This window comes from Streptomyces sp. NPDC015661 (assembly GCF_043077765.1).
Lineage (GTDB): Bacteria > Actinomycetota > Actinomycetes > Streptomycetales > Streptomycetaceae > Streptomyces.
This window is the reverse complement of the sequence record NZ_JBIBST010000003.1, coordinates 1-115,343: the sequence shown is the minus strand read 5'-3', so window position 1 is coordinate 115,343 and position 115,343 is coordinate 1. Positions and strand designations below refer to the sequence as shown.

At 71.5% G+C, this 115,343-nt stretch carries 95 protein-coding genes, 1 tRNA gene and 2 pseudogenes; 41 read left to right on the top strand and 57 right to left on the bottom strand.

From position 1 onward, the window contains the following. Positions 1-56: 56 nt before the first annotated feature. Both ACF07V_RS08940 and ACF07V_RS08935 read right to left on the bottom strand, forming a co-directional pair. Positions 57-563, bottom strand: coding sequence for a DUF6650 family protein (locus tag ACF07V_RS08940; RefSeq protein WP_392152551.1), 507 nt, complete (start codon positions 561-563; stop codon positions 57-59). A gap of 630 nt (positions 564-1,193) precedes the next feature. Then, complete coding sequence (locus ACF07V_RS08935; protein ID WP_392152549.1) at positions 1,194-1,556, bottom strand: DUF6009 family protein; 363 nt, start codon at positions 1,554-1,556, stop codon at positions 1,194-1,196. 579 nt (positions 1,557-2,135) lie between these two features. Between ACF07V_RS08935 and ACF07V_RS08930 the strand changes: the two genes are divergently transcribed. Further along, on the top strand, positions 2,136-5,057 hold the full coding sequence (locus ACF07V_RS08930) for an NACHT domain-containing protein (RefSeq protein WP_392152547.1): 2,922 nt from the start codon (positions 2,136-2,138) through the stop codon (positions 5,055-5,057). A 360-nt stretch (positions 5,058-5,417) separates the two neighbouring features. Here ACF07V_RS08930 and ACF07V_RS08925 read toward each other — a convergent pair whose 3' ends face one another. Then, the gene (locus ACF07V_RS08925) at positions 5,418-6,062 is read right to left on the bottom strand and encodes a YdcF family protein (protein ID WP_392152545.1); all 645 of its coding nucleotides are present in this window, start codon (positions 6,060-6,062) and stop codon (positions 5,418-5,420) included. Next, a pseudogene (locus ACF07V_RS08920) lies at positions 6,059-6,145 on the bottom strand (GntR family transcriptional regulator); the annotation flags it as partial. The pseudogene ACF07V_RS08920 and the gene ACF07V_RS08925, both read right to left, overlap by 4 nt. Between ACF07V_RS08920 and ACF07V_RS08915 the strand changes: the two are divergent. The 4 genes from ACF07V_RS08915 (at position 6,128) to ACF07V_RS08900 (ending at position 9,484) form a co-directional block, all read left to right on the top strand. Then, the gene (locus ACF07V_RS08915; RefSeq protein ID WP_392153447.1) at positions 6,128-6,316 is read left to right on the top strand and encodes a hypothetical protein; all 189 of its coding nucleotides are present in this window, start codon (positions 6,128-6,130) and stop codon (positions 6,314-6,316) included. The pseudogene ACF07V_RS08920 and the gene ACF07V_RS08915 overlap by 18 nt on opposite strands. 181 nt (positions 6,317-6,497) lie before the next feature. Further along, complete coding sequence (locus ACF07V_RS08910) at positions 6,498-6,809, top strand: tyrosine-type recombinase/integrase (protein ID WP_392153414.1); 312 nt, start codon at positions 6,498-6,500, stop codon at positions 6,807-6,809. 1,016 nt (positions 6,810-7,825) lie between these two features. Beyond that, positions 7,826-8,974: a hypothetical protein gene (locus tag ACF07V_RS08905; RefSeq protein ID WP_392152543.1), complete on the top strand. Its 1,149-nt coding sequence runs from the start codon at positions 7,826-7,828 to the stop codon at positions 8,972-8,974. 192 nt (positions 8,975-9,166) lie between these two features. Further along, positions 9,167-9,484, top strand: coding sequence for a tyrosine-type recombinase/integrase (locus tag ACF07V_RS08900; RefSeq protein WP_392152541.1), 318 nt, complete (start codon positions 9,167-9,169; stop codon positions 9,482-9,484). On the opposite strand, the gene ACF07V_RS08895 is transcribed toward ACF07V_RS08900, so the two are convergent. Both ACF07V_RS08895 and ACF07V_RS08890 read right to left on the bottom strand, forming a co-directional pair. After that, on the bottom strand, positions 9,485-10,546 hold the full coding sequence (locus ACF07V_RS08895; protein ID WP_392152539.1) for an IS630 family transposase: 1,062 nt from the start codon (positions 10,544-10,546) through the stop codon (positions 9,485-9,487). 245 nt (positions 10,547-10,791) lie between these two features. Then, a tRNA-Val gene (locus ACF07V_RS08890) sits at positions 10,792-10,866 on the bottom strand. 160 nt (positions 10,867-11,026) lie between these two features. Here ACF07V_RS08890 and ACF07V_RS08885 point away from each other — a divergent pair. From ACF07V_RS08885 to ACF07V_RS08875, 3 genes are all read left to right on the top strand, one after another. Then, complete coding sequence (locus ACF07V_RS08885) at positions 11,027-11,788, top strand: DUF4097 family beta strand repeat-containing protein (RefSeq protein ID WP_392152537.1); 762 nt, start codon at positions 11,027-11,029, stop codon at positions 11,786-11,788. Between the two features lie 135 nt (positions 11,789-11,923). After that, positions 11,924-13,222 carry a hypothetical protein gene (locus tag ACF07V_RS08880; RefSeq protein WP_392152535.1) on the top strand — a complete coding sequence of 433 codons (1,299 nt, stop codon included), beginning with the start codon at positions 11,924-11,926 and terminating at the stop codon, positions 13,220-13,222. A gap of 32 nt (positions 13,223-13,254) precedes the next feature. Beyond that, positions 13,255-13,467 carry a zinc ribbon domain-containing protein gene (locus ACF07V_RS08875; protein WP_392152533.1) on the top strand — a complete coding sequence of 71 codons (213 nt, stop codon included), beginning with the start codon at positions 13,255-13,257 and terminating at the stop codon, positions 13,465-13,467. On the opposite strand, the gene ACF07V_RS08870 is transcribed toward ACF07V_RS08875, so the two are convergent. From ACF07V_RS08870 to ACF07V_RS08860, 3 genes are read right to left on the bottom strand one after another with little or no spacing between them, the layout of a single operon-like run. After that, the gene (locus ACF07V_RS08870; protein ID WP_392152531.1) at positions 13,464-14,312 is read right to left on the bottom strand and encodes an HAD family hydrolase; all 849 of its coding nucleotides are present in this window, start codon (positions 14,310-14,312) and stop codon (positions 13,464-13,466) included. The genes ACF07V_RS08875 and ACF07V_RS08870 overlap by 4 nt on opposite strands. Continuing rightward, positions 14,309-17,212, bottom strand: a complete 2,904-nt coding sequence (locus ACF07V_RS08865; protein ID WP_392152530.1) for a phosphoribosyltransferase domain-containing protein — start codon at positions 17,210-17,212, stop codon at positions 14,309-14,311. The genes ACF07V_RS08870 and ACF07V_RS08865 overlap by 4 nt, the downstream gene beginning before the upstream one ends. A gap of 18 nt (positions 17,213-17,230) precedes the next feature. Further along, a complete protein-coding gene (locus tag ACF07V_RS08860; RefSeq protein ID WP_392152528.1) occupies positions 17,231-18,559 on the bottom strand; it encodes an HpcH/HpaI aldolase/citrate lyase family protein in 1,329 nt (442 codons plus the stop codon). 177 nt (positions 18,560-18,736) lie between these two features. Between ACF07V_RS08860 and ACF07V_RS08855 the strand changes: the two genes are divergently transcribed. Continuing rightward, complete coding sequence (locus tag ACF07V_RS08855) at positions 18,737-19,606, top strand: TerD family protein (protein ID WP_392153412.1); 870 nt, start codon at positions 18,737-18,739, stop codon at positions 19,604-19,606. Positions 19,607-19,733: 127 nt separating this feature from the next. Here ACF07V_RS08855 and ACF07V_RS08850 read toward each other — a convergent pair whose 3' ends face one another. From ACF07V_RS08850 to ACF07V_RS08820, 7 genes are all read right to left on the bottom strand, one after another. Next, positions 19,734-20,717 (bottom strand): IS481 family transposase, encoded by a 984-nt coding sequence (locus ACF07V_RS08850; protein ID WP_392152526.1) that lies wholly within the window; start codon positions 20,715-20,717, stop codon positions 19,734-19,736. Between the two features lie 102 nt (positions 20,718-20,819). Continuing rightward, positions 20,820-21,557: a Tellurium resistance gene (locus ACF07V_RS08845; RefSeq protein WP_392152525.1), complete on the bottom strand. Its 738-nt coding sequence runs from the start codon at positions 21,555-21,557 to the stop codon at positions 20,820-20,822. Positions 21,558-21,659: 102 nt separating this feature from the next. Beyond that, on the bottom strand, positions 21,660-22,808 hold the full coding sequence (locus tag ACF07V_RS08840) for a DUF475 domain-containing protein (protein ID WP_392152524.1): 1,149 nt from the start codon (positions 22,806-22,808) through the stop codon (positions 21,660-21,662). 29 nt (positions 22,809-22,837) lie between these two features. Next, positions 22,838-23,413 carry a TerD family protein gene (locus ACF07V_RS08835; protein WP_041129058.1) on the bottom strand — a complete coding sequence of 192 codons (576 nt, stop codon included), beginning with the start codon at positions 23,411-23,413 and terminating at the stop codon, positions 22,838-22,840. An 84-nt stretch (positions 23,414-23,497) separates the two neighbouring features. After that, positions 23,498-24,073, bottom strand: a complete 576-nt coding sequence (locus ACF07V_RS08830; protein ID WP_030495317.1) for a TerD family protein — start codon at positions 24,071-24,073, stop codon at positions 23,498-23,500. A 149-nt stretch (positions 24,074-24,222) separates the two neighbouring features. Continuing rightward, positions 24,223-24,681 carry a peroxiredoxin gene (locus ACF07V_RS08825; RefSeq protein WP_392152522.1) on the bottom strand — a complete coding sequence of 153 codons (459 nt, stop codon included), beginning with the start codon at positions 24,679-24,681 and terminating at the stop codon, positions 24,223-24,225. A gap of 130 nt (positions 24,682-24,811) precedes the next feature. Continuing rightward, positions 24,812-25,234, bottom strand: coding sequence for a DUF3052 domain-containing protein (locus ACF07V_RS08820; protein WP_392152520.1), 423 nt, complete (start codon positions 25,232-25,234; stop codon positions 24,812-24,814). Positions 25,235-25,684: 450 nt separating this feature from the next. Between ACF07V_RS08820 and aceE the strand changes: the two genes are divergently transcribed. Both aceE and ACF07V_RS08810 read left to right on the top strand, forming a co-directional pair. Continuing rightward, positions 25,685-28,417: a pyruvate dehydrogenase (acetyl-transferring), homodimeric type gene (aceE, locus tag ACF07V_RS08815; RefSeq protein WP_392152518.1), complete on the top strand. Its 2,733-nt coding sequence runs from the start codon at positions 25,685-25,687 to the stop codon at positions 28,415-28,417. Between the two features lie 167 nt (positions 28,418-28,584). Next, positions 28,585-29,397: a potassium channel family protein gene (locus ACF07V_RS08810; RefSeq protein WP_392153411.1), complete on the top strand. Its 813-nt coding sequence runs from the start codon at positions 28,585-28,587 to the stop codon at positions 29,395-29,397. On the opposite strand, the gene ACF07V_RS08805 is transcribed toward ACF07V_RS08810, so the two are convergent. Beyond that, positions 29,378-29,821 (bottom strand): peptidase inhibitor family I36 protein, encoded by a 444-nt coding sequence (locus ACF07V_RS08805; RefSeq protein WP_392152516.1) that lies wholly within the window; start codon positions 29,819-29,821, stop codon positions 29,378-29,380. The genes ACF07V_RS08810 and ACF07V_RS08805 overlap by 20 nt on opposite strands. Before the next feature lie 132 nt (positions 29,822-29,953). Further along, the gene (locus ACF07V_RS08800; RefSeq protein ID WP_392152514.1) at positions 29,954-31,576 is read right to left on the bottom strand and encodes an MFS transporter; all 1,623 of its coding nucleotides are present in this window, start codon (positions 31,574-31,576) and stop codon (positions 29,954-29,956) included. 116 nt (positions 31,577-31,692) lie between these two features. On the opposite strand from ACF07V_RS08800, the gene ACF07V_RS08795 reads away from it, so the two are divergent. The 7 genes from ACF07V_RS08795 to ACF07V_RS08765 all read left to right on the top strand — a co-directional run bounded on the left by ACF07V_RS08795 (position 31,693) and on the right by ACF07V_RS08765 (position 39,326). Beyond that, positions 31,693-32,343: a TetR family transcriptional regulator gene (locus ACF07V_RS08795; RefSeq protein ID WP_392152513.1), complete on the top strand. Its 651-nt coding sequence runs from the start codon at positions 31,693-31,695 to the stop codon at positions 32,341-32,343. 51 nt (positions 32,344-32,394) lie between these two features. Further along, positions 32,395-33,606 carry an alpha/beta hydrolase gene (locus ACF07V_RS08790; RefSeq protein ID WP_392152511.1) on the top strand — a complete coding sequence of 404 codons (1,212 nt, stop codon included), beginning with the start codon at positions 32,395-32,397 and terminating at the stop codon, positions 33,604-33,606. A gap of 74 nt (positions 33,607-33,680) precedes the next feature. After that, positions 33,681-34,613 (top strand): DUF4429 domain-containing protein, encoded by a 933-nt coding sequence (locus ACF07V_RS08785; RefSeq protein ID WP_392152509.1) that lies wholly within the window; start codon positions 33,681-33,683, stop codon positions 34,611-34,613. Between the two features lie 378 nt (positions 34,614-34,991). Further along, positions 34,992-36,311: a sensor histidine kinase gene (locus ACF07V_RS08780; RefSeq protein WP_392152507.1), complete on the top strand. Its 1,320-nt coding sequence runs from the start codon at positions 34,992-34,994 to the stop codon at positions 36,309-36,311. Then, positions 36,308-36,988, top strand: a complete 681-nt coding sequence (locus tag ACF07V_RS08775; RefSeq protein ID WP_392152505.1) for a response regulator — start codon at positions 36,308-36,310, stop codon at positions 36,986-36,988. The genes ACF07V_RS08780 and ACF07V_RS08775 overlap by 4 nt, the downstream gene beginning before the upstream one ends. A gap of 164 nt (positions 36,989-37,152) precedes the next feature. Beyond that, positions 37,153-38,133: an alpha/beta hydrolase gene (locus ACF07V_RS08770; protein ID WP_392152504.1), complete on the top strand. Its 981-nt coding sequence runs from the start codon at positions 37,153-37,155 to the stop codon at positions 38,131-38,133. After that, complete coding sequence (locus ACF07V_RS08765) at positions 38,130-39,326, top strand: acyltransferase (RefSeq protein ID WP_392152502.1); 1,197 nt, start codon at positions 38,130-38,132, stop codon at positions 39,324-39,326. Before ACF07V_RS08770 ends, ACF07V_RS08765 begins: the two co-directional genes overlap by 4 nt. Before the next feature lie 38 nt (positions 39,327-39,364). On the opposite strand, the gene ACF07V_RS08760 is transcribed toward ACF07V_RS08765, so the two are convergent. Together ACF07V_RS08760 and ACF07V_RS08755 are read right to left on the bottom strand one after the other, a co-directional pair. Beyond that, on the bottom strand, positions 39,365-40,390 hold the full coding sequence (locus tag ACF07V_RS08760) for an aldo/keto reductase (protein ID WP_392152500.1): 1,026 nt from the start codon (positions 40,388-40,390) through the stop codon (positions 39,365-39,367). Continuing rightward, positions 40,387-40,800, bottom strand: coding sequence for a MerR family transcriptional regulator (locus ACF07V_RS08755; protein ID WP_392152498.1), 414 nt, complete (start codon positions 40,798-40,800; stop codon positions 40,387-40,389). The genes ACF07V_RS08760 and ACF07V_RS08755 overlap by 4 nt, the downstream gene beginning before the upstream one ends. A 52-nt stretch (positions 40,801-40,852) precedes the next feature. Here ACF07V_RS08755 and ACF07V_RS08750 point away from each other — a divergent pair, with 52 nt between their 5' ends. Continuing rightward, positions 40,853-41,707, top strand: a complete 855-nt coding sequence (locus tag ACF07V_RS08750; protein WP_392152496.1) for a serine hydrolase domain-containing protein — start codon at positions 40,853-40,855, stop codon at positions 41,705-41,707. A gap of 9 nt (positions 41,708-41,716) precedes the next feature. On the opposite strand, the gene ACF07V_RS08745 is transcribed toward ACF07V_RS08750, so the two are convergent. The 5 genes from ACF07V_RS08745 to ACF07V_RS08725 all read right to left on the bottom strand — a co-directional run bounded on the left by ACF07V_RS08745 (position 41,717) and on the right by ACF07V_RS08725 (position 47,506). After that, positions 41,717-42,385: a hypothetical protein gene (locus tag ACF07V_RS08745; protein ID WP_392152494.1), complete on the bottom strand. Its 669-nt coding sequence runs from the start codon at positions 42,383-42,385 to the stop codon at positions 41,717-41,719. After that, positions 42,382-43,881: an ATP-binding protein gene (locus ACF07V_RS08740; RefSeq protein ID WP_392152493.1), complete on the bottom strand. Its 1,500-nt coding sequence runs from the start codon at positions 43,879-43,881 to the stop codon at positions 42,382-42,384. Before ACF07V_RS08740 ends, ACF07V_RS08745 begins: the two co-directional genes overlap by 4 nt. 8 nt (positions 43,882-43,889) lie before the next feature. Next, the gene (locus tag ACF07V_RS08735) at positions 43,890-44,573 is read right to left on the bottom strand and encodes a response regulator transcription factor (protein WP_359516881.1); all 684 of its coding nucleotides are present in this window, start codon (positions 44,571-44,573) and stop codon (positions 43,890-43,892) included. Between the two features lie 138 nt (positions 44,574-44,711). Further along, entirely contained in the window at positions 44,712-46,322 is a 1,611-nt protein-coding gene (murJ, locus tag ACF07V_RS08730) for a murein biosynthesis integral membrane protein MurJ (protein WP_392152490.1), read from the bottom strand. Beyond that, positions 46,319-47,506, bottom strand: a complete 1,188-nt coding sequence (locus ACF07V_RS08725; protein ID WP_392152488.1) for a lipid II:glycine glycyltransferase FemX — start codon at positions 47,504-47,506, stop codon at positions 46,319-46,321. Before ACF07V_RS08725 ends, murJ begins: the two co-directional genes overlap by 4 nt. Positions 47,507-47,715: 209 nt before the next feature. Between ACF07V_RS08725 and ACF07V_RS08720 the strand changes: the two genes are divergently transcribed. Continuing rightward, positions 47,716-48,888, top strand: coding sequence for an Ig-like domain-containing protein (locus tag ACF07V_RS08720; protein WP_392152486.1), 1,173 nt, complete (start codon positions 47,716-47,718; stop codon positions 48,886-48,888). Between the two features lie 603 nt (positions 48,889-49,491). Here the strand turns inward: ACF07V_RS08720 and ACF07V_RS08715 are convergent. Continuing rightward, complete coding sequence (locus tag ACF07V_RS08715; protein WP_392152484.1) at positions 49,492-50,145, bottom strand: pirin family protein; 654 nt, start codon at positions 50,143-50,145, stop codon at positions 49,492-49,494. Positions 50,146-50,203: 58 nt separating this feature from the next. Between ACF07V_RS08715 and fasR the strand changes: the two genes are divergently transcribed. From fasR to fabF, 5 genes are all read left to right on the top strand, one after another. After that, the gene (fasR, locus tag ACF07V_RS08710) at positions 50,204-51,385 is read left to right on the top strand and encodes a fatty acid biosynthesis transcriptional regulator FasR (RefSeq protein WP_391462867.1); all 1,182 of its coding nucleotides are present in this window, start codon (positions 50,204-50,206) and stop codon (positions 51,383-51,385) included. Positions 51,386-51,474: 89 nt separating this feature from the next. Further along, a complete protein-coding gene (locus ACF07V_RS08705; protein WP_392152482.1) occupies positions 51,475-52,392 on the top strand; it encodes an ACP S-malonyltransferase in 918 nt (305 codons plus the stop codon). An 18-nt stretch (positions 52,393-52,410) separates the two neighbouring features. Next, on the top strand, positions 52,411-53,442 hold the full coding sequence (locus ACF07V_RS08700) for a ketoacyl-ACP synthase III (RefSeq protein WP_392152480.1): 1,032 nt from the start codon (positions 52,411-52,413) through the stop codon (positions 53,440-53,442). A gap of 58 nt (positions 53,443-53,500) precedes the next feature. After that, positions 53,501-53,749: an acyl carrier protein gene (locus tag ACF07V_RS08695; RefSeq protein WP_392152478.1), complete on the top strand. Its 249-nt coding sequence runs from the start codon at positions 53,501-53,503 to the stop codon at positions 53,747-53,749. Between the two features lie 79 nt (positions 53,750-53,828). Further along, entirely contained in the window at positions 53,829-55,091 is a 1,263-nt protein-coding gene (fabF, locus tag ACF07V_RS08690) for a beta-ketoacyl-ACP synthase II (RefSeq protein ID WP_392152476.1), read from the top strand. Between the two features lie 218 nt (positions 55,092-55,309). Here the strand turns inward: fabF and ACF07V_RS08685 are convergent, their stop codons facing one another. Beyond that, on the bottom strand, positions 55,310-56,812 hold the full coding sequence (locus ACF07V_RS08685; protein WP_392152474.1) for a PQQ-binding-like beta-propeller repeat protein: 1,503 nt from the start codon (positions 56,810-56,812) through the stop codon (positions 55,310-55,312). A 53-nt stretch (positions 56,813-56,865) separates the two neighbouring features. Further along, positions 56,866-57,360 (bottom strand): DUF3145 domain-containing protein, encoded by a 495-nt coding sequence (locus ACF07V_RS08680; RefSeq protein WP_266891520.1) that lies wholly within the window; start codon positions 57,358-57,360, stop codon positions 56,866-56,868. A 260-nt stretch (positions 57,361-57,620) separates the two neighbouring features. Here ACF07V_RS08680 and ACF07V_RS08675 point away from each other — a divergent pair, with 260 nt between their 5' ends. Next, a complete protein-coding gene (locus tag ACF07V_RS08675) occupies positions 57,621-58,502 on the top strand; it encodes an SGNH/GDSL hydrolase family protein (protein ID WP_392152472.1) in 882 nt (293 codons plus the stop codon). Between the two features lie 51 nt (positions 58,503-58,553). Here ACF07V_RS08675 and ACF07V_RS08670 read toward each other — a convergent pair whose 3' ends face one another. Beyond that, a complete protein-coding gene (locus tag ACF07V_RS08670) occupies positions 58,554-60,992 on the bottom strand; it encodes a glycoside hydrolase family 3 protein (RefSeq protein ID WP_392152470.1) in 2,439 nt (812 codons plus the stop codon). Between the two features lie 162 nt (positions 60,993-61,154). Between ACF07V_RS08670 and ACF07V_RS08665 the strand changes: the two genes are divergently transcribed. Next, entirely contained in the window at positions 61,155-61,742 is a 588-nt protein-coding gene (locus ACF07V_RS08665; protein ID WP_392152469.1) for a TetR/AcrR family transcriptional regulator, read from the top strand. Here ACF07V_RS08665 and ACF07V_RS08660 read toward each other — a convergent pair. Then, entirely contained in the window at positions 61,739-62,536 is a 798-nt protein-coding gene (locus tag ACF07V_RS08660) for an NAD(P)-dependent oxidoreductase (protein ID WP_392152467.1), read from the bottom strand. The genes ACF07V_RS08665 and ACF07V_RS08660 overlap by 4 nt on opposite strands. A 58-nt stretch (positions 62,537-62,594) precedes the next feature. On the opposite strand from ACF07V_RS08660, the gene ACF07V_RS08655 reads away from it, so the two are divergent. Then, positions 62,595-63,503, top strand: coding sequence for a LysR family transcriptional regulator (locus ACF07V_RS08655; RefSeq protein WP_392152466.1), 909 nt, complete (start codon positions 62,595-62,597; stop codon positions 63,501-63,503). A gap of 32 nt (positions 63,504-63,535) precedes the next feature. Beyond that, complete coding sequence (locus ACF07V_RS08650; RefSeq protein WP_392152465.1) at positions 63,536-64,267, top strand: carbon-nitrogen hydrolase family protein; 732 nt, start codon at positions 63,536-63,538, stop codon at positions 64,265-64,267. A gap of 223 nt (positions 64,268-64,490) precedes the next feature. Here ACF07V_RS08650 and ACF07V_RS08645 read toward each other — a convergent pair whose 3' ends face one another. Continuing rightward, positions 64,491-66,680 (bottom strand): M4 family metallopeptidase, encoded by a 2,190-nt coding sequence (locus ACF07V_RS08645; protein ID WP_392152463.1) that lies wholly within the window; start codon positions 66,678-66,680, stop codon positions 64,491-64,493. Between the two features lie 137 nt (positions 66,681-66,817). Between ACF07V_RS08645 and ACF07V_RS08640 the strand changes: the two genes are divergently transcribed. Further along, positions 66,818-67,780, top strand: a complete 963-nt coding sequence (locus tag ACF07V_RS08640; protein ID WP_392152462.1) for a LysR family transcriptional regulator — start codon at positions 66,818-66,820, stop codon at positions 67,778-67,780. A 31-nt stretch (positions 67,781-67,811) separates the two neighbouring features. Here ACF07V_RS08640 and ACF07V_RS08635 read toward each other — a convergent pair whose 3' ends face one another. From ACF07V_RS08635 to ACF07V_RS08615, 5 genes are all read right to left on the bottom strand, one after another. Then, positions 67,812-68,630, bottom strand: a complete 819-nt coding sequence (locus tag ACF07V_RS08635) for a pectate lyase (protein ID WP_392152460.1) — start codon at positions 68,628-68,630, stop codon at positions 67,812-67,814. A gap of 11 nt (positions 68,631-68,641) precedes the next feature. Further along, entirely contained in the window at positions 68,642-69,472 is an 831-nt protein-coding gene (locus ACF07V_RS08630; RefSeq protein WP_392152458.1) for an EI24 domain-containing protein, read from the bottom strand. Between the two features lie 42 nt (positions 69,473-69,514). Then, entirely contained in the window at positions 69,515-71,269 is a 1,755-nt protein-coding gene (locus ACF07V_RS08625; protein ID WP_392152456.1) for a serine/threonine-protein kinase, read from the bottom strand. 115 nt (positions 71,270-71,384) lie between these two features. Then, the gene (locus tag ACF07V_RS08620) at positions 71,385-71,807 is read right to left on the bottom strand and encodes an organic hydroperoxide resistance protein (RefSeq protein WP_392152454.1); all 423 of its coding nucleotides are present in this window, start codon (positions 71,805-71,807) and stop codon (positions 71,385-71,387) included. 65 nt (positions 71,808-71,872) lie between these two features. Next, positions 71,873-72,892 (bottom strand): NADP-dependent oxidoreductase, encoded by a 1,020-nt coding sequence (locus tag ACF07V_RS08615; RefSeq protein WP_392152452.1) that lies wholly within the window; start codon positions 72,890-72,892, stop codon positions 71,873-71,875. A gap of 105 nt (positions 72,893-72,997) precedes the next feature. Here ACF07V_RS08615 and ACF07V_RS08610 point away from each other — a divergent pair, with 105 nt between their 5' ends. After that, on the top strand, positions 72,998-73,432 hold the full coding sequence (locus tag ACF07V_RS08610) for a MarR family winged helix-turn-helix transcriptional regulator (RefSeq protein ID WP_392152450.1): 435 nt from the start codon (positions 72,998-73,000) through the stop codon (positions 73,430-73,432). A 13-nt stretch (positions 73,433-73,445) separates the two neighbouring features. On the opposite strand, the gene ACF07V_RS08605 is transcribed toward ACF07V_RS08610, so the two are convergent. After that, positions 73,446-74,591 carry a hypothetical protein gene (locus ACF07V_RS08605; protein ID WP_392152448.1) on the bottom strand — a complete coding sequence of 382 codons (1,146 nt, stop codon included), beginning with the start codon at positions 74,589-74,591 and terminating at the stop codon, positions 73,446-73,448. A gap of 298 nt (positions 74,592-74,889) precedes the next feature. Here ACF07V_RS08605 and ACF07V_RS08600 point away from each other — a divergent pair, with 298 nt between their 5' ends. From ACF07V_RS08600 to ACF07V_RS08590, 3 genes are all read left to right on the top strand, one after another. Beyond that, a complete protein-coding gene (locus ACF07V_RS08600; protein WP_392152447.1) occupies positions 74,890-75,954 on the top strand; it encodes a rod shape-determining protein in 1,065 nt (354 codons plus the stop codon). A 37-nt stretch (positions 75,955-75,991) separates the two neighbouring features. Then, positions 75,992-77,542, top strand: a complete 1,551-nt coding sequence (locus ACF07V_RS08595) for a GAF domain-containing protein (RefSeq protein WP_392152445.1) — start codon at positions 75,992-75,994, stop codon at positions 77,540-77,542. A gap of 124 nt (positions 77,543-77,666) precedes the next feature. Beyond that, entirely contained in the window at positions 77,667-78,851 is a 1,185-nt protein-coding gene (locus ACF07V_RS08590) for an MFS transporter (protein ID WP_392153409.1), read from the top strand. Positions 78,852-78,875: 24 nt separating this feature from the next. Here ACF07V_RS08590 and ACF07V_RS08585 read toward each other — a convergent pair whose 3' ends face one another. Next, complete coding sequence (locus ACF07V_RS08585) at positions 78,876-79,514, bottom strand: response regulator (RefSeq protein ID WP_392153408.1); 639 nt, start codon at positions 79,512-79,514, stop codon at positions 78,876-78,878. Between the two features lie 38 nt (positions 79,515-79,552). Then, positions 79,553-80,767 carry a sensor histidine kinase gene (locus ACF07V_RS08580; RefSeq protein ID WP_392152443.1) on the bottom strand — a complete coding sequence of 405 codons (1,215 nt, stop codon included), beginning with the start codon at positions 80,765-80,767 and terminating at the stop codon, positions 79,553-79,555. A gap of 152 nt (positions 80,768-80,919) precedes the next feature. Here ACF07V_RS08580 and ACF07V_RS08575 point away from each other — a divergent pair, with 152 nt between their 5' ends. Further along, positions 80,920-81,432 (top strand): hypothetical protein, encoded by a 513-nt coding sequence (locus tag ACF07V_RS08575; protein WP_392152442.1) that lies wholly within the window; start codon positions 80,920-80,922, stop codon positions 81,430-81,432. 33 nt (positions 81,433-81,465) lie between these two features. Continuing rightward, on the top strand, positions 81,466-82,911 hold the full coding sequence (locus ACF07V_RS08570) for an acyl-CoA synthetase (protein ID WP_392152440.1): 1,446 nt from the start codon (positions 81,466-81,468) through the stop codon (positions 82,909-82,911). Positions 82,912-82,957: 46 nt separating this feature from the next. Here ACF07V_RS08570 and ACF07V_RS08565 read toward each other — a convergent pair whose 3' ends face one another. The 4 genes and pseudogenes from ACF07V_RS08565 to ACF07V_RS08550 form a co-directional block, all read right to left on the bottom strand. After that, complete coding sequence (locus ACF07V_RS08565; protein WP_392152436.1) at positions 82,958-86,635, bottom strand: S8 family serine peptidase; 3,678 nt, start codon at positions 86,633-86,635, stop codon at positions 82,958-82,960. 152 nt (positions 86,636-86,787) lie between these two features. After that, a pseudogene (locus ACF07V_RS08560) lies at positions 86,788-88,049 on the bottom strand (MFS transporter). Then, positions 88,046-88,498 carry a GNAT family N-acetyltransferase gene (locus tag ACF07V_RS08555; protein ID WP_392152434.1) on the bottom strand — a complete coding sequence of 151 codons (453 nt, stop codon included), beginning with the start codon at positions 88,496-88,498 and terminating at the stop codon, positions 88,046-88,048. Before ACF07V_RS08555 ends, ACF07V_RS08560 begins: the two are co-directional and overlap by 4 nt. 73 nt (positions 88,499-88,571) lie before the next feature. After that, positions 88,572-89,525 (bottom strand): cytochrome P450, encoded by a 954-nt coding sequence (locus tag ACF07V_RS08550; RefSeq protein ID WP_392152432.1) that lies wholly within the window; start codon positions 89,523-89,525, stop codon positions 88,572-88,574. On the opposite strand from ACF07V_RS08550, the gene ACF07V_RS08545 reads away from it, so the two are divergent. From ACF07V_RS08545 to ACF07V_RS08535, 3 genes are read left to right on the top strand one after another with little or no spacing between them, the layout of a single operon-like run. Further along, positions 89,515-90,249, top strand: a complete 735-nt coding sequence (locus tag ACF07V_RS08545) for a prenyltransferase/squalene oxidase repeat-containing protein (RefSeq protein WP_392152430.1) — start codon at positions 89,515-89,517, stop codon at positions 90,247-90,249. The two genes, ACF07V_RS08550 and ACF07V_RS08545, sit on opposite strands and share 11 nt — an antisense overlap. Before the next feature lie 49 nt (positions 90,250-90,298). After that, positions 90,299-90,715: a polyketide cyclase gene (locus ACF07V_RS08540; RefSeq protein ID WP_392152428.1), complete on the top strand. Its 417-nt coding sequence runs from the start codon at positions 90,299-90,301 to the stop codon at positions 90,713-90,715. Then, a complete protein-coding gene (locus ACF07V_RS08535) occupies positions 90,715-91,143 on the top strand; it encodes a MarR family winged helix-turn-helix transcriptional regulator (RefSeq protein WP_392152426.1) in 429 nt (142 codons plus the stop codon). Before ACF07V_RS08540 ends, ACF07V_RS08535 begins: the two co-directional genes overlap by 1 nt. Positions 91,144-91,198: 55 nt before the next feature. Here ACF07V_RS08535 and ACF07V_RS08530 read toward each other — a convergent pair whose 3' ends face one another. Next, positions 91,199-91,690 carry a MarR family winged helix-turn-helix transcriptional regulator gene (locus tag ACF07V_RS08530; RefSeq protein WP_392152424.1) on the bottom strand — a complete coding sequence of 164 codons (492 nt, stop codon included), beginning with the start codon at positions 91,688-91,690 and terminating at the stop codon, positions 91,199-91,201. A gap of 114 nt (positions 91,691-91,804) precedes the next feature. Here ACF07V_RS08530 and ACF07V_RS08525 point away from each other — a divergent pair, with 114 nt between their 5' ends. Next, on the top strand, positions 91,805-92,221 hold the full coding sequence (locus ACF07V_RS08525; RefSeq protein ID WP_392152422.1) for an organic hydroperoxide resistance protein: 417 nt from the start codon (positions 91,805-91,807) through the stop codon (positions 92,219-92,221). Positions 92,222-92,492: 271 nt separating this feature from the next. After that, on the top strand, positions 92,493-94,547 hold the full coding sequence (locus ACF07V_RS08520) for a phosphocholine-specific phospholipase C (protein ID WP_392152420.1): 2,055 nt from the start codon (positions 92,493-92,495) through the stop codon (positions 94,545-94,547). Between the two features lie 66 nt (positions 94,548-94,613). Here the strand turns inward: ACF07V_RS08520 and ACF07V_RS08515 are convergent, their stop codons facing one another. The 13 genes from ACF07V_RS08515 to ACF07V_RS08455 all read right to left on the bottom strand — a co-directional run. Further along, positions 94,614-95,390, bottom strand: a complete 777-nt coding sequence (locus tag ACF07V_RS08515; protein WP_392152418.1) for a phosphate ABC transporter ATP-binding protein — start codon at positions 95,388-95,390, stop codon at positions 94,614-94,616. A gap of 8 nt (positions 95,391-95,398) precedes the next feature. Continuing rightward, a complete protein-coding gene (locus tag ACF07V_RS08510) occupies positions 95,399-96,286 on the bottom strand; it encodes a sortase domain-bontaining protein (RefSeq protein WP_392152416.1) in 888 nt (295 codons plus the stop codon). 25 nt (positions 96,287-96,311) lie between these two features. Further along, entirely contained in the window at positions 96,312-98,378 is a 2,067-nt protein-coding gene (locus ACF07V_RS08505; protein WP_392152414.1) for a WxL protein peptidoglycan domain-containing protein, read from the bottom strand. Between the two features lie 71 nt (positions 98,379-98,449). Further along, on the bottom strand, positions 98,450-100,024 hold the full coding sequence (locus tag ACF07V_RS08500) for an Ig-like domain repeat protein (RefSeq protein ID WP_392152413.1): 1,575 nt from the start codon (positions 100,022-100,024) through the stop codon (positions 98,450-98,452). A 14-nt stretch (positions 100,025-100,038) separates the two neighbouring features. Continuing rightward, positions 100,039-101,034: a hypothetical protein gene (locus ACF07V_RS08495; protein WP_392152411.1), complete on the bottom strand. Its 996-nt coding sequence runs from the start codon at positions 101,032-101,034 to the stop codon at positions 100,039-100,041. 92 nt (positions 101,035-101,126) lie between these two features. Beyond that, positions 101,127-103,814, bottom strand: a complete 2,688-nt coding sequence (locus tag ACF07V_RS08490) for a hypothetical protein (RefSeq protein ID WP_392152409.1) — start codon at positions 103,812-103,814, stop codon at positions 101,127-101,129. After that, positions 103,811-105,619, bottom strand: a complete 1,809-nt coding sequence (locus tag ACF07V_RS08485; protein WP_392152407.1) for a phosphate ABC transporter substrate-binding protein PstS — start codon at positions 105,617-105,619, stop codon at positions 103,811-103,813. Before ACF07V_RS08485 ends, ACF07V_RS08490 begins: the two co-directional genes overlap by 4 nt. 57 nt (positions 105,620-105,676) lie before the next feature. Next, on the bottom strand, positions 105,677-106,930 hold the full coding sequence (pstA, locus tag ACF07V_RS08480; RefSeq protein ID WP_392152406.1) for a phosphate ABC transporter permease PstA: 1,254 nt from the start codon (positions 106,928-106,930) through the stop codon (positions 105,677-105,679). Next, complete coding sequence (gene pstC / locus ACF07V_RS08475; protein WP_392152405.1) at positions 106,927-107,931, bottom strand: phosphate ABC transporter permease subunit PstC; 1,005 nt, start codon at positions 107,929-107,931, stop codon at positions 106,927-106,929. The genes pstA and pstC overlap by 4 nt, the downstream gene beginning before the upstream one ends. Next, positions 107,928-108,344, bottom strand: a complete 417-nt coding sequence (locus ACF07V_RS08470; RefSeq protein WP_392152403.1) for a hypothetical protein — start codon at positions 108,342-108,344, stop codon at positions 107,928-107,930. The genes pstC and ACF07V_RS08470 overlap by 4 nt, the downstream gene beginning before the upstream one ends. A gap of 508 nt (positions 108,345-108,852) precedes the next feature. Beyond that, the gene (locus tag ACF07V_RS08465) at positions 108,853-109,044 is read right to left on the bottom strand and encodes a hypothetical protein (protein WP_392152401.1); all 192 of its coding nucleotides are present in this window, start codon (positions 109,042-109,044) and stop codon (positions 108,853-108,855) included. Between the two features lie 131 nt (positions 109,045-109,175). Then, positions 109,176-109,667 carry a hypothetical protein gene (locus ACF07V_RS08460; protein WP_392152399.1) on the bottom strand — a complete coding sequence of 164 codons (492 nt, stop codon included), beginning with the start codon at positions 109,665-109,667 and terminating at the stop codon, positions 109,176-109,178. A 123-nt stretch (positions 109,668-109,790) separates the two neighbouring features. Then, positions 109,791-115,343, bottom strand: a 5,553-nt coding sequence (locus tag ACF07V_RS08455) for an RHS repeat-associated core domain-containing protein (protein WP_392152397.1), incomplete at its 5' end; no start/stop codon positions are given.

Here is a 115,343-nt window from a genome sequence, read left to right as displayed (position 1 = left end):
CGGCCATGGGGCATCCACGAAGCGCCATGGCCAACACTGGTCGCCCTTCGGGCGCCTCAGCCCTCGTCCAGCCCGTCATCCTCCATGTCTTCGGCTGGAACGATGTACCGCAACTCATCAGGGAGATCCAGTTTGTACTGGGCTGCGATCAGGGCCAACTGGATCCCAAAGAGAGCACGGAACTCGCCTAGAGCGTTCCCAAACGTCGCAGCCGACCAGGCATTCACAGTAGGGGACGGAGAATGATCAGACCCCACGTCGTTGAGGAACCTACGGCAAGCAGCACGCAATGTCTTCAGCTGCTGAGCCAGCTCGTCCCCCGTATCGGGGTCCATCAGGAACTGAGTCAGCGTTTCTCGGATTTGGAACACCGACGCAACACAGTGCTGAGGCACCTCCACGGCCTCGATCACTGGCCGGGGCGCCGTCAGGACCCTTCGGTCCTCCAGGTACACCAGGAGCTTCTGGGCGACCTCTCGTTGCGGGACTGACGCTTCCCAGTCCAAGCCACCGAAAGGCGTACTGAATCCCGTGATACGCCGCATGATTCCTGAGATCTTCACGCTCGGCATCCTAGGTGTTACTGGACGCTCCTGGCCTGCCGATCGTGGAGAGGCTCCTCGCGACCCAGCTTGAGTGAGGTTGCGAGGCGACCGCACTCACGAGTAGGGGGCGGCCTGAACGACACCAACGCAACGGCGCTCTCTCAAGTGTTCCAACCCTGCGGGGCACCCGGCGGGTCCGAAGGCCGGCAACCCCGGGCTAGCAACGCTCACGACACGTGTCGTACTGGCCCCTGCTGATCCCGCAGACGAACCCAGCTGTGCAGCGGACGGGTGCTTAGAAGGGACTTGGCCGCAGCAGCGCGCCCAGGCCGCTGACCAGGGACTTCGATACGCTCCCGAGCGCTGCCTCGGAGTCTTCCCCGCGTATTCACCGGAGGGCTTGGCTCCGGCTGCTGATGGAGCATATTCCCTCTAGTTTCTGATTTACCGTGACTCATCGCGACTCATCGCGCCTCAGTGCAGGTCAGAGAGGGAGACCCGAGGACAGGCATCGCGACTCATCGCGTCTCAGATCGCGACTCAGCCAGCAAACGCAGAAGAGACCACCGGGCCGGGGCGGTGGTCTCTTCTCAACTGCGTCGGCAGCCGTCATCTTCGTGGAGCCCTCGACTCCCACCCGAGCGCCGCTCAGTCGGGCAGCGGACCGCCCCAGGCGCGTTCGGTCAGCTCACCCCAGACCCCCGGTGCGACCGTCCGCGGATCGACGGCCTCGCTGGGCGCGGACGTTTTGTACGTACCGTCGGGCTGCTCGGAACGGTCGTAGTCCTTCACCCAGAACACCCGGCGGACGAACCTCCCCGTATCACCGCTCGGGGCATCCGACTTGAGGACGGAGTATCCGACTCGCCGGCCTGCTCCGTTCCACCCCACCGGCTTCCGCCGGGTCGTGGACAAGCGGGCTACCGTCTGGCGCACGTAGTCGAAGCCGCCCACGTCTTCGGTCCAGACGATCTGTTCCTCGTGCTCCAACTCCGCACGATCCTTCGACAAAGCCCCTCCTGAGCTAGACACGGTTGCCCCGCCGGCACTCTCCCCATGCCCCGCGCTTCGCATGCCTGCTCCATCGGCATGACGCCGCCAAGAGGCGAGCCTGCTCGCTGGCCCGCGACAGTTGAACCAGGTCATAACGCCGCAGGATTGGAGGCTGACAGCGTGTTCGATGCCCATGAGTTGCCCTCGGACGGTTCAGAGGCGCCCTGACTGCCACCGTCAGCACAGCGAAGCCCCAGAATCAGTCTGGGGCTTCGCTGTGCTGGCGGTGGCAGCTATGAGCTACGGGAGGCTTACCGCCTTGCTCAGCGGAGGATGCTGACGCCGAGGGCAGTCAGGGCTGTCAGGAGAGTCAGCGTCGCAGTGAACGCTGTACCAGCACGCAGCGCAGCCGCCGAGACGGACGCCCCATCCAGGCGTGCCAGAAGGCCAGTCAAGGCAGCAGTCAGAGCTGCTACCACTCCCGCAACGAGAGCGACCAACACAAGCAGGCTCAGTGCTTCAGCAGACGAGTTCATGTGCTTCCTTCCGATGTAGCGGACCGTTGCACCCAGACGTTGAGCCAAAACCTGTGCAGTGATGTTCAGGCTGAACGATGATGAACAGATCGGTACGCGAGGCGGGGGCAAGGTGGGCACAGCAAACCCTCAGGACACACAGTCGGATCCTGGCGCGGCACTTGACCAGCTAGCAGCTTGGCTCAAGCGTCTCCGGGCTGAACGACGCATCAGTGTCTCTGCTTTGGCCAGCAGGGCAGGGCTAAGCCGGACAACCGTGAGCAAGGCGTTGAACGGGGCGGCGGTTCCTACCGAGGAGACCGTGATCGCCTTGGCACGAGCGCTGAGTGCCGCCCCGGGGCCACTGCTGGCCCTTCGATCTGAGGTCCTTCCAGTTGAGTCAAGGGCTAAGAGGTCAAGGCAACATGAAGCGCCTATCGCTCTTCATGGCGCAACCAAAGATGAAGAAGAATTCGAAACTAGATATCTCAAGTATATTGAAAACCGATGGAAAAAACTCTCCATCATTGGCCTAGATGTCAGGCATCCAGAAGACACCTCTTGGCCTCTCGATGTGGCCTACTTGAGCCTCACCTTGGGAAATTCCAACGCCTCCCTAGGCATGGAAGGCCGAGGCGCCGCCATGAGGCGGACACCCAACAGGATTCGAATCGAACAAGCTCTCGCTGAACGGCGTCGCATTCTGGTCCGCGGACTTGCCGGATGTGGAAAGACAACACTGCTGCAGTGGCTCGCCGTAAGTGCTGCACGCCGGAGCCTTCCTCCAGAGGTACGACACCTGAATGAGTGTGTCCCGTTCCTCCTTCGCCTAAGGACATTGACGAGGATTGGCCGCCTTCCTCAACCTGCCGGCTTTCTAGATGCTGTGGGTTGCCAGTTCGCCGAAGATCAACCGGCCGGTTGGGTTGACAATATTTTGGCTAGCGGCCGAGGGCTCGTCCTAATCGACGGCGTCGACGAAGTCGCGCTCGAATATCGCAACGCGACCAGGGAATGGCTAGAGGAGCTTTTTGCCTCATACCCTGAAAATCACTACATAGTTACAACCAGGCCTTCCGCAGTCCGCGAGGGATGGCTATCCCACTCTAGCGTTGGTGAATTATCAATTCACCCAATGAGTCCTCAAGATGTTTCAACCTTTATTGATCGATGGCACAATGCGGCGGCAGTCAATGAGGCCGAAGCTGACCGTAGCCATCTCTTTGAACTAAGAGAAAGCCTTAAGGACGCCGTCCGTTCGCAGCGCGGCCTCACACAGTTGGCCACCTCCCCTTTGCTTTCAGCCCTGGTTTGTGCGCTCCATAAGGACAGGCGCGGACATCTCCCTCATGGCCGCATGGAACTGTACGAGGCGGCGCTCTCGATGCTGCTGCACCGCCGCGACCGAGAGCGAGGCATTGATTCGGATTCCATCAGATTGAGTGAGCGACAATCAATTCGACTGCTGCAGCGGCTCGCCTATTGGATGGTTGATAACGGACAGGCTGAAATCAGCCGTGATGATGCAACGCATCACATAGCTGACGCTCTGCCGAGCCTTCCTGAAGTCGCTGTACAGGGATCCGCTGAGAGGATTTTGAATCATCTTGTAGATCGCAGTGGACTCCTCCGCACTCCGGATGCGGATAGCATCGATTTCGTGCATCGCACATTCCAGGACTATCTGGCTGCGCGCTTTGCTATCGAGCGCAGAAACTTCGGTTCTCTTGTCAGCCATGCAGACGATGACCGTTGGGAGGATGTCATTCGCATGGCCGTAGCACATGCGAGCCCGATAGATGCCCAACGGCTGCTTCGGCGACTGATTTCACGTGGCGATCGCCATACGGCCAATATCGAAGGGCGGCATAGGCTTCACTTGCTTGCAGCGGCCTGCCTTGACTATGCAGCAGAACTGGACCCGGACACGCGACAAGAAGTCCGCTCTCGCGCTGAGGCCTTGATTCCGCCGAAGAACCGAGCGGAGGCAGATAGCCTTGCCAAGGTAGGCCCTATGATCCTCGATCTGCTCCCCGGGCCCGAAGGTCTCAAGACCTCCGAGGCGGAGGCCGTTGTTCAGACGGCCGGCATCTTGGGCGGGGATTCGTCTTTGACGCTCCTGAAGCAGTATCGCCGGTGCACGAAAGGGCAGGTTCCATTCTATCTGCAGTCCTATTGGGGTCGTTATGATACTGCAGATTATGCGCGCGAAATTCTCCGTCACATCCAAAATCTCAACTACTTGTCGGTCAGTAAGTCTGAGCAGATCGAAGAAATTCGGCAACTTAAGCCGCTTAAGGCGATCGACGTTCAGGGTGACTTCACGGAGGGGCAGATTGCCGCCCTGCCGAACCTTGAAGGAATTGAGTGGCTGACCCTTAGTTACAATTCAACACTGAAGGACTTGAGGGTCTTGGGTGGACTGTCGAAGCTGCGTGACCTTACCTTGGATATTTGCCGCGGGCTTACGGATGTGTCTGCGCTCAATAATTCGAGCGCTACCGAGCTGTCTATCTGGAAACCAGATTACAATCTCCTCGAGACCCTTCCGGGGCTTGCCAACCTTCGGCGATTTTGGATCAATGCAGCCAGTCGATCGCTGAGGCTGGATGACTTCCTTCCTTCTTCAGAGATGGTCGATGTCTACCTCGGTCCGATGAGCTGCAAGTCCCTCAAAGGTCTCAGTCGCTGGGTAACAATTACCGATTTCTCTATTGCTGCGCATGATTTAGTCGAGGATGTTGAGGAGCTAGCAGGGCTTCCCTTTCTTAATGAGCTGGATGTTCAGGGATCTGCGGCGGCGACTCTCCTGAGGGGTATTCCTGTTCTTGAGAATCTGAAATCGTTGAAAATTACAATCCAGGAGCCGATTGATTTGAGTAGCCTGATTGGGAAATTTCCGAGCCTGCGCGAGGTTGATGTTACCTGCACGGAAGGGATTGTTGACGTGTCTGCCTTGAGGGGTGTCGAGGGTCTATCGGTCCGCGTACGTGAGAAGCGCTAGGTGGCCATCCCTGCACGAACGACTTGGACGTCAGGCGTCATGTCTCGGGAGATAGTCGACGGGAATGGAGCCCACGCTGCTGCAAGTCATAGGTCGGCACCTGTGTAAGAGGTGTTTCCGTCCCGGAGTAGGAGCCTTTCTGTCGGGAAATTGTCTGGACTCCCACTCGCGTACTGCCTACTCGTATGTGGGTTCATGACCCATCAGCCCGAGCTGTCATTTGGTGAGGCCGGTGGACAGGCGACAAGGAGGATGAGATGGGTGCGCCGTGTGCGTTGATGAGGCGGGGAGACCCTAATTGCACGGCGCCTCAGGGCGGGTGGCCGGTCCACCTGGGTACATGCTCGGCGGCGAAGGACGTTAGATGAGACGACTTGTGAAGCCCTGGGCGCACAGACGTTGATAGGAGGTTGCTACAAGGGTTGGGATCTCCTGTTGGCACATGAAGCCGTGTTCGGGAAAGATCAGCAGGCGTTGCTGGGCCCCCACCAGCATGTCTAGGACGAGCCTGGGATCCCCAATCTGTTCGATGTACTCCGCGAAGGGCATCGGAGCGGACGCGCTCACAATGTCGATCCCCTGCCAAAGTTTGCGGGCTGTCGCGTAGGCCCGCCGCTCCTCGTACGGCTTGCTGACCAGGAGCACGGAGGCGACTTCGATGCCGCGATCCGTGAGCAAGTCGCGCGAGAAGCGGATGTTCTCTCCGGTGTTCCGCGCGTTCGGTTCGACGAGGATCGCGGAGACCGGCACCCCCAGCTCCAGCGCCCGATCCCTGTAGTGCTCTGCCTCCCCACGGGGCATCCGGTCGGCGGTCGTGCGGCTCGTGGCGCCAGTGAAGACGATGAGGGGGAACATGCCGCGGTGGTAGAGGTCGGCAGTTACGTCAGCCACGCCCAGGTCGTGACTGCCCAGGCCGATCCCGACCGAGCAGGGCTTCGGCTCGTGGTTCATCTTCTGGAAGTCCCAGAGGACTTGGGCGTCGGCCCATGCCTGCTCGGAAATCACTGCGCCGCCTCCTGTGCTGAGTCCGGGACCTTGAAGTCGTACGACCAGGCGAATCGCGTCGCCGCGTGGACCCCGACCGCGAACCGCGCAAGTACCGGATCGGCACCTGGGCCGTCGCCGCCGTGGCGGCCGCGGTGAACTTCTGGTATGGCCTGGAGGCCTACGCCGCCCACCCGTGGGTCGCCTTCGTCCTCGGCTCGAGCTCGCTGTTCGCGATCTACATCCGGGGAGCTCGCCGCGCTTCAGCGCCATGACGTCGACCTCGACCGGCGAACCGTCTCCGTACGGCGTTCCCTGGCCGAGACCCATACCGACGGCATTCTGATCAAGACGCCCAAGAGCGTGGCCGGTGTGCGTACCGTCGCCTTCCCGGCCTCGCTGGCGGAGAGCCTGGCCACTCATCTCGCCGTCTAGGCCGAGCCGGGTCGGACCGGGCTGGTCTTCACCGGAGCCCGCGGTGGGCAGCTGCGTCGGAACAACTTCCGCCGGCTGTGGCTGCGGGCCCTGAAGAACACCGGCCTCCGCGACGTCCACTTTCACGATCTGCGCCACACCGGGAACACCCTCGCCGCGACCGGCGGCGCCACCACGCGTGAGCTGATGCAGCGGATGGGGCACTCGTCGGTACGGGCCGCCCTGATCTATCAGCACCTGGTGAACGGGCGTGACCACGCCATCACCGCCCACGTCGACGAGCAGATCAAGAAGGTCCGGCCGGACGGGCCCGGCGACGCATCTGGCACGTAACTGGCAAGACCCTCCTCCCCGACTTCACGGCCAGGGAACGGACAAGGCCCAGGTTCCCGGTTCAGTACCGGTGACCTGGGCCTTCGTCGTGCTACCTACTGGTGGGCACCGACAGTTTCAAACCGCCGACATCTGCCTTGTGAGTTCGCCCAATCCTGTACTCAGCTTCGCCATCCCGCTCAGCTCCCGGAACAGCTTCAGCCTGAGAGCGGCACCGGTGACGTCAACGTAGTCCGACGTTGCTGTCCGAGTCTGCTGGCGGGGCGTGATCGGCCAACAGACCTAGTCTGCCACCTAGCACCTCGTCTGGTAGTCGAGCTCGAGGCCGGGTGGCCTCACATTACAGGTCCTACCGGCGACCGAAGAACGAGGACACTCTCGCCCTGGCGAGTTCGGTGCGTCCGACTCACCCTGTACGGCAACGTGTGCCGATGTTGCCATACAGGGATCACCATGCCCCTGAACCGTTGGTCCAGACCTGAGCCGTCTCAGACGCTACGCACGGACAGCGGTCACCAAGGCAGCAACCGCCCCGATCAGCGTCGCAACAGGCGTGAGCACGATCAGAAGACGGCTCACCCATCGAGGGCTGTCCGCGTTAGGCTCATGCCCTGGAGGGGGTTGGCGTTCCATTTGCTTCTTTCTCCAATCTGAACGAGCCAGCAAGGTCCACTGCCAGCAGTCTCGTTTCGGCTAGGCCCTGCTCCCACCGTCCCGTGAGTGAGCGGGGCTTCTCTTTGCGCTCAATGCAACCTGTCCGCAGCGCCAGTCACGAACACGGCGGCCGAATCCGGTAACTTCCGGACAGCATCAGCCCAGTTGACTTACGCTCAGCCAGCAGTGTCCGGACGACTCCGGACACTGCCGGACGGGTACGGACGAGCTCGTCCGCGACCGGGAATCAGGAGACTTCAGTGGACCTAGCGAGTCAGCTCCGGGACCTCAGGGCACGCGCTGGCAACCCTTCCTATCGAAACCTGGACCGCCTGATTGAGCGCCAAAGACGGAGACAGAAGATGGCGAGGTCCACGATTCAAGAGAAGCTCACAGGCAAGAGCCCTCTGAATCTTCTGCAAATATTGATGATCGTGGATGCATTAGCCGAGTACGCCCAGAACAACGAAACCCCCTTACCAAAGCATGAGATTAACCCTCAAACATGGCAGGACAGAATAGCGGCAGCATCACGAGCGAATCCCCCTTCACCCAAAGGGGAATCAGCAGAATCGAAGGAAGTGTCCACCCAAGGAATCGAATGGAATATTCAACAATTGCGTCAAGCGCAAATGGAGGACCTAGTAAATACAATCCTCGAACATCGATCAAATCCAGTTGCCGAGTGGCTACCACGCGTCTTGCGGGAGATGACGCAGGCGCAAATGTCAATGACAGACTTCCTGCGGAGGGCAGCAGAAGACTCTCCCCAAGGGATAGTCGGCACCATAAAGGCCTTGGATCGCGAATTCCCGTACGACAGTGATCATACCGATAATAACGGATGGGGATCCGGAAGAAGCTATCAGAATCTTGAAACAGTCGGACTGCTGCTTAATTACACCGCAATACGGCATGGGAGTACTGCGGCGCCGGCCATCGTTGTGGGCCTCAGGAGGGCCAATCTCACCTTTTACGTAGAAGAGTTTTTGAAGAGGGTGGGGACCTGGCACCTCCCCAAGGAAATCGAGAAGTCTGTTGACCACCTTCGGGTGGCGGGGCTCGGCAAAGATGTGGACGTCGTACTACAAGCGGCCGCAGAGCGAAAATCTGATCGCATCTACGAAGTTGTGGTGCACTTTCAAAAAATAGAACGCCCGGGGGATGCACGGGTAATTCTTCAAGCAATCGGAGCACTCAGGGAGTATTCCATGCATGCCGCGATCAAGGACTTCATGAAGCGCGACGCCCCCGAAGAGATGCTTACTGAAATCGCTAGAGGGGTTCCGTATGAAGATTACGAGGACCTCATAGAGAAATTCACAGTATGGGGATTGGATTTTCCGCTCTCTAGCGGGATGGGTACAGTCTTCAGGCGTCACACAGAACTGTGTGCCGAAGGGGGCTGGGCGCAACCGAAGTCGTCTAGTGAGCAGCTCTCAACGCCGATGGCGTGTGTGCTACGCAGCCTGCTGGCACGTTCCACCTCCGGCCGCAGTGTGCGACCCTGATGGCAATACACGTTCCCGGAAGGAGTTCCGTGCCCGAGGCCAGCCCGCGCGGGACCTATCTGCTCGTCGCAGACGCGCTGCGGCAGAACATCAAAAGGACGTGACGGAAAAATGCTGCCGCCTGAGGCGGCTCTAATGCGTGCGCACGATGGGCCCCGCAACACAATCCGGCGTGCACTCAAGACGCTGGAGGTGCCCAAGAGCGCGGCCGGTGTGCGGACCGTCGCCTTCCCGGCTTCCCTGGCGGAGAGCCTGGCCACTCACCTCGCCGTTTACACCGAGCCGGGTCGGACCGGGCTGGTCTTCACCGGAGCCCGCGGTGGGCAGCTGCGTCGGAACAACTTCCGCCGGCTGTGGCTGCGGGCTCTGAAGGACACCGGCCTCCGCGACGTCCATTTCCACGATCTGCGCCATACGGGGAACACCCTCGCCGCGACCGGCGGCGCCACGACGCGTGAGCTGATGCAGCGGATGGGGCACTCGTCGGTGCGGGCCGCGCTGATCTATTGATCAGAAACTCATGGGGTTCTCGTCGAGGACGTAGCGGACGCGTGGGCCGCCGAAGTAGCCGCGGACGATGTGCGGCTGACGCTGACGTCGCCGGAAGAAGCGGCGGGTCTCCGCGGCGAGTTCGGCCTGGTTCCGGGCCCGGTGCTGCTTGGGCAGGCTGTGCTTGAGGTCCGCGTTGACCAGCTCGTCGGGGTTCAGCTCGGGTGAGTACGGCGGCAGGAAGTGCAGTTCGACGTCATCGGGGTAGGCGGCGAGCCAGTCGCGGACCTTCTTGGAGCGATGGGCGGAGTGCCCGTCGACCACGAGGTGGACCTTGTGGTCGAAGTGGCCGGCGAGCCGGTCCAGGAAGCGGCACATCACCTCGGCGGTGAAGCTCTCGGTGAAGACCATGAAGTGCATCCGGCCCTTGGTGCTGATCGCTGACATCGCGTTCACCGAGAACCGGTTCCCGCTCCGCCGCACCACAGGGGTCTCCCCCTTCTCGCCCCAGGTCCGGCCGGTGACCTGGTCCGAGCGGATCCCTACCTGGTCGGCGAAGAGGATCTCCCCGCCGTCTCTCCTCGTCTTCGCGCGGATCTCCGGCCAGGTCTCCTGATGCCAGCGCCTGACAGCATCCGGGTCCTGCTCGACGGCCCGCTTGTCGGGGCGCTGGAAGGACAGCCCCCACCGTTTCAGGTACTTGCCCACCCCCACCTCGGTCAGCCGCACCCGGTACAGCTTCGCGATCAGCTCGCCCGCCAGACGCCGCGTCCACAACTGCCCGGAAAGCCCCACGTCACAGGGCCGGTGATCCAGGACCGCCTGCCGCACCGCGGCCTGCTCGGCCTCCCCGAGCACCTGATGCACCCCGACCGGCTTGCCACGCGGACGCATGACCAGTGCTTCCCGCCCGCCGGCCTGCCACTTCACCCACCACCCGTCGACAGCCTTCAGCGACACCCCGAAAAACGCCGCCACGTCCTCACGGTCCCGCCCCGCCACCAACGCGGCCACCGCCCGCAACCGCAAGGCCTCCTGCGCCGACGGCGACAGATGCCGCGCGTCCCCCACCAGATCGCTCACACACCACCAACGACCCAGAACCCAAACCGTTTCGGATCAATATCAGCACCTGGTGAACGGGCGTGACCACGCCATCGCCGCCCACGTCGACGAGCAGATCAAGAAAGTCCGGCCGGGCGAGTCCGGCGACGCTTCTGGCACGTGACTGGCACGGTGCCCCTCCCTCGCCTTCCCGCCCAGAGAACGAACAAGGCCCAGGCTCCCGGTTCAGTACCGGTGACCTGGGCCTTTGTCGTGCTACCTACTGGTGGGCGCGGACGGTTTCGAACCGCCGACATCTGCTTTGTAAGAGCAGCGCTCTACCCCTGAGCTACGCACCCGTGGAAGAGGCAACAGCCTACATGGCCCAGGGGTGGGTGCTGCAAACGGATGGCCGGTCGGGGGGTAGCCCCACCCTTGGGACGGTGGGTCTCCTGATCGTGACCGGGGGTAGTGACGTCTTAGCGTCGGGGGGTCGTCTCGTCTGGGGGAAGGATCGTCATGGCCGTAGGTCGCCCGTTCCGTGTGCTGCTCGCTTCCGGGGTCTCCGTGTTCGTGCTCGCCGGGTGTGGGGCGGTCGCCGATGCCGAGGGGGCGCCGGTGGAGCGGAGGACGTTCGCGTTCGACGGGGACGCGCTCACCGTCGACGCGGACGACTCCGATCTGGTGATCACTCCCGCCGACGTCGACGGCGTGCTGGTGGAGCGGCAGGTCGACGGGTGGGTGGTCATGGGGTCCGGACCCGAGGCGAGCTGGAAGCTGGTGGACGGGCGGCTCACGTTGCGGGTGGATTGTGATGCCATGGCGGCGAGCTGTTCGGCCGTGCACCGGATCCAGGTGCCCCGCGGGGTCGCCGTCACCGTCGCGGTCCGTGACGGGGACGTCGCCGCCGAGGGCTTCAGCACTCCCCTCACGGTGCGGTCCGGCGACGGGGACGTCGCGGTGCGCAAGGCCAGTGGGGCTCTCGATCTCGGGAGTCAGGACGGGGACGTGAGCGTCGAGGACTCCGTCCGTTCTCCTTCCGTCGCCGTCCGGTCCGACGACGGGGACGTACGGATCGCCCTCGCCGCCGCCCCCCGTGACGTCGACGTCGCCACCAAGGACGGTGACGTCGACGTGGCCGTGCCGAAGGCCGAGTACGAGGCGACCGGCGCCAGCGACGACGGTGACGTCCGGGTCGATGTGCCCCTCCGTGGCGGCAGCGGGCACGTCGTGAAGCTGCGCAGCGACGACGGGGATGTCACGGTCCGCACAGTGAACTGACCGGGCCGTGTGTTCGTCCTTACCGGGTGGGAGAATGAACCGGACCGGGCACGGCGGACACAGCACGGGGAGAAGTACGTGGCGGCGAGTGACGTGAGGGGTACTTCGGCGCCCAGGCATACCTCCGCGTTCCGTTTGGCTTTCGCGCTTCCCCTGCTCGTGGGCGCGCTGCTGCCGCAGGCCTTCGCCGGCGGCGGGACCCGCCGCTGGTTCGGCGGGCGCGGGGAGGGGCAGCGGGCCGAGGCCCAGGCCGCCAAGGACGCCGCCGCTGCCGCCTTCTACGAGCTCGACACCGCCCAGCGCGGGCTCCGCATCTCCATCGAGACGATCACCGCCGTCGACAGTTCCCCCGAGGCGCGTCGCGCCGTCGAGGGGTTCGAGGCGCTCGGCCGGCGGATCGACGAGGTCAGTCACAGCTACATCGGTGCCGTCGATGCTCACGATCTCGATCGGGACGAGTTGGATGCCGGCAGTGCGTCGCGCGCCCGTGCCGATCTCACCCGTGCCAAGGAGGAGCTCGACCGCGTCAAGGGCGAGTTGGACCGCTTCGAGGAAGGGCTCGCCCCGCTCCTCGGGCGCGCCGAGACCCAGCTCGCCCGTCTCGCCCCCGCAGTCGAGCGCGCCCGGCAGGCCTTGCGGGGTGCGAGCGGTGCCCTGGACGCCGTACGGGAGAGTGGGCTGCGTGCCGATGACCTCGCCGTGCGCCTCGCTCGCCTCGGGCCCGAGCTGACTCTCCTCAACGAGGGCGCCGGCCGGCACGGCGTCCCCGAGACGCTGCAGCGTGCCGACCGGGTGCTGCGGGACGCCGAGGCCGTACGGGCCGAGGCCGAGCGGCTGCCCGAGCGGGCCGCCGAGATCGACAAGCGGCTGGTGTCGCTCCGTACCCGCACCGAGGCGCTCACCACCCGCGCCGGCGGCGTCGAGCCCGTCCTCTCCGAGCTGCGGCGGCGGTACTCCGCCGCCTGCTGGCAGGACCTCCAGCACGTGCCCGAGCAGGCCGTCGTGACCCTCCGGCAGGCCGAGGAGCGGCTCGCCGAGGCCGGAAAGGCGCGGGCCGAGCAGCGCTGGCCCGACGCCACCTCCCTGCTGTCCACCGTCCGCGCGCTGCTCGACTCCACCGACGAGGCCGTCTCGGCCGCCGGGGAGCGGCTCCGCCGCCTGGACGCCGTCGCGAAGGACCCGAAGGCGGAGATCGACCGCACCCGGTTCGCGGTACGGGACGCCCAGCGGCTCGCCATGGCCGGGCGGAACACGCCCGACCCGCGCCACGCCCGGCCCCTCGACGACGCCGTCTCCCGCCTCGACCGGGCGGTCGACGGTCTTGAGGGCCGCCACCCCGACTACTGGCACTTCCTGACCGAGCTGGAGGCCGTCCGCGCCTCGGCCGCCCGTGTCGTCGGCCTGATCCGGGACGAGCGGGGCGCCGCGCACTGATGCCCGGCACGCCCCGCCGTTAGCCTGGTCCCATGCCTCGTTACGAATACCGCTGCCGCACCTGTGGCGACACCTTCGAGCTCAGCCGCCCCATGGCCGAGTCCTCCGCTCCCGCCGCCTGCCCCGCCGGGCACGACGACACCGTGAAGCTGCTCTCCGCCGTCGCCGTCGGCGGAAGCGCGACCGCCGCCCCCGCTCAAGGCGGTGGCGGCGGCGGTTGCTGTGGTGGGGGCTGCTGCGGCTAGCCCTCCGCGGCGGCTCTGAAGCGGCGCAGGATCTCCTCCCCCGCCGCGACCCCGCGCTCCGCGAGGACGTCGAGGTGGGGGGCCGTCCAGTCGCTGTCGGCCAGTTCGCCGTGGCCCGGGCGCCAGGCCCGGTCCGCGGCGAGCAGCAGGTCGGCGTCGAGGAGCGAGTCCCCCGCCGCCAGGGTGAGCGTCGCGCCGGTGCGGCGGGCGACCTCGCGGACCGCCGCGCTCTTGGTGAGCGGCTTCGGTACGGCGTACACCTTGCGGCCCTGGAGCGAGACGGTCCAGCCGCGGTCCCCCGCCCAGGCGCCGAAACGGTCCAGCCAGTCCTCGGGGAGCCGCTCCCGCTCGACGACGAGGTACGCGAAGAGGTCCTCGGCCACCCGGTGCTTGCGCACCCAGGACAGGTCCGTGGTGGCGGTGAGGTACGCGCGGATCTCCGAGAGCGGCGCGCATTCGTCGGCGAGCCTGCGGACGACGGACTCGTGCCAGTCGCGGTCCGAGACGCCGTCGACGAGGATGTGCCCGCCGTTGGCGCAGATCGCGTACGCCGGTGCGGTGCCCGGGAGCTGGATGCGCTGGTACTGCTTGCGCGTCCGCGTGGTGGTGGGCACGAAGACGGTCTCGGCGGTCAGCCGCGCGAGGAGGTCCGCCGCGTCCTCGGTCATGTACGAGAGCGGCTTGGACTCGTGGACCTCGACGCAGAGCAGCCGGGGCGCCTGGGCGTCCGGCATGCCGAGGGCGAGGGCCGCGGTCGAGTAGATGAGCGTGCGGTCGAGGTCGCTCGCGACCAGGGTCTTCGTACGCGTGCTGTTACCTGTACTCGTGGTCGTGGTCGTGGTCACTGGGACACCACCGCCTTTCCGTCGGCGCCTGTCGCGCCCCTCGTGTACTGAGGGTGGATCAGGCCCACGCAGCTGTAGGGGAGTTCGTCGACCACCTCGACCGGTACCCCGCGCTGCTCGGCGAGCAGCCGGACGTGCGCGAGCTCCGCGTCGGCGCCCCGCTTGGCGAGGATCTTCCAGGGCACGCGGCGCAGCAGCACGCGCGTGGTCTCCCCCACGCCCGGCTTGACCAGGTTGACGTCGTGGATGCCGTACTCCTCGCTGATCCTCTCGACGGCCGCCCAGCCCTCCCAGGTGGGGGTGCGGTCGGTGGCCAGGAGCTCCTTGACGTCCGTGTCGACGGTCGCGGCGACCTCGTCGAAGCGCGCGGCGACGGCGTCCAGGAAGGCCACCGAGACATCGGCCTCCGCCAGCTCCCGGTAGAACTTGGCGCCGTGGAAGTCGTCCGGTCCGACCAGGTCGGACCGGAGGACCGTACGCGATATCAGGCCGGAGACCGTGGAGTTGAGGCACGCGGAGGGGATGAGGAAGTCCTCGCGGGTGCCGTAGGTGCGGACGCAGGAGCCGGGGTCGGCGAGGACCGCGATCTCCGGGTCGAAGCCCTCGAACTCCTTCACCGCTTCCGCGAGTTCGCGGGTGATGGCGCCCTTCCCCGTCCAGCCGTCGACGAACACGACGTCGGCCGGGTCGTGGTGGGCGGCGAGCCAGCGCAGCGCGTTGGCGTCGATGCCTCGGCCGCGCACGATGGAGACGGCGTAGTGCGGGAGGTCCAGGCCGTGGCGGGCCTTCGCCCAGCGGCGCATGAGGACGCCGACGGGGGTGCCGGCCCGGGCGAGGGACACCAGGACGGGGCGGGCGGAACGCTCGGCGAGGACGGTCTCGGTGACCGTGCCGACCGCGCGGGCCATGCGGGCGGCGGAGCTCTCCAGGGCCGCGTGGAAGAGCTCCTGGTAGCGCTCGCTGGGCTGGTACTCGACGGGGAGCGACTCGGCGTAGTGGGCGCCGCCGCTCTGGATGGCCTCCTCGCGCTCCTCGGTGGGGGCTTCGAGTTCGACGTCCGAGAGGTCCTGGAGCAGCCAGCCGACCTCTTCGGGGGCGTACGAGGAGAAGGCGGGGCCGCGGAGGGGCTCGGGCAGCATGGAGCTCCTTTCGGGAGCTTCGGTGGCTTCGGTGACGCGGACCGTGGGTGTGCGGGACGGGATGTGGGACGGCACGTAGGACGGGATGTAGGACGGGATCACCGCGAGCACGACGCGCGGGATGTGCGCGGCGAGCTGCGCGAGCAGGCCGTCCGGGGCGTGCAGGGCCGGGGTGTCGGCGGCGGAGTCGACGACGAGGACGACGGCGTCGAAGCCCGCGCCCGCGACGTTGTAGGCGTAGCGCTCGCCGGGTCCGTCGGCGGGGTCGTCGTGGGCGGGGAAGACGAGCCGGGTGCGTATCGCGTAGCCGGGGTCGTCGACGGCGAGGACGGGCGAGCGGGTGGTGGTGGAGTAGCGGACGTCGTGGCCGGCGTCCTCCAGGGCGGTGCCGAGGCGCAGCGGTGCGTACATCAGCTCCTCGAAGCCGAGGACGAGGACGCGGGGCCCTGCGGGCGGCGCGGCGGGGGCGGCCAGCGGCTCCCGGGTCTGCCCGGGAGTGCCGAGCCGCTCCACGGGGGCCGGCCGCACCGGAGCGGGGAGCGCCTCGGCGATCGCGTCCGCCATCGCGGGCAGGGCCGCCTCCAGGCGCTCCCGGTGGCCGGCCGTGAAGCCGTGCCGCCCGCCGTCGGGCAGCCCGCCGGGCCAGCCGACCTCCACCCGCACGGGCACCTCGCCCGGCGCGCACGGGGCCGGCACGGGGGCCGGGCCCTGCGCCCCCTCCCGTACGGAACCGGGCGCCGCGTCTCGTACCGGACCAGGCGCCGTGTCCGGTACGAGACCGGGCGCCGCTTCCGGTACGGAACCGGACGCCGCGTCCGACGCGAGGCCGGGCGCCCCCTCCCGTACAGAACCACGCGCCGCGTCCCGTACGGGACCAGGCGCCGTGTCCGAGACGAGACCGGGCGCCGATTCCGGTACGGAACCGGGCGCCGCATCTCGTATCGGACCAGGCGCCTCGTCCGATACGAGGCCGGGCGCCGTGTCCGATGCGGAACCGGGCGCCCCCTCCCGTACCGAACCAGGCGCCGTATCCCGTACGGAACCAACCCCCGCCCCGAACGCCCTCTCCTGTTCCGCCACCAGCGCCTGGCCCTTCTCCAGGACACCGGCCGGGAGGCGGACCGTGCCCGCTGCGCCGGCGATCAGGTCGACGCGGGCGCCGATCTCCGTCGCGAAGGCGTCCAGGCGGCCGAGGTCGGCCGCCGAGCGCATGTCGACGAGGGCCACCACCACGTACCGCCCGCGCGGGTAGCGCTCGTGCAGGGCGCGGATGGTGTTGAGGACCGTGTTCCCGGTGGAGAACTCGTCGTCGACGAGGACGAGGGGGCCGTCGCCGGCGAGGAGCTTCGGGTCCTCGGGGAGCAGGAGGTGCGAGGTGGCGTGGGAGTGGGACTCCTCGAAGCCGCCCGCGCGGGCGACGCCGGCGACCGGGCGGCGGGTGGAGTGGAGGTACGGGGCGAGGCCGAGGCCGTCGGCGACGGCGTGCCCGAGGGCGGTGGCCGTCTCCGCGTACCCGAGGACGACGGACCGGGCGGCCTCCTCGTCGCCGAGGAGCTGGCGCACCCGCCGGCCGAGCGCGAGGCCGGAGGCGTACACGACGGAGGGGCGCTGCGGCACGTGCTTGCCGAGGACGCTGGAGACCAGCAGGTGCGCGCGCTTGGGGTTGCGACGCAGTGCGAGGCCCAACAGGGCCGGCAGCTCCTCGTCGCCGATCAGTTCGACGCCCAGTCGCTCCGCGACCCACGTTCCGGTCCACACCACGTCGTCGACGTCCCTTCGTCAGCCGGCCAGGCCGGCGGTGAGCAGATCCACGAAGCCGACGTCCTCCTTGGCGACGCCGAAGACCTCGGCGCGCAGGAGGGTGCGCTCGGCCCACGCGCGATGCGGCTTCACTTCGTTCATCTTGTTCGTGTAGGCGGAGCGGAGGACTCCGCCGCCGTCCCGCTCGGGCCGCAGGATGTCCTGGGCGTCGCTCCACTCCTCGTGGCTGACGACGGAGAGGGCGTGCACCGGCACCACGTGGGTGGGGTGGATGCAGGTCTTGCCGAGCAGGCCGTTGGCCCGGTCGAGTTCGATCTCGCGGAGCAGGCCGTCGAGGTCGTGCTCGATGAGGGCGGTGCGCAGGTCCTCGGCGCGGCCTTCGAGGAAGGGGCTGCGGCGCAGCTGTGGCTTGAACATGCGCTCGCCGGGGCGGAAGTACTCCCAGACGGGTCCGGTGACGGTGAAGCCGGTGCCGTCGGAGCGACCGAGGACGTTGACGACGTCGGCGATGACGTTCGCGACGATCTTGATGTCGTAGGCCGTCATGTCGGGCGAGCGGCGCAGCCCGTAGGCGGAGCAGAAGTCGGTGACGCCGAGGCGGAGGGCGAGGACGCGGTCTCGGTACTTGTCGGTGATCGAGGCGATCCCGGCGAGGGTCTCGGCCCGGGTCTCCAGGTGGAGGAGCTCGGGGGACTCGAGGACCGGCATGGCGAAGAGGCGCCTGCCGCTCGTCCGCTCGGCCTGGGTGAGCGCTTCGAGGAAGGCGTGGCCGCGGCTCTCGGTGAACTTGGGCAGTACGAATCCGGACAGCAGGCGGACCGAGGCGCCGAGGCGGTCGACGAGGTCCGTGATCTGGTGCGGTTCGCGGACCCGGATGAAGAGCAGGGGGAGGTCCGTGGCGGTGTCGGCGTCCGTCACGGTCCCGGCTGCGGGCTCCGCGGGGTCCGAGGGGTCTGCGGGCTCCGCGGGGTCCGAGGGGTCTGCGGGCTCCGCGGGGTCTGTGGGGTCCACGGAGCGTCGCGGCCTGGTGGCGGGGTCCGCGGAGTGTCGCGGCCTCGTCGTGGGGTCCGCTGCGAGGTCGGCGAAGTGCCGGACGAGGTTGGCCTCGCCCGCCTCGACCTCGGCGTCGCTGATGGAGTCCTCCAGGCAGAGGACCATGGAGACCACTCCGCGCCCGGCCTGTTTGCGTACGGCGTCGGCGAGCCGGGGCCTGGTGGCCGGGCTGTAGAGCGTGGCGCCCAGGGCCACGGCGAGCGTGCGGGCGGGCGAATCGGCCGTGAACTCGACCGGCTCGCGGTGGAACAGCCCGGCCCGCACCGCGGACGGGATGTGCCCGAAATGACGCATGTAAATCCCCCGCCTGGCCCTCCGGGCCCTGATGACATGTGGCCGGTAATAGTACGTAGGTACGGGTGTCCTTAGTTCCCTCCCCGCATGAAATTCAGGTAACTCGTCAGCATCCGTCACCCTGTCCCCGTATCGGTACCTCCCCCGCGTTGTCCGCAGGTCGGGCGGGAGGGCAGGATTGCCGTCATGACGCACGCGATGCTGAAGGGCTCCAACGTCCCTCTCGACACCGCGGCCGTACGGGCCGTGCTCCGCTGGACCCCGGGCCCCGGGGTCCCCGACGTGGACGCCTCCGCCCTGCTCCTCGGGCCGTCCGGCCGCGTGCGGTCCGACGAGGACTTCGTCTTCTACAACCAGCCGCGCCACCCCTCGGGCCTGGTGCGGCGGCTGCCGAAGAAGCGGGTCGCCGAGGGTCTGACGGACACCGTGGAGGCCGATCTGGCCGGGCTCGACGTCTCGGTCGACCGGGTGGTGATCGCGGCCTCCTCCGACGGCGGCACCTTCCGCTCGGTCTCCGACCTGCGGATCCTGCTGTACGACGCGGTGGGCGGTTCGGAGCACGAGCCGCTGGCGCTGTTCGACGTGACGGCGGAGACCGGCGAGGAGACGGCGGTCATCTGCGGCGAGCTGTACCGGCGCGGGGACGGCTGGAAGTTCCGCGCGGTGGGCCAGGGCTACCCGACGGGCCTCGTGGGCCTCGCCACGGACTTCGGCATCTCGGTCGACGAGGACGCCGTGCAGGAGGCCGCGCAGGGAGCCGCGCAGGGGACCACGCAGGACACCGTTCAGGGCGCCCCTCAGGACCCCCGGGGCCCGGCCGGTTCGCACGACCCCGATCTCGATCTGACCGTGGTCCACACCCCCGTACCGCCGCAGCCGACGTTGCCGCCCATGCCGGACGGGGCGCCCTCCTACGGCTACCCGCAGCAGCCGGTGAACACCCCGGCCCCCGCGTACGGCTACCCCCAGCCGGTGACCGCCCCCGAGCAGAACCCGGCCCCGGAGTTCCGCATGCCGCCGATGGGCCCCCAGTTCGTCCGCTCCTGAGGCCGGGCGCAGCGGCCCCGGAGCAGAGGCCCGGCGGAGAGGCCCGGCGCGGAGGCCCGGCGCAGAGGCGGGGCACGGAGGCGGGGCATGGAGACGCGGCCGGGCCGGGGCCGGGGGCGTCAGAGGGCTAGGTGTATTGACCTGCAGCGTTGTTGACGCGGCTGATGGGCGGGTGTCCGTCGAGTGCGGTGTGGCAGCGGTGGTGGTTGTAGGTGTGGAGGAAGTCTGCCAGGGCTTCGGTTCGCTCGGTGTTCGAGGTGTAGGGCCGTAGGTAGGCCCATTCGTCGAGGAGGGTGCGGTTGAAGCGTTCGACCTTGCCGTTGGTCTGCGGGCGGTAGGGCCGGATCTTCTTATGGGCGATGCCGGCCGCGGTGAGGCTCTGGGTGAACAGCTTCGACTTGTAGCAGGCGCCGTTGTCGGTCAGGACGCGTTCGACGGTGATGGCGTGGGCGGCGAAGAAGGCGTTCGCGCGTTGCCAGAAGGCGATGGCGGTGTGCTGGCGCTCGTCGGGCAGGACTTCGCTGTAGGCGAGGCGGGAGTGGTCGTCGACGGCTGAGTGGATGTAGCTGTAGCCGATCACCGGCGTGCAGCTCTTGCGCTCGGTGGTGGTGGCCTGGCGGTTACGGTCGCCGGCCGTCCTGCCGACGGTTCGCCATCCGCCGCCGTCGGGGATGTTGCCGAGCTTCTTGATGTCGACGTGGACCAGTTCTCCAGGCCTGGCCCGTTCGTAGCGGCGGATCGGCTCGCCGGTGGGCCGGTCGAGCCAGGCCAGCCGGTTCAGACCGTGCCGGACCAGGATCTGGTACACGGTCGAGGCGGGAAGGCCCAGGATCGGGCCGATCCGGGCCGGGCCGAGCTTGCGCTCGGTCCGCAGTCGGCAGACGCGGGCTTCGACGGCGGCGGACGTGCGGTGCGGGGTCGTACCCGGCCGGCTGGAACGGTCGGCAAGACCCGCCTCGCCCTCGGTCCGCCAGCGGCGGACCCATTTGTGGGCCGTGGGCCGGGATATGCCCATCTCCGCGGCCACGTGCGCGACCGGGCGGCCCGCCAGGACGCGTTCGACCAGGATCCGCCTGCCGTGAACGGTCAGCCGGGCATTACGGTGGGACACGAAGACCTCCGTGTGCGGTGAAGCCTAGACACCTCCACCACACCGGAGGTCTTCGCCATGATCAAGACCCGGCACCGTTAACAACGCTCGTGATCAATACAGCTAGGCCTTGGTCTTGTAGCCGCGCCCCCACTGGAGTCCCCAGCCGTACAGCCGGTCCAGTTCGGCCTGGAAGCCGTACACGAACCGCACCTCGCGGCGGACGGTCAGCTGGCCCTTGACGTTCTCCATGGAGAAGACCGCACAGGAACGGGCCTGCGGGGCGCGCTCGTCGAGCTCGATCTCGATCCGGGGGCCGTTGCTCGGGTAGAGCGTGACCTTGGCGTGCGTACGGTCGAAGGCCGGCGTCTGGTCGTAGATGTACGCGAAGAACAGCAGGCGCTTGATCTCGTCCCGGTGGTCCAGGTTGACGAAGATCGTCTCCCCGGACGAGCCGCCGAAGCGGTCGTCGCCGCTCAGCTTCACGTACGGGGCGGCGTTGAGGTCGCCGAAGAAGCCGCCGAGCGGCTGCACGACCCCCTTGCTGCCGTCGGTGAGCTCGTAGAGACAGCCCAGGTCGAGGTCGACGTTGACCATGCCCTGGGTGTGGGCCTGGACGACCTCGGGCTTGAAGAACTGGGCGGGGTTCCGCAGCAGCCGTCCGCTCTGGCGTGAGCGGCCCTCGATGTCGGAGGTCCGCATCCGCCAGGAGAGGTTCACCCGCAGGTTGCCGGTGGCTGCGCCCTGCTGGGTGAGCGAGACGGTCGGGCGCCGTTTCGTCAGGTCGATCGCGTTCGAGGCGGCGCTGCCCGAGTCGAACTGCGCCGCCCTGCCCGGAAACAGGTTGTCCCAGAAGGCCATGTCGCCTTCACCCCCACTGGTCGTCAACACCGCGCACATGCCTGCGGGGCGGCCGGATGCACCGGCCGCCCCGCAGGGAAGCATTCCTCGCTGCCGAGGGTGTCACACCCCGGACGGGACCTCGGTCTTGTCGCCCGAGGAGCCGGAGCCGCCCTCGGCCGCCGCGAGTCGCTGGTTGCGGCGGACGGAGGACCAGAAGGACCATCCGATGAGCGCGACGCCGATGCCGCCGGTGACGATCTCGGGGATCTCGTACTGGATGGTGATCATGAGGACCACGGCCAGGGCGCCGATCGCGTAGTGGGCGCCGTGCTCCAGGTAGACGTAGTCGTCGAGGGTGCCCTGGCGGACCAGGTAGACCGTCAGCGAACGGACGTACATGGCGCCGACGCCCAGGCCGAGCGCCATCAGGACGATGTCGTTGGTGATGGCGAAGGCGCCGATGACACCGTCGAAGGAGAAGGAGGCGTCGAGGACCTCCAGGTAGAGGAACATGAAGAACGCGGCCTTGCCGGCGAGCTGGACCACGGAGACCTTCTTGCCCGTGCGCTTGGCCTCCTCCTCGGCCTCGTGCTCGGCCTCTTCCTCCTCCTCCAGCTTGTTCTCGAAGTAGCCGGAGAGACCGCCGACGACGAGGTACGTGATGAGACCGGCGATGCCGGAGATCAGCACCGTCTGCGCCTTGTCGACGTGCGCGCCGCCGTGCTGGTGGGCGTGGGTCGCGAAGGTCATCGAGGTGATGAGCAGGACGACGAGCGCGATGCAGACCGACAGCATGTCGACCTTGCCGAGCTTGGCCAGCGGGCGCTCGATCCAGCGCAGCCACTGGATGTCACGGTCCTCGAAGATGAAGTCGAGGAAGATCATCAGCAGGAACATGCCACCGAAGGCGGCGATCGACGGGTGCGCGTCGGTCACCAGCTCCTGGTACCGGTCGGCGTCGTTCAGTGCGAGATCGACGGCTTCGATGGGGCCGATCTTCGCGCTGATCGCGACGATCACGACGGGGAAGACGAGGCGCATGCCGAAGACGGCGATGATGACACCGATCGTGAGGAAGATCTTCTGCCAGAAGGCATTCATCTTCTTCAGGATTCCGGCATTGACCACCGCGTTGTCGAACGACAGGGAGATCTCGAGGACGCAGAGGATCGCGACGATCCCGAACGCCTCCCACCCCCCGTAGAGCACCGCCACGGCCAGGCCGATCACAGTGATCGCGAACGACCAGCCGAAGGTTTTCAGAATCACTGTCTACCCCATCGTGAAATTACATGGCTTTACGAAACGTTGACCCCGAAGTCTAGAGCGATGCCCCGGAGCCCGGACGCGTACCCCTGTCCCACCGCCCTGAACTTCCATTCGCCGTTGTAGCGGTAGAGCTCGCCGAAGATCATCGCGGTCTCCGTGGAGGCGTCCTCCGAGAGGTCGTACCGGGCGAGTTCCTGGCCGTCCAGCTGGTTCACGACGCGGATGAACGCATTGCTGACCTGGCCGAAGCTCTGGCCGCGGTTGTCGGCGTCATGGATCGACACCGGGAAGACGATCTTGTCGCAGTGGGCCGGCACCTTGGTGAGGTCCACGATGAGGGACTCGTCGTCCCCGTCACCCTCGCCGGTGAGGTTGTCGCCGGTGTGTTCGACGGAGCCCTCGGGGCTGCGGAGCTGGTTGTAGAAGACGAAGTACTCGTCCCCGAGCACCCGCCCGGCCTGGCACAGCAGCGCGCTGGCGTCGAGGTCGAAGGGGGCTCCGGTGGTGGAGCGCGCGTCCCAGCCGAGCCCCACGAGGACCTGGGTGAGGTTGGGTGCGGCCTTGGAGAGGGAGACATTGCCTCCCTTGGCGAGCGTGACGCCCATGATTCGGTTCCTCCCCGGTGGTGATGAGGCACGTCCGGCGCCGCACGGGAGGTGCGGCGCCGGACGGTTCGTTCGGTGCTCGGCTCAGACGTTGACGCCGAAGTCCTGCGCGATGCCGCGCAGACCCGAGGCGTAGCCCTGGCCGACGGCGCGGAACTTCCACTCCGCACCGTGGCGGTACAGCTCGCCGAAGACCATCGCGGTCTCGGTCGAGGCGTCCTCGGAGAGGTCGTACCGGGCGATCTCGGCGCCGCCGGCCTGGTTCACGACGCGGATGAACGCGTTGCGCACCTGGCCGAAGGACTGCTGGCGGTTCTCGGCGTCGTAGATCGAGACCGGGAAGACGATCTTGGCCACGTCGGCCGGCACGCCGGCCAGGTTGACCTTGACCTGCTCGTCGTCGCCCTCGCCCTCGCCGGTGAGGTTGTCACCGGTGTGCTCGACGGAACCGTCGGCGCTCTTCAGGTTGTTGAAGAAGACGAAGTCCTGGTCGTTGCGCACCTTGCCGGCCTCGCTCACCAGGATGGCGCTGGCGTCGAGGTCGAAGTCCGTACCGGTGGTGGTGCGGACGTCCCAGCCCAGACCGACGGTCACGGCGGTGAGGCCAGGGGCCTCCTTGGTCAGCGAGACGTTGCCGCCCTTGCTGAGGCTGACTCCCACGAGTCCCTCCATAGGTTTCCAGGGGCAGCGCCCCCAGTCGTGCGTTGGCATCGGATCAACGTCTGGATCCTAGTGACGGGTTCCCGGTCGAAACAGTCGATTCGCCCGGTGAATCCGTGGGTGTCGGGACCCGGCGGGTCCCGGGGCGCTCAGAGCGCCTTGAGGGCCTCGATGTAGTCCCCGGCGTCACGGGCGTCCGACAGGGCGTTCACGACGGTCCAGCGGACGACGCCCTCCTTGTCGATGACGAAGGTGCCGCGGACCGCGCAGCCCTTCTCCTCGTCGAAGACGCCGTAGGCCCGGGAGGCCTCGCCGTGCGGCCAGAAGTCGGAGAGCAGCGGGAACTCCAGCTCCTCCTGGTCGCCGAAGACGCGGAGGGTGTGGATGGAGTCGGCGGAGACGGCGAGGAGCTGGGTGTCGTCGTTGACGAACGCCGGGAGGTTGTCGCGGAGCTCGCGCAGTTCACCGGTGCAGACGCCGGTGAAGGCGAAGGGGTAGAAGAGCAGCACCACGTTCTTCTCGCCGCGGAAGCCGGAGAGCCGCACGGTCCGGCCGTGGTTGTCCTTGAGCTCGAATTCCGGGGCCTTGGTGCCGACCTCGATCGCCATCGCGTACGCGTCCCTTTCGACGGGTCCCGGGGCTTGGGCCGTATCGGTGAACCCGGGTGGCTCCCACCCTACGGCCTGCGCACGAAAGCCCCCGCCGGCGGACCGGCGGGGGCTTCTCGCAGCGTGGTGATCAGCGCTTGGGGGCGGCCAGGCGGGTGCCCGTCCAGTCCTTGGCGACGCTGATGCTCTTGGTCTGGGAGAGACCCGCTGTCTGCGCGGCATCCTGGATGTCGGACGGCTCGATGTAGCCGTCACGGCCGGTCTTCGGGGTCAGCAGCCAGATGTTGCCGCCGTCCTCCAGAAGACCGATGGCGTCCACCAGGGCGTCGGTGAGATCGCCGTCCTCGTCCCGGAACCACAGCACGACGACGTCGGCGACGTCGTCGTAGTCCTCGTCCACGAGGTCGGCCCCGATGATGGACTCGATGCCTTCACGGAGATCCTGGTCGACGTCTTCGTCGTAGCCGATCTCCTGGACCACCTGTCCGGGCTCGAACCCCAGCCTCGCTGCCGGGTTGGTCCGCTCCTCCGCGTGGTCCGCGGTCGCGCTCACGGCTTGCCTCCTGCTCATTCGGAAAATCTTGTGGGCCGCGCGTATGCGCGCGGCGCTGGCCGTAGTCCACACGTGCCGGGGCGGATCGCGCAAGTACCCGGCCGCCGAGACCGCCGAAACGGTGACGTTTGGGGCCGTCTCGCCGCAACTTCCGGCATCGTCGGACCCTCCTCCGCGATCGGGCACACATCGTTCGTCCCGGTTTGCTGGCTTCTGCGGTTTCAGTCTGCCGAACGCCCGGACGAAACGCATGCGCGGGTTGGGCGTAAGGTTGCGATTTGACCGCACAGAACAGCCGGATCGACCGCACTGGACATCTGGAGGGCAGGGCGAGGCACCCCCCGGGGGTTACCCCTCGGTAAATGTGACGTCTGGCGTCGGCGGGGTACACGATGGACATCCCGACCAGCCCGTGGCCCCGTGGGCACCACCGAACAGCGAAGGAAGAGCGTGGCTCCCGGATCCGATCGCAACCCGATCATCATTGGCGGCCTTCCCAGCCAGGTCCCGGATTTCGACCCGGAAGAGACCCAGGAATGGCTCGACTCCCTCGACGCCGCTGTCGACGAGCGGGGCCGTGAGCGGGCCCGCTACCTCATGCTCCGCCTGATCGAGCGGGCCCGCGAGAAGCGCGTGGCCGTGCCCGAGATGCGCAGCTCGGACTACGTCAACACCATCGCCACCAAGGACGAGCCGTTCTTCCCCGGCAACGAGGAGATCGAGCGCAAGGTCCTCAACGCCACCCGGTGGAACGCGGCCGTGATGGTCTCGCGCGCCCAGCGCCCGGGCATCGGCGTCGGCGGTCACATCGCGACCTTCGCCTCCTCGGCCTCCCTGTACGACGTCGGCTTCAACCACTTCTTCCGGGGCAAGGACGAGGGCGACGGCGGCGACCAGATCTTCTTCCAGGGGCACGCCTCCCCCGGCATCTACGCCCGCGCGTACCTCCTCGACCGGCTGAACGCGACGCAGCTCGACGCCTTCCGCCAGGAGAAGTCGAAGTTCCCGAACGGCCTTTCCTCGTACCCGCATCCGCGGCTGATGCCGGACTTCTGGGAGTTCCCGACCGTGTCGATGGGCCTGGGCCCGCTCGGCGCGATCTACCAGGCGCGGATGAACCGGTACATGGAGGCGCGCGGCATCGCCGACACCTCCCGGTCGCACGTCTGGGCGTTCCTCGGCGACGGCGAGATGGACGAGGTCGAGTCGCTCGGCCAGCTCTCCATCGCCGCCCGTGAGGGTCTGGACAACCTGACCTTCGTCGTCAACTGCAACCTCCAGCGGCTCGACGGCCCGGTCCGCGGCAACGGCAAGATCATCCAGGAGCTGGAGTCGATCTTCCGGGGCAACGGCTGGAACGTCATCAAGCTCATCTGGGACCGCTCCTGGGACCCGCTGCTCGCGCAGGACCGCGACGGCATCCTGGTCAACAAGCTGAACACCACCCCGGACGGCCAGTTCCAGACGTACGCCACGGAGACCGGCGGCTACATCCGCGACCACTTCTTCGGCGACGACCACCGGCTGCGGGCCATGGTCGAGGGCATGTCGGACCAGCAGGTCCTGCACCTGGGCCGCGGCGGTCACGACCACAAGAAGATCTACGCGGCCTACGCGGCGGCGAAGGCCCACGCCGGGCAGCCGACCGTGATCCTCGCGCAGACCGTCAAGGGCTGGACGCTCGGCCCGAACTTCGAGGGCCGCAACGCGACCCACCAGATGAAGAAGCTGACGGTCGACGACCTCAAGCGCTTCCGTGACCGGCTGCACATCCCGGTGACCGACCGGCAGCTGGAGGAGGGCCTCCCGCCGTACTACCACCCCGGCCGGGACTCCGAGGAGATCCAGTACATGCACGACCGCCGCAAGGCGCTGGGCGGGTACGTCCCGACCCGGGTCGTGCGGGCGAAGCCGCTGGTCCTCCCCGACGACAAGGCCTACGCGGCCGCCAAGAAGGGCTCGGGGCAGCAGTCGATCGCCACCACCATGGCCTTCGTCCGCATCCTGAAGGACCTCATGCGGGACAAGGAGATCGGCAAGCGCTTCGTGCTGATCGCCCCCGACGAGTACCGCACCTTCGGCATGGACGCGTTCTTCCCGAGCGCCAAGATCTACAACCCGCTGGGCCAGCAGTACGAGGCGGTGGACCGTGAACTCCTCCTCGCCTACAAGGAGTCGCCGACCGGCCAGATGCTGCACGACGGCATCTCGGAGGCCGGCTGCACGGCCTCGCTGATCGCCGCCGGTTCGGCGTACGCCACGCACGGCGAGCCGCTGATCCCGGTGTACGTCTTCTACTCGATGTTCGGCTTCCAGCGGACCGGCGACCAGTTCTGGCAGATGTCCGACCAGCTGGCGCGCGGCTTCGTGCTCGGTGCCACCGCCGGCCGGACGACGCTGACCGGTGAGGGCCTCCAGCACGCGGACGGCCACTCGCACCTCCTGGCCTCGACCAACCCGGCCTGCATCGCCTACGACCCGGCGTTCGGCTTCGAGATCGCGCACATCGTCAAGGACGGTCTGCGCCGCATGTACGGCCCCGAGGCCGAGGACGTCTTCTACTACCTGACCGTCTACAACGAGCCGATCCAGCACCCGGCCGAGCCGGAGAACGTGGACGTGGACGGCATCCTCCAGGGCATCCACCGCCTCAAGCCCGGCGAGGCGGGCACGATCCCGGCGCAGATCATGGCCTCCGGTGTCGCCGTGCCGTGGGCGATCGAGGCGCAGCGGATCCTCGCCGAGGAGTGGAACGTCAAGGCCGACGTCTGGTCCGCGACCTCCTGGACCGAGCTGCGCCGCGAGGCCGTGGCCGTCGAGGAGCACAACCTGCTCCACCCGGACGAGGAGCAGCGCGTCCCGTACGTGACCCGCAAGCTCCAGGGCGCCCAGGGCCCGTTCGTCGCGGTCTCGGACTGGATGCGCACCGTGCCGGACCAGATCTCCCGCTGGGTGCCCGGCTCGTACACCTCGCTGGGCGCGGACGGCTTCGGCTTCGCGGACACGCGCGGCGCGGCCCGTCGGTACTTCCACATCGACGCGCAGTCGATCGTGCTGGCGGTGCTGACCGAGCTCGCCCGCGAGGGCAAGGTCGAGCGCTCGGCCCTGAAGCAGGCCGTGGACCGCTACCAGCTCCTCGACGTGGCGGCCGCCGACCCGGGCGCGGCGGGCGGCGACGCCTGACGGCGCTCGGTCCGTCGGGCGGTCGTTTCGCGCGGTCGTTCGCTTCGGGCGGTCGTTCGTTTCGGCTGGTCGTTCGTTTCGGGCGGTCGTTCGTTTCGGCTGGTGAGGGCGGTGGGACGCGGTCCCGCCGCCCTTCGGCATTCCTTACGATGCCGGTCATGCCCGTCATGAAACTTCGCTGGGAAGAGCGCACCCAGACACCGCTGCTGGTGCTCGCCGTCGCGTTCGGCATCGCCTACGCGGTGCCGATCGTGGCTCCCGGCGCCGAGCCGTGGGTGCACCGGCTGTGCACCCACGTCGAGTGGGGCGTCTGGGGTGCCTTCGCGCTCGACTACCTAGTCCGTCTCGGGCTCGCCCCGGAGCGCTGGCGCTTCGTCCGCGGCCATCCGCTGGACCTGCTCGCGGTGATACTGCCGATGGTGCAGCCGCTGCGGCTGCTGCGGGTCGTCTCCACGCTCCTCCTCGTGGGCAGGCGGGCCCGGATGGCCCCGCAGATAACGCTCACCACCTATGTGGCGGGGGCGGTGGTCGGGCTGATGATGTTCGGCTCGCTGGCCGTGCTGCACGTGGAGCGGGACGCGCCCAACGGCAACATCAAGACGCTCGGGGACGCGGTGTGGTGGTCGTTCACCACGATGACCACGGTCGGCTACGGCGACCACGCGCCGACCACGGGGCTCGGCCGGATCCTCGCGGTGGGCCTGATGCTCTCGGGCATCGCCCTGCTCGGTGTCGTCACGGCCAACATCGCGGCCTGGTTCATCTCGCGCTTCGACCGCGACGACGCCGTGGAGCGCCGGCAGACCGAGCTCCTGGAGGCGCTCACCCAGGAGGTCAGGGAGCTGCGCGCCGAGGTGGCGCGGCTGTCGTCCCCGCCGGGACATGGCCCGCACGAACCGCCCGGTCTCCACGGCCCGTCGGGCCCGCAGGAACCGCCGGGCCCGCACGAGGTCCCCTCGCCTACCGCTCCCAGACCTTGAACGCTCTGACCTCGTAGGCCGTCTGCGGCACCCAGGTCCCCCGCCCCGGGTACGTCTCGAACTCCCCCGTCTCCCCGCACTCGGCCGACTGGTAGGTGGTGACGGGGCGTCCGGTGCGGTTCGCGAGGGACTGGGCGGAGGTGCCGGGCGGCAGGGCGACGCAGTTGTCGATGTCGGTCGTGGCCAGCTCGTGCGTCCACGGCCTGCCCTTGAAGTCGGGCTTGGGCCAGAGACAGAGCCGGCCCGGTCCGCAGGCGCCGAGGGCGCTGCCCCCGGCGGGTGCGGCGCTCACGGGTGCCGCGCCCGCTGGCACGGCGCCCGCGGGCACGGCGCTCGCGGGCACGGCGCTCGCGGGCACGGCGAGGAGGGCGGTCAGGACCGCCGCGATCGTGAGAGCGGTCTTCGTATACCCACTGACGTACATGCTGATGAACCCCCGTTTCGTCACTCTCTGTAATCACGAGCATGGCGGAGGTCTCCCGGCGACGGAAGAGGGGCCGCCCCCGTTCACGCGAACGGGTGACGGCCCCCTACGGGAACCCTGACGGGGCGGACGTCAGATGTGACCGCCCATGCCGCCCGCCTCCGCGTTCTCGCCGCGCTTGGTGAGCGTGGCCACGAGGGCCGCGACGACGGCGACGCCGCCGGCGACGGTGAAGGCCAGGCCCATGCCGTCGAGGAAGGTGTCGTGGATGACCCCGGTGATCTGCTGGAAGAGCCCGGGGGTCATCCCCGGCGCCTGGGCCAGCTCCGGCGGGGCCATGCCGAACTCGGCGGCCTGCTCGAGACGCGGGTCGGCCGGGACCGGGATGCCGGCCTCCTTCCAGTTGCCCGCGAAGGCGTCGGAGACCTTGGAGGACATGACGGCGCCGAGCACCGCCGTGCCGAGCGCGCCGCCGACCTGCATGGCGGCCTGCTGGAGACCGCCGGCCACGCCGGAGAGTTCGAGCGGCGCGTTGCCGACGATGACCTCGGTCGCGCCGACCATGACCGGGGCAAGGCCCAGACCGAGCAGGGCGAACCAGAGGGACATGGCGAGGGTGCCGGTGCCGGCGGTGAGCGTGATCATGCCGAACATCGCGACGGCCGTGCAGATCATGCCGCCGACGAGCGGCACGCGCGGCCCGAACCTGGTGATGAGCGCGCCGGCCAGCGGCGAGGAGACGATCATCATCGCGGTCAGCGGCAGCAGGTGCAGACCGGCGTCGACCGGGCCGAGCCCCTTCACACCCTGGAGGTAGAAGGTCACGAAGAACAGGCCGCCCATGAAGGCGAAGGCCATCAGGACCATCAACACCACACCGGCCGAGAGCGGCACGGACCGGAACATGGCCAGCGGGATCAGCGGCTCCTTGACCTTGGTCTCCCAGAAGGCGAAGACCGCGAACAGGAACAGCGCGCCGATCAGGCAGCCCCAGGTCTTGCCGCTGGACCAGCCCCAGGACTCGCCGGCCTTGATGAGGCTCCACACGAGGGAGGCCATGGCACCGGAGAGCAGCAGGATGCCCAGGATGTCGAAGGAGCGCGGGGCGTTCTCGGCGCGGTGGTCCTTGAGGATGACCAGGCCGAGCACGAGCGCGAGCACGCCGACCGGCACGTTGATGAAGAAGACGGACTGCCAGCTGACGTGCTCCACCAGGAAGCCGCCGAGGATCGGGCCGCCCGCCGTGGACGCGCCGATGACCATGCCCCAGATGCCGATCGCCATGTTCAGCTTCTCGGCGGGGAAGGTGGCGCGCAGCAGGCCGAGCGCGGCCGGCATCAGCAGGGCGCCGAAGAGGCCCTGCAGGACGCGGAAGGCGATCACCGCGCCGATGGAGTGGGACAGGCCGATCGCGCCGGAGGCGGCGGCGAAGCCGGCGATGCCGATGAGGAAGGTCTGCCGGTGGCCGAAGCGGTCACCGAGCTTGCCGGCGGTGATCAGGGCGACGGCCAGGGCGAGCAGATAGCCGTTGGTGATCCACTGGACCTGGGCGAGGGTCGCGCCGAGGTCCTCCTTGATGGCCGGGTTGGCGATGGCGACGATCGTGCCGTCGAGCGCGACCATCATCACGCCCACGGCGACGGCGAACAGCGTCAACCACGGGTGGCCGCGCAGTCCCTTCGCCGGGACCGGTACGGGTTCCCGGGTGTCCCCCTGACCCTGCGGGGCCTTTTCCACGGTGGTCTGACTAGTCATGCAAAAGAGGCTAATGACAGTCACTGACAATTGACAAAGCGATTCACGCGTCGGTAACTGTCACGTAGCTCACAGGTACCCTGAGCAGACGAAATGCCGGAAAAGAGGACCTCGACGTGACCGTGCCCGTGTCCCTGCCCGGACTGCGCGAGCGGAAGAAACAGCGCACACGTGACGCGCTGACCCGGGTCGCCCTGGAGCTCTTCACCACCCAGGGGTACGAGCGGACCACCGTCGACGAGATCGTCGACGCCGTGGAGGTCTCCCAGCGCACCTTCTTCCGGTACTTCTCCTCCAAGGAGGAGGTCGCCTTCGCCGTCCAGCAGATGGTGGAGGAGCGCTTCGTGCACGCCCTCGGGCAGCGGCCCCCGGAGGAGGCGCCCCTCGACGCGATGCGCAACGCCGTCCTGTGCGCCTGGGACACCATCGGCGAGGCGATCGCCGAGGTCGTCCCCGTCGAGCTGCACCTGCGCACGTACCGCATGATCGAGTCGACGCCCGCGCTGCTCGCCGTCCATCTGCGCCGCTCCACGGAGATGGAGGAGACCATCGCCCGGATCATCGCCGCGCGCGAGGGCCTCGACGTCGACGAGGACCCCCGCCCCCGGATCGCGGTGGCGGCGTTCAGCGGGGTGATGCGGGTCACCGGCCAGATGTGGGGCCGCGGTACGGACCAGAGCCTGGAGGCCATCCGGGCGCTCACCGAGGACTACCTCGACCACCTCGGCCCGGCCCTGGCCCCGCACTGGCGGGAGCGGGAGCGGTAGGACCCCCCGCAGGTCCGGTGCCGTCATCTTCGCCCCGTAGGGTGGCCGCCCGTGACCTCCGTCGACTCCTCGCCCGCCGTCGTCGCCACGCGCGCGCTCCTCGCGCTCGCGGTGGTGTTCGTGCTCCTCGCGACCACCGGGTGGACCACCATCCGGCACCGGCCCGTGCCGTGGTCGTCCCGCACGGCCGCGCTCGCCGCCTGGGCGCGCGACCGGATCGACCACCGTCCGCTGCCCGACCCGGCCGCCCCGGCCCGTACCGTCGCCACCTTCTTCGCCGGACTCGGCCCCGCGGACGGCGCCCTGCTCGCCGCCCGGCACCCGCTCGTCGTCGGCAACCTCAACGGCGCCCCGGTCTCCCTGCGCTACCGCGCCAACCGGATCACCCTCGCGCGGGCGTACGCCGCCGAGCGCGGCAGGGTCGACGACACCAGGCTCTCCCCCGAGGGCCGGCACGAGGCCCGGCGCCGCGTCGACCGCTTCGCCTCGCTGATGCGGCCCGGCCGCCAGGTCCTCGCCTTCGACCCGACCGGTACGGGGCGGGCCGCCGAGGTCCTCGGGGACCTGGAGCGGGCCCGGCACGTCTCGGTGATCGTGCCCGGCGTCGACACCAACCTGCTCACCTTCCAGAAGAGCCACCGCCGGTACGCCGCACCGGCCGGCATGGCCGAGGCCCTCTACGCCGCCGAACGGAAGGCCGCGCCACGCGCGCACGTGGCGGTGGTCGCCTGGGCCGACTACACCGCGCCCGCCGGAATCGGCGTCGACGCGATGACCGGCCGGCTCGCCGAGGAAGGAGCCGCGCGCCTGATAGGCCTCACCGAGTCGCTGCCGCCGCGGACGCGCGTGGCGCTCTTCTGCCACAGCTACGGTTCCGTCCTCTGCGGGGTCGCCGCGCCCCGGCTGCCCGCCCAGGTGACCGACGTGGCCGTGGCCGGAAGCCCCGGGATGCGGGTCGAGCGGGCGGCCGAACTCGACAGCCCCGCGCGCGTGTGGGCCATGCGGGACGCCGACGACTGGATCGCCGACGTGCCGCACCTGGAGGTGGCCGGGGTCGGGCACGGCGCCGACCCCGTCGCGCCGGAGTTCGGCGCCAGGCTGCTCTCCGCACGCGGGGCACTCGGCCACAGCGGCTACTTCGAGCCGGGCACACAGAGCCTCGGCAACTTCGCCGCGATAGGCGTCGGGGCCTACCCGAAGCTGGTCTGCGCACGTGCCGACAGCGCTTGCCACGACGGAATATCCGGCACGGAAGGGCTCTGACGCGCGTAGATCACGCAATTTCGGGACCTTTCACAGGGGCGACGCACGGGCACGCGCCGCTTACGATGAGGCGTATGGGTGATGTGCTGGCCGGAATTCATGCCACCTGGGAGCTCGAGAGCGACGCACTCGTCATCCGCTTCGATCGGGGGATCCGCACGCCGAAGCTGTTCTCCGCGCTGCGCGAGAGACGGATACCGCACGAGGCGCTGGCGTCGGTGACGCTCACGCCCGGCAAGCGGGGCACCGTCGTGCTGCACGCCGTGCCGAGGCCGGGCGCCGATCCGCTGATGGAGGCGGCCGCGGGACAGCTCAAGGAAGGCAGCGATCCGTACCGCCTGGTCCTCCCGGCGGAACGCGAGACGCTCGCCGAGCAGTACCGGGACGAGCTGCGGGCGCTCCTCGCGTCGTACCCGGCGGCCGCGGGGGCCGCCGGGTACGAGGCGTACGCGCCGGAGGACGGGGCCGACGGGGGCGTCGCGCCCGCCGACCGGTTCCTGGTGGCGCCGCCGCCGGGGCCGCAGTCCTTCAAGGCGTACGACGGGAGGGCCAGCTTCGACGGGACCTCGGAGGTCGCGTTCCGCTGGTCCTGGACGGGGGCGACCACGGAGAAGTGGAAGTCGGGCGACCAGGTCTTCTCCGTACGGGACCTCTGCGGGGTCGAATGGCGCTCGCCGGACGGCGTCGACGGGTACCTGCGGCTGGTGCCGCGGGGCGGCGGGGCCCGGGCCGACCGGCCCGACCAGGACCCGGCGTGCGTCGTCTTCGGCCGCTACGGGCCGGTGTACGAGTCCCTGACCTTCGCGGCCTCGGTCCTCGCGGCGACCCGGAGCAAGGACCGGACGCCCGTACCCGTCGCGGCCCCGGCCGGGGGGCGGGACGGGGAGGCTCGGGATCCGGGGGCGGTGGCTGAAAGGATTCGGCACTTGGGGGAGCTGCATCAGGCGGGGCTGGTCACGGATGCGGAGTTCTCGGCGAAGAAGGCGGAACTCCTGGCGGAACTCTGAGGCGACGGCGCGCCTCGCGGGGACCGCGCCCCGGCGGGACCGGCGCCCACAACGGGGGCGGGTGGGTGGGCACCGCCCCGGACCGGTGCCCACAACGGGGGGCCGCGGGGGGGGCACCGCCCCGGCGGGACCGGCGCCCACAACGGGGGCGGGTGGGTGGGCACCGCCCCGGACCGGCGCCCACAGCAGGGGGCGGCGGGTGGGCACCGCCCCGGACCGGCGCCCACAACGGGGGGGGCGGCGGGGGGGCACCGCCCCGGCGGGGCCGGTGCCCGCAACGGGGGCGGCGGGGGGGTGGGTCATACCTCGGTATCACCTCTCGGGCCGGTCTCCGGTATGACGTGCGGTGGTGGGGGGGCTGCCTACCCTGGGCTCGTCATGGTTACCGCATCGCGGCCCGAGCCGCCCTCCGCTTCCCCGCCCGCCGTCCGTCGTCGGGCCCGTGAGATGTTCCAGGGTCTCGGGGCCGCCCTCACCACCCCGAGCTCGCCGGGGGCCCCGCTTCTCGCGGGTGCCGCGGGACGCTCGGTGCGGCTGCTGCCGTACGTCGTCGCCCTCGCGTTCACCGCCGCGCTCCTCCCCTCCACCGTCCTGCTCCTCATCAACGACTACGGCGTCAACGGCGCCCTCGCCGGCGCCCTCGGCACCGCCCAGGCCGCGCCGCTGCTCCTCGCCGTCACCCGCCCCCTCCAGGCCTGGTGGATCGTCTTCGCCGCCGATGTGCTGGGCGCGCTCGTCCTGCTCGGCTCGGACGGTCCCCACGCGGAGATGTGGCCGTGGACCCCGCCGGTGATCATCGGCTACTGCGCCCTCATGGTCGCGCTCGGACTGCGCGAGTCCCGCCGGGCGCTGTTCGGGGTGTGGCTGGCCACCGGCGTGGCCGGTTTCGTCCTGGAGGCCTTCCGGCCCGCCGGGCTCACCAGCCTCCACGTCCTTCTGCTCGTCCTGAGCGGCGTGCTGCTGCTCCTCACCTCGGCGGTCCGTGCCCGCGGCGACGCGCAGCGGAGGCTCGCCGAGCAGGAGACCATCAGCGAGGCCGAGCGGGCCCGCCGCACGCTCCTGGAGGAGCGGGCCAGGATCGCCCGCGAGCTGCACGACGTCGTCGCCCACCACATGTCCGTGATCACCGTGCAGGCGGACTCGGCCCCGTACCGCATCCCCGAACTCCCGGAGGCCGCCCGCGAGGAGTTCACCTCGATCGCGGCGAGCGCCCGGGAGTCGCTGGCCGAGATGCGGCGGCTGCTCTCGGTGCTGCGCAGTGACGGCAGCGAGGGCGAGCGGGCTCCGCAGCCGGGTCTCGACCGGGTCCAGCAGCTCGTCGAGGCGACCGTACGCGCGGGCGTGCCGGCGGAGCTGCGGCTCGCCGCCGATCTCGGGGACCTGCCGCAGGCGGTGGACCTGTCCGCGTACCGGATCGTGCAGGAGGCCCTCGCCAACGTCGTACGGCACGCGCCCGGGGCCTCGACCCGTGTGTCGGTACGGGCCGACGACGGCTGGCTGACCGTCCTCGTCGTCAACGGGCCTTCCCTGGAGGAGCGTTCGTCCGTCGAGCGCGGCGCCACCGGCACCGGGCACGGGCTCGTCGGCATGCGGGAACGCGTACGGTTGACCGGCGGCTCCCTGGACACCGGGCCGCTGCCGGACGGCGGCTTCCGGGTCGCGGCCCGGCTTCCCCTGCACACGAAGGACACCGAGTGACCATCCGCGTGATCATCGTCGACGACCAGGCCATGGTGCGGGCCGGTTTCGCCGCACTGCTCGCCGCGCAGCCCGACATCGACGTGGTCGGCGAGGCACCGGACGGGCGGCAGGGCGTGGAGGTGGCGCGTTCGGCGCACCCGGACGTGGTCCTGATGGACGTGCGGATGCCGGAGCTGGACGGGCTCGCGGCCGCCCGGGAGATCCTGCACCCGCCGGCCGGGGTCACGCACCTGCCGAAGGTGCTGATGCTGACCACCTTCGACGTCGACGACTACGTGTACGAGGCGCTGCGCGCGGGCGCGTCCGGCTTCCTCCTCAAGGACGCGCCGCCGGCCGACCTCATCGCGGCGGTACGGGTGGTGGCGGCGGGCGAGGCGCTGCTCGCCCCGTCCGTGACCCGGCGTCTCATCGCCGACTTCGCGGCCTCGCGCCCGGCGCCCCGCCGGGACACCACGGCGCTGCGCCTGAACGGGCTCACCCCGCGCGAGACGGAGGTCCTGGAGCTGATCGCCCGGGGCCTGTCCAACCAGGAGATCGCGGACGGCCTGATCCTCGCCGAGCAGACGGTGAAGACCCACATCGGCCGGGTCCTCGCCAAGCTGGACCTGCGCGACCGGGCGCAGGCGGTGGTCTTCGCGTACGAGTCGGGCCTGGTCACGCCCGGCACGAGCTGACCCCGACCGCCCGGGGGAAAACCCCACCCCCGTCCTCGGGTTGGCCGCTCCTCCACCCCCTACCCGGGTATCAGACGGGAGTTGGCTCCCCGGTGTGACGTGCCGTCACCCGCCGTCTTCCTACCTTCCTCTCGCCAACGACAAGAGCGAGGGAGGGCGGGCCGATGCGCCGCTTCACGAGGACCCTGATCACCGCGGCCGTGGTGACCGGCGTGATCGCCGGGACGGCCGGCTGGGCGTCCGGGAACACCCAGGAGGCCGTGACCGGGGCCCCGGCCGGGACGGCGGCGTGGCGGGGTGCGGGGCTGCCGGACCCGGAGCGGATGGGCCCGGACGAGGTCGCGCGGTTCTTCGCGGGGCTGAGTCCCGTACAGCGGGAAAAGCTGGTCCGGACGTACCCGACCGTTGTCGGGAACCTCGACGGGGCGCCCCTGGAGCTGCGGTACGAGGCCAACGCCCGCTCCACGCACGGGGAGTTCGCCGGGGCTCGGGTCCTCGCGCACGATCCGCGCGGCCGGGGGCAGGTGGCCCTGGTCTACGGGGACCTGGCGCGGGCCGAGCACGTGGCCGTGATCGTGCCGGGCTCCGACATCGACGCGGACCACGTCAAGCCGCTCTCCGACATGGCGTCCGAGCTGCGCCGGGCGACCGGCGGCCGTACGGCGGTCGTCGCCTGGGCCGGGTACACCACGCCCGTCGGCCTCGGGCTCGACGCGGCCACCGGTCGGCTCGCGGAGGCCGGGGCGGAGCGTCTGACCCGGTTCACGGACGGCCTGTCGGCCGTCGGCGCGGCCCAGCCGTCCCTGTTCTGCCACAGCTACGGCTCCGTGGTCTGCGGCCTCGCCGCCCACCGGCTGAAGGCCAAGGACCTGGTGGTCTTCGGCTCCCCCGGGATGCGCGCCGAGAACGTCTCCGAGCTCGGCACCTCCGCCCGGGTCTGGGCGGCGAAGGATCCCACCGACTGGATCGACCGGGTCCCGAACGTCGAGTTCGCGGGGCTCGGGCACGGCGCCGACCCCACCGACCCCGCGTTCGGGGCGCGCCGGATCCCGGCCGGGGACGCCGCCGGGCACGGCGGCTACTTCGCGCCCGGCACCACTTCCCTCCGCGCGTTCGCCGCGATCGCCGAGGGGGACGTCCGATGAAGACGCTCGTCGCGAAGATCGAGTCCTCCACCCCCGCCCACCGCGACCGCGCGATCGACGGACTGCGCGCCCTCGCGCTGCTGGCCGTGCCGACCGGGCACTGGCTGCTCGGCGGTTTCACCCTCTCCTCCGACGGCGCGATCCACAACGCGAGCCCGCTCGGCACCTTCGCCGGCCTCGCCCCGGTGAGCTGGGTCCTCCAGATGCTCGGGATCTTCTTCCTCGTCGGCGGATACGCCTCGGTGCTGTCGTACCGGCGCCGGAAGGGCTCCACGCGCGCGTGGCTCGGTGGCCGGCTGGCCCGGCTCGGGCGTCCGGTGCTCGGGGTCACCGCCGTGTGGGCGGCGCTGCTGCCGATCCTCCACTTCGGTCTCGGAGTGCCCGTGGACACCCTGCGGACGGCGTCCACGCTGGTGATCCAGCCGCTCTGGTTCGTCGGGGTGTACACGGTGGTCACCGCGCTGACCCCGCTGTGCGTGCGGGCGGCCCGCCGTCTCGGGGTGTGGGCCGCGGCGCCGCTGCTCGGCTCGGTCGCCGTCGTCGACTTCCTGCGGTACGGGCCGTACGCCGACGCCGTGCCGTCCTGGCTGAGCCTGCTGAACATCCTGCCCGGCTGGCTGTTCGCCTATCAGCTCGGTGTGTCCTGGGGCGAGGGGCGGGTCACCAGGCGCCATGCGTGGGGGCTGCTGCTCGGCGGCGCCGCGCTCTTCGCCGCCCTGCTCCTCGCCTTCGGCTACCCGGCGTCGATGGTCGGCGTCCCCGGCGAGGCCCGCACCAACTCGCACCCGCCGTCGCTGCTCGTCCTCGCCCTCGCCGCCGCGCAGAGCGGTGCGGCGATCCTGCTCCGGGACCGGCTCGGCCGGCTCCTGAAGCGGCCCGCGCTGTGGGCGCCGGTCGTGGTGATCAACCTGTCCGCGATGACGATCCTGTGCTGGCACCAGACGGCGATGCTCACCGCCGCGATCCCCGCCTCGTACCTCGGGGAGATCCCCGGTCTCGTCGGCGCGCCGGACTCGGTCGGCTGGATCCTCGCCCGGCTCGCCTGGATGCCGGTCTTCGCCGGTCTCCTGGTTCTGATCGGCCGGTACGCGCGCGTCTTCGAGTCCCCGTGGGCGAAGACCGGCCCGGCCCGCCGCACCCTGGCGGGTCTTCTCGCGGCGGGCTTCGCGGTCTTCGCCCTGGGGCTGGCGTGAGGGGTGTCGTGCGGGACCTCTGCGGCACCCCCTCGGGGTCACACCTCCCGGGCCGCCGACGTGGAGCTCATGTCGGGGTACCGCTCGCCCGCCACCAGGCCCGCGATCGGCTCCAGCTCGGCGAGCTCGGCGGCGGTGAGGGTGATGCGGGTGGCGGCCGCGTTCTCCAGGAGGCGGGCGCGCTTGCGGGTGCCGGGGATGGGGACGACGGTGAGGCCGTGCACGGAGGCGCGCTGCTGCACCCAGGCGAGGGCGATCTGGGCCGGGGTCGCGCCGTGGGTGGCGGCGATCTTCCGGACCGGGTCGAGGAGGGCGGCGTTCCGCTCGGCGTTCTCGCCGGTGAACCGGGGCTGGTACTGGCGGAAGTCACCGCCCGACAGGTCCTTGGCGGCGTCCGCGAACGCGCCGGTCAGGAAGCCCCGGCCGAGCGGCGAGTACGGCACGAAGGTCACGCCGAGCTCGGCGGCGGCGCCGACGGCGCTGCGCTCCACGTCCCGGGAGAAGAGCGACCACTCCGACTGGAGGGCGGTGATCGGGTGCACCGCGTGGGCCTCGCGCAGCTCGGGCCCGGTGACCTCGCTCAGGCCGAGGAAGCGGACCTTGCCCTCCTGGACGAGCTCGGCCATCGCGCCGACGGACTCCGCGAAGGGGATCTCCGGGTCGCGGCGGTGCATGTAGTAGAGGTCGATGGTCTCGATGCCGAGGCGGCGCAGGCTGTTCTCCGCGGCCTTCTTGATGTACGCCGGGTCGTTGCGGACGGCCCGGTAGGTGGGGTCGTCGGCGCGGCGCTCTATGGCGAACTTGGTGGCGAGGGTGACCTCGTCGCGGTGGGCGGCGAGGAACGGGGCGAGGAACTCCTCGTTGGCGCCGCTGCCGTAGATGTCGGCGGTGTCGATCAGGGTGACGCCGGCCTCCAGGGCCGCGTCGAGGGTGTCGCGGGCGGCGGCCTCGTCGGTGTCGCCGTAGAACTCGCTGATGCCCATGGCGCCGAAGCCCTGGACGCCGGTCTCCGGTCCGTCCTGGCCGCCGAGACGCACGGTGTCGATCTTGGTCACGCTGGTCATGAAGGTGCTCCTCCGCTTGCGGTCCCGTAATGGCTGATCTTGATGTCGAGCACGGCGAGCGTGTCCTGGAGTTCGGTGATCCTGCTGAGGACGTCCCGCCGGGTGGCCTCCAGGAGCTCCCTTCGCGCGTCCCGGGTGTGGTCGCCCTCGCGCACCAGCTCGGCGTACCTGACCATGTCGGCGACCGGCATTCCGGTCAGCCGCAGCTTGCCGACGAAGGCCAGCCAGCCGAGGTCACGCTCGCTGAAGCGGCGCTGTCCGGTGTGCGAACGGTCGACGTGCGGCATGAGGCCGATCCGCTCGTACCAGCGCAGGGTGTGCGCGGTGAGTCCGGTCAGCGCGGCCACCTCGCTGATCGTGTAGCGGTCCTTCCCCGTAAGCCCGGTCGTGCTGCTCTCGATCACGCTCATGGGTCCCACGCTAAAACGTTGGAGTGCACTCGAAGCAAGTAGGCTCGGCCCCATGCAGAGCAGCGTGCCGAGCCTGGCGTCGATCGAGAACTGGCCCGTCCCCACCGCGGCGGCCGCCGTGGTCCGTGCGGACGGCACCCTGGCCGGGTCCCACGGCCCCACCGGGCAGCGCTTCCCGCTCGCCTCCGTCACCAAGCCGCTCGCGGCGTACGCCGTCCTCGTCGCGTACGAGGAGGGGGCGATCGACCTCGACGAGCCGGCCGGGCCCGAGGGCTCGACCGTCCGCCATCTGCTCGCCCACACCTCGGGGCTCGCGTTCGACGAGAACCGGGTCATGGCCGCGCCGGGCACCCGCCGGATCTACTCCAACACCGGTTTCGAGGCGCTCGGCGACCACGTCGCCAAGGCCACCGACATCCCCTTCGCCGAGTATCTGCACCAGGCGGTCCTGGAGCCCCTCGGCATGACCTCCACGACCCTGGAGGGCTCGCCCGCCAAGGACGGCGTGTCGACCGTGGATGACCTCGTGCGCTTCGCCGCCGAGGTGCAGGCGCCGCGGCTGCTCGACGCGCGGACCGTCCTGGACGCGATGACCGTCACGTACCCGGGCCTGACGGGCATCCTGCCCGGCTACGGGCACCAGAAGCCGAACGACTGGGGCCTCGGCTTCGAGATCCGTGACGGCAAGTCCCCGCACTGGACGGGCGCGAGCTCCTCGCCGCGCACCTTCGGGCACTTCGGGCAGTCCGGCACCTTCCTGTGGATCGACCCGGACGCCGGGTGGGCGGGCGGGAACACCACGGGGGCCGCGTGCGTGGCCCTCACCGACCGGCCCTTCGGGGCGTGGGCGGTCGAGGCCTGGCCGGCGTTCACGGACGCGGTGCTCGCGGACCTGCGGGCGCGCTGACCCGGGGGTCTATCTCTCGCAGCGGGTCGTCGGGAGCGTGCCGTCGAGGCCCACGACGCTCACGTCGACCATGCCCCCGCCGTCCTCCGCGTACGCGGCCGTGCAGACCAGCTGCTGGACGGCCGCCTCCGACAGGTCCAGGACGGGGAACGGCGACCGGAGCCGGACGATCCGGCGGCCCTCCGGATTCAGGCCTTCGATCTGCTCGGCGTGCGGCGCTTCCCTGGACACGGGGAGAGCCGTGGTCAGGCCCGCCGCGGTGTCGGCGTCGGCCGGTCCCGCGAGGAGCGCGCCGAGCACCTTGTCGGTGGCGACCCGCGTGCCGTGCTCTTCGTGCGGCTGCCCGGTGCCCAGTCCCTGGGCCTTCCGGTCCTGGGCCCACTCGGAGCCGCCCGCGGCGAAGGTCGGATCGGGGATCGGCGGCCCGACCTCGCGGACCACCGGGACCGGCCGGCCGTCCGGTCCGAGGAAGTAGAGCACCATGCGGAACTCGGGCGCCGGGGTGACGGCGACGGTCGCGGCGCCGCCCGCCTCCACGACGTCGCTCTGCTGTATGCCGCAGGCAGTGAGCGACACCACGGCGAGCAGGGCCACGGCGACGGCCGACCGGCGCCGCACCGCCACGGCCGCCGCCGACCGGCGCCGCACCGCCACGGCGGCTGCCGTCCGGCGCCTCACAGCGGCATCCGTACGATGAAGACCGCCCCGCCCGCCGGGTGGTTGGCGGCGCGGACGGTGCCGCCGTGCAGCCGGACGTTCTCCAGGGTGATCGCCAGGCCCAGGCCGCTGCCCGCCGAACGGGTTCTGGCCTGGTCCGCCTTGTAGAAGCGGTCGAAGACGTGCGGCAGGACGTCCGGGTGGATGCCCGGTCCCCGGTCGGCGACCTCCGTCACCAGCTCGTCCCCCTCCGCGTACAGCCTGACCGTCACCGGCGCGGCCCCGTGCCGCAGGGCGTTTCCGACGAGGTTGGCGACGACGACGTCGAAACGGCGCGGGTCGAGCCGGGCCCTGATGCCCTCCTCAAGGTACGGGACGACCTGCGCCGGGTCCGTCCAGTGCCGGTGCTGGAGGGTCTTGCGGACGCAGTCGGCGGCGTCGACCTCGTCGGTGTGCAGCTCGGCGGCGCGCGCGTCGAAGCGGGAGATCTCCATCAGGTCCTCGACGAGCACGGCGAGTTTCCCGGTCTCGGCGCTGATCAGCCGGACGGCGCGGGCGGTGTCGCTGTCGAGGCTCCCGGCGTCCTCGTCGAGGACCTCGGTGACCGCGAGCATGCCGGCGAGCGGGGTGCGCAGCTCGTGCGAGACGTCGGAGGCGAAGCGGCGGGCGCGGGCCTCGGCGTTGCGGAGTTCCGCGACGGAACGTTCCAGCTGGGCGGCCGACTCGTTGAACGTGCGGGCGAGATCGGCGAGTTCGTCGCTGCCCTTGGCGTGGATGCGGGTGTCGAGCCGTCCCCGGCCCATGCTGTGGGCCGCGCGCCGCAGTTCCCGTACGGGGCGGAGCACGCCGCGGGAGGCGATGAGCGCGGGGACGAGGGCCACGGCCAGGGCCGGGAGGGCGCCGTCGCGGGCGGCGCTGACCATGGCCTCGATGTTCGCCTCCTCGTCGTCGAGTTCCATCACGGCGTAGAAGACGAGGCCGGTGGGCTGGGCGGTCCCCTGGGTCGCGTGGGTGCGGAAGACGGCGGGGACGGCGATGGTCAGGTACGGGGTGCCGTTCTTCACGACCCGCTGGAAGCTGCCGTGCGGCGTTCCGGGCCGGGCCTGGGCGCGGGCCCGCAGCTCGGGGGTGATGACGGAGGAGGTGGAGCGGTCGGTGGAGGAGACGTGGAGGGTGCCGTACTCGGCGTAGACCCGCCAGGGGCGGGGCTTGCCCTGGCGGGCGATGGAGAGGGCCACGTCCCGCAGGGAGTCCGCGTTGACGGGCAGGCTGATGACGAGCGGGTCGACCTGGTCGCGCAGGGCGGAGACGGCGGTGTCCTGGGTCTGTTCCAGGATGGCGTTGCGGGCGGCGCGGTAGGTGAGCGCGGCGGTGGTCCCGCAGCCGACGGCCGCGACGAGGAGGAAGGCGAGGACGAGGCGGGTGCGGAGGCCGAAGGGGTACGGACGGGGGCGGCGGGCGCGGCGCCGGGCCCTTCCTGCCTGCGGTTCCGTGTCCGTGTCCGGCTCCGGGGTCATGCAGGCCTTCACAGCGGACCGAAGCGGTAGCCGAAGCCCCGCAGGGTCTGGATGTACCGGGGTTCGCCCGGGGTGTCCTCGATCTTGTTGCGCAGCCGGCGGACGCAGGCGTCCACGAGCCGGGCGTCGCCGTGGTAGCTGTGCTCCCAGACGTGTTCGAGGAGCTGCTGCCGGCTGAAGACCTGCTCGGGGGCGGCCGTGAGGTGCAGCAGCAGCTTCAGCTCGGAGGGGGCGAGGGCGAGTCGCTCGCCCGCCTTGGCGACGGTCAGGCCGGCCCGGTCGATGGCGAGCTCCCCGTGGAACTCGACGGCGGAGCGGCCGGAGCCGGGCTCCTCGATGCGCCGCAGCACGGCCCGTATCCGGGCCTCGATGACCTCGGTGCGGGCGGGCTTGACGATGTAGTCGTCGGCCCCGGCCTCCAGGCCCACGACGACGTCGAAGTCGTCGCCCCGCGCGGTGAGCATGATGATCGGGAGCTGGCTGCTCTCCCGGACCCGGCGGCAGACCTGGACGCCGTTCATGCCGGGGAGCATCAGGTCCAGGAGCAGCAGGTCGGGCCGGAACTCCCCGAGCGCGGCGAGGCCCGCCTCGCCGGTGGGGGCGGTCCGGACGTCGTGCCCGCGGCGGCGGAGACCCAGCTCGACGCCCTCGCGGACGGAGGGGTCGTCTTCTATGAGGAGCACGCGGGGCATGTGTGGAGTATCCCAAGGTCGGTACGGGCGCCCCCAGGGGGCGGGGCGTCGGGTGCGGCGGGCCACCCCCACGGGGCGAGGGCGTCAGTCGGGTGCGGCGGGCCACCCCCACGGGGCGAGGGCGTCGGGTTCGGCGGGTCAGGTGCGGCGGAGGCGGTTCGCGGTCGAGGCGAGGAGGGCCTGGAGTTCCGTGAGGCGGAGGGGGCGGGAGAGGAGGGCGAAGGTGGTCAGGATCGTCGCCGCTCCCGCGAGGCCCGCCACCACCGGCCCCGCCGCTCCCGCCGCGTCGGCGACGAACAGGCCGTATCCCGCCGCCGGGACGGCCGCCACGAGCAGCCGGGCCAGCGCGGGGACCGCCCCGCCCGGCGCCCCGCCGAGGCGCCGGCGCAGCACGTACGCCGTGGCCGCCCAGCCCGCCCACAGCGCCAGCGAGTACGCCGCCGCCATGCCGGTGACGGCCCAGCGGGTCGGGAGCCAGTGGTACGCGGCCAGGGAGAGGCCCGCGTTCAGGGCGGCGATGACCAGGTTCAGGAAGAACGGGGTGCGGGTGTCCCGCAGGGCGTAGAAGGCCCGGGTGCACACGTACTGGCCGGAGAGGGCGACCAGGCCCGGCGCGAAGGCCATCAGGGTCCAGGACATCGCGCGCACGTCGTCGGCGCCGGTCGCCCCGTACCCGAAGACCAGCGTCATCAGTGGGACGGCGAGCGCGAGGAGCGCGCAGGCCGCCGGAACCACCGCCGCCGCGCTGGTCCGCAGGGCGTACGAGACGTCCCGCCGGACGCCCGCGAGGTCGCCGTCGGCGGCGGCTCCGCTCATCCTCGGCAGCAGCGCGGTGACGAGGGAGACGGTGATGATGCCGTGCGGGACGGTCCACAGCAGGTACGCGTTGTTGTAGGCGGCGAGGCCCGCGCCGCCGTCCGTCACCAGACCGCCCGCCGAGGTGGCGATCCAGGTCGTCACCCAGTACGCGCCCTGGTTCGTGAGGACGAGCAGCACCAGCCAGCCCGCCGAGCGCAGCGGGGCCGCGAGGCCGCTGCCGCGCCAGTCGAAGCGGGGCCGCCAGCGGAAGCCGGCGGCGCGCAGCGAGGGCAGCAGGGCGAGGGCCTGGACGGCGATGCCCGCGGTGGTGCCCCAGCCGAGGAGGGCGGTCTCCCCGGGGGTGAGCTCGCCGCCGTCGCCGACGGCCAGGAAGAGGCCGAAGACGGTGACGGCGACGACGTTGTTGAGGACGGGGGTCCACATCATGGCGCCGAACCGGCCCCGGGCGTTGAGGACCTGTCCGAGCAGGGTGAAGAGTCCGAGGAAGAAGATCTGCGGCAGGCACGAGCGCGCGAAGGCGATCGTCAGGTCCCGCTGTCCGCCCACGTAGTCGGTGTACGTGTCGACGATCAGCGGCGCGGCCAGGACGGCGACCGCCGTGAGTGCGGCGAGGGCCAGCGCGCAGAGGGTGAGGAGACGGTCGGTGTAGGCGACGCCGCCGTCCTCGTGCTCCTTGGCCGCCTTGACGAGTTCGGGGACGAAGACGGCGTTGAGGGCGCCGCCGAGGAGCAGCATGTAGACGATGGTGGGGACGGAGTTGCCGACCGCGTACCCGTCGGCGACGAGCCCCGCGCCGAGCGCGGCGGCGACGACGGAGGCCCGTACGAAGCCGGTGGCGCGGGAGACGAGCGAGCCTGCGGCCATGAGGGCGCCGCTGCGGAGGGCGGAGGGCTTCGGCTTGCTCGGTGCGGCGGTGAGCGTCGCGGTCATCGACGGGCCAGATAGGCCTGGAAGGCGCGGAACAGCGCCCCGTTGGTCGTGCCCTGCATCGGAATCTCCCACTCCCCCAGCGTCTCGACGACCTGCCCGCCCGTGCCGAGCTTCCAGCGAAGGAGCCCGTGGGCGCGGTCGTCCGGATCAAGGGTGGAGGGTACCCCGCGCAGGTCGTAGACGGCGGCGCCGAGCGCGTGAGCGTCGAGCATCATGCGCCACTGGAGGGCGTTGGAGGGCCGGACCTCGCGGCGGTGGTCGGCGGAGGCGCCGGTCTGGTACCAGACCCGGCCGCCGACGGCGAGCATGGTGTGCGCCGCGAGGATCTCGCCCCCGTGGCGGGCGAGGTAGAGCCGCATGCGGCCGGGCTGCTCGGCGTTGAGGACGGCGTACTGGCGCTCGTAGTAGGCGAGGGAGCGGCCGAGGCGGAAGCCGTCGCGTTCCTCGGTGATGCGCAGGAGCCGGTAGAACTCGGGAAGGTCGGCGGCGGAGCCGACGACGACCTCGACGCCGGACTTCCGGGCCTTGCGGACGTTGCGCCGCCACTCCTGGTTGAGGCCGGTCCACAGGTCGTCGGTGCTCCGGCCGGCGAGCGGGACCTGGAAGACGTGCCGGGGCTGGGCGTCGGCGCCGTCCTCGGAGTCGCCGCCGCACTTGCGCCAGCCGCGGGCGCGCAGCCGCTCGGCGACGGCGGTGCCCAGCGGGTCGACCTCGTCGGCGAGGACGTCGGAGAGCCGTCGGCCCGGCCCGGTGCCGGCCTTGACGGTGGCGGCGTTCCACCGGCGGTAGGCGGGCCCGGGTCCCATGCGGACGGCGAAGGCGCCCAGGGAGCGCAGATGGCCGAGGAGCGGGGCGAGCCAGCCGTCGAGGTCGGGGTCGGCCCAGTCGGCGACGGGCCCTTCGGGCAGATAGGCGAAGTACTTCCGGGTGCCGGGGAACGGCCGGAGGAGGACGAGCGCGACGCCGGAGAGGGCCTCGCCTTCCCGCCCCCATCCGACGAGTTGGTGACTCCAGCCGTCCTTCACCTGCGCCCAGGAGGGGAGTTGGAGGAAGCTGGGCCCCTCCGCGCCGGAGCGGGAGTCGAGGAACGCGCGGTACGCCTCGGGGGTCACGGGCCCGAGCCTGACCGGTCCTGCGGGGGCGCGGCGGTCGGTGGGTGCGGCCGTCACGAGCAGCGCTGACACAACGGGAGCCTCCTTGTTCCGCCCCTCGGTGGTGGGGCGCACAGCAGGCTCACAGCCGAATTCGACGGGTGCGCGCGGCGATTGTGACCGGACGATGACCGTTCCGCCGCAGCCGTCGTCACAGAGGCGTCCGGCGCCCCGGGGCGCTCGGCGGCGGCCTACAGTCCAGGACATCCCACCCTTTCTCCCTCACACCGCGGAGGTCTTCCGTGCTGCCGATACGCACATCCCGTCCCGCCCTGGCGGTCGTCGCGCTGACCGTGTCCCTCACCGCCTGCACGGCCCAGGCGGCGGACGGGGGCCCGTCCGGGGCGCGGGTCGGGGCGTCCGAGGCTCCGCCGGCGAAGGTGACGGTCGTGAAGAAGACGGCCGGCAGCCCGGTGACGGTGACCGCGACGGGCGGCACGCTCAGGGCGGTACGGGTCGTCGACGCCGACGGCGGTGTCCTGAAGGGCCGTACGGACGCGGGCGGTACGAGCTGGGTCTCGGACCGCAAGGCGGTGCCCGGCACCTCCTACACGATCGAGGTGACGTCCCGTACGGCCGACGGGAAGGAGTCGACCAGCCGGTCGTCCTTCGCCACCCCGGAGCCCGGGAAGGTCAACAAGCTGACCCTGGCCCCCGGCAAGAACACCACGGTCGGCATCGCCCACCCCCTCTCCATCGTGTTCGACCTGCCGGTGACGCGGAAGGCGGACGTGGAGAAGCAGCTCAAGGTGACCACCTCGAACGGCACCGAGGGTTCCTGGGGCTGGGTCAAGGACTACTCGGGCCGGGACAGGGTGGACTGGCGGCCCCGGGAGTACTGGAAGCCGGGCACGAAGGTCACCCTCGAAGCCGACCTCGACGGCACGGACTCGGGCGGCGGCTGGTTCGTACGGGACTACCGCACCGGCTTCACCGTCGGCGCGGCGCAGGTGGTGAAGGTCGACCTCGACGCGCACCGGCTGACGCTCGTACGGGACGGGCGGGCGGTCCGCACGATCCCCGTCTCCGGCGGCACCCCCGGCGGCGACAAGCGGTCCTGGCGGGGGACGGCCGTGCTGATGGCGAAGGAGGGCACGATCAACATGAACTCGGAGACGGTCGGGCTCGGCGACGCGTACAACAAGGATGTCGACTACTCGATGCGGCTGACGTGGTCGGGGATGTACGCGCACGCGGCGCCCTGGAACGCGGCGTACTTCGGCCGGGCGAACCACAGTTCCGGGTGCATCGGGATGAGCGACGAGAACGCGGCGGCGGTCTACGCGGCGGTGAAGGTGGGTGACCCCTTCGAGATCACGGGGCGCGAGACGAAGGGGACGGTGGCGGAGGGCAACGGGTACGGGGCGTGGAATCTGAACTGGCCGGCCTGGAAGTCCCGAAGCGCACTCCACTGACCTCGGCGCGAGCCGGCGGCCGGCCGGGCGATGCCCCCGTGTGCGCCGGCGGCCGGACGGGCGATGCCCCCCGTGTGCGCCAGCGGCCGGCCGGGCGATGCCCCCCGTGTGCGCCGGCGGCCGGCCGGGCGATGCCCCCCGTGTGCGCCCGCGCCCGTCGGCGGCGCCCCCGCCCCCCGTGTGCGCCCGCGCCTGTGCGGGGCGGCGCCCCGGCCCGCCCGCCGCGTGTGCCCGCGCCCGTGCGGGGCGGCGCCCACCCGCCGTGTGGGCGATCGTCCCGCTGGGGCGATGGGGGTCCCCCCTGCTCGAGCGGGACCGAGAGCTTGGGGGAGGGTGGGCACACGGGACGGCGCGCCTGGCCGCGCCCCCGCCTTCCGCGCCTGGACCCGCACCCCCAGGGCGGCGCACAACGCGGTGCGGGTTCGGGCGCGGAAGCCTCTGGCGCCGGCAAGGGCGCCGTCCGTTGTGCCCACCCTCCCCCAAGCTCTCGGCTTCGCTCGAGCAGGGGGGACCCCCATCGCCCCGGCGGAACGCATGCCCACAACGGGGTGGGAACAGCCCCGGCGGGACCGGCGCCCACAACGGGGGTGGGTGGGTGGTGGGTTACGGGGTTTGCATGTGCCAGATCAGGAGTTCCGTGGCCGCGGTCGCCAGCAGCTCCACGTCCTTCTCGCCGGTCAGCCTCGCCGCGTCCCCCGGCCCCAGTTCCTCCTCCGCCAGCCTTGCCCCGCCCCGCACCACGTGTACGTACGTGAAGTCCGTCGGTCGCAGCGCGGCGGACTCGTCCGCCTTCAGGCGCTCGACCCTCAGGGACGCCCCCGCCGCCGGGACCTCGTACGAGCCGCCGAGACCCCGCACCACCTCGTACCTCGCCTCCCCGCCCGGCTGGAGCGGGGCCAGCCACATCTGGACGAAGACCAGAGGGGTCGTGCCGTCGTTGCGTTCGACGTGGCGGACGCCGCCCGCCGCGCTGAGGTGCTGGAGGTCGCCGGGGCGGACCACCGACGTGTGCCCGGCGCTGTCGGCGTGCGTGAGTTCGCCCTCCACCACCCAGGTCACGATCTCGGTGTGGGAGTGGGGGTGCTCGTCGAAGCCCGCGCCGGGGGCCAGCCGCTCCTCGTTGCAGGCGAGGAGCGCGCCGAAGCGGAGGTTGTCGGGGTCGTAGTACGGCCCGAAGGACAGGGCGTGCCGGGTCTCGATCCCGGCCGCCGGGTCGCCCCCGGGGTAGCGCTCGCCGGCGCGCTGGATGCGTATCACGGACGTACCGTAGCCCCGACCCCGCACGCCGGCGTCCCGATAAGGCAGTCTTGTCCCCGTGCCTGAACCCGTGAACGCCGCCCACCCGCACGCCGCGACCCTGAAGCGCCTCGAACAGTCGTCCGGGCGGCTCGCCGCGGGCGCCATCGCCCGCATGGACGAGACGCTGCCGTGGTACCGCGCGATGCCGCCCGAGAACCGGTCGTGGATCGGTCTGGTCGCCCAGGCCGGCATCGCCGCGTTCACCGAGTGGTTCCGGCACCCGGAGACCCCGCAGGCCATCTCGACGGACGTCTTCGGCACCGCGCCCCGCGAGCTGACCCGTGCGATCACGCTGCGGCAGACCGTGGAGATGGTCCGGACGACCATCGAGGTCATGGAGTCGGCGATCGAGGAGGTCGCCGCCCCCGGCGACGAGAACGTCCTCCGGGAAGCGCTGCTCGTGTACGCCCGCGAGATCGCCTTCGCGACCGCCCAGGTGTACGCGCAGGCCGCCGAGGCCCGGGGCGCCTGGGATGCCCGGCTCGAATCGCTCGTCGTCAACGCGGTGCTCTCCGGTGAGGCCGACGAAGGTGCCGTGTCCCGCGCCGCGGCCCTCGGCTGGAACTCGCCCGACCATGTGTGCGTCGTGCTCGGCACCGCCCCCGACGGGGACAGCGAGCTCACCGTCGAGGCGATCCGCCGGGCCGCCCGGCACGCCAAGCTCCAGGTCCTCACCGGTGTCCTCGGCGACCGGCTCGTCGTCATCGCCGGCGGCAACGACAATCCGCTGGCCGTCGCGAAGGCGCTGATCGGGCCGTACGCGCCCGGACCCGTCGTCGCCGGGCCCGTCGTGCCCGATCTGCTCGCCGCGACCCGGTCCGCGCAGGCCGCCGCCGCCGGGCTCAAGGCCTGCTCGGCCTGGCAGGACGCGCCCCGGCCGGTCCTGGCGGACGATCTCCTCCCGGAACGCGCCATCGCCTCCGACCCTTCGGCCCGCGAGCAGCTGGTGGAGGAGATCTACAGACCGCTGGAGGAGGCGGGCTCGGCGCTGCTCGAAACTCTCAGTGTCTATCTGGAGCAGGCGAGCAGCCTGGAAGGCGCGGCCCGGATGCTCTTCGTCCACCCGAACACCGTGCGCTACCGGCTCCGACGTGTGACCGACGTCACCGGCTGGTCACCCTCCGATGTTCGCTCCGCGTTCACGCTGCGGATCGCCCTGATCCTGGGACGCTTGGCCGACGGAGATCCGCAGTCCTAGACTTTTGTCGAACACCAACAATTCCCCCGACGGTTCTTCGTCCTTGTCCCCACGGGCGCTCGAAGCCGTCCCCAAGAGAGAGTGTGAGGGTGCTCGTACTCGTCGCTCCCGGCCAAGGCGCTCAGACGCCCGGCTTCCTGACTCCCTGGCTCGAACTCCCCGGCGCTGCCGACCGCCTCGCGGCCTGGTCCGACGCGATCGGGCTCGACCTCGTCCACTACGGCACGAAGGCGGACGCGGACGAGATCCGTGACACCGCCGTGGCACAGCCCCTCCTCGTCGCCGCCGGCCTGCTGTCCGCGGCCGCGCTCGGCGACGTGAAGCCCGGCGTCGTCGCCGGTCACAGCGTCGGCGAGTTCACCGCCGCCGCCTTCGCGGGCGTCCTCGACGACGAGGCCGCGCTGCGCCTCGTCCGTACCCGTGGTCTCGCGATGGCCGAGGCCGCCGCGATCACCGCGACGGGCATGTCGGCGCTGCTCGGCGGCGACCCCGAGGTCACCGTCCCGCACCTGGAGAAGCTCGGCCTGACCCCGGCCAACGTGAACGGCGCCGGCCAGATCGTGGCCGCCGGCACCCTGGAGCAGCTGGCCGCCCTGGAGGCGGACAAGCCCGAGGGCGTCCGCCGGGTCGTCGCGCTCAAGGTCGCCGGCGCGTTCCACACGCACCACATGGCCCCGGCCGTGGCGAAGCTGGAGGAGGCGGCGAAGGAGCTGTCCCCGGCCGCCCCGGTCACCCGCTACGTCTCCAACAAGGACGGGCAGGTCGTCACCGACGGCGCCGAGGTCGTGGCCCGTCTGGTCGGCCAGGTCGCGAACCCGGTCCGCTGGGACCTGTGCATGGAGACCTTCCAGGCGCTCGGCGCCACCGCGCTGATCGAGGTGTGCCCCGGCGGCACCCTGACCGGCATCGCCAAGCGGGCCCTGCCGGGCGTGGCCACGGTCGCGCTCAAGACTCCCGACGACCTCGACGCGGCCCGTACGCTCATCGCCGAGCACGCGGCCGTCTGACAAGGAGTGTCGAGAAACATGTCGAAGATCAAGCCCAGCAAGGGCGCCCCGTACGCGCGGATCCTCGGTGTCGGCGGCTACCGTCCGACCCGGGTCGTGCCGAACGAGGTGATCCTCGAGAAGATCGACTCGTCCGACGAGTGGATCCGCTCGCGCTCCGGCATCGCGACCCGCCACTGGGCCTCTCCGGAGGAGACGGTCGCCGCCATGTCCGTGGAGGCCTCGGGCAAGGCCATCGCCGACGCCGGGATCAGCCCCGAGCAGATCGGCGCCGTGATCGTCTCCACGGTCTCGCACTTCAAGCAGACCCCGGCCGTCGCCACCGAGATCGCCGACAAGATCGGCGCCGGCAAGCCGGCCGCGTTCGACATCTCCGCCGGCTGCGCGGGCTTCGGCTACGGCCTGACGCTCGCCAAGGGCATGATCGTCGAGGGTTCGGCGGAGTACGTCCTCGTCATCGGCGTCGAGCGGCTCAGCGACCTGACGGATCTGGAGGACCGCGCGACGGCCTTCCTGTTCGGCGACGGCGCCGGCGCCGTGGTCGTCGGCCCCTCGGACGAGCCGCACATCGGCCCCACCGTGTGGGGTTCGGAGGGCGACAAGTCCGAGACGATCAAGCAGACCGTGCCGTGGAACGAGTTCCAGGTCGGCGACGTGTCGAAGCTCCCCCTCAACCAGCAGGGCGAGATCAAGTTCCCCGCCATCACGCAGGAGGGCCAGGCGGTCTTCCGCTGGGCCGTCTTCGAGATGGCGAAGGTCGCCCAGCAGGCGCTGGACGCCGCCGGCATCTCGGCGGACGACCTCGACGTCTTCATCCCGCACCAGGCGAACATGCGGATCATCGACTCGATGGTGAAGACTCTGAAGCTGCCGGAGCACGTCACGGTCGCCCGTGACGTGGAGACCACCGGCAACACCTCGGCCGCCTCGATCCCGCTCGCGATGGAGCGGCTCCTGGCGACCGGGCAGGCGAAGAGCGGCGACACCGCGCTCGTCATCGGCTTCGGGGCGGGTCTCGTCTTCGCCGCGACGGTCGTTACCCTCCCCTAGGCACACCGGATCTTCCGGAAGCCGTTTTCCTCAGTACAACCACAAGAAGGAGCGCCACATGGCCGCCACCGAGAAGGAGATCGTCGACGGTCTCGCCGAGATCGTCAACGAGATCGCCGGCATCCCCGTCGAGGACGTCCAGCTGGACAAGTCCTTCACCGACGACCTGGACGTCGACTCGCTGTCCATGGTCGAGGTCGTCGTCGCCGCCGAAGAGCGCTTCGACGTCAAGATCCCGGACGACGACGTCAAGAACCTCAAGACGGTTGGCGACGCCGCCAGCTACATCCTGAAGCACCAGGCCTGATTCGGCCCCTGCTGACTCGGTCCGCCACCCGGCGGTGGCGCCGTATTTCGACCATCACACACGTGGAGAAAGAATTCCTGTGAGCTCGACCAATCGCACCGTGGTCGTCACCGGTCTCGGCGCAACCACACCGCTGGGTGGCGACTCCGCATCGACCTGGGAAGGTCTGATCGCGGGACGCTCCGGCGTCAAGCCCCTCGAGGGCGAGCGCTTCGCCGAACTGCCCGTCAAGATCGCGGCGCTCGCCGCGGTCGACCCCGGCGACGTGCTGCCCCGCCCGCTGGCCCGCAAGCTGGACCGCTCGGCGCAGTTCGCGCTGATCGCGGCCCGTGAGGCCTGGGCCGACGCGGGCTACACCGGCCCGGCCGGCGAGGACGAGAAGATCGTGCCCGAGCGGCTCGGTTCCGTCATCGCCTCCGGCATCGGTGGTGTCACCACCCTGCTCGACCAGTACGACGTGCTGAAGGAGAAGGGCGTACGCCGCGTCTCCCCGCACACCGTGCCCATGCTCATGCCGAACAGCCCCTCCGCGAACGTGGGCCTGGAGGTGAACGCCCGGGCGGGCGTCCACACCCCCGTCTCCGCGTGCGCGTCGGGTGCCGAGGCGATCGGCTACGCCGTCGAGATGATCCGTACCGGCCGTGCCGACGTGGTCGTCGCCGGCGGTACCGAGGCCGCGATCCACCCGCTGCCGATCGCCGCCTTCGCCAACATGATGGCGATGTCCAAGAACAACGACGAGCCGACGAAGGCCTCGCGTCCCTACGACACGGGCCGCGACGGCTTCGTGCTCGGCGAGGGCGCCGGTGTCGTGATCCTGGAGTCCGAGGAGCACGCGAAGGCGCGCGGCGCCCGCATCTACTGCGAGGTGCTCGGCCAGGGCCTGTCGGCCGACAGCCACCACATCGCGCAGCCCGAGCCGACCGGCCGGGGCATCGCCGCCGCGATGCAGAACCTCCTCGACTCGACGGACCTGAAGCCGTCCGAGGTCGTCCACCTCAACGCGCACGCCACGTCGACGCCGCAGGGCGACACCGCCGAGATCAAGGCGCTGCGGAAGGTCCTGGGCGACGACCTGGACCACGTCGCGATCTCCGCGACGAAGTCGATGACCGGTCACCTCCTCGGTGGCGCGGGCGGCATCGAGACCGTCGCCACGGTCCTGGCCCTGCACAACCGCCTGGCCCCGCCGACGATCAACGTCGACGAGCTGGACCCCGACATCGACGCGGACATCGTCCGCGACGAGCCCCGCGAACTCCCGCAGGGCACGATCGCCGCGATCAACAACAGCTTCGGCTTCGGTGGCCACAACGTCGTGCTGGCGTTCCGTACCGTCTGATCCACGGCTGAACAGTGAGGCCCGCTCCCAGCACGGGGGCGGGCCTCCGCCACGTCCGCCGGACGGAGTCCGGCACAGCGCCCCGAAGCCCGCGAAGCGACGCGAGGGGCGCACGAAGAAGAGGCCAACAGCTTCGGCTTCGGCGGCCACAACGTGGTGCTGGCGTTCCGTACGGTCTGATCCACCCCCCGGTTCGGGGGTGGGCGTTCCTCGTGGGGTCAGCGGAGGGCGAAGGCCGCCGGTTCCGCCTGCATCAGGATCTGGTTGAGGACGACGTGGCCGCCGGTGACGGGCTGCAGCTCGGGTCTGATGGAGATCTCCGGCGTCTTCGCCGTGTCGGGGGTGAGGCGCGTGCGGACCTTGCCGGTGGCGGGGTCGAGGAGGGTGATGGCCGCGTCGTACCCGAGGACGGCGACGCGGCCGTCCGGCTCCACCGCGAGGGCCATCGTCTGGTGCTCGCTGCCGTACAGCCACGCCTTCCGGCCGTCCTTGAGGGAGTACGCGACGACCGACGTCGGTACGCTCGAACCGGCCTCCGCGAGGGTGATCAGGAGGCCGCCGCGCACGAGCGGCCTGACGGTGCGGCCGTCGCCGACCTCGCCGGGGGCGGACAGGACGCCCTCGGGCCCGGAGAGCGGCACGGTCACGCTCGGGGTGCCCTTGTCGTCGAAGCCCAGGAAGGCGTGCGTGCCCCGCGTGTCCTCCTCGTCGACCGCGAGGACGACGGGGGAGACGGAGACGACCGCCGCCGTGGCCTTCGACTCGACGGGCAGGTCGCGGGTCCACCGCTGCGCGCCGGTACGGGTGTCCAGGGCGAGCAGCCGGGCGCCCGTCCCGCACTGCTCGGCGAGGAGCGTACGGGTTGCGTCGGCGTCGACCGCCAGGGTCTGGCATCCCTTGGGCACCGCCCGCTGCCAGCGCTGCTCGCCCGACTCGCTGGAGCGGGCCCGTACGGCTCCGTCCTCGACGCCGACTGCGGTGGTGCCGCCGACGGCGAGGGCGTCTGCGGCGAGGCCCTTTCCCGCGAGGGTCCTCTTCCAGAGGACCGTGCCGTCGGAGGTGCGGACGGCGAGCAGCGTCGCGCAGGGCTTGTCGTGGCGGCCGTACGCGACGAGCCCGACGCCCTCCTCGGTGTCCCGGGTCATCGCGCACAGGGCCTCGCGGGTGGGCGCGGGCACGCTCCACCGGACGTGGCCGTCGGTGCCGTCGTACGCGAAGACTCCGTCGATCCGGCCCTGGGCGACGACGGAGCCGAGGCCCCAGAATCCGACGCCCTCGTCGTACTTCTGGCCGACGCCCGGGACCGTCCACGCCACGGACGGCCGGGGGTCGGGGATGCGGGGCGCCGCGGCCGAGGGCTTCGCGGGCGCCTTGCCCGCCGTCCCGGTGTCGTCCTCGTCGTCCCCGGCCGTCAACGCCCACAGGCCGCCCGCCAGGAGGGCGAGCGCCCAGACCGCGGCCGCGGCCACGAGCGAGGAGCGGCCGGGCCGCGTGGGGGTCATGTCGTTCTTGGCGAGGCCGGGCGCGGCGTCCCGTACCTCTGCCTCCGGGGCCGCCGTACCGCGCCGCCGTACCGCGAGGAGCGTCGCCCCCAGTGCCCCGCACACGAGGGCGCACACGAGCGCCGCCCAGCCCGTCGGCCAGGCTCCGTCGGCGACACCTGCCCCCAGGAAGACCGCCGCCGCGCCGAACGCGGCGCCCGGTATACCGTCACGCGTCACTTCTCTCCCACCCGGCGCGCCCCCTGCGCGCCCGGGCGGAATCTACAGCCCCGTCAGACGACCTGGTGGAGCCAGCGGACCGGGGCGCCCTCGCCCGCGTACCGGAAGGGTTCCAGCTCGTCGTCCCAGGGCTTGCCGAGCAGCTTGGCGATCTCCGCCTCCAACTGGGTCTCGCCCTGCGCGGAGCGCGCGAGGGCGGCCCGCAGCCGGTCCTCGGGGACCAGGATGTCCCCGTGCATGCCGGTGACGGCGTGGAAGATGCCCAGGTCGGGGGTGGCGCTGTAGCGCTCGCCCTCGGCGGTGGGGCAGGGCTCCGCGGTGACCTCGAAGCGGAGCATCTGCCAGCCGCGGAGCGCGGAGGCGAGTTCGGAGGCGGTGCCGGTCCGGCCCTGCCAGGAGAACTCGGCTCTCCAGGTGCCGGGGGACGCCGGCTGGCGGATCCAGTCGAGCTGGACCCTCGCACCGAGGACGCCCGCCACCGCCCATTCGACGTGCGGGCACAACGCGCGCGGTGCGGAGTGTACGTACAGGACTCCACGTGTCGTCACCGGGACCTCCAGTGTGGGACGAGGTTCGCCTTGCCCAGCGGCCTCAGTAAACAGCATCAGGAGCAGAACACCGCAAACCCTCAAAAAGGGGACAGCATGTGACGTGATGTAATTTACCGGAGCCGGTCGGCTAAGGCGCCTCTGGTTCGACGGGGGAAAAGCTACCGTGCCGCACCGTCATCGGTGTGACGTACGGTCGGTCCGGGGGCCGGTGGACACGAAGCTTTCACCCGCCAGGACGCCGAAGGAGGGGGCCGGGGATGCGCGGCCGAGGCCGATTCCGTACCGCTGTCGCCGCCGCGACGGCCGCGCTGCTGTGCGGCGGGGCGCTCTCCGGCTGCACGGCCGTGGGCCCGGCGGCGAAGGCGCCCTCGGCGAGACCGGTACCGAAGCCGAGCCCGCTGTGGGACGTCTCCCCCGCCTCCGTGGCGGCCGTCGGCGATTCCGTGACCCGCGCCTTCGACGCCTGTTCGGTGCTGTCGGACTGCCCCGAGGTGTCGTGGGCGACCGGCACGGACACCGCCGTCAACAGTCTGGCGCTGCGGCTGCTGGGGCCGGAGAAGGTGGCGACCCGCAGCTGGAACCTGGCCAGGACGGGCGCGCGGATGGCGGAGCTCCCGGAGCAGATGGCCGGGGCCGCCGCCGAGAAGCCCGAGCTCGTGACGGTGATGATGGGGGCGAACGACGCCTGCCGCGCCACCCCGGACCTGATGACCCCGGTGGCCGATTTCCGCGCCTCCTTCGAGTCGGCCCTCGCCCGGCTGCGGGCGGGCGCGCCGAAGGCGCAGGTGTACGTGGCGAGCGTGCCGGACCTGAAACACCTGTGGTCGACGGGGCGGGTGAGCCCGATGGGGCGCCAGGTGTGGAAGTTGGGGATCTGCGGCGCGATGCTGGCGGACGCGGAGGACCTGGGGCCTGCGGCCGAGCGGCGCCGGGCTTCGGTGCGGGACCGGGTGGTGGCGTACAACGAGGTCCTGGAGCAGGTCTGCGCGAAGGACGCGCGCTGCCGGTACGACGGCGGGGCGGTGTTCGGGTTCCGCTTCGACGGCGGGCAGTTGAGCCCCTGGGACTGGTTCCATCCGAGCAAGGACGGCCAGGCGCGGCTCGCGGAGCTGGCGTACCGGCGGATCACGAAGGAGTGAGGGCCCCGGGGCGGTTGTCAGGTTCCGCCCCGGGGCCGGTCACGGGCGAGGTCAGACCTCCAGGGCGGCGGTCAGGCGCGCGTCCGTGAGGGAGTGCGCGGCGACGACCTCGTAGGCGCCGGCGACGAAGGTCCAGTCGTTCTTGTCCTCGTCCCAGATCTCGAAGGCGCGGCGGGGCAGCGCGATCTCCGTCTCGACGGTCTCGCCGGGCGCGGCCTCGACGCTCGCGAAGCCGGCGAGCCAGCGGGCGGGGCGTTCCACCGTGTCGCTGGTCGGCGCCAGGTAGATCTGGACCGTCTCGCGTCCGGTACGGGCGCCGGTGTTGGTGATCCGGACGGTGACCGTGTCGGGGGCGGCGACCAGGGACTCGTACGACCAGGTGGTGTAGCCGAGGCCGTGGCCGAAGGGGTACGCGGGGACGGCGCCGGCCTTGTCCCAGGCGCGGTAGCCGATGAAGACGCCCTCGGTGTAGTGCAGTTCGCCGTCGGTCGGGGTGACCTCGGTGACGGGGACGTCGGCGAGGGCGACGGGCCAGGTGGTGGGGAGGCGGCCGCCGGGCTCCTCGGTGCCGGTGAGGACGTCGGCGAGGGCGGCGCCGCCCTCCTGGCCGGGGAACCAGCTGAGCAGGATCGCGGCCACGTCCTCGCGCCAGGGCAGTTCCACCGGGGAGCCGGCGTTGACGACGACGACGGTGTTCGGGTTGGCGGCGGCGACGGCCCGTACGAGGTCGTCCTGGCGGCCGGGGAGGGCGAGGTCCTTGCGGTCGAATCCCTCGGACTCGACGCGTGCGGTGGTGGCGACGACCACGACGGCGGTGTCGGCGGCGCGGGCGGCCTCGACGGCCTCGGCGATCAGTTCGTCGGAGTCACGGCGGGGACCGAGGTGGACGAAGGAGAACATGACGGCCGGGAGCGGGGCCGCGAACTCCTTGTCCAGGGTGTGCAGCAGGGAGACCTCGACGGTCTCGCCGGCGGTGAGCGTGACCTTGGCGCGCTCGACCGGGGAGCCGAAGAAGGCCTCGAAGGGGTCGGTCTCGGGGCCCAGGGCCTGGACGCCGTCGAAGACGGTCTCGCCGGCGACGCCGAGGGTGAAGGCGCCGAGGCCGCGGGTGCCGAAGGCGTGCTCGCCGGACTCGCGGGGGGTGAAGGTGCCGATGACCTCGATGGAGGCGAGGGCCTCGTGGGTGACGCCCTCGGGGAGGTCGTCGCCGATCCACTGGACCTGGCCGTTGGGCAGGGAGCCCTCGCCGATGACGTTCCCGGCGGCGTCGCGGCAGCGGGCGCGGAGGGTGAAGCCCTGATCGGCGGGGGAGAGTTCCTCGCTGGGGTCGGCGCCGATCGTGTACGTCAGCGCGCCCTCGGGGAGGGCGGCGGTGAGGCCGTCGAGCGGGGAGACGACGTGGTCGGGGAAGACCTGGGCGGAGCCGCCGCCGAGGACGCGGGCGTCGCGGGCGGCGGCGCCGGAGAGCGCGACGGTGCGGCCCGCGGCGAGCGGCAGGGCGCCGTTCTCGTTCCGTACGAGGACGAAGCCGCGGCGGGCGATCTCGCGGGCGAGGGCGTCGCCGTCGATGGCGGCGGGGTGCTCGGTGACGACGGGCGGGGCGCCTTCGAGGGCGCCGACGCGGGCGGCGAGCCGCAGGACGTTGCGTACGGCCGTGTCGACGGCGGACTCCTCGACCTCCCCGGCTCGGACGGCGGCGGCGAGGGCCGGGCCGTAGACGGTGTCGGGGCCCGGCATGGCGACGTCGAGGCCGCCCGTGATGTCGGCGGTGGTGGAGCGGGCGGCCATCCAGTCGGAGACGTTGTAGCCGTCGAAGCCCCACTCGCCGCGCAGGACCTCGTTCACGAGCTGGTGGTGCTCGGTCATCGTCACGCCGTTGACCTGGTTGTAGGCGGTCATGATGCCCCAGGGGTGGGCGTTCTTGACGATGGCCTCGAAGGGGGCGAGGTAGAGCTCGCGGAGCGGGCGCGGGGCGATGCGGTTGTCGACGGTGAAGCGGTCGGTCTCGGCGTCGTTGGCGACGTAGTGCTTGACGGTGGTGCCGACGCCGCCGTCCTGGACGCCCTGGACGTAGCCGGTGCCGACGGCGCCGGTGAGGTACGGGTCCTCGCTGTAGGCCTCGAAGTGGCGGCCGCCGAGCGGGGTGCGGTGCAGGTTGACCGTGGGCGCGAGGAGGACGTGGACGCCCTTGCGGCGGGCCTCCTGGGCGAGGAGCCGGCCGGCCCGGCGGGCGAGCGCGGGGTCCCAGGTCGCGGCGAGGGCGGTCGGGGACGGCAGGGCGATCGACGGGTCGTCGGCGGTCCAGCGGACGCCGCGGACGCCGATGGGGCCGTCGGACATGACCAGGGACTTCAGCCCGATCTCCGGCAGGGCGGGCAGGGACCACATGTCCTGGCCCGCGAGCAGCCGGGTCTTGGCGTCCAGGTCGAGCTTGCCGAGCGCCGCCTCGACGACGGTGTTCCTCACGGTCTCCGCGCTGGTCTCCGCCATGGCCGTACCTCCTCGTTGACGTACCGAATGACCCCGATGCGCCCATCGTGCACCCACCTACCTGTAGATCGGTAGGTGACGTAATCATTCCGTTACTTCACGGTCGTCGCGAGGGGGTACGGTCCTGTCGGACGGACGAACCTGCGAAAGGGGGCCACGGCGATGGTGCGGGCCAGAAGCGAGGAGCGGCGCGCGGACATCCTGCGCGCCGCCCTCGAAGTGATCGCCGAGCGCGGCTACCGGGGCGCCACCCTCGGCTCCGTCGCCGAACGCGTGGGGCTGACCCAGCAGGGGCTGCTGCACTACTTCCCGACGAAGGAGGCGCTGCTCGTCGCGGTCCTGGAGGAGCGCGACCGCTGGGACACCAGCGGGGGCCGGGACCGCGAGGGCTGGCGGCTCGACCTCCTGGAGTCCCTCGTCGAGTACAACGCGATGCGGCCGGGGATCGTGCAGACCTTCTCCGCGCTGCTCGGCGAGAGCGTCACCGACGGGCATCCGGCGCGGGAGTTCTTCACCGAGCGGTACACACAGGTGCGGGCCAACATGGCGGACGTGCTGCGCCTGGAGTTCGGCGAGCGACTGCCGGGCGGCCTCACCCCGGAGCGGGCGGCGCCGCTGCTCACGGCGGTGATGGACGGCCTCCAGTACCAGTGGCTGCTCGACCCGTCGGCGGTGGACATGCCGGGCGCCTTCCGCGACTTCCTGCGACTGCTGGGCGGATCGGGGGACGGCCCCGAGGGGCTCGGCTAGCGGGCGACCGCCGCCAGGTCCTCGCCCAGGAGGGCCGGGTCCGTGGTCAGGAGGTGGTGGACGGCCTCCAGGACGGGGAGCTTCGCCGCCGACACGGCCAGGGCGACGTCCTTCGCGGCCAGGGCGACCGGGAAGTACGAGCCGGTGGCGGTGGCCCGGGCGACGGCGCCGGACAGGGGCCCCGCGCCGAGGGTGCGCAGCGCGAGCTCGCGGGGCAGCCCGAGGGAGCCGGCGAGCGTGAGGGCCTCGGCGACCAGGGCGACCCCGCCGATCGCGGCGTTGATGAGGACCAGCTTGAGGGCGGCGCCGGTGCCGGGGCCGCCGCAGGGCGTGACCGTGCCGAGCCGGTCGAGGACGGTGGCGACGGGCGCGGTGTCGCCGCCCGCGAGGATGAGGAGTTCGCCGCTCGCGGCCCGGTCGATGCTGCCCATGACGGGCGCGTCGATCAGGGTGACCCCGGTGGGGAGCCGGGCGGCGAGGGCGGTGACGGTGTCGGGGCCGACCGTCGAGGTGTCGACCCAGTGGGTGCCGGGGCGCAGGGCCGGGATGAGCTCGTCCGCGACGGCGAGGGCGGCGGCGGGGTCGGCGAGCATCGTGACGACGACGTCGGCGTCCCGCACGGCCTCGGCGGGGGTCGCGGCACGGACGGCGCCGTCGTCGACGAGGGCGTCGGCCTTGGCGGCCGTGCGGTTCCAGACGGTCAGGGGGTGACCGGCGTCGAGGAGCCGGCGGGCCATGGGCAGGCCCATGGATCCGAGGCCGAGGAAGGCGATCTTCTGCGGGGTGTTGTCCATGCCGTCGACGCTAGGACCGGCCCCGTCATGCGACAAGCGAATGTCTAGCATGGTTGCCATGCCCCGTTCTCATGGCTTGCACGAGGTGTTCCTCGCCGTCGCCCGCGCGGGTTCCTTCACCGCCGCCGCCCAGCTCCTCGGCTACACGCAGTCCGCGGTCTCGCGCCAGGTCCAGACCCTGGAGGACGAGGTCGGCGCCGAGCTCTTCGAGCGGCTGCCGCGCGGGGTGCGGCTGAGCGAGGCGGGCCGGGTCCTCGTTCCGCACGCGGAGGCGGTCCGGGACAGACTGGCCACCGCCCGGGCCGAGCTGGAGGCCCTGCGTTCCCTGGACGGCGGACTGCTGCGGCTCGGCTCCTTCTCCAGCGCCACGGCCGCCCTGGTGCCGGGCGCCCAGGCCGCGTTCCGGGAGCGGCACCCGGGGGTGACGGTCAGCCGTCTCGAAGGGCCCTCCGTGAAGCACCTGCGCCTGGTGGCCGCCGGGGAGGAGGACCTCGCGGTGGTCAGCCCGCCGCAGGGCACTCCCCCGCCGCCGGGGGTGACCCTGCACCACCTGCTGGACGAGCCGATGCTGGTGGCGCTCGCACGGGGGCACGCGCACGCGGGGCGGCGGGCCGTGCGGCTCGCCGAGCTCGCGGACGAGGAGTGGATCGTCGGCAACGAGCGCCTGGAGGACACCCTGTTCCGCCCGGCGGTGGCGGCCGGGTTCCGCCCGCGCACCGGTCTCCTTGTCCATGACTGGATCGCCAAGCTCGGCGCGGTCGCGGCGGGCCTGGGCGTCACGCTGGTGCCGGCGCTGGCGGCGGCCTCGGTCCGCCCGGACGTCGTGCTCGTCACGATCCACCCGGAGGACGTCCCGTACCGCCGGATCTGCGCGGCCACCCCGCCGGCCCCCACGGTCGCGGCGAACGCCTTCCTCGCCGTCCTGCGCGAGACGGCCCGGCAGCTAACAGACTCAACCCCTTATTGACCCTTACAGGCCGGCGCGAGAGGATGGCGGTCATGATCGTCGCAGCCACCCAGTTCGCCCCGGTCGCCGGGGACATCGACGCCAACGTCCGTACGATCGCCGGCCTCGTCGGGGCGGCCGGGGCGGAGGAGGCCCGGGTCGTGGTCTTCTCCGAGCTCTCGCTCACCGGGTACGAGCCGTCCCTGATCCGGGACACGCCCGGTCTCGCCCTCGCCGAGGACGACCCCCGCCTCGACCCCGTGCGGGAGGCCTGCCGGGCCGCCGGCGCGGCGGCCGTGGTCAACGGGCCGGTGCGGACGGGTGGTTCGGGCGGCTCGGGCGGCTCGGGCATCGGGATCACCACGCTCGTGATCGGTCCCGACGGCTCGCTCCTCGCGCGCTACGACAAGCAGCACCTGTACGGGGTCGAGGCCGAGGTCTTCGAACCGGGCTCCGCCGACGGGCGGTTCGCGCTCGACGGGGTCCGCTTCGCCCTGGCCACCTGCTACGACAACCGCTTCCCCGAGCTCGCCGAGCGGGCCGCCGCCGACAACTGCGCGGTGTACCTGGCCAGTTCGGTGCTCGGCGCCGACAACGACTCCTTCGAGAAGGTGTATCCGGCGCGGGCCCGGGACTTCGGTCTTTACGTGGTGCTCGGCAACGTCCTGGGGCCCAACGAGGACGGGGTGGGCTGCGGCCTGGCCGGGGCCTGGGGTCCGGACGGCGGGCGGATCGCGGACGCCGGTTCCGAGGAGCCGGGGTTCGTCCTCGCCGAGGTGGGCTGAACGCGGAGGAAGGGCCGACCGGTGAAGCGCCGGACGGCCAGGGGCCGGGACGGTGAAGCGCCGGACGGCCAGGGGCCGGGACGGTGAAGCGCCGGACGGCCAGGGGCCGGGACGGTGAAGCGCCGGGACGGTGAAGGGCCGGGCGGTCGTGGGACATACGACCGTCCGGCCCTCCGGGGAGGCCGTCGCGGAACCCCCGGTCCGCGACGTCACCCCGCCCCCGTTACGGGGCGCTCAGGCCCAGCGTGTACGCGCCGGAGCCGCTGTACGCGTGGACCACGTAGCGGTAGTAGCCCGCCGTGCCGTAGTAGCTGGTGTCCTCGTCGGCGCCCGCCGTGCCGCCGACGGCCACGTCCGCCCAGGCCGACCCGTTCCACTTCTGCAGGTACAGGTCGAAGTCGGTGCCGGCCGGACCGCGCAGACAGCCCACGTGGGTGCCGGAGGTCGCCGAGTAGTAGTACGAACCGTCGGGCTGGGCCTCGGCCTGACCGTCGGCCAGGGTGCCCTGGTAGGTGTACTCGGTGGTGCCGCAGCCGGTGGGCGGCGTCGTGCTGCCGACCGACAGCTGGTAGGTGACCGTGTGCGTGGCGGAGCCCGTACCGGTGACGGTGATCGGGTACGTGCCGTTCGCGGTGCCCGCGGCGACCTGGACGGTCATCGTGGACGAGGAGCCCGAGGTCACCGAGGCGGGGCTGAAGGAGACGGTGACCCCGCTCGGGGCGCCGCTCGCGGAGAGCTGCACGGTCTGCGCGCTGCCGCCGGTGGTGGAGGTGTTCACCGTGGAGGTGACGGAGGCACCCGGCTGCACCGAGCCCGAGGACGGGTTCAGGGCGAGCGAGAAGTCCGGGGTGGTGGTGCCGCCGCAGTCGGTCTCACCGGACTGGGCGGGCACGCCGACCGCGTTCCAGGCCGCCTTCACGGCGTTGCACTCGGCGCTGCCGTAGGTGTTCTTGGCGCTGGTCAGGGTCGCCCTGCGGGCGGCGGGGTGGTTCCAGGAGGAGGTCTTCATGAGCAGGGCTCCCATGAAGATCTTGCCGGCCTTCTGGATGCCGATGCCGGTCACCGAGGAGGGCCCGCCGGAACATATCGGGCTGCTCGGCTTGCCGCCGCCCGGGTTGGAGCCCTCGGCGAGCAGGTAGAACCAGTGGTTCTGCGGGCCGGCCGCCGCGTGCACCTCGGTGCCGGAGGTCAACTGCGGGTAGCAGTTGGGGGCGTTGTCGGCGAGCGAGGGGTTGTACATGTAGCGGATCGGCTTGTTGTCGCCGAGGAAGTTCAGCTTCTCGCCGACCGTGTAGTCCGGGGTGTCGTTCGGGTTGTTGGCGTAGTGCTCGGTGAGCGCGCCGAAGATGTCGCCCGTCGACTCGTTCATGCCGCCGTTCTCGTTGGACGAGCCCGAGCTGCCCGGCGTCCGGTCGAAGATCTCGTGGCCGTACTCGTGCGCCACGACGTCGATGCCGGTGAGCTGCATGGTGCCGTTCTGGTTGCGGCCGTACGTGGTCTTCGTACCGTCGTAGTACGCGTTGACCTCGCCGAGTCCGGCGCGGGCCGGGACCATGCCGCCCTGCCCGTTCTGGCCGTTGTAGCCGAACCACTCCTTGAGCATGGAGTGTTCCTTCTGCGCCGCGTACATGATGTCGACGCAGGCGGTCACCAGATCGTTGGCGGTGCCGTTGCCCCACGGCGAGGAGCCCGTGTAGGCGCTGCCGTTCTGGCCGCCGCACTTGAAGCCGGAGCGGGTGGGGTCGGTCATCGAGGTCGCGGCGGTGTCGATGGTGACGTTGCCGTTGTGGTAGCCGCGGCCGTCGGCGTGCAGGATCTTGTCGGTGGCGCGGGCGACGGACCCGGTGCGCGCGTCGACGAAGGTGTCGAGCGAGCTGGGCGCGTCCTGCGCGGTCCGCCCGACGACCAGGGTGTGCCAGGTCAGGACGGCCTTGCCGCCCTTCAGGAGCACGGTCAGCTCGGGGGCGCTCGCGCTCTCGACCGAGGCCAGCTGCTTCCGGGCGGTGGCGAGGGCCGCGTCGGCCGTCACCTTCGCCTTCGTGGAGAGCCTGATCGCGGGGGCCGGGGCGCCGGTGACCTCGCGGACCTTGCCGGAGCTGTCGGAGACGACGACCGCGTCGCCGCCGACGACCGGGAGGCCGCGGTAGGTGCGCTCGTACGAGGCGTAGTACAGGCCGTTCGCCCAGGGGGTGACGGACGTCCGGACGAGGTCCTCGTCGGCGCCGTGCCGCAGCTCGTCGAGACCGCTGCTCGCGGCCTTGTCGGCGGCGGCGAGGGCGAGCGCCTTGCCGTGGCCCGGGGGTACGGGCTGGGCCTGCGGGGTCGCCGCGGTCGCCGGTCCGACGAGGGCGGTCGCGAGGCTCGCCGAGAGCGCCAGGGCGGCCACGGCCGCCGTGAGTCTGGTCGGGTGCAACGTCGTGCTCCGTTCAAGGGTGGGGGAGACGGATCGTCGCGCCGAGTATGGGCGTGGACATGGCCAGTTCGGGACATCTCACGCGGCATAAGACGCGGGTTATGGTGCGCCCGTGCGCCGCTGCGTACGCTGCTGAAATGCAGCTGGAGTTGAGGCATCTAGAGGCCGTCTGCCGGATAGCCGAAGCGGGCAGTCTGGGCCGGGCGGCCGGGCGGCTCGGGGTCTCGCAGCCGGCCCTCTCCGCGCAGCTCCGCCGCATCGAGCGGGTCGCGGGCGGGGAGCTCTTCCTGCGCGGCCGGCACGGCGTGGAGCCCACCCCGCTGGGCGAGTTCGTGCTCTCCAAGGCGCGGCTCGTGCTCGGCGAGATGGACGCGCTGGCCGCCGGGGCGCGGGCCGTCGCCCCGCACACCCCGCTGCGGCTCGGCTGCATCCTGCTCGTCCTCGTCGACCGGCTCCTCGGGGAGCTGGAGGAGGTCATGGCGGGGCAGGAGATCGCCGTCACCGTGGAGCACTCGGCGACGACGCTGACCCGGCAGCTGGGCGCGGGCCGGTACGACGCCGTGCTGTACGGGGAGGTCAACGACCACGAGGTGCCGCTGCCCGAGGGGATCAGCGCCCGCACCATCGTCCCCAAGGAGCCTTTCTGCGTGCGGCTCTCGGCGGCGCACCGGCTGGCGGGCCGGGAGCGGATCGCGCTCGCCGAGCTCGCGGGCGAGTCCTGGATGACGCTGGTGGAGGACGACGACGGCGGCCCCGAGGCGCTCGTCGCGGCCTGCGAGAAGGCCGGGTTCACGCCCTCGCTGCGGCACCGCGTCGCCGACCGCAAGATGCACTACGACCTGATCGCGGCGGGCCGGGCGATCTCGATGAGCCAGCCGACGGCCCCGGCGGCGGAGGGCACGGTCCTGCGCCCCCTGGAGGGCGACCCGGTGACGGGGCGGATCCGGCTCGCCTGGAACCGGGCGGCGGTCTCCGCCCCGCAGGCGGAGCTGCTGTACGGGGCGGCGGCCCGCGCCTATCTGGCGAACGTCGACAACAACGCCTTCCACCGGGCCTGGTGGGACGCGCGACCGGAACTGCACCCGGTCCTGCGGGTCTGAGACGGCCCGAGAACCGGGTGCTCCTCCCGGATCAGTCGTACGAGAGGTCCCCGGCCGCGTAGCGGCAGGTGGTGCCGTCCGGGCCGGTGCCGATCTCCGTGGGCTCCTTGCCGGTGTTGTTGCCGGTGAAGCGGGTGCACGGCTTGATCTTCTTCTTCGCGTCGCCGTGGATCCGGATGTTCCGCAGGGTCGCGGTGTCGCCGTAGTTGGCGTTGACGCCGACGATCGACTTGCCGGGGGCGGTGACGTCGACGTCGTTGACCAGGATCGTGCGCGCGTACTGCTTCCTGCAGTTGCCGCAGGAGCGGACGAGCTTGCCGAAGTCGGCGACCTGGAACCTGGTCACGACCAGCTTGCCCGCGCCGTTGAACTGGAAGACCTTGTCGGAGGCGCTCTTCGCGCCGCCGCCGTGGACCGCGTACACCGACGAGGCCGAGGTGCCCTTGAAGGTGGCGGCGTCCTCGCCGACGTTCTCCCACCAGACGTTCTGCAGGGTGCAGCTGCCGAGGCAGTGGACGCCGTCGGCGGCCGGGGTGCCGATGATGACGTTCTTGAGGACGGCGCCGTCCTTGAGGACGAACACCGGCTTCTGGCTCTCGTCCTGGCCGTCCGAGCCCAGCTCGCCGGTGCCGTGGAAGCGCTTCAGCTTTCCGTCGTACGTGCCGGAGACCTCGATGGTCGTGGCGACCGGCCTGCTGCCCTTCGCCGCCGGCCAGGCCGACACGGCGCCCGCCGCGCCGGCCGGGGCGAGCAGGGAGCTGGTGACGACGGCCGCGCCGGTGATGCCGAGGGCACTGAGACCGCCGATGACCGCGCGGCGGCGGCCCGTCTTCCGCTTGTGGGACGTCATGTGTTCCTTCTTCAGTGGGGGAGGTGATGCACCCCCTGGTCGCCACCGGAGGAAGGAAGGTTGCCGCCTTCTTGATCGTTCTCGTCGGAGTCCTCGTCGCCGGACGTCTCACCGCGCAGGTCACGGGCCATCAGGGTGGCTCCGGCGACCGCTCCCGGCATGAGGAGGACGGCGACGAACGGCACCAGGAAGGCGAGCGTCAGCGGAACGCCGAAGCCCAGGGCGGCCATCCGGCGCCCGCGGAGCAGCCGCAGCCGCTCCTTGAGCTCGACGCCCCGGCGCTGGAGCGCGACGGCCGTCAGCTCCTCGGTGAGGAAGAAGCCGGAGACGCAGAAGCCGATGGCGGGGACGACGGTCTGGCCGACGACCGGGATGAACCCGCAGGCGAAGAGCAGGATTCCGTAGAGCGCGACCCGCAGCAGGATCCGCAGGCTGTCACGGGCCGAGATCCACAGCTCCCGCCAGAGCGGCAGGCCCGACTCGGGGACCTCGCCGCCCTCGCTGCGGTCGACCTCCTCGGAGAGCGACTCGTAGAAGGGCTGGCCGACGAGGAGGGTGACGGCGGTGAAGGTGATCACCGCGAGGAAGAGCCCGAAGACGAAGACGAGCGCCGTCAGGGTGGAGCGGAGGACACCCTGCCAGGGCGAGCCCCAGTCGTCGGCGAACGGCGTCGCCCACGCGGCCAGGTCGTCGGCGCCGTAGCCGAGGCCGACGAGCGCGCCCACGTAGAGGACGAACGTCACGAGCCCGGGCAGCAGCCCGAAGCCGAACCACCGCCCGTGCCGCCCGACCCACTTCTGGCCCTGCAACAAGTACCTGAAACCCGCCCCGAGATCACGCATGGGAGCCACCCTATCGGTGCCTCCGGGGGGCGCCGGTGCAGGTCAGCCGCCGGTCGTACGGAAGGAGTCGAGGGCCGTGGCGAAGTGCCGGCGGGCCTCGTCGGCGCGGCCGACGGGGGCCGAGGCCCACAGGTCGTACAGGGTCCCGGCCTGCTCCCAGCAGAGGTCGACGGTGTGCCGGGGGCCCTCGGCACCGGTGAAGCCGTCCCAGGTGAACTCCCAGCGGGCGGCGGGCAGCCCCTTGTGCCTCGTCTCCTCGACCAGGGCGTCGCGGTAGCCCTTGTTGGTCCTCGGGCCGGCCGCGTCGGCGGTACGCATCGCCCCGATCGCCCCGCCGGCCGGGATGGCCCGGATCCTGATCCCGACCCAGACGCCCCCGTCCCCCGTCGTGTAGAAGACCCGCTCGCCGTCGGTGGAGCGGCGCGCCCCGGCGGGCACGGCGAGGGTGAAGCCGCGCTCGTCCTGGACGGCGGTGTATCCGGCGGGTACGGGGGCGGGCGCGGGCGCGGGTGCCGCGGAGGAGCTCCGCGGACCGGTGGGCGAGGCCCCCGCCCCCGCGGGCGGCTCGTCGCGACCGGCGAGCAACACGGCCACGGTCACCGCCGCGACGGAGGCGGCGACGGCCGCGACGACGAACGGCAGCGCGAGCCCGCCGCGGCGGGAGGGGCCGGCGGGGTGGTCGCCGGGGTGGGCGGGGCCGGCGGGGTGGTCGCCGGGGTGGGCGGGGCCGGCGGGGTGGTCGCCGGGGTGGGCGGGGCCGGCGGGGTGGTCGCCGCGGCGGGAGGGGCCGGCGGGGTGGTCGCCGGGGTGGGCGGGGCCATCGGGGCCGGCCGTCCCGGCGGGGCTGCCGGAAGCGAAGGGACTGCCAGGAGCGGCGGGGCTGCCGGGAGCGGCGGGGCTGCCGGGGCCGGCGGGGTGGTGCTGGGGCTCCGGGATGGTGTCCTGCGCGGTCGGCGGGTGGAGGTCCGGCGCCGTCCGGGGTTCGGCCGCGCACGCGGCGAGCAGACGGCGGGCCTCGGCGGCGCCCAGGCGGCGGGCCGGGTCGCGTTCGAGGAGGCCCTGGACGACGGGGACGAGCGGTCCCATCCGTGCGGACGGCCGGATCTCCTCGTACACGATCGCGTGCAGGACCGCGCCGATCGAGTCCCGGCGGAACGGCGAGGCGCCCGTCGCCGCCGCGCAGAGCAGCGCGCCGAGCGACCACAGGTCGGAGGCGGGTCCCGCGTCGTCGCCCCGCATGCGCTCCGGCGCCGTGTACTCCGGCGTGCCGATGAAGACCCCGGTGCGGCTGAGCGTCGTCGCGCCGGGGAGGCTGGCGATGCCGAAGTCGGTCAGTACGGCCCGGCCGGTGCCCTTCTCCAGGAGGACGTTGGCGGGCTTCACGTCCCGGTGCAGGACGTCGCGGGCGTGGGCGGCGGACAGCGCGTCGAGCATGTCGAGCCCGAGCCGCGCGGTCTCGCGCGGGGACAGGACCTCGCCGGCGGCCAGCCGGTCGGCGAGCGAGCCGCCGTCGACGAGCTCCATCACCAGGGCGGGCTGTCCCTGGTGCTCGACGACGTCGTGGACGACGATGACGTGCGGGTGGCGGACCTGGGCGACGACCCTGGCCTCCCGCAGGGCGCCCGCCGGGTCGGCGCCGGAGTCGAGCGCGAGCGTCTTGACGGCGACCTGGCGTCCGAGCAGCTCGTCGGTGGCCCGCCGGACGACGCCCATGCCGCCCTGGCCGAGCCGCTCGCCGAGGCGGTACCGCCCGCCGATCAGCTCGTGATCGCCCTGTTCCGACCGGTTGTTCGACACACTGGCTCCCCCCGTCCGCAGGACACGGACATGATGCCGCAGCCCTCCGTACGCGGCGAGGACCGCACCCCGGTCGGTCGGGGTGCGGTCCTCGCACAGTGTGCGCGTCCGTGACTCAGACGGCGAGCTCGACCGTGATGTTGCCGCGGGTCGCCTTGGAGTACGGGCAGACCTGGTGGGCCTTCTCGATCAGGCTCTTGGCGGTCTCGGCGTCCACGTTCGGGATGGTCGCCGAGATCTTGACGATGATGCCGAAGCCGTCGTCGTTCTTGCCGATGCCGACCTCGGCGGTGACCGTCGAGCCGGAGACGTCGGCGTTCTCGTTGCGGGCGACGACGCCGAGCGCGCCCTGGAAGCAGGCGCTGTAGCCGGCCGCGAAGAGCTGCTCGGGGTTGGTGCCCGCGCCGGAGCCGCCCATCGCCTTGGGCGGGTTCACGACGACGTCGAGCTGACCGTCGTCGGTGGCGACCCGGCCGTCACGGCCGTTCTCGGCGGTGGCGACGGCGGTGTAGAGAACCTCGGACTGCTGGATGGACATGCTGATGTCTTCCTTCTTCACTCCGCCGACGACTCGCGCCCACGATCGCGACGGCTGAGGGAAGACTAGCGGGTCGCCGAGACGATCATCTTTCCGGTGTTGTCGCCGCGCAGCAGGCCGAGGAAGGCGTCCACGCCGTTCTCGATGCCCTCGACGAAGGTCTCGCGGTGCTTCAGCTCGCCCGAGGCGAGCCAGCCGCCGACCTCCTGGACGAACTGGTTCTGCAGGCCGTAGTGGTCGCCGACGAGGACGCCCTGGAGCCGCAGCCGCTTGCCGATGATCATCGCCATGTTGCGCGGGCCCGGGACCGGCTCGGTGTCGTTGTACTGGGCGATCATGCCGCAGATGGTGGCGCGGCCGTGCACGTTGAGCGAGGAGATCGCGGCTTCGAGGTGGTCCCCGCCGACGTTGTCGAAGTAGACGTCGATGCCGTCCGGGGCGGCCTCGCGGAGCTGGTCCTTGACCGGGCCGTTCTTGTAGTTGAAGGCGGCGTCGAAGCCGAGCTCCTCGACGAGGAACTTGACCTTCTCGTCGGAGCCGGCGGAGCCGATGACCCGGGAGGCGCCCTTGAGCTTCGCCATCTGGCCGACCTGGCTGCCGACGGCGCCGGCCGCGCCGGAAACGAAGACGGCGTCGCCCTCCTTGAAGGAGGCGACCTCGAAGAGGCCGGCGTAGGCCGTGAGGCCGGTCATGCCGAGCACGCCGAGGTAGGCGGAGAGGGGGGCGAGCGCCGGGTCGACCTTGGTGGCGCCCTTGGCCGGGACGTCGGCGTACTCGCGCCAGCCGAGGCCGTGCAGGACGTGGTCGCCGACGGCGAAGCCCTCGGCGTTGGAGGCGACGACCTCGCCGACCGCGCCGCCGTCCATGGGGTGGTCGAGCTGGAAGGGCGGGATGTACGACTTCACGTCGTTCATCCGGCCGCGCATGTACGGGTCGACGGAGAAGTGCAGGTTGCGCACGAGGATGCGGCCCTCGGCCGGCTCGGTGACCGGGGTCTCGCGCAGGGCGAAGTCGGCCGGCACGGGCCAGCCGTGCGGACGGGCGACGAGGTGCCACTCACGGCTGGACGCGGGAAGAACGGACATGAGCACGGCCTCCAGAAAAGCTTGAGATCACAAAAGGTTCACTACCTCAAACAACCATGCGCCTGGATATTTCATGTTGTCAAGTATCTGGGTAGACTGATCCCCATGGCCACCTCACGCACGGACCCCCTGACCCTCGAAGTCGTCGAGCTGATCGGCACGGTCGTGGCGCGCTACTACGAGGAGTACGAGCAGGCGGCCGCGCAGCACGCGCTGACCGGCGCCCAGGCCCGGGTCCTCGGCCTGCTCTCGCTCGATCCGCTGCCGATGCGCCGCATCGCCCAGAAGCTGAAGTGCGAGCCCTCCAACATCACCGGAATCGTCGACCGCCTGGAGGCCCGCGGCCTGGTCGAGCGCCGGCCCGACCCGGACGACCGGCGGATCAAGCTGGCCGTCCCCACCGACGAGGGCCGGGACACCGCCCGCCGGCTCCGCGAGTCCCTCGACTTCGCGCGCGAGCCGCTCGGCGAACTGACCGAGACCGAGCGGACCCTGCTCCGGGACCTGCTGAAGCGGATGCTGGGCGAGGACGTGGCCTGAGGCCGGCCCCGCGCTACACGCACCACCAGAGGAAGCGGGTGCACGTCGGCTCCGGGGTGGGCGTCGGGCTCTGACTCGGCGTGGGGCCGGTGGTCGACGGTACGGGACCGCCGGGCGTCCCCGACTCGCTCGGCGTCGCGCCGCCCGCCGGCGCGGACGGGGTCGCGGTGGGCGTGCCGGAGGGCGAGGTCGGGCGGACAGTCGGTGCGCCGCCGCTCCCGTGGCCGGTACCGGTCCCCGAGCCCGTACCCGTACCGGATCCCGTGCCCGAGCCCGTACCGGATCCCGAGCCTGAGCCCGAGCTCACCTGGCGGGGGCGTGCCGCGACGGAGCTCGGCGCGTCCGTCGCCGGGGACGGGCTCGTCCCCTCCGGCGTCTCGGAGGCCTCCACGGGAGGCGGAGACATCGGGGTCTCGGTGACCTCCAGCTCCTCGACGGCCGTGGCGGCGCCGTCCTGCGGCGGATCCTCCAGGGCGAGCTTCGCCAGGGTCAGCGTCCCGGCCGCGAGGACCAGTCCCACCGTTCCCACCAGGACCGTGCGGCCCCGGCGCGCGCCCCTCCCCCGCCGCGCGGCGGAACGGCCCCGCGCGGCGGCACGGTCCTGCGCGGCGCCACGGGCGGCCCGGCGCCCGCCGGGAGCCGGGCGCGGCGGTTCCAGGACGTCCAGCTCGTAGACGTGCTCGGGCGCGGGCCGGTCGGACTCGTCGTGGTCCTCCGGCGCGTCGGGCGTCACCGGCACGTCCGGCGTCAGGGGCGATTCGTAGATCGCGGGGCGCATCGGATCGCCGTAGACCGCGGGGCCGGTGGGCGCACCGTAGACCGCGTGCTGGTCCGGCGTCTCGTAGACCGCCGGCCCGTTCGGCGCACCGTAGGCCGCGGGGCCGTTCGGGGCACCGTAGACCGCCGGCCCGTTCGGCGCACCGTAGGCCGCGGGGCCGTTCGGGGCACCGTAGACCGCGGACCCGGTCTGCCCGCCGTACATCGCGTGCTGGTGCGGCGTCTCGTAGGGCGCGGGCCGGGTCGGCCCGCCGTGGCTGCGGTCCGGGGTGTGGACCGGTATGTGGGGGGTCTCGTACCGCAGTTCCTCGACGGGAGTCCCGCACCCGGCACAGGCGAGGGCCCCGTTGAGATGCCGCCGGCACGCGTGGCAGTAGTCCATGGGGCCCGCAGGCTATGCGGCCCGGTGCGGCGTCAGGTAGGCGCGGAAGTGAGGATCCTGTGTGGAAACCGCAGGTCGTCGGCGGTGCGCCGTGATTCTCCCGCTTCGGGAAGGATCGCCTCCGGCCCCCTCCTCACACGGAGTACGGCCTCCAATACCGCCCGCACCCCGGGGCAGGCCCAGCCCCGGGCGGCGCAGCCCAGCGCGCGCCGCGCCGCGGACGGCCGGACGATGCGAACAGGACCGCGCATCGCGACCCGCCTCGCCCGTGCCAGCACCGCACTCCGGAGGATCCGCCGTGACCGTCAGCCTTGAGCAACTGCGTCGTTGCCATGTCGCCGTCGACCTGGGTGCCGCCCGCACCCGGGTCTACGTCAAGGGCGCCGGACTCGTCGTCGACGAGCCGAGCGTCGCCGCCGTCAACACCCGTACGGGAGCGCTGATCGCCGTCGGCGCCCTCGCCGAGAAGATGACCGGCCGCACCCCCGACTACATCCGGGTCGTGCGCCCGGTCTCGGGCGGCACCGTCGTCGACATCGAGATGGCGCAGCGGATGCTCCGTCACCTCCTCGGCGAGAAGCTGCGCCGGCAGCTGCGCCGCAAGCCCCGGCTGCGCGCGGCGGCCTGCACCCCGCACGACAGCGATCCGCTGGCGCAGCGCGCCGCCGTGGAGACCCTCGTCGGTCTCGGGGCGCGCCGGGTCGAGCTGGTCGACACCCTGATCGCGGCGGCCGTGGGGTGCGGGCTTCCCGTCGAGCAGCCGACCGCGACGATGATCCTGGTGTGCGGGGCGGCGACCACGCAGGTCGCGGTGCTCTCGCTCGGCGCGATCGTCACGGCGGAGCGGATGCCGGTCGGCGGCGACGCCATCGACCACGCCGTCATCCAGCACCTGCGCCACCACCACGAGCTGATGCTGCCGAGCCAGTCGGTGCGCCCGCTGCAACTCGCCCTCAGCGGCAACGGGCTGACGACGCAGGGACCCGCCTGGACGGAGATCCACGGCCGTGACGTCGCCACGGGCCTGGCCCGTTCGGTGACCGTCGACACGGCCGCCGTACGGGACGCCATCCACACCCCGCTGACGGCGGTCCTCGACGGCATCGGGAAGGTGCTGCGGGACTGTCCGCCGGACCTGGTGGCCGACCTCGCGGACCGCGGGATCATGATGGTCGGCGGCAGCGCCCTGCTGCCGGGCCTGGACCAGATGCTGCGCGAGGCGACCGGGATGCCGGTGCACATCGCCGAACGGCCGGACGTGTGCGCGGTCCTGGGCCTCGGCGCGATGCTGGAGGGCAAGGTGCAGCCGATGGTCCTCGACCCGCTGTCGGAGCGGGACCCGCTCGCCGACGACGAGGACTGAACACCCCAAACGGGATGTTTCGTACGACAATGAGACCATGACGATCATGGACAAGGGTGCGGACGCGGAGACCGAGGACGGCGCCGAGACACCCCGCCTGCCCATGCTGCTCGAAGCGGTCCTCAGCGTCGGCACGGACCTCGAACTCCGCACCACCCTCCAGCACATCGTGGACTCCGCCACCGAGCTGACCGGAGCCCGCCACGGGGCGCTCGGGGTCGTCGACCCCGAGCGCCACCGCCTCACCGAACTCTTCACCTCCGGCATGACGGAGGAGGAGCGCCAGCGGATCGGCCGGCTCCCCGACGGCCGCGGCGGACTGCTCGACCTCCTCGCCCAGGACCCGGGGCCGCTCCGGCGCGACGACCCGACGGCCGGCCCACGCTCCCCCGGCGTGCCCACGGGCCACCCCGGGACACGCACCTTCCTCGGCGTCCCGATCCGGGTCCACACCCAGGTCTTCGGCCATCTCCGCCTCACCGAGAAGCGCGGGGGCGGCTTCACCGAGGAGGACCACGCCCTGCTGCGGGTCCTGGCCTCCCAGGCGGGGATCGCCATCGGCAACGCCCGGCTGTACGAGACCGCCCGGCAGCGGGAGCGCTGGATCGAGGGCGCGGCCGCGGTGACCACGGCCCTGCTCACCGGCGCCCCCGCCGAGAACGCCCTGACGACCGTCGCCGAGCAGGCCCGCATCCTCGCCGACGCCTCGGCCGGTGTCGTCCTCCAGCCCACCCAGGAGGGCGGGATGGAGATCGTCGCCGCCTCCACCACGGACGACCCGGGGGACCTGGTCGGCACGACGATCGCGCCCGGCTCCCCCGTCCTGGTCCAGCTCCTGGGCGGAGAGCCGGTGTTCGTCGAGGACTCGGCGACCGACCCCCGGATGACCACCCATGTGCGGTCCCGCTTCGGCCCCTCGATGATGCTGCCGCTGCAGAGCGGGGGGAAGCTCATCGGCACCCTCGCCCTGCCCCGGCGGCGGGGCGGCGCGCCCTACTCGGCCGTGGACCGGCTGCTCGCCTCGCAGTTCGCCTCGCAGGCGGCACTCGCCCTGGTGCTCGCGGACGCACGGCACGACCGGGAGCGCCTCGCGGTCTTCGAGGACCGCGACCGGATCGCGCGGGACCTGCACGACCTGGTGGTGCAGCGGCTGTTCGCCACGGAGATGATGCTGGAGTCGACGCGGCGGCGGGCCGCCGGCTCCTCCGACGAGAACGAGCTGCTCGGCCGGGCCGTGGACGAACTGGACTCGACGATCCAGGAGGTCCGGACGACCATCTTCGCCCTCCAGCAGCCGCCGGCGGACGCGCCGACCTCCTTCCGCGGGCGGGTGCTGCGCGAGACCGGCGGTGCGGCGGCCCTGCTGGGCTTCCAGCCGTCCGTGCACTTCTCGGGCGCGGTCGACACGCTCGTCGACGAGGAGACGGCGGACAAGCTCCTCGCCGTCCTGCGCGGGGCGCTCGCGGCGGCGCACCGACGGGCCGGGGTCGGCGCGATCACCGTCGAGGTGTCGGCCGGGGAGGGCGGCGGCGCCCGGCTGCGCGTCGAGGACGACGGCGACCCGCCGACGACGGTGACGTGGCCGTAGGGCGGTGCGGTCCCCTCCCCCGTACGGAGCAGCTGGGCGCGCCGAGCCCCTCCCCCGGATCTTGACTGGAGGGGTGACCACCGAGACCACGGCCCCGACAGCGGCGGCCTACCGCAACCTGGTGATGGCCACCATCGGCTTCACGCTCACCTTCTGGGCGTGGAACCTGATCGCACCGCTCGCGAGCTGGTACGGCGACCGGCTCGACCTCAGCTCGTTCCAGCAGTCGTTCCTCGTCGCCGTGCCCGTCCTGGTCGGCTCGCTCGGCCGTGTCCCGGCGGGAGCCCTGACCGACCGGTACGGGGCGAAGCGGATGTTCCCGCTGGTCTCGGCGCTGACGATCGTCCCCGTACTGCTCCTGATCGTGGTCAAGGACAGTTACGGCCTGATGCTGGTCGTCGGCTTCCTCCTCGGTCTCGGCGGCACGACGTTCGCCATCGGCATCCCCCTGGTCAACTCCTGGTTCCCGCCCGCGAAGCGCGGTCTGGCGCTCGGGGTGTTCGGCATGGGCATGGGCGGTGTCGCGCTGTCCGGCTACTTCACGCCCCGGATCGCCAAGCACGGCGAGAACCTGCCGTTCGTGGTGGTCGCGCTCGCCCTCGCCGCGTACGCGGTGCTCGCCGCGTTCCTCATCAGCGACCGCCCCGACCGTCCGGTGCCGACCGCCTCCCTCGCGTCGCGGCTCCGCTCGGCGGGCCGACTGCGGGTGACGTGGGAGCTGTCGGCGCTGTACGCGATCGGGTTCGGCGGCATCGTCGCGTTCGGGGTCTACCTGCCGACGTACCTCAAGACCTGGTACGAGCTCGACCCTACGGACGCGGGCACCAAGGCCGCCGGGTTCGCCCTGGTCACGGTCGTCTTCCGGCCGATCGGCGGCTGGCTCTCGGACCGGATCCATCCGGCGCTCGTGACGGCCGCCGCGCTCGGCACGGCCGCCCTGTTCGCGATCGTCCAGGCCTTCGACCCGCCGCTGAACCCCGGCGGCACGATCGCCCTGCTCGTCATGGCGGCCGGACTCGGCACGGCGAGCGGCTCGGTCTTCGCCCTGGTCTCCCAGGTCACCCCGCAGGCCCAGGTGGGCAGTGTGACCGGCATCGTCGGCGCGATGGGCGGCCTCGGCGGGTTCGTGCCGCCGCTGGTGATGGGCGCGATCTACAGCGCGAAGGGCTCGTACTCGATCGGCTTCATGCTCCTCTCCGACCTGGCGCTCGCGGGCTGCGTGTACGCGTACGGGCGGATGCGCGGGATCCGCCCGGACGGCGAGAGCCCGGACCCGAAGCCCGCCGAGGTCACGGCGGGCCGCCCCTAGACGGTCACGTGCCCACGGACACGGTCACGCGCCCACGCCGAGGAAACGCAGCACGGCCAGGACCCGGCGGTGGTCGGCGTCCGCCTTGGGCAGGTCGAGTTTGGCGAGGATGCTGTTGATGTGTTTGGCGACGGCGCTCTCGCTGACGACGAGCTGGGTGGCGACGCCCGCGTTGGAGCGGCCCTCGGCCATGAGGGAGAGCACTTCCCGTTCCCTGGCCGTCAGCCGTTCCAGCGGATCGTGCGACCGCCGTACGAGGAGCTGGGCGACGACCTGCGGGTCGAGCGCGGTGCCGCCGTCCGCGACCCGCCGCAGCGCCTCGATGAACTCCTCGACGTCCGCGACCCGCTGCTTGAGCAGATAGCCCACGCCGCTGGTGTGGGCGGCGAGCAGGTCGGCCGCGTAGCGCTCCTCGACGTACTGGGAGAGCAGCAGCAGGGCGGTCGACGGCCGGCTGCGGCGGATGGACAGCGCGGCGCGCACCCCCTCGTCCGTGAAGCCCGGCGGCATCCGGACGTCGATCACCGCCAGGTCGGGGCGGTGCTCCTCGACCGCGGCGAGGAGCCCCTCGGCGTCGCCCGCCTCGGCTGCCACCTCGAAGCCGGCCATCTCCACGACCTTGACCAGTCCCATCCGCAGCAGGACGGAGTCCTCGGCGATCACCGCACGTCGCACACGGGGCTCCTCCTGCCCGGCGTCCTTCAGTTCTGGCACGGCAGATCCACGCTCATCATGGTCGGTCCCCCCACCGGGCTGCTCATCCGGAACGTTCCGTCGACGGACCGCACGCGTTGGGCGAGCCCCGTCAGGCCGCTTCCCTTGCCGGGGTCGGCCCCGCCCAGGCCGTCGTCCTCGATCATCACCCGCAGTATCCCGCCCAGCCGGGTGACGGTCACATCGGCCCGGGTCGCCTCCCGTGCGTGCTTGGCTACGTTCGTCAACGCCTCGGAGACGACGAAGTAGGCGACCGCCTCGACCGCCGGCGGCGGCCGTCGCGGCAGGTCCGCCCTCAGCCGTACGGGCAGCGGGGCGCGGGCCGCGAGTCCCGACAGGGCCGCGTCCAGGCCGAGTTCGTCCAGGACGGCGGGGTGCAGGCCGCGCACGAGGCTGCTCAGCTCCTCGATCGACTCCTTCGCCTCCCGGTGCGCCGCTTCGATCACCTCGCGCGCCTCGGGCGGCAGGTCCACGAGCGTGGCCTTGGCTATGCCCAGGTTCAGTGCCAGCGAGACGAGCCGTTGCTGCGCCCCGTCGTGCAGGTCCCGCTCGATGCGCCGCCGTTCCGCGTCGGCGGCGTCCACCGCGCCGGCCCGGCTCTCGGTGAGGTCCTCGACCCGCCGCGCCAGGTCCTCCTCCCGGCTGCGCCCGAGCAGGGTGGGGACCACGTGGCTCTCCAGGCGTACGAGGGCGGCGGCCAGGGGCGGGACTGCGGCGAGGACGAGCAGTCCCGCCACGGAGAGGTACGCGGCCTGCGTGGAGTATCCGGGGTGCTTGATCCGCCATTCCCAGGGGATCGCGTAGACCCACCCCGTGGTCAGGGAGACGGCCAGTCCGACCGGTATCAGCGCCACCACGACCGCTTCGAGCGTGCCGAACAGCGTCCCGGCCAGGGAGTGGTAGGCGAACTGGCGCAACGACCGACGCCACCCCGGGCGGGGAATGTCGATCCCGAGCAGCCGCCGGAATCGCCAGCTCTGGGCCACGGTCAGCGCCGGCACGCAGAACACCGTCGTCACGACCACGAACCCCAGGGCGATCGGCGCGCTGTCGTCCGCTCCCCCGATGGTCCCCCACAGGAGGCCGAAGACCACGGACAGCAGGGAAACCATGAGGAGATGGAGCGGCGCCCCCAGAGCGAGGAAGGACGCGTCGCGCGTCAGGCGGGTGAGCGCTCGCCGCAGCCGGGTACGGATCTTCATGCCTTCACCGTAGGCGCCGGTCTCCGCGGCCTGCCATGAACCTGTCGTCCGCATCGGGGGTGCAACCAGTGCCACCCCAGGACGGACAGCGGTGTTACTGACTCCGGAGCGCGGCGACCGGAGGGTTGATCACGAGCCCGACGGCCGGGTTCGTGACAGCGAAAGCGACCTCCGACATGGCCCTGACCTCCCTCGTCCCCCTTGCCGCTGACGGCAGTCGCGCTTCCGTCGGCATCCCCCGCCCCGGCCGCGTCCGCCGCCTGCAGGGCCGCGTGCTCCTGGGCGCGGGCCTCGCCCTGCTGCCCTGGCTCGGCTATCTCGCCGGTACGCTCCCGCCCGCCGAGGCCGCCGCCTGGGTCGCCCTCGACGCCCTGGAGGCCGCCGCGCTGCTCACCGCCGGCAGCCGGCTGCTGCGCGGCGACGCCCGTCACCGCGCGCCCGCGGCCGCCGCCGCGGTGTTCCTCCTCGCCGACGCCTGCGTCGACCTCGCCACCTCCGCCGCAGGACCGGAGCTGGCCGTCGCCGTCGCCATGGCCGTGTGCGCGGAGCTCCCCCTCGCGGCCCTGTGCGCGGTGATCGCCGCACGCCCGCCACGAAGGGGTGGTCCCCGACCTGGGACATCGGCCGCGCCACGCCCTCCGCACGGGCAGAATTCCTCCTGGTAGCCCCCTCCCTCGACGACCCGAGGAGTACGACCGGTGAGTGCGCTCTTCCCCGCCCTGGCGGACCCGTCCGACCGCCCCGCCCTGCGTGTCGGCCCCGACACCCTGACGTACGCCGAGCTGGCCCGCGCCGCCGGCGCCCTCGCCGGGCGCCTCGCCGGGGTGGAGAGGGTGGCCGTCTGGGCCACGCCGACCGCCCGGACGGCCGTCGCCGTGGTCGCCGCGCTGTTCGCGGGCGTGCCGGCCGTGCCGCTCAATCCGCGCACCGGAGGGCGGGAGTTGGCGCACATCCTGGGCGACAGCGCGCCCGGCCTCGTGCTCGCGGGGCCGGAGGACGAGCTGCCGGGCGGGCTCGCGGCGCTCCCCCGGGTCGACGTGGGGCTCACCGGGCCGGAGGCGCCGTCGGCGGCGCCGGTCGACCCGGAGGCCACCGCGCTCGTCGTCTACACGTCCGGAACCACCGGCCCGCCGAAGGGCGTTCTGCTCTCCCGCCGGGCGGTCGCCGCCTCCCTCGACGCGCTGGCCGAGGCCTGGTCGTGGACGGCGGACGACGTCCTCGTGCACGCGCTGCCGCTGTTCCACGTCCATGGGCTCGTCCTCGGGATCCTGGGCCCGCTGCGGCGCGGCGGCGAGGTCCGGCACCTGGGCGGGTTCTCGGTGGACGGCGTCGCGCGGGAGCTCGGCGCCGGGGGCGGCACGATGCTGTTCGGCGTACCGACCATGTACCACCGGCTCGCGGACGCGCTCGACGCGGACGACCGCCTCACGGACGCGCTGGCGGGCGCCCGGCTCCTCGTCTCCGGCTCGGCGGCGCTGCCGGTGCACGACCACGAGCGGATCGCCGCGGCGACGGGCCGGACCGTCGTGGAGCGGTACGGGATGACCGAGACGCTCATGAACACCAGCGTGCGGCCGGGTGGCGAGCCCCGCCCCGGGACCGTCGGGACCCCGCTCGCGGGTGTGGACCTGCGGCTCGTGGACGAGGACGGCTCCGTGCTGGAGGAGTCCGACGGGGAGTCCGTCGGAGAGGTGCAGGTGCGCGGGCCGAACCTGTTCTCCGGTTATCTCAACCGGCCGGACGCGACGGCCGCGGCCTTCGACGGCGACTGGTTCCGCACCGGCGACATGGCGGTCCGTGAAGCGGACGGCGGGGTGCGCCTGGTGGGCCGGAAGGCGACGGACCTCATCAAGAGCGGCGGCTACAAGATCGGGGCGGGCGAGATCGAGAACGCGCTCCTCGACCACCCGGGCGTCCGGGAGGCCGCCGTCACGGGCGAGCCCGACCCGGACCTGGGCGAGCGGATCGTGGCGTGGGTGGTGCCGCAGGACGGGGAGAAGCCCCCGAACGACGAGGAGCTCGCCGACCACGTGGCGGGGCTGCTCGCCCCGCACAAGCGCCCCCGGGTGGTCCGCTACCTCGACGCGCTCCCCCGCAACGACATGGGCAAGGTGCTGAAGAAGGCGCTGCCGAGCCCCCGTTGACGGCGTGAAGGCCGGGCCCGCACGCAGGGCCCGGCCGCACCGCGTCCTACCGCACGCCGGCCGCGCGGATCAGCTCCTGCGTCACGGAGCCTCCCCGGTCGTCGCTCGCCCCGGCGCGCAGCGAGACGGAGCCCGCGCCCTCCGGGATGCGCAGCTCACCGGTCCAGGAGGCGCCGCGCCAGGACTTCCTGAGCGCGACCTTCGTCCAGGTCGCGCCCTCGTCGTAGGAGGCCTCCAGGGTGCCGGTGCCGATCGTGCCGGTGCCGGCCGCGCCCTTCACGTACTCGGCGGAGATCCCGACGGGCAGCCGGCTGCCGGCGCGGACGTCGCCGTACAGGTCGGTGTCCAGGTCGAAGCCGAGGTTGAGCAGGGGCAGATAGGTGATCCGGTCGTCGGGGGTCTCGGCGGAGCGGAAGGTCCACTCGCTGTGGCCCTTGATGCCGAGCCGCCAGCGGTCCGCGTCGAGCGCGGTGTCGGTGACGACCTTGTACGTGGCCTCCTCCGCCGGCGCGTCCCAGGCGTAGGCGCCGGAGCTCTTCTTCCGGTCGACGCGGACACCGTTCACGTACACCTCGGTGTACTGGGTCATCGTGTCGTCGCCCCACACGTTGCCGAAGCCGGTGTGGTCGCTGCCGGAGTCGCCCCAGCCGGGGGTGTTGAAGCGGAGGTCGTTGCCGGTGCGCTGCTGGCCCCAGCCGAGGCCGGTGCCCAGCCAGGGGTGCCAGACGGGGCCGAACCAGTCGAGGCCGACGCGGCTGCCGCCGCGGTAGACGGACTGTCCGCCGCGCTCCTCCAGGGAGTCGCCGAGGTCGACGGACTCGTGCCAGCGCTGTCCGGCGCCGGTGGAGACGTACTCGGTGCGGGTCGTCGGGAAGGCGATCCACTCCTTGAAGCCGAAGCCGATGCGGAAGGTGTCGGTGATCGAGTACCGGAACTCGCCGCCGAGCTCCTCGCGCTTCGTCGGTGCGCGGAAGGTGGAGTCGATGGTGGCGAGTTCGTCCTCGTCCGGCCGGAAGACGAGGTCCGTGCCGATGGCGCCGGGGTGTCCTTCGGAGAGGTCGTAGGTGTACGGGGTGAAGCGGGTGCCGGTGAGGTCGGCGCGCAGGCCCCGGGCGGCGCCGGAGGCGAGCCGGGCGGCGTCCGCGGTGTTGACGGTGGCGACGGCGAGCGGCCGGTCCTCGTAGCCGTCGGTGCCGAAGTACTTCATGAGCCGGCCGGGCTGGTCGTCGGTGACGAAGAGGATCTTCGCGCCGGCGTCCTGGGCGGTCTGGGCGAGCGCCTTCGGGTCGGCGCCCTCGGTGAGCCGGACGAGGACGGCCTTGCCGGTGACGTCCTTGCCGCCGTACTCGGCGGGGGTGCCGGTGCCCGCGTCGACGAGGCCGAGGCGGTGGCGGCCCTCCAGGAGGGTGCCGCCGGCCTGCGGGGTGGCGCCGGAGAGCCGGATGCCGTCGACGGACGCCTCCAGGAGCGGCTTGCCGAGGCGCCACACGGTCCGGTACTCGAAGGTGCCGGTCGCGGGCTTCCGGGTGGGCGCGGCGAAGACCGAGTCGTAGGCCGGGGGGACCTGGACGGCTCCGCCGTAGGAGGCGCCGTTCGCCTTGCGGTCGAACTCCATGAGGAGCTGGCGGGTCTCGGTCCGCTTGTCGACCTCGGCGCGGATCTCGCGGAGCTGCCGTCCGTCGAGGGTGATCTCGCGGTCGCGGTCGAGGACGATCTCGGGCTCGGTGAGGAAGCCGAGGCCGAGGGAGTCCTCGCCGTGGGAGCCGCGGACGTCGAGGAAGGTGTCGACGGTGTACGTGCCGGGCTTGAGGCGCAGCTGGAGCGTGCCGGACTCGCCGACGGTCGCCGGGAAGGGGTCCTCGCCCTCGGCGAGCTTCTGCACGCCCAGGTAGGCGGGGGTGGCGGCGCCGTCGCGGTCCTTGACGTGGACGGTGAGGGTGTAGCGCTCCTCCTCCTTCACCAGGCCGAGCGCGGTGTGCGCGACGGCCGGGCCGCCGGCGGTGGCGGTGATCCGTCCGGAGGACCGCCCGACGGGGGCCTTGGTGCCGTCGCCGGTGACGGTGGTGGACGCGGAGCCGTGGGCGGGGACGGTGAGGGCGGTGTCGGCGAGGGTGGCGACGCCGGTGGGCATGCCCTCGACGGCGAGGTTCAACGCGACGGGCCGGTCGGAGGAGTTGGTGTAGGTGACGGTCTTGGTGACCGGCTTGCTCGCCTCGTACGGCCAGGAGGTGAAGCCGAGGTCGGCGGAGCCGGTGGCGGTGATGTCCGCGGAGATCGCGGCGGCCACGTCGACCCGGCCGGCGCCGAGCTCGTACGAGCCGGCGTCGAGGGTCTTGGAGGAGGACATCAGCGCGTTCTTGAGCTGGGCGCCGGTCCAGTCGGGGTGCTTCTCGGCGAGCAGCGCGGCGACGCCTGCGACGTGCGGGGTCGCCATGGACGTACCGCTCATGGTGGTGTAGAGGCCGCTGCCGGCGACGAGTTGGGAGCGGGCGGCGAGGATGTTCACGCCGGGGGCCGACACGTCGGGCTTGAGGGCCTGGTCGCCGTGGCGGGGGCCCTGGCTGGTGAAGTAGGCGGCGCGGTCGGCGGAGTCGACGGCGCCGACGGTGAGCGCGGAGTCGGCGGCGCCGGGCGAGCCGATGGAGCCGGGGTAGCCGGAGTTTCCGGCGGCGATGACGAAGAGGGCGCCGGTCTCGGCGGAGAGGGTGTTGACGGCCTGGGCCATCGGGTCGGTGCCGTCGCTGGGTTCGCGGGAGCCGAGGCTCATCGACACGATCTTCGCGTCGATGTCCTTGGCGGCCCATTCCATGCCCGCGATGATCTGCGACTCGGTGCCGGAGCCCTGGTCGCTGAGGACCTTGCCGACGGCGAGGGTGGCGCCGGGCGCGACGCCCTTCTCCTTGCCGTCGCTCGCGGCGCCGGAGCCGCCGACGGTGGAGGTGACGTGCGTGCCGTGGCCGCCGCGGTCGGCGACCTCCTGGCCTTCGATGAAGGACCTGGTCTCGGCGATGCGGCCCGCGAGGTCGGGGTGGCCGAGGTCGGCGCCGGTGTCGAGGACGGCGACCTTGACGCCCTTGCCGGTGAGCCCGGCCTCCCAGGCCTTCGGGGTGCCGATCTGGGTGTTGGACTCGGCCATGGCGGCGTCGACGCGGCCGTCGAGCCAGACCTTGCCGGGGGCCGACCTCGTGGTGGGGGAGGTGAAGCCCTGCCAGAAGGCGGCGGGGTCGGTGGCGGTGACGGCGGCGCCGCCGATGCTGGGCAGGGCACGGACGGTCTCGGTGCCGCGCGGGGCTGCGGCGCTCCGGGCGCCCCTGGCTCCGTAGGTGACGATCAGGGGGAGGTCGCCGGTGAGGCCCTGCTCGACGAGGCCGGTGACGTCGAAGAGGCGCGGGTCGAGGGCGCCGGAGGCCAGGTAGGGGCGGGCCTCGTCGGGGACGACGGTGACCCGGCCGTTCACGGTCCGGCTGCGTACCGCGCCGGTGGCGCCCTTCGCCCGGTCGACGGTGACGGTGCTGCCGCCGTCGCCGAGCTCGGTGAGCGTGACGCGGTCGCCGGTGACGAGGGTGACGGTGGTGCTCGTCGCGGACGCCTTGAAGGTGTCCGGCACGGTGGGGGCGGTGTTCGCGGCGGCGGCGGTCTGCCCGGCCGAGAGCATCATGAGGGAGATGCCCGCGGCGAGCAGCGCGGCCCTCCCTCTGTCGAAGGGTGCGGTCCTCGACGTCATCGTGGGAACTCCTCGCGGACCCGGGGTCGGGGGTGGACCGGGTCCGCGAGGAGTCTTGGCCTGTGGGGCGGGAGTTGACCCCGGTCACTCCTGGCGGTTATGTGCCGTGGCGGCCAACCGCCAGGACAGTGGGGGCCGTTGGGGAGATATGGTCACGGAGTCGGGTCAAGGGCGTCGTAGCGGCGGAATCCGCGTCCGTAGAGGGCGAGGAGTCCGATCGCCAGGACGCAGGCGATCCCGCCGCCGGTGACGGCGACCGCGGGCGAGGTCAGGTCGGCGACGGAGCCGGCGAGGAAGTCGCCGAGCCGTGGCCCGCCCGCGACGACCACGATGAAGACGCCCTGGAGCCGGCCGCGCATCTCGTCGGGGGCGGCGACCTGCATCATCGTGTTCCGGAAGATCATCGAGACGGTGTCGGAGTAGCCGGCGACGGCGAGCAGGAGCAGGCCGAGCCAGAGGTTCCGGGTCAGTCCGAAGACGGCGATGGCGGTGCCCCAGGCGGCGACGGCGAGGAGGATCGCCTGCCCGTGGTGGCGGATGCGGCCCTGCCAGCCGGAGAGGACGCCGCCGAGGAGCGCGCCGAACGCGGGGGCGGCGACGAGGAGTCCGGTGGTCTTGGCATCGCCGCCGTACCAGAGGACGGCGACGGCCGGGAACAGGGCTCGGGGGTGGGCGAGGATCATGGCGCAGAAGTCCGAGAAGAACGTCATGCGCAGGTTGGGGGGCGGGTGGCGAGGAACCGGAGCCCGTCGAGGACGGAGGCCCGCTTCGCTCCGGTGCGCTCGGGCAGCATCGAGGGCAGTCGCCACATCGCGTACAGCGAGGCGGAGAAGGCGATCGCGTCGATCAGGTACGCGGTCTGGTAGCCGGCCAGACCGACGATCACGCCGCCGAGGCTGGGCCCGACGAGGGTGCCGAAGGTGGTGGTCATGGAGTTGAGCGCGTTGGCGGCGCGCAGCTGCTCGGGCGGCAGGAGCCGGGGGATCATCGAGGAGCGGGCGGGCGCGTTGAGCGCGGCGCACATGGCCTGGAGGGCGACGATCCCGTAGAGGAACCAGACCCGGTGGAAGCCGGCGAAGGCGGCGACGGCGAGGCCGGCGGAGAGCACGGCGAGGCCGGTGGAGCTGGCGAGGCCGAGCTTGCGGCGGTCGACGGTGTCGGCGATGGCGCCGCCGTACAGGCCGAAGACGACGAGCGGGACGAGGGCGAAGAGTCCGACGAGCCCGACGGAGAAGGGCGAGCGGGTGATGTCGTACACCTGGAGGGAGACGGCGAGTGCCGTCATGCCCTGTCCGACCCAGGTGACGGTGTTGCCGAACCAGAGGCGGCGGTAGTCGGCGGACGTACGCAGCGGGGTGAGGTCGGCGAAGAGGCGGCGCTGCTCGGGCTCGGAGGCCTGCTGGGTGGCGGTCACGCGACGTCGTAGCGCAGCTCGGGGCGCTCCCAGTGGATGTGTCCGGCGGGCCGGACGGTGCCCGTGCGGACGGCGCCGGTCCGCAGGTAGAACTCCTCGGCGGGCGGATGGGCGACGACCCGCACGGAGTCGAGCCCGGCGGCCCTGGCCTGCTCGGTCATGTGCTCCATGAGGAGCCGGCCTATGCCGAGCCCCTGGGCGGCGTCGGCGACGAACGCGAGGTCGAGTTCGGCCTCGGCGACGAGGAGCGCGTAGAACCCGAGGACGCGGCCGCCGTCGGCTTCGTCGACGGCGACGTAGACGGGGTGGTGCTCGATGTACGTCCCGCCGACCTGGTAGCCCTCGACCATGGCGGCGTAGTCGCCCCGGTAGGCACGGGAGGTCCGGACGAGCCGGGTGAGCCGTGGGGAGTCGTCGGCGGTGGCGCGCCGGATGGTGATGTCGGACATGGAGTGAGTATAGGAGCGAGGGCCTGCCATGCTCCTTACAATTTGGGAAACGCCGGACCGCACCCCTCCCGCCTCACCGCTCGGCGAGCCGCATCGGCTGCGGCCCCGGGGAGAGGACGATGCGCGGGACCGGGCGGGGCGGGCGCGCGGAGACGGGGGTCAGGCGCCAGCGCGACGCGATCGCGGCGAGCGCGAGACCGGCCTCGGCCGTGCCGAACACCTCGCCGACGCACTTGGTGGCGCCGAGCCCGAACGGCAGCCAGGCGTCCCGGGGCACGTCCGTGCCGGCCCACCGGCCGGGGTCGAAGAGCGCGGGGCCCCGGAAGAGCTCGGGCCGCCGGTGGAGGAGGTAGAGGCAGCAGATCACGGTGGCCCCGGGCGGCAGCGACAGCCCGGCCAGCTCGGTCGTGCGGGTGGCGGTGCGGGTGACCGCCCAGGCCGGCGGGTAGAGGCGGAGCACCTCGCGCACCACGTCGCGGGTGCACGGCAGCCGGGGCAGGTCGGCCCCGGTGACCGGTCCTCCGGCCAGGACCGTGTCCAGCTCCTCGTGCAGCCGGGCGGCGGCCCCGGGGTGGTCGGCGAGGAGGCGCAGGGCCCAGGCGACGACCGAGGAGGTGGTCTCGGCGCCGGCCAGGACCAGGGTGGCGACCTGGTCGCCGAGCTCGGCGCCCGACAGCGCCCGGCCGTGCTCGTCGCGTACGGCGAGGAGCAGCGAGAGGGCGTCGCCGTGGTCCACCCCGGACGCCCGGTACGCGGCGACGATGGCCGCGACGCCGCCACGCCAGCGGTCCAGGGCCCGGCGGTAGCGGCGGCGCGGCGGGGACGGCACCCGGTCGACGGCGGGCGCCACGACCCGTGTGTAGACCCCGCGCAGCAGGACTTCGAGGGCCTCGCGCAGCTCTTCGGCGGCGCGCGGGGCGATGCCGGCGGAGAACAGGGTGCGGACGGCGACGGCGGTCGTGAGCCGGAACGCCGACGGCGGCTGGGGGTTCGACCGGCGGGTCGCGCAGAGCGACGTGGACGACACCTCGTACTGCGTGGAGTTCCTGCGGGCGGCCGATCCGGGACTGTTCGGCGCCGAGGTGGCGGCCGGCGAGCGGTATCTGCTGGCCCGGCAGGGCGCGGACGGCGGCTTCCCGACCTTCGAGCAGGGCACGGCCTCCGAGGTCGCCATAACGGCGGCGGCCGTGAACGCCCTCGCGCCCGAGCCGGCGCACCGCCCGGCGGTGGAGGCCGCCGTCCGGTTCGTCGTGGCCCGGCAGGAGGCCGTCGGGCCGTTCGAGCGCAGCTGGAGCCTCAACGAGAGCAACGCCCTGTTCCGCACCGTCCTCGCGTACGACTCCTTCCTGGCCGTGACGGCCGGTGGGCCCGGCACGGCGGCCGGGACCGAGGTGGCGCGGGCCCGGGCGCGGGCCGTGGCGCGCCTTGTCGACACACAGAACGCGGACGGCGGCTGGGGGCACGTGCCGTCCGATCCGAGCGATCCGATCAGCACCGCGTACGCGCTGATCGCGGTGGCCCGGACACCGACCGTGCCGTCCGCCCGGGGTGCGACCGGGCGGGCGGTACGCCACCTCCTGGAGCGGCAGCGGCCGGACGGCGGCTTCGTCTCCCGCCCCGACCAGGCGGGGCCGCGGCCGCTCGCCTACCACGTGCCGCTCCTGACGGACGTGTGCGTGCTGCTCGGCCTGAACCACGCGCGCGCGTCCACCGCACGCCGAGACCCGTGCGACCGCCCCCTCGACAGATAGTCTGCGCGGAGATAATCTACGTACACATCATTTGGTCGAGGAGGCCGTCATGTGGGAGTACGAGCACAGCGTCGAGACCACCGCCGCCCCGGAGGCCGTCTGGCGCCTCTGGGCCGACGTCCCCGGCTGGGGCAGCTGGAACGCCGAGATCGAGAAGATCGAGATCAGCGGCCCCTTCGCGACCGGCTCCCGGATCACGATGACCCCGCCCGGGGACGACCCGGTCCTGCTGCACGTCGCCGAGGCCGTCGAGAACGAACGGTTCGTCGACGAGGCCCGCTTCGGGGACCTGCTGCTGCGCACGGTCCACCGGCTCGAGCGGGTCGACCAGGACCGGATCCGGGTGGTCTACCGGATGGAGATCACCGGGACCGGCGCGGACGAGGCCGGCCCGCAGATCGGCCCGGGCATCACCGCCGACTGGCCCGACACCATGGCCGCCCTGGTCGAACTGGCGCGGCGCTGATGCCCCTCGACCCCGGGCAGAGCCCCGGATTCCTGCTGTGGCACGCCACGCTCCGCTGGCAGCGCGACATCGCGGCGGCCCTGGCCCCGCTCGGCCTCACCCACGTGCAGTTCGTGCTGCTCGCCTGCGCCTGGTGGCTCAACACCCGGGGCGAGCAGCCGAACCAGCTGACCCTGGCCCGGCAGGCCGGCACGGACGTCAAGATGACCTCCCAGGTCCTGCGCACCCTGGAGGGCAAGGGCCTCGTCGCACGCGAGGTCGACCCGGCCGACACCCGCGCCAAGCGGCTGCGCGTCACGGACACCGGTGCCGCCCTCGCACCCCGCGCGATCGCGGCGGTCGAGGCCGTCGACGCCGAGTTCTTCCGGCCGGTACGGGCCGAGGATGCGGTGGCCCTGCTGGGCCGCCTGGCCCACCCCGAGACCTGACGGGGCCCGCGCGCCCCAGAAGCCCTGACGCGCGGGCCGGACGGTCGAGGACGCCTCAGAGGCCGGTCGCGCAGGACGCGAGGTCGTCCGGGTCGACGGCGTCGAGGCGGGCGGCGAGCGCGTCGAGCCGCTCCCGCAGCTCGCGGATCTCGTCGAGGCCGAGGCCCGTGGCGGCGGCGATCCGGCGCGGCACGCCGAGGGCCTTCTCGCGCAGGGCGGTGCCGTCGCCGGTGAGGCGGACGGTGACGGACCGCTCGTCCTCGGGACTGCGGCGCCGCTCGACGTATCCGGCCGCTTCGAGCCTCTTGAGCAGCGGCGACAGGGTTCCGGAGTCGAGCTTCAGCCGCTCCCCGATCCCCTTCACGGGCAGCTCACCGTGCTCCCAGAGCACGAGCATGGCGAGGTACTGGGGATAGGTGAGGCCGAGCTCCTTGAGGGCCTCGCGGTAGACGCCGTTGAAGGCGCGGGTCGCCGCGTGCAGCGAGAAGCAGATCTGGTGGTCGAGCCGGAGGAATTCGGCGTCCGGGACCGAGTCGAGCGTCTCCATGGCTCCAGGATACGCGAGGTCCCTCACACGCTATTAAGTTGTGCACAACTAAATCGTGCGCTACAAATGAGGGGCCACCACTTCCCGGAACCCGGACAGGACGGAAGAACACCCATGGACGCGATCTACACCGCCGTCGCCACCGCCAACGGGCGCGAGGGACGCGCCGTCAGCTCCGACGGCCACCTCGACCTCCCCCTCGCCCACCCGCAGGCGCTCGGCGGCAACGGCCAGGGCACCAACCCCGAGCAGCTCTTCGCCGCCGGGTACGCGGCCTGCTTCGCCAGCGCCATGGGCGTCGTCGCCCGCCAGGAGAAGATCGACATCTCCGAGGCCTCCGTCACCGCCGAGGTCTCCATCGGCAAGGACCCGGCGGACGGCGGCTTCGGCCTCGCGGTCGTGATGCGCGCCGAGTTCCCCGACCACCTCCAGGGGGAGGCGGGTCTCACCCTCCTGAAGAAGACGCACGCCTTCTGCCCGTACTCGAAGGCCACGCGCGGAAACATCGAGGTCGAGCTCGTCGTCGAGTAGCCCGCCGGCCGCCCGCCGATCAGCGCGGCGCGTGGTTTTCTGTTGGTTCCCGTACGCCCCTGGTGGTCATCGACCCACCAGGGGCGTTCGGTTGTGAGTTTTCACGTTCGGGCACGGGGGATTCGTCTGCCGTACGACGGGCAGTCATGGGACGGCCGCCGGGCGGTGGTTCACGGGCGCTCTCCTGTGGGGCGCCCGTCAGCCGGTCCGCCCGGCTGTCGCACCCGCACCCCCGTCGACGTAGCACTCACCCCCGGAGGGCAACTCCCCCATGGCCGACCTCAACCGCCGCCGGTTCCTTCAGCTGACCGGCGGCGCCGCCGCGTTCACGATGCTCTCGGAGAGCATCGCCCGCGCCGCCGCGATACCGGCGCAGGGATCCACCGGCACGATCCAGGACATCGAGCACATCGTGGTCCTGATGCAGGAGAACCGTTCCTTCGACCACTATTTCGGGGCGATGAAGGGCGTACGGGGCTTCGGCGACCCGCGCCCCGTGACCCTGCCCAGCGGCAAGTCGGTCTGGAACCAGTCGGACGGCAACAAGGTCACGCTCCCCTTCCGGCCGGACAGCGCCAAGCTGGGCATGGAGTACCTCCAGGGCCTCAACCACGACTGGGCGGGTGGCCAGAGCGCCTTCAACAAGGGCAAGTACGACAACTGGATCCCGGCCAAGACCAAGGCCACGATGGCGCACCTCACCCGTGAGGACATCCCGTTCCACTACGCGCTCGCCGACGCCTTCACCATCTGCGACGCGTACCACTGTTCGTTCATCGGCGCGACCGACCCCAACCGCTACTACATGTGGACCGGTTACGTCGGCAACGACGGCACGGGCGGCGGCCCCGTCCTCAACAACGCCGAGGCCGGCTACGGCTGGACCACCTACCCCGAGCGCCTGGAGGCGGCGGGGATCTCCTGGAAGGTCTACCAGGACATCGGCGACGGCCTGAACGCCGCCGGCTCCTGGGGCTGGATCAGCGACGCCTTCCGCGGCAACTACGGCGACAACTCCCTCCTCTACTTCAACAACTACCGCAACGCCCAGCCGGGCAACCCGCTGTACGACAAGGCCCGCACGGGCACCAACGCCAAGGCGGGCGAAGGCTTCTTCGACAAGCTCCGCGCCGACGTCCAGTCGGGCAGCCTCCCCCAGATCTCCTGGATCGCCGCGCCCGAGGCCTTCTCGGAGCACGCCAACTGGCCCGCGAACTACGGCGCCTGGTACATCGCGCAGGTCCTGGACGCGCTGACCTCGAACCCGGACGTGTGGGCCCGTACGGCGCTGTTCATCACGTACGACGAGAACGACGGCTTCTTCGACCACGTCGTCCCGCCGTACGCCCCGGGCTCGGCCGCGCAGGGTCTCTCCACCGCGTCCACGACCCTCGACTACTTCCCGGGGAAGACGGGCTACGTGGCCGGCCCCTACGGCCTGGGCCCGCGCGTCCCGATGATCGTCGTCTCCCCCTGGTCCAAGGGCGGCTACACCTGCTCGGAGACCTTCGACCACACGTCGGTCATCCGCTTCATGGAGGCCCGCTTCGGCGTCCGCGAGACCAACATCTCGCCCTGGCGCCGTGCCATCTGCGGCGACCTGACCTCGGCCTTCGACTTCTCGCGCACGGACGCGCAGCCGGCCGCGCTCCCGCCGACGGCCGGCTACTACCCGCCGGACAAGAACCGGCACCCGGACTTCCTGGCCACCGCCCCGGCCGTCGGCACGATGCCCCGCCAGGAGCCGGGCGCCAAGCCCACCCGCCCGCTGAAGTACGCCCCGTACGTGGACGGCGCGGCGGACGCGACGGCGGGCACCTACCGCCTCACGTTCAGCGGCGGCCCGGCGGCGGGCGCCCAGTTCTACGTGACCTCGGCGAACCGCACGGACGCCCCGTGGACGTACACGGCGGAGGCGAACAAGTCGATCGCGGACACCTGGAACACGAAGTACAGCAAGAGCCTGACCGACCTCACGGTCCACGGCCCCAACGGCTTCCTCCGCCGCTTCCGCTCCCCCGGCAAGACGGCGGTCCCGGAGGTCCAGGCCCGCCACAACGCCACCGCGGGCACCCTGGACCTCACCTTCACGAACGCCGGAACCACCGCCTCGGTGACCGTCACCGACGCCTACGGCGGCACCCCGACGACCCTCTCGGTCCCCAAGGGCGCCACGGTCACCCACACCGTCGACGTCTCCGCCGCCCACCACTGGTACGACGTCACCGTGACCTCGACCGCGAGCGGCGACTACCTCCGCCGGCTCGCCGGACACATCGAGACGGGTGCGGCCAGCCAGTCCGACCCGGCCATCCTGACGAACTGAGCCCACGACGAGGGCCCGTACGCACCCCGCGGCGCGTACGGGCCCTCGTCCCGTCTCCCCGGCACCTCAGCCGAAGCGGCCCTCCACGTAGTCCGCCGTCCGCCGGTCCCGCGGGCTGGAGAACATGGCGTCCGTGGGACCGTGCTCGACGATCACACCCGGGGTGGCCTGCTCGGCGAGGAAGAAGGCGCACTGGTCGGAGACCCGGGCCGCCTGCTGCATGTTGTGGGTGACGATGACGATGGTGACCTCGTCCGCGAGCTCGCGGACGGTCTCCTCGATGCGCCGCGTCGACGTCGGGTCGAGCGCCGAGCAGGGCTCGTCCATCAGCAGGATCCGGGGCCGGACCGCCAGCGAGCGGGCGATGCACAGGCGCTGCTGCTGGCCGCCGGAGAGCGCTCCGCCGGGCTGGCGCAGCCGGTCGCGGACCTCCTTCCACAGCCCGGCCCGGGTCAGGCACTCCTCCACGAGCAGGTCCCGGTCGGCCGCCGCGACCCGGGTCCCGGTCAGCTTCAGGCCGGCCGTGACGTTGTCGTACACCGACATCGCGGGGAACGGGTTCGGCTTCTGGAAGACCATGCCGATGCTGCGGCGGGCCTCGGTGAGCCGGCGCCCGCGCGCGTAGATGTCGTCACCGTCCAGGAGCACCTCGCCTGCGAGCTCGGCGCCCGGGATCAGCTCGTGCATCCGGTTCAGGATGCGCAGGAAGGTCGACTTGCCGCAGCCGGAGGGCCCGATGAGCGCGGTGACCCGGCCGGCGGGCATGGTCAGCGAGACCCGGTTGAGGACCTTGCGGGATCCGAACCAGGCGGAGAGGGAACGTGCGTCCAGATGGGAAGCCACGACTGTCCTTAGAGGAGGTTGGGAAGGAGGAGCGCGACCTGGTCGCCGACCGTGAGGCCGAGCGCGAGCAGGACCGGGAGACCGACCAGCCAGACGTGCGTGCGGGACACCCGGGAGCGCGCCCACACCAGTACCCCGGCGGCCAGCAGCAGGGCCTGCGACCACAGGACCGCCGGCAGCCAGGACGAGGGCTGACCCGCGAGCGGCAGCTCGTCGGCGGGGACGCGGCCGAAGCGGAAGGCGGGCACGGCGCCCGGCTGCGGCGGAGTGATCAGCTCGGCGTCGACCTGGAGCAGCCCGTCCGGCCGGAACGCGGAGCCCGTCGCCGTCATCAGGGTGAGCCGTCCGGTCCCCGGCTGCATGGCGGGCGGCTGCGGGTCGCCCGCGCGCCGGACCCCGGTCACCCGGTACTTGTGCGTGCCCTGGCCGGTCGTGACCTCGACGGTCTCCCCGATCTGGAGGCTCGCGAGGTGCGCGAACGGGCCCCCGTACCCGGCGCGGCGGCCCATCACGATGCTGGTGCCGGCCTGGCCGGGCAGCACGGTGTCACGGCGGTGCCCAGGCCCGGACGCGAGCACCTCGGCGGAGCTGCCCTCCCGGACCACCTCCCTCACCCCGAGCTGAGGGATCGTCAGCAGGGCGACGGGGGTGCCGGGTTCGGTGTCCGGACCGATCGGCGCGGTGGCGCCGGCCAGGGCGGCGCGCAGATCGGCGTAGCCGACCCGGAGGTCGCGCTCGTGGCGCAGGCCGCCGAGCGGGCCGACCTCGGCGACGAAGCCGAGGAGCAGCGCGCCGAGGATGGCCAGGGTCCCGCCGACGGCCCACAGCCGGCTGGTGCGGGGCGCGGGCCCGGCCTGGGCCGGACGCGTGTCCACCGGGGTGAGGGTGGCTGTCATCGCGAGTGCTCCGTACGTCGGTGGTTCAGTGGGTGCCGAAGGTGATCAGGCCGCGGCGGCGCGCCCAGCGGACGGTGAGGACGCCGGTGACCAGCAGGACGGCGCTGAGCAGCCCGAGCAGTACGGGGTCGGAACCGGTGTCCGCGAGACCGCCGCCCCGGCCGCCGCCGCCCGTGTTGCTGCCGGAGCCGGAGCCCGTCGAGCCGCCGGAGCCGGACGCCCCGCCCGCGGCGGAGGAGCCGGGGTCGGTGGTCGTGGCGGTCGGGGTGGTGGGCCGGATGCTGGTGGAGACGCCGACCGTGTCGCCGCCGGTGGCGGTGGGGCTCGCGCTCGTCGTGGGCGAGGCGGTTCCGGTCGGGGTGGCCGTCGGCGTGCCGGTGCCGGTGGGCGTGTCCGTCGCGGTGGGGGTGTCCGTCGGCGACGCGGTGCCGGTCGGGCTGGCCGTGCCGGTGGGGGTCTCGGTGGCGGTCGGCGTGGCCGTGCCCGTCGGGGTGTCCGTGGGGTGCGGTCCCGCCGGGTCGGTGTCCTGGTAGACCGTGGGCGAGGTGAACCAGAGGGAGCCGGTGAAGTCCCCGTAGGTCTCGCTGCCGAAGGCCTTCCGGCAGATCACCGTGAGGTCGTACCGGCCCTCCAGGGTGGTGAAGCCGGCCTCGTTGGCGTAGTCCCGCATGGTCATGGTCAGCGGCACGATGAAGCCGGTGCCGTCGGGGTCCTGCCCGTAGGTGGTGAGCGGCGCGTTGCCGACCACGTTCTTGCCCTCGGCGGGGAAGCCCTTGCCGACCACCTTCACGAGGACGTTCGTGGCGGGGGCCGGGCAGGCGCCCGAGGTGGTCACGGCGATGCTGGTCTCGTCGGTGCCCCGGCCCGGAGTGATCTCGGCGGCGCCCAGCGGGGCGGCGGTGGCGGTCGGGACCGTGAGGACGCCGACGCCGGCGAGGGCCGTCGCCGCGGCGAGGGCGACACCGGCCGCGGCCCGCCGGGTGAGGCGAGTGAACTGCACGATGAGCTCCTTGTCAGGGGTTTCGGGGGTGTTCTTCCGGCCCTGTTCCGCCCCCGCCGTCCTCCGGCCGGCACCACGCCCGCCGTTCCGCCGCGTGCGGCGAACCCGCCACCGCCAGGCGACGCCCCCGATGAGCAGCAGGAGCAGGGCGAGCGCCGTCCACGGCACCGTCCACAGCGGCACCGAGCGGGTCAGCGAGGGCAGTCGGGGGTCGACGCCGTCCCGGGTGGCGACCGGCTGCACCGAGACGACGGCCGAGGCGCGCAGCAGCGGCACCACCCCGTCGGCCTCGGCGGTGACGGTCAGCGCGCTGCCCGGCAGGAGCTCGCCGAGGTCGCGGGCGCCCTGGGCGGTGAGCGAGGAGCCGAAGGCGCCGTTGACGCGGACGGCCTGGCGGGCGCCGAGCCGGACGTTGCCCGTGTTGCGCAGGGTGTAGGTGACGGTGGCGGAGCCGGTCGCGAAGGGGTTGAGGGTGCCGTGGTACTCGGCGCGGACGTCGGCCACCGTGAGCTCGGGCCTGATGGCGCCCGCCACCCGCAGGTAGACGCGGGCGCCGACGCGCTGGTCGAGCCGGACCTGGTTGCCCTTGGCGTCCCTGCCGGTGCCGGAGAGCGAGGCGACGATGCCTCCGGTGTGGTCGCCGGGGGTGACGTTCCTGGGCACGGTGAGGGTGAAGGGGACGATGACCTTGTTCTTGGGCGGGACCGTCACCTTGTTCCTCGCCAGCTTGATCCAGCTGCCGGCGTCGGTCGGTCGCGCGCCCGCGGGGAGCAGGTCGAAGCCGCCGTCGACGGTGTTGACGGCGTCGCTCGCGTAGACGGCGAGGGTCAGCGGCTCGGAGCCGTAGTTCCACAGCGCGATCTGGTCGCGGATGCCGGCGCCGCCGGTGACCCCGTACGAGAAGTGGGGCCGCTGGTCGGGCTTCTTGGGGCCCGAGGGCTGGACGCCGAAGACGGCCTTCTTGTTCTCGGCCTTCCCGTCCCGTGCCGGGGCGGCGGTGGCGGCGCCCGGCAGGAAGGCGAGGAGCAGGAGCAGCAGCAGCAGCAGCGCGAGCGCGCCGGTCCGGCGGGCGGGGCGGTGGTGAGCGGTCATGACGGTTCTCTCCAGAGGTCAGGGGCGGGGCGGAACCGCGGCGCGGTTCCGCCCCGGAGCTCACGCCTGGATCAGATGGCGGTGAGGGTGAGCGTGGTGGTGTACGTGCCGGCCGTGGTGGAGGTCGGCGCGCTGAGCGCCAGGTCGGCGCCGATGTGGGCGGTGCCCAGGCCGGTGCCGTTGGCCAGCGTGCGGGCGGACTTGAGGCCCGCGGTGCCCGCGTCGCCGGGGGCGACGCCCTTGGCGGCGGGGACGGCGGAGCCGGCGGTCACGGTCTGCGCGGGCGCCTTGTCGACGACCTTCGGGGACCAGCCGAGGTTCTGGCCGTTGATGGCGTGGGTGGCGCCGTCGCTGAAGTCGGCGACCTGGCCGCTGACGGTCCAGCCGGGGTTGCCGGCGCGGGTGTCGGTGAGGGTGACCGGGCTGAGGGCGCCGGCCGTGTTCAGCAGGTCGCCGTCGCCGTTGAGGACCGGCGAGGGCAGGGTGACCCGCGGGTTGTCGACGCTGATGACGAGGGCGCCGGCGTTGACGGTGGTGGTGATGGTCTCCGAGGCCGTCACGCCGGTGAAGGCGCCGATGGTGTACGGGACGGCGTTGGAGTCGGAGCCGGTGTACCGGGCCGGGTCGGCCGGGACGAAGACGGCGGTGAGGGAGTGCGGTCCGGCCGGCAGGCTGGACGTGGTCAGGACGGCGGTGCCGTTGTTGACCGGGACGGTGCCGAGCGGGACGGTGGAGCCGCCGACGGTGTCGGTGAACCTGACCGAGCCGGCCGCGCCCGCCGGGGAGACCGTGCCGGTCAGGGTGACGGGGCTGTACTGCGGGGTGCTCGTCCCCGGGGAGACCGCGAGGGCCGTGCTGGTCTGCGTCGCGGCGGCGGGCTTGACCTCGTAGGAGACGGCCGTCGAGGTGGAGCCGTTGTACGAGACGTTGGACGGGGTGAACACGGCGGTGAGCGCGTGGGTGCCGGCCGTCAGGTTGCTCGTGGTCAGCGCGGCGGTGCCGCCGTTCACGGTGACCGGGGTGCCGAGGTCGGTGGCGCCGTCCTTGAACTGGACGGTGCCGGCGGCGCCGGACGGGTTGACGGTGGCGGTCAGGGTGACCGCGGTGCCGACCTGGGCCGGGCCGGCCGGGGTGACGGCGAGCGAGGTGGTGGTGTCCGTCTTCACGGCCGGGTCGTTGGCCTGGTACGTGGTGTTGGACGTGAACCAGATCGCGCCGGTGAAGTCGCCGAGGCTGGTTCCGTTGAAGGCGGTACGGCAGATGACGGTGAAGTCGTACCTGCCCTGGAGGGTGGTGAAGCCCGCCTGGGAGGCGTAGTCGCGCATGGTGGACGTCAGCGGGATGACCATGCCGCCGTTGCCCGCCGTGGGGTACGTGGCGATCGGCGAGTTGCCGACCACGTTGAGGCCGCCGGCCGGGAAGCCGGAACCCTCCACCTTCACCAGCACGTTGGTGGCGTTGGACGGGCAGGCGCCCGAGGTGGTGAAGGCGATGCCGCTGGTGTCGGCGCCGGTGGCCGGCGCGATGTCCAGGGTGCCGATCGGGGCGGCGTGCGCGGCGCCCGCGGTGGCCAGGCCGGCCGCGAGGGCGGTGGTGACGGTGGCGACACCCAGGGCGAGAGCCCGGGAGATTCTGTTCTTCAGCACGGGGAGGCTCCTCATCACGGGGTCTGCTTGGTGGTGTCGCCGCAGTTCGGGTTGGTCGCGAAGCCGTACGTGTTGATCACGGCCGCCTGCTTGCAGATCCCGGAGTCGGGGCCGACGAAGACGTCGCTCCACGGGGAGGTGCCGACCTTGCTGGTCGGGATGACGTTGTAGACATCGCGCTTCACGCCGAAGCCGCTGTTGAGGACCGTCGGCGAAATGCCGTCGACGGTGCCGAGGATGGCCCGGCCGCGCAGGTCGGCGATGGTCTGCGAGGACTGCGCCTGGTACTGGGCGATGGAGAACGGCACGATCGACTTGTCGTCGAGGACGCGGCCGTCGTGCTCCTGGACCGGGGCGGTGCCCTTCTTGTCCTTGATGCAGGGGTGGACGCCCGCGACGACGTCGGCGTCGGTGATGCCCATCTGCGACTCCCAGAAGGAGCGCGTGCCGGAACCGGCCTGCGGGAGGTAGACCGTCAGGTCGTAGTTGGGGCCGGAGCCCACGTAGTTGGGGTCGCAGTGGTAGATGGCCTTGAGGTCGGCCAGCGTCAGCTTGCGCGGGATCGAGGAGCCGGGGGTGATGGCGTAGCTGACGCCGTCGATCGCGAACGGCACGTACGTCAGGCCCGGGCTGGCCGCGCCGAGGTTCAGCGAGGAGGAGCGGGAGAAGTCGAGGCAGCCGTTGCCGGCCTGGAGGGAGTTGAGGAGCGCGGCCCGCCCGGCGCCGGAGCCGTTGGGCCGGGGGATGGTGCAGTTCGGGTTCGTCGCCGGGTTCTTGGTGGTGATGGTCGCGGAGCCCGTGGCGTCGTACGAGCCGATGACCTTCTGCCCGTTGATCGTGACGGCCTCGGCGAGGCCGTTCATCACGTCCTGCGTGGTGTCGGAGCCGACACCGGCGAGCTGGCGGTACTGCGGCGGGCCGGAGGGGTCGGCGGCGGCCAGGCCGCTGCCGACGGTGACGGCCACGAGCGCCGCCACGGCGAGCGCGAGACCGGTCTTCTTCTTGTTCACTGAGGGTTCTCCTCGGCTAGGCTGCGCTCCGGGTGGTGCCCGGAACGTGTGCGGTGCTTCCGTTGGCGCGGACGAATCGAAGGTTTCGGGTATCACCTCCCCATCCGGTGACGGGCGGCCGCCAACAGACGGGGCAGGTACCTCGGCAGCGCCGGGCCCGCGAAGGCCGCGAGGGCGCCGAGGATCAGACAGACGAGCAGCGCGTTGCGTACGGCGCCGACCGTCCAGGCGGGTGTGGGGGCGCCCACGGCCGTGACCGTCTGCGCGCCCGGGGCGGGCGAGGCGGCGGTGGGCGAGTGCGCGGGAGTCGGACCGGGGCTCCGGGAGGCTCCCGTACCGCCGGCCGCTCCGGTGGAACCCGTAGCCGAACCGCCGGAGCCCGCGCCGGAACCGCCGGCGGCCGCGTCCGAACCGCCGGAACCGCCACCGGAGTCGCCGCCCGAACCGCCGGCCGCGCCCGCTCCCCCGGAGCCGCCGGTGACCGTGACGGAACCGGAGCCCCCGGTCACCGTGACGGAACCGGAGCCGCCGCCGGCGGGCGGCGTGGACGTCGGCACGGCGGTCGGGGCCGGGGTGGTCGCCGTGGCGGTGGGCGTGGGCGTCCCGGTCGTCGGGGTCTTCCCGGCGTCGGCGACCACCTTCCGCGCCACGCCGCGGGTCTGCTCGCGCAGCGCCTCGGGCAGCGGGGCGTATCCGCTCGGCAGGTTGCCCGCGGCGACTCCGGGCGTCTGTCCGGCACCGGCCGCGTAGGTCAGCAGGGTGCCGTAGTCGCGGCCTTCGGCGGCGGTGAGGTCGGCCGGCACGGTGGCGGCGTAGGTGAGGACGGTGAGCGGGTAGGCGGCCGGGTCCCGGGTGCCCGGGTCGGGCACGGTCACCCCGTCCGCCCCCGGCTTGCGGACCTTCGCGGCCGCCGTCAGGGAGGCCGCGTCGGGGGCGACGAACTCACCCGCCCCGTTGAGGAGTTCGGCGCGCATCAGGCCGTAGCGCTCGGCGGTGGCCGTGTCGGTGACGGCGAGCACGGCCCGCTGGCCGGCCGGCTGCGGCGGGTCCTTCTTGTACGCGGGCGGGGTCGCGGTCGCGTCCCAGGAGGTGCGGGCCAGGGTGTCGCCCCGGCCGGCGGCGCGCGCGGCGGCGTGCATGTCGGTGGCGTACGGGTGCTTGTCCTGGATGCAGAGCGGGTGCTCCGGCCGGTCCTCGAACGCCTGGCAGTACGGGTCGCTCTTGGGGAAGGAGTCCAGGGGCAGTGTGGCGTCCTTGTAGTGCGGGTTGACCTTCATGCCGGAGTTCCCGGGGTCGCCGTGGGCGCCCCGGTCGTCCGGGGTGCCCTTGAGGAACTCGGCGGCGGCCGGGTCCTGGGCGATCCACTCCCACAGCTGCCGGGTGGTGTCGGCGAGCGGCTGCGGGACGAGGGCGTCGCCGAGCTTGCCGCCGAAGTCGAGGTCGGCGTACTCGGGGTTGTACCGGAGGAACTCGGGGTCGCGGCCGAGGTTCACGGGGTTGCCGGCGACGCTGTCGGCGAAGCGGGAGACGCCGTCCGGGTAGGACTCGGTGAGCAGTTTGGCGACCAGTCGCGGGGTGAGCCGCAGGGTGGTCATCCGGGTGCCGTTGCGCTGCCGCACCTCGTCGGGGGCGCGGAAGCCCGCCTGGCTCTCGATGGAGTAGGCGAGGGTGATGCCGGAGAGGGCCACCGGGGCGTAGACGGGGGTGCGGCCGGAGTCGCCGCGGTCGGCGGCGCGGCCGACGAAGACCATGCCGGGCGTGCCGGAGAGCAGCTTGACGCGGGCGGTCGCGTCGGGGACCTGCGCGTAGCCGTAGATGGCGCCGTCGCCGGTGCGGCAGAGGGACGGCTGCCAGCGGGTGATGGCCTCGGCGGCCATCTCGCTGCCGAGGGTGCCGCGTTCGTCGGCGCCGATCGGGCAGTAGCTGCCGATGGGCTCGAAGCCGAGCGGGACGGTGATGCGGTGCTTCCAGTTCGCCGGGCTGAGCGGGGAGGACTGGAGCTGGCCGCCGGACTGGGTGGTGTACGAGGTGCCGTCGATCTCGGTCGTGCCGCGCGGCACGATCACCAGCCAGCAGCCGCGGCCGGTGACGGTGCCCTGCTGCTCGACGGGGGCGCCGCAGCCGAGGCCGGGGGCCTCGACGCCGGACTGCGCCTCGAAGTAGACCTCGCCTGCGCCCCTGGCGTCGGTGCGGGCGTACGGGATCTCGTTGGTGCTGTTGACGTCGAAGAACTCGTTCCAGTTGCCGGGGCTGACCTCGTCGCCGGTGACCGAGCGGAAGGGCGCGTACGAGATGCCGCTGGGGGTGGGCGGGGGCAGCGGCTGGTTCTCGGAGTCCTTGAGCGTCGGGCCGTAGTTGAGCTGGCGTCCGTTGGTGTAGGCGCCGGCGGACTGGTTGCCGGCGCCCGCGCCGAGCGCGGAGGAGCCGCCGAACTGGCACTGGTCGGTGCCGGGGCCGTTCTCGTCGCCCCAGCACTGCATGATCTGGAGGTAGTTGGCGGCGTAGGCGGTGTCGGAGACGGTGGGCGCGCCTCCGGTCCAGCTGATCCGGATGACCTGGTTGACGAGGTTGCGGGTCTGGCCGACGGTGATCCTCAGGCCCGCGAAGTCGCCGGTGCCGGAGACCGTCACCGCCGAGCTCTCGCCGGTGGCGGCGTACGCGGGCGGGGCGGCCGGGTCGAGGCCGGTGCCGACGGTGGCCACGACCGGGACGAGGGCCAGGCAGAGCGTGCCGAGGAGGGCCCGCAGGCGGCCCGGGCGTACGGGGCGGGGCGGGGTCATCGGGACTCCTCCCCCGCGCGGCGGGCGTCGGCGAGGCGCCGGTGCAGCAGCGGCGGGCCGACGGTGACGCCGATGAGCAGGAGCGCGCCGACGATCATGAGGGTGGTCTGGAGTCCGCCGCCGATGCTCGCGGCGGTGGTCACGGGGACGCCGTACAGGTCGCCGCCGGCCGTACCGCCGGAGCCGTCGCCGGCGGCACCGCCCGTGTCGCCCTGGACGACGGGCTGTCCGGTCACGGGGTCGAGCGCGCCGCCGGTGGTCGCGCCGGTCCCGCCGGAGGCCGCCGATCCACCGGTGCCGCCCGCGGCACCGCCGCCGGTCCCGGCGGAGGCCGCGCCGCCCGAGCCCGCGCCGCCGGAGGCGCCCGCCGTACCGCCGGAGGCCGCGCCGCCCGAGCCCGTGCCGCCGGCGCCGGCCGTCCCCCCGGTGCCGCCGGTCGCGCCGCCGGAGGCGCCGGCCCCGCCCGCGGCGCCGGTGCCGCCGGAGGAACCGTTCGTCGGGGTCGGGGTCTTGTCCCCGCCGGTGCCGGTGCCGCACTGCTGGGCGCCCTTGAGGTCGCAGGGGGGCGGCATCGGGGCGGTCCTGGCGAGGGTGTTGGTGCCGTCGCTGGAGAAGGTCGGGTTGTTGCACTTCCTGATGTCGATGGACTCGGCGACCACACCGGGGATCCTGCGGACCTGGGTCAGGCCGGCCTTCACCAGGTTGATCGGGAGCGGCGAGTAGCCGAGCCGGTCGACCGACTGCTGGCCCTGGCAGAGGAAGTAGTAGGCGAAGGCGCCGAGGGACTTGCCCTTCTGCGCGTTGAAGTTCGACTCCACCGCCGTCGGGACGATCATGTAGCTGTAGCTGGAGAGCGGGTAGGTGCGCGGGTCGGTGCTGTCGTAGACCCCGTCGAGCTTCTGGGTGAGGTCGGGGTTGATGTCCGCCTGGGTGAGCGAGACCGCCACGTTCTGGGCGGTGGGCTCGGTGTAGTAGCCCTTGGCGTTGAGGATCTTGGCCACCGGGAAGCCGGTGGTGGACACGGCGTACGAGTACTCGACGTAGGTGATCGTGCCCACGTTGCCCTCCTGGGCGACGTAGCCGGACACACCGTTGGAGCCGGACTGGCCGACGAAGCCCTTGCCTCCGACGACGGGGAAGTTGGAGGTCGGTCCGCAGGGGGTGCGGCGGCCCGCCTGGCCGCAGTAGGCGTCCCACAGGGCGGGGTGCTTCTTGCTGAGCCAGGTGGTCAGCTGGGCCGTGGTGCCCGAGCCGTCGGAGCGGACGACGGGGACGATCCGGCGGGCCGGGAGGCTCGCGGCGATGCCGGGGTTGTCGGCCTTGAGCGCCGGGTCGTTCCACATGGTGATGACGCCGGTGAAGATCTTGGCGACGTTCTCGCCGGAGAGCCTCAGGTTGGTGACCCGGCGGTTGCCGATCCGCAGGTTGTACATGAAGGCCGTGCCGCCCGCGACGATCGGCATGTAGCCGAACTTCCGCGAGGGCGGCGGGTCGGCGACGCCGGAGTCGTTGATGCCGTACGGGATCTCGGAGACCGCGAAGTCGACGGTGCCGTTGCGGAACTGGTTGCGGCCGTCGGAGGAGCCGGTGCCGTTGTAGTTGACCGTCATCCCGTACTGCTTGACGTTGGCGCGCCACTGGTCGAGGGCGTTCTGGCTCCAGGTGGAGCCCGCGCCGGAGACCGGTACGTAGCTCTCGGCGGCGGCGGGCGGAGCGGCGGGCACGACGAGGGCGAGCGCGGTGACGAGCACGGCCAGGGTGCGCCGCAGCAGGCTCGCGGGGCGGGCCGGTGGGCGTCCGGACATCGGGGTCTCCTGATCGGTGGCGGGCGGAGCGGTCGTACGGGGACGGTCGGCGGGCGGTCAGCCGACCGGTGGCGGCGGGGTGCCGGGCTCCTCGGCCGGGCCGGGGACCGCGGCCGGCCCGTCCGTGCCGGCCCCCATCCGCTCCAGGTCCCTCAGCGAGGCGGCGGCCCGGCGTCGCTGCTGACTCCGGCTCAGCTGGCCGGGTCCGCGTCCGCCGATCACCCGGGCGAGCAGGAACAGCAGCAGGACCAGGGCCATCAGCAGGGCGGCGCAGCCGAAGCCGCGGGCGATCATGTTCTTCTCGGGTGAGGCCACCAGCGTGAAGGTGGCCAGCGGCAGCGAGGTCTGCGGCCCTTCGAAGGGGTTGAGGTTGAGACCGGTCGCGGCGCCCGAGGTCAGCAGCACCGGCGAGGTCTCGCCGATGCCGCGGGCGGTGCCGAGGATCACGGCGGTGGTGAGCCCGGAGCGGGCGGTGGGCAGGACGACCGTCCACACCGTGCGCCACTGCCCGGCGCCGAGCGCGTACGAGGCCTCCCGGAGCGAGCCGGGCACCAGCCGGATGACGACGTCCGAGGCCCGGATGATGATCGGCAGCATCATCACGGAGAGCGCGAGGGCGGCGGCGAAGCCGGACTTCCCCAGGCCGAGGGCGAGGATCGCGGTGGCGTAGATGAACAGGCCGGCCACGATGGACGGCAGGGCGGTCATCGCCTCGACGATGGTGCGGACGAACCGCGCGTACCGGCCGGGCACCTCGTTGAGGAAGACCGCGCAGGCGAGTCCCAGCGGCACCGTGATCAGCAGCGAGATGCCGATCTGCTGGAGGGTGCCGACGATCGCGTGGAGCATGCCGCCGTCGGTGATCGGCTGGAGGGGTCCGGTGCCGGACATGTCCTCCGTGAAGAAGTTCAGGTGGGGCAGGGCCTCCCGGCCGCGCCACAGGGCGTAGCCCACGATGAAGAGCAGCGCGGCGAGCAGCAGCAGCGCCAGGGCGTGGACGACCGCCTGGGCGAGCCGGGCGCGGATGGTGGCGCCGTTCTCGTCGAGGGAGATCAGCACCGCGTAGAGCGCCATGAAGGCGAGGTACAGGACGACGGCGAAGCCGAGCGAGCCGTCGAAGGGCAGCACGCGGTCGAAGAGCGTCGCGGTCAGGGCCACGGCCGCGGCGGCCGAGCCGAGCAGCGCGAAGACGTCGCGGGCGTGCAGGGAGGAGGTGGTGCGACGCTGCTCGGCGGGCGCGCCGGGGCCGTCGGGGACGACGTCGGGCGTGACCGTGGCGGCCGGCCTGGTCTCTTCGGTGGTGAGGGTCATGCCTCGGCTCCCGTTCCGGACCGGCTGCGGGCGACCACGGAGGACGCGATGAAGTTGACGACGAGGGTCATCAGGAAGAGCGAGAGGCCGGCGGCCATCAGCGCGGACATGCCGAACGGGCTGGCGGCTCCGTAGCGCAGGGCGATCAGCGCGGAGACGGAGTTGGCGCCGTTCTCCAGGATGTGGGGCTGGAAGACGAAGACCGGCGAGATGATCATGACGACGGCGATGGTCTCGCCGAGCGCCCGGCCCAGCCCGAGCATCGTGCCGCCGATGATGCCGCCCTTGCCGAAGGGCAGGACGACGGTGCGGATGACGCCCCACTGGCTCGCGCCGAGCGCGAAGGCTCCCTCGCGCTCGCCGGGCGGGGCCTGGGCGAAGGCCTCGCGCATCACCGAGCAGGCGATGGGGGTGACCATCAGCGCCACGACGATCCCGGCGATGAACGTGGAGGAGGTGTAGACGGTGGCGGGGGCGAGCGGATCGTCCGGATCGGCGCCGTTCACCGCGAAGAGCGGGATCCAGCCGACGTAGGTGGAGATCCAGCGGGCGAGGCCGGTGATGTGCGGCTGGAGGAAGAAGAAGCCCCACAGGCCGTAGACCACGCTGGGCACGGCGGCCATCAGGTCGACGAGGCTGACCAGGGTCCGGCGCAGCCTGCGGGGCGCGTACTCGGTGATGTAGAGCGCGGTGCCGAGGGCGAGCGGCAGCGCGAAGGCGATCGCGGTGAGGCCGATGAGGATCGTGCCGGGCAGGACGGCGGCGATGCCGAAGTGCCGGGAGTCGGGCTCCCAGGCCGGGGTGGTGACGAAGGAGCCGCCGGCTCCGCCGAGGGCCTGGGCCGCGCGGACGGCGAGGAAGACGCCGACCAGGGTCATGGTGACCAGGACGACGGCTCCGGCCCCGCGGGCGCCGATGCGGAAGACGCGGTCGGCGGGGTCCTTGGAGGCGGTCCTGTCCCGCGGGACCTCGGTGTCGGCGGTGGTGGTGACGGTGGTCAAGAGACGTTCCCCTGGACGGCGTCGGGCAGCCGCAGGCCGCGCATCCGGCGGGTGTACGTCACCCCTTCGGCCACCTGGCCCTCGACGGCCGCGGCGAGGAAGAGGCCGAGGCTGTCGCGGCACTCGCGCTGGCGGCGGAAGGCGCGGGCGGAGACCGCCACGCAGCGCTGGTCCACGGCGAGCTGCCAGGTCCAGGTGCCGTCGGCGGAGGTCATGGCCACGTGCGGGACCGCGCGGTCGAGACCGGCGCGCAGCCGGGTGACGGCGGCGCTGCAGGCGGCGTGGCCGCGGTGGAGCTCGGGGCCGCGTCCGAGTTCGTGGTTGTTGGCGCCGACGAGCCGCCAGCTCACCGCTTCCGGGCGGCACGCGGGGAGCGTCCAGACGTCCGGCACCTGACGTCTCTCGACGTCCACCCATGACACAAAGAGAAACCGTGGCCGAGACACGGAACCGCCCCCTTCGCCCGGACGTCACGCGTGGCCGACAATCGGCCACGCGGCGTCGTGGCTGCGGGCATGACAATCACGGCGTCCGGGGCTGACCACTCCACAGACCGGTGAAGCAGCAACGGCGAACACATGAACGGGAAGCAGAAGACCTTGGGAGGTCTGCGCACAGCCGGGCCCGGTCGCTCCGCGGATGGACGGCTTCGCACGGAATGCCGCCCCGCAGGAGGCCGCGGCTCCGGCCCGTGGGGCGGATGCGGGGACACGCGTACCAGCCTGTCGACACAGGTATCGGGGTGCACGCCGGCGCCGGTCCGCCCGAGCGGAGGGACACCATCCGGCCAGACGGCCGGACCACGGTCAGCGACCGCGCCCGTCGCGGGCCCCGGTCTCGTCGAAGGGTTCGTGCGACGCGGCCGCGGCGAACGCCACGCCGCCCGGGGTCAGGCTCGCGGCCAGGGCGCGAGTGCGGTCTTCAGCGAGCGTCCCGTGCCGCATTCCGGTACGGGACTCCAGTCCTCGCGACGCCCGGTGCGCCGGGCCGGTGCAGGCCCGTGTCGCGGGCGGCGCGGAACGCGGCGAGGGCCGCTCGGGCCGCGGCATCGTCCACCCGCCCGGGGCGCAGGGCAGCGGCGAGTGCCGCCTCGACGTCGTCGTGCTCCCGCATACCGCCTTCACCACTCATTCCAGCATGTCCGTCGCGAGCCGCTTCAGTCCGCGGTGCGCGGCGGAGCTGACCGCTCCCACCAGCTCGCAGGGCTTCGGCGGTGGACACCGCCCCCAGAGCCGACAGACCCGCTATCGACCGAATTCAGGGTCGGTAGAAGTGCGTTTGAATCTGCACGGGAAGGTGTGTTCGGGATCCCCGTGCGCCTCGACCGTCGTACCCATCCGCAGGGCCCCCTTGTCCACGGTGAAGACGAGGGTATCTGTTTCCACCACTCCCCCCTTCTCGAAACGAAGCACGAGATAGGGTGGCCGGCCAGGGTCTTTGGTGACCGCATGCCATGTGCCGTCGGTCGAACGGCGTGTCACCTGCTGGCCCCGCACAGGGCCGTTCCACTCGATCGGATAGTCCTTGACGGTATAGGTGTAGTCGTCGCGCAGCCGGATCACCGGAAGCGGCGAGCCGCATTCCCGTCCTCCGTCCCATCGGCCGACCAATTCGGAATGACTTACGGTCTCCGGGTGCACGTAGGTGGGTTCGTTCGTCCCGCAAGCGGTCGAAGCGAATGCCGTCAAGGTGGCAGCCGCGAGGCTTGCGCCGCTGCGCAATACGCCGAATTTCATGCTGTCTACTTCCAGTCGCTCCGGACGGCCGGGCCGCCCCTGGTGATCCCTTGGGGTCCCCAGGAGCGGCCCGGCCGCTTTCAAGGGCTCCCGCCGACCGACCGGCGGGAGCGCGTCAGTCTGCTAGAAGAAGATGCTGGACAGCGCATTCGTAATGCTGTCCAACAGGCCGGGTGACGACTCCGACTGCCCCGACGGAGCCTTGGGATCGGCGAGGTCGATCGTCTCCGTCCACGTCACGTCCTGCGTCTTCTCACTGAAACGCCCCGTGGCGTAATTCGCCAGGAGAGGTTCGGCGATGTGCTCGTCCCACCACGGGCTGTACCCGCCGGCCCCCGGACCGATGTGCGTACCGGAGTTGATGTCGCTGGTGTTCTGCACATGGAACTGAACGGTCGCCGTTCCCGCCTCCTTGTCGACCGACTGGACCGTGTAGTCCATGGTGTAGGAGCCGAGGAACGCCGCGGACATGTTGGTCGTGAAGTCCAGGATGAGGCTCTTGGTGTTCAGCGACTGGTTCAAGCCGTTGTTGGTGATGCTGCCGTCGTCCTCCTTCTTCTGCTTGACCGGGTCGCCCAGGTTGTAGTTACCGATGTTGATGTTGTCGGCCGCGATCTCGCGCACCCGCTGGACGTGGTAGTGGTCCATGAGGTTCTGCGTGAAGGCGTCGTTTCCGCCGAAGTCCCGATGCTTGGGGCCGCTGCCGGTGACCCATTCGAATCCCAGATCCACTCCATTGGGATTACCGGCGGTTCCGAAGCACGAAGGGCACTTCTCTCGAAGGATCGGCTCGGCGGCGATCACGGGGCTGGCAAGGGTGTCCGTGAGGAGCCCGATACCGCCGACCCACGCCTTGGCGAAGGTGTCGTTGTAGGGGCAGAAGGCCCCGTCTTCACACCAGTTGTGTCCATCGATCTCGACGTTGCTGATCGGGTTGCCGCCCGTGAAGGCGTAGCGGTTCCCCGTGAAGGGGTCCGATCCCAGCTGCATGTCGGCCAGGGCGCCGTTGTACATGTCCCGGCTGGTGAAGCGGTTCAGGCCGGGGCTGTAGTCACGGAAGCCCATGTCGTAGGTGCCGCTGGCGGAGTCCCAGCGCTTGGCGCTGAAGCGGTAGGGGTTGTACGCCTCCTTGTCGGGCTGGGCGGTGTCGGGCTTGTCGATGCCGGTGAACTCGGCGTCGTTGTTGCTGCCGTAGGCCGTGTAGCCGTAGGTCGACTTGGTGTCACCGGTGGTGTCGGTGAGGGTCTCGACGTCGGTGTGGCCGTTGTAGCCGTAGACGCCGAGCTCCTCGGAGCCGTCGGTGTTCTTCTTCAGCTGCGTGAGGCGCTCGCCCCACGGGCTGTACTGGTAGGACTTGGTGACCTCGCCGGCAACGGCCTCGTTCAGGACCTCGCTGGAGGTACCGAGGTAGTTGAAGTCGGTGGTCTTGCCGGCCTCCGTCTTTGACGCCGTGCGGTCCAGCGGGTCGAAGACGTACGTGGTCGTCTTCGTCGTGACCCCGTCGGTCTGCAGCTTGGCGTTCTTGACCACGTGGTCGAAGCCGTCGTAGTCCCGGTCCTCGACCACCTTGCCGCCCGCGACGACCGTGTCCAGTCGACCGTACGGGTCGTAGTTGTAGCTGTTGCTCGCGGCGCCGATGCTCGAGCTGAGGAGCCGGTTGCGGTCGTAGGTGTAGTTGGTCGTGACGTTCTTGATCGTCTGGGTGACGACGTTGGCGTTGTTGTCGTGGACGTACGTCTCGGTGCCCGCGCCGGTGCCCGTCTTGACGGACTGGGCGAGCCGGTTGACCGGGTCGTAGGTGGAGTCCGTGGTGGAGTTCAGATACGCGCCGTGGTTGTCGGCGTTCATCTTGGACGCGACGTCCTGCGCCTGGTTGCCGTTGGCGTCGTAGGCGTAGGTGTGCGAGGAGACCAGGGTGCCGTTGGGCTTCTTCTCGGTCTGGGTCTTCAGCGCCGCGTTGAGGTAGTAGGTGTAGTCGACCGTGTTGCCGTTGGCCTTCGTCTCCTTCAGACGCAGGCCGCGGTCGGTGTAGGTGTAGTCGGTGACCTTCGGCGAGGCGTCCGAGACGGACTTGCCGACCTTCACCGTCTTGACCTGCTCACGCAGGTCGTAGATGTACTGCGCGTACTGGTCGGGGTGGGACGTCGTCGCCTTCTGGCCGTTGGCGTCGTAGGTGAACGACGTGGCCTTCTTCTCGACGCCGGACAGGGACTCGCTGACCTTCTGGACCTGGTTGAGGCCGGTGTAGGTCATCGAGTACGTGTCGATCTTGGCACCCGAGGAGGTGTCGGTGATCGAGGCGAGGTTGCCGTTGGCGTCGTACGAGTAGGTGAAGTTCTTCTTCTCGGTGTCCGTCTCGGTGACGGTACGGACGATCTTCACCGCGTCGGCGACGACCTTGCCGGAGGCGTCGGTCGCCAGGGTGATCTTGGACGCGATGCCCTGCTTGAACGTGTACGAGCCCAGCGAGACCCAGGTGCCGCCACCGGTGGTCTGGTTGACCGTCTTGTCGGTGGTGCCGGCGTCGTGGGTGACGGTGTACTTCGCCGCCGTGGAGGCGCCCGAGGTCGTCGGGTACTTCGCGTAGGCGGTGTAGCTGCCGTCCTGCGGGACGTTCAGGGTCCAGGTGAACGTGTCCGTCGACGTCCCCGCCGCGTGGGTGCGGTGGTCGAAACCCTGCTGGCCGGTGGCCGAAGCCGTGGCCCAGGTGCCGGTCGCCGACGTGGTCTGGGTGTCCGAGTTGTCGGCCACCACCACGTGGGCGCCGACCGGCACGCCGTCGTCGGAGCGGGCCTGGATGCTGCCGTCGGGGTAGTACGCCCAGCCCTGGGTCCGCGAGCTGGAGCCGCCGGCGGAGGTGAGGGTGCGCGAGACCTGCTGGCCGGTCGTGTTGTAGCCGTAGGAGGTGACGATGTCCCACGGGTCGGTGGACGTCTTGGTCCAGCCGTTGTCGAAGTAGGTGTAGTCGGTGTCGTTACGCACCGTCTGACCCGCCGACGGCGGCGCGGAGACCCGCGAGGTGCGGCCGACCACGTCGTAGGTCGTCTGGGTGTAGACGTTGGGGTCGTTGTAGCGCGCGTCCGCCGGGTCGTAGGGCTGGTACTGCTTGACCGGACGGTTGAGCTTGTCGTACTCGGTGCGGCTGGTGAAGTCGTCGACGGCCGCGGTCGCGGTGCCGCGCGGGCTGATCACCTTGGTGGTGTTGCCCATCTGGTCGTACTCGTACTTCGTGGTACGGACGACGCCGGTCGAGTACGGGACCCGCTGCTCGATCGTCTTGCCGCGCTGGTCGTAGACGACCTCGCTGGTGTTGCCCTCCTTGTCGGTGCTCCTGACGACCAGCGAGTCCTTGTCGTACTCGCTCGTGGTGAACTTGCCCGCCGCGTCGGTGACCTTGGTGACGCGGTGGTTGAGGTCGAAGGAGCTCTTGCTGGTGTAGTCGGTGGTGTCGGCGGTGGCGTTCTTCTTCGGGTCGATGACCGTGACCGGGTTGCCGACGATGTCGTACTCGTAGGAGACCTTGTCGCCCTGGGCGTTCACCACCGACATGAGCTGGTAGATCTCGTTGTAGTTGTTGGTGGTGACGTAGTCGTCCGGGACGGAGGTCGTCGCCACGCCCTTGGGCTCGGTCGTGGTCTTGAGGTTGCCGACCTTGTCGTAGGTGTAACGCGTCGTGCGACCGCTCAGGTTGTTGTCCGGGCCGGTCGACTCGGTCACCTGGTCCGCCGGGTCATAGACCGCGGTGGAGACCACGCCGTCCGCGGCCGTGCTGGTGGTGACGTTGTCGTTCGCGTCGTACACCGGGGCCGGAGTGGTGATGAACACCGCCTGCGCCTGGTCCTTGGGCACCTTGTTGACCAGCGGACGCTTGAAGGCGTCGTAGGTCTGGGTGGTGGTGGTGCCCGCCGCGTCGGTCACCGAGGTGACCTGGCCGCGCTCGTCGTAGACGAACGAGGTGGGGTGGTTCTCCGCGTCGGTGATCGTCTTGGGGTAGCCCATGACGTCGAAGTCGGAGTTGTTGGTGGCGTTGCCGTTGGCGTCGGTGGCCTTGGTCAACTGCCCGTAGGCGTCGTAGTCGTACTTGGTGGTGTAGTCGTCCGGCACCGAGGTGGTGGCGGCGCCCATGGGGTCGGTGACCGTCTTCAGGTTGCCGAAGGCGTCATAGCCGAACTGCCACTTGCGGCCCTCGGGGGAGGTCTTGGTGGACAGGTCGGCCGAGAAGCCGTCCGCACGGGTCTGGTACGTGTAGACCGTCGCCGCGGTGCCGTTCTTGTTGGCCTCCGCGTCCTTCTTCGTCAGCGGGTTGCCGGTCTTCGGGTCGTACGTCCAGGTGGTCTGGGCGCCGTTCGCCTCCTTCAGGAGGATGACGTTGTTGTCCGCGTCCCAGGACATGTCCAGGGACTCGGACTTGGCGTTGGTGGACTTCACCTGGCGGCCGAAGTCGTCCAGGACGTAGTCCGTGGCGTGCGACTCGGAGTCCGTGACCTTGGTGTCGGTGAAGCTCGGGTTCACCGTGTCCGCCTTGTAGGCGAACGTCGTGTTGTTGTTCAGGCGGTCCGTGATGGTCTTGGTCCACCAGTGGTACTTCGGGTCGTCACCGGTCTGCGGGGCGTAGTAGTCCAGCTTGGTGGCGTTGCCCCGGGGGTCGGCGGCCGCCACCATCTTGACGTTCTTGTTGCCCTGCGTGGCGTCGTAGGTGAACTTGAACACCTTCGGCTGCGAAGAGCCCACGCCGTCGGTGAACTGGCCGAGCAGGCCCTTGTCCGTGTACCAGAAGTTGATCTTACGGCCGGAGACGTCGGTGACCGACTTGATGTGGTCGTAGATCTTGGAGTTGGTCAGGTTCGAGCCCGTGGCGATGGTGCCCGTGCCCGAGACGTACTCGTAGGAGTTGTCGCCCTTCTTGAAGTAGTCCACCGTCAGCGTCTGCCGCGACGCGGGGTCGGTGATGTACTTCAGGAACTTGGTGGGCTTGTTGTTGGACTTCCGCTCCTCGTAGGTGAACAGCATGGTGTTGCCGTTCTTGTCCACCGTGGAGGTCAGGTAGCCGTCGCAGCCGAACAGGAAGCGGGTGCCGTCGGGACGGGTCATCGTCCAGGCGTCCGGGATCGGGTCCTTCAGCGGGGTGCAGTCCAGACCCGCCTTGGCGGCCAGCTTGTAGTGCACACCGGCCGGCGCCTTCCACGAGCTCGTCGCCGAGTCCCAGCGGAACACGTGGGTGGTGCCGTCACCGTCGGGCAGGCGCACCTCGGTGGGGTTGGGGTTGGGGTGGAAGTCCAGCGGGGCCCCGAGCCGGATCGGCCCCGATGCCTGCATGGACCAGCCGTAGCCGGAGACCGTGTCGGAGGTGTCCAAGCTGTTGTAGGCCAGCCGGAAGAACGTGTTCAGGCCCCGGCCGGGGTTGTTGAACCCGTTGTACGACCACACGACGTTGCCGGAGGCCATGTTGTTCATCATGCTGGCGCCGGCGCCGGTGTTCTTGCCGGTGTAGCCGTAGAACTTCTCCAGGCCGAGGGTGTTGGAGGTGGGGTCCTCCACCGCGACGTTCTGGCTCAGGCCGGGGATGCCGGAGGTGCCCGATATCCAGGTGCCGGTGGTCTTGTTGTAGACGTCCCAGGTCAGGACGTAGTCGGTGCGCTTGTTGCCGTTGTCCGAGTTGATCGGGGTCTTGACCTG

Excerpts from the sequence above, each read along its gene's own strand:
- ACF07V_RS08675 (WP_392152472.1), top strand. The coding sequence starts at position 57,621 with ATGCGCGGCCGAGGCCGATTCCGTACCGCTGTCGCCGCCGCGACGGCC.
- ACF07V_RS08740 (WP_392152493.1), bottom strand. The coding sequence starts at position 43,881 with ATGACCCCGGAGCCGGACACGGACACGGAACCGCAGGCAGGAAGGGCC.
- ACF07V_RS08505 (WP_392152414.1), bottom strand. The coding sequence starts at position 98,378 with ATGACCGCTCACCACCGCCCCGCCCGCCGGACCGGCGCGCTCGCGCTG.
- ACF07V_RS08530 (WP_392152424.1), bottom strand. The coding sequence starts at position 91,690 with ATGGAGACGCTCGACTCGGTCCCGGACGCCGAATTCCTCCGGCTCGAC.
- ACF07V_RS08620 (WP_392152454.1), bottom strand. The coding sequence starts at position 71,807 with ATGTCCATCCAGCAGTCCGAGGTTCTCTACACCGCCGTCGCCACCGCC.
- ACF07V_RS08460 (WP_392152399.1), bottom strand. The coding sequence starts at position 109,667 with ATGAAATTCGGCGTATTGCGCAGCGGCGCAAGCCTCGCGGCTGCCACC.
- ACF07V_RS08465 (WP_392152401.1), bottom strand. The coding sequence starts at position 109,044 with ATGCGGGAGCACGACGACGTCGAGGCGGCACTCGCCGCTGCCCTGCGC.
- ACF07V_RS08665 (WP_392152469.1), top strand. The coding sequence starts at position 61,155 with ATGGTGCGGGCCAGAAGCGAGGAGCGGCGCGCGGACATCCTGCGCGCC.
- ACF07V_RS08525 (WP_392152422.1), top strand. The coding sequence starts at position 91,805 with ATGGACGCGATCTACACCGCCGTCGCCACCGCCAACGGGCGCGAGGGA.
- ACF07V_RS08755 (WP_392152498.1), bottom strand. The coding sequence starts at position 40,800 with ATGAGCGTGATCGAGAGCAGCACGACCGGGCTTACGGGGAAGGACCGC.
- ACF07V_RS08780 (WP_392152507.1), top strand. The coding sequence starts at position 34,992 with ATGGTTACCGCATCGCGGCCCGAGCCGCCCTCCGCTTCCCCGCCCGCC.
- ACF07V_RS08785 (WP_392152509.1), top strand. The coding sequence starts at position 33,681 with ATGGGTGATGTGCTGGCCGGAATTCATGCCACCTGGGAGCTCGAGAGC.
- ACF07V_RS08655 (WP_392152466.1), top strand. The coding sequence starts at position 62,595 with ATGCCCCGTTCTCATGGCTTGCACGAGGTGTTCCTCGCCGTCGCCCGC.
- ACF07V_RS08835 (WP_041129058.1), bottom strand. The coding sequence starts at position 23,413 with ATGGGCGTCACGCTCGCCAAGGGAGGCAATGTCTCCCTCTCCAAGGCC.
- ACF07V_RS08875 (WP_392152533.1), top strand. The coding sequence starts at position 13,255 with ATGCCTCGTTACGAATACCGCTGCCGCACCTGTGGCGACACCTTCGAG.
- ACF07V_RS08555 (WP_392152434.1), bottom strand. The coding sequence starts at position 88,498 with ATGTCCGACATCACCATCCGGCGCGCCACCGCCGACGACTCCCCACGG.
- ACF07V_RS08590 (WP_392153409.1), top strand. The coding sequence starts at position 77,667 with ATGGCCACCATCGGCTTCACGCTCACCTTCTGGGCGTGGAACCTGATC.
- ACF07V_RS08650 (WP_392152465.1), top strand. The coding sequence starts at position 63,536 with ATGATCGTCGCAGCCACCCAGTTCGCCCCGGTCGCCGGGGACATCGAC.
- ACF07V_RS08765 (WP_392152502.1), top strand. The coding sequence starts at position 38,130 with ATGAAGACGCTCGTCGCGAAGATCGAGTCCTCCACCCCCGCCCACCGC.
- ACF07V_RS08635 (WP_392152460.1), bottom strand. The coding sequence starts at position 68,630 with ATGACGTCCCACAAGCGGAAGACGGGCCGCCGCCGCGCGGTCATCGGC.
- ACF07V_RS08630 (WP_392152458.1), bottom strand. The coding sequence starts at position 69,472 with ATGCGTGATCTCGGGGCGGGTTTCAGGTACTTGTTGCAGGGCCAGAAG.
- ACF07V_RS08810 (WP_392153411.1), top strand. The coding sequence starts at position 28,585 with ATGAAACTTCGCTGGGAAGAGCGCACCCAGACACCGCTGCTGGTGCTC.
- ACF07V_RS08660 (WP_392152467.1), bottom strand. The coding sequence starts at position 62,536 with ATGGACAACACCCCGCAGAAGATCGCCTTCCTCGGCCTCGGATCCATG.
- ACF07V_RS08605 (WP_392152448.1), bottom strand. The coding sequence starts at position 74,591 with ATGGACTACTGCCACGCGTGCCGGCGGCATCTCAACGGGGCCCTCGCC.
- ACF07V_RS08860 (WP_392152528.1), bottom strand. The coding sequence starts at position 18,559 with ATGCGTCATTTCGGGCACATCCCGTCCGCGGTGCGGGCCGGGCTGTTC.
- ACF07V_RS08825 (WP_392152522.1), bottom strand. The coding sequence starts at position 24,681 with ATGGCGATCGAGGTCGGCACCAAGGCCCCGGAATTCGAGCTCAAGGAC.
- pstA (WP_392152406.1), bottom strand. The coding sequence starts at position 106,930 with ATGACCCTCACCACCGAAGAGACCAGGCCGGCCGCCACGGTCACGCCC.
- ACF07V_RS08760 (WP_392152500.1), bottom strand. The coding sequence starts at position 40,390 with ATGACCAGCGTGACCAAGATCGACACCGTGCGTCTCGGCGGCCAGGAC.
- ACF07V_RS08490 (WP_392152409.1), bottom strand. The coding sequence starts at position 103,814 with ATGACCCCGCCCCGCCCCGTACGCCCGGGCCGCCTGCGGGCCCTCCTC.
- ACF07V_RS08770 (WP_392152504.1), top strand. The coding sequence starts at position 37,153 with ATGCGCCGCTTCACGAGGACCCTGATCACCGCGGCCGTGGTGACCGGC.
- ACF07V_RS08930 (WP_392152547.1), top strand. The coding sequence starts at position 2,136 with ATGTTCAGGCTGAACGATGATGAACAGATCGGTACGCGAGGCGGGGGC.
- ACF07V_RS08565 (WP_392152436.1), bottom strand. The coding sequence starts at position 86,635 with ATGACGTCGAGGACCGCACCCTTCGACAGAGGGAGGGCCGCGCTGCTC.
- ACF07V_RS08615 (WP_392152452.1), bottom strand. The coding sequence starts at position 72,892 with ATGTCCGTTCTTCCCGCGTCCAGCCGTGAGTGGCACCTCGTCGCCCGT.
- ACF07V_RS08805 (WP_392152516.1), bottom strand. The coding sequence starts at position 29,821 with ATGTACGTCAGTGGGTATACGAAGACCGCTCTCACGATCGCGGCGGTC.
- ACF07V_RS08535 (WP_392152426.1), top strand. The coding sequence starts at position 90,715 with ATGCCCCTCGACCCCGGGCAGAGCCCCGGATTCCTGCTGTGGCACGCC.
- ACF07V_RS08845 (WP_392152525.1), bottom strand. The coding sequence starts at position 21,557 with ATGGCCTTCTGGGACAACCTGTTTCCGGGCAGGGCGGCGCAGTTCGAC.
- ACF07V_RS08595 (WP_392152445.1), top strand. The coding sequence starts at position 75,992 with ATGACGATCATGGACAAGGGTGCGGACGCGGAGACCGAGGACGGCGCC.
- ACF07V_RS08580 (WP_392152443.1), bottom strand. The coding sequence starts at position 80,767 with ATGAAGATCCGTACCCGGCTGCGGCGAGCGCTCACCCGCCTGACGCGC.
- ACF07V_RS08750 (WP_392152496.1), top strand. The coding sequence starts at position 40,853 with ATGCAGAGCAGCGTGCCGAGCCTGGCGTCGATCGAGAACTGGCCCGTC.
- murJ (WP_392152490.1), bottom strand. The coding sequence starts at position 46,322 with ATGACCGCGACGCTCACCGCCGCACCGAGCAAGCCGAAGCCCTCCGCC.
- ACF07V_RS08905 (WP_392152543.1), top strand. The coding sequence starts at position 7,826 with ATGGCGAGGTCCACGATTCAAGAGAAGCTCACAGGCAAGAGCCCTCTG.
- ACF07V_RS08885 (WP_392152537.1), top strand. The coding sequence starts at position 11,027 with ATGGCCGTAGGTCGCCCGTTCCGTGTGCTGCTCGCTTCCGGGGTCTCC.
- ACF07V_RS08735 (WP_359516881.1), bottom strand. The coding sequence starts at position 44,573 with ATGCCCCGCGTGCTCCTCATAGAAGACGACCCCTCCGTCCGCGAGGGC.
- ACF07V_RS08510 (WP_392152416.1), bottom strand. The coding sequence starts at position 96,286 with ATGACAGCCACCCTCACCCCGGTGGACACGCGTCCGGCCCAGGCCGGG.
- ACF07V_RS08800 (WP_392152514.1), bottom strand. The coding sequence starts at position 31,576 with ATGACTAGTCAGACCACCGTGGAAAAGGCCCCGCAGGGTCAGGGGGAC.
- ACF07V_RS08540 (WP_392152428.1), top strand. The coding sequence starts at position 90,299 with ATGTGGGAGTACGAGCACAGCGTCGAGACCACCGCCGCCCCGGAGGCC.
- ACF07V_RS08640 (WP_392152462.1), top strand. The coding sequence starts at position 66,818 with ATGCAGCTGGAGTTGAGGCATCTAGAGGCCGTCTGCCGGATAGCCGAA.
- ACF07V_RS08700 (WP_392152480.1), top strand. The coding sequence starts at position 52,411 with ATGTCGAAGATCAAGCCCAGCAAGGGCGCCCCGTACGCGCGGATCCTC.
- ACF07V_RS08610 (WP_392152450.1), top strand. The coding sequence starts at position 72,998 with ATGGCCACCTCACGCACGGACCCCCTGACCCTCGAAGTCGTCGAGCTG.
- ACF07V_RS08670 (WP_392152470.1), bottom strand. The coding sequence starts at position 60,992 with ATGGCGGAGACCAGCGCGGAGACCGTGAGGAACACCGTCGTCGAGGCG.
- ACF07V_RS08520 (WP_392152420.1), top strand. The coding sequence starts at position 92,493 with ATGGCCGACCTCAACCGCCGCCGGTTCCTTCAGCTGACCGGCGGCGCC.
- ACF07V_RS08695 (WP_392152478.1), top strand. The coding sequence starts at position 53,501 with ATGGCCGCCACCGAGAAGGAGATCGTCGACGGTCTCGCCGAGATCGTC.
- ACF07V_RS08485 (WP_392152407.1), bottom strand. The coding sequence starts at position 105,619 with ATGTCCGGACGCCCACCGGCCCGCCCCGCGAGCCTGCTGCGGCGCACC.